This is a genomic window from Helicobacter bizzozeronii, from assembly GCF_900196775.1.
GTDB classification, from domain to species: domain Bacteria; phylum Campylobacterota; class Campylobacteria; order Campylobacterales; family Helicobacteraceae; genus Helicobacter; species Helicobacter bizzozeronii.
This window is the reverse complement of record NZ_FZLB01000041.1, coordinates 1-103531: the sequence shown is the minus strand read 5'-3', so window position 1 is coordinate 103531 and position 103531 is coordinate 1. Positions and strand designations below refer to the sequence as shown.

99 protein-coding genes, 4 tRNA genes and 1 pseudogene are annotated in these 103531 nt (G+C 46.6%); 43 read left to right on the top strand and 61 right to left on the bottom strand.

The annotated features are described in order from the left end of the window. From C5684_RS05640 to C5684_RS05605, 8 genes are all read left to right on the top strand, one after another. Nucleotides 1-1460: hypothetical protein (locus C5684_RS05640; protein ID WP_324761467.1), on the top strand; the 1460-nt coding region annotated here is incomplete at its 5' end. A 24-nt stretch (nt 1461-1484) separates the two neighbouring features. Then, nucleotides 1485-2162 carry a vWA domain-containing protein gene (locus C5684_RS05635; RefSeq protein WP_104639679.1) on the top strand — a complete coding sequence of 226 codons (678 nt, stop codon included), beginning with the start codon at nt 1485-1487 and terminating at the stop codon, nt 2160-2162. After that, entirely contained in the window at nt 2152-4680 is a 2529-nt protein-coding gene (locus tag C5684_RS05630; protein ID WP_104639678.1) for a protein phosphatase 2C domain-containing protein, read from the top strand. The genes C5684_RS05635 and C5684_RS05630 overlap by 11 nt, the downstream gene beginning before the upstream one ends. 63 nt (nt 4681-4743) lie before the next feature. Further along, the gene (locus C5684_RS05625) at nt 4744-5751 is read left to right on the top strand and encodes a YeiH family protein (RefSeq protein ID WP_104639677.1); all 1008 of its coding nucleotides are present in this window, start codon (nt 4744-4746) and stop codon (nt 5749-5751) included. Nucleotides 5752-5821: 70 nt separating this feature from the next. After that, entirely contained in the window at nt 5822-6106 is a 285-nt protein-coding gene (locus C5684_RS05620) for a NifU family protein (protein ID WP_104639676.1), read from the top strand. Next, nucleotides 6097-6720, top strand: coding sequence for a histidine kinase (locus C5684_RS05615; protein ID WP_104628570.1), 624 nt, complete (start codon nt 6097-6099; stop codon nt 6718-6720). Before C5684_RS05620 ends, C5684_RS05615 begins: the two co-directional genes overlap by 10 nt. Then, nucleotides 6717-8078 carry a UDP-N-acetylmuramoyl-L-alanyl-D-glutamate--2,6-diaminopimelate ligase gene (locus C5684_RS05610; protein ID WP_104639675.1) on the top strand — a complete coding sequence of 454 codons (1362 nt, stop codon included), beginning with the start codon at nt 6717-6719 and terminating at the stop codon, nt 8076-8078. The genes C5684_RS05615 and C5684_RS05610 overlap by 4 nt, the downstream gene beginning before the upstream one ends. Continuing rightward, a complete protein-coding gene (locus tag C5684_RS05605) occupies nt 8075-9028 on the top strand; it encodes a transaldolase family protein (RefSeq protein ID WP_104639674.1) in 954 nt (317 codons plus the stop codon). The genes C5684_RS05610 and C5684_RS05605 overlap by 4 nt, the downstream gene beginning before the upstream one ends. Here C5684_RS05605 and C5684_RS05600 read toward each other — a convergent pair. Beyond that, nucleotides 9011-9895: an aspartate carbamoyltransferase catalytic subunit gene (locus C5684_RS05600; RefSeq protein ID WP_104639673.1), complete on the bottom strand. Its 885-nt coding sequence runs from the start codon at nt 9893-9895 to the stop codon at nt 9011-9013. The two genes, C5684_RS05605 and C5684_RS05600, sit on opposite strands and share 18 nt — an antisense overlap. Before the next feature lie 35 nt (nt 9896-9930). Here C5684_RS05600 and C5684_RS05595 point away from each other — a divergent pair, with 35 nt between their 5' ends. Further along, nucleotides 9931-10428, top strand: a complete 498-nt coding sequence (locus C5684_RS05595) for a hypothetical protein (protein ID WP_104639672.1) — start codon at nt 9931-9933, stop codon at nt 10426-10428. Between the two features lie 108 nt (nt 10429-10536). Here the strand turns inward: C5684_RS05595 and C5684_RS05590 are convergent. Continuing rightward, nucleotides 10537-10613: transfer RNA gene (locus C5684_RS05590), tRNA-Ala, on the bottom strand. 21 nt (nt 10614-10634) lie between these two features. Further along, a tRNA-Ile gene (locus C5684_RS05585) sits at nt 10635-10711 on the bottom strand. Nucleotides 10712-10905: 194 nt separating this feature from the next. On the opposite strand from C5684_RS05585, the gene C5684_RS05580 reads away from it, so the two are divergent. After that, nucleotides 10906-12159 (top strand): BspA family leucine-rich repeat surface protein, encoded by a 1254-nt coding sequence (locus tag C5684_RS05580; protein ID WP_104639671.1) that lies wholly within the window; start codon nt 10906-10908, stop codon nt 12157-12159. 84 nt (nt 12160-12243) lie between these two features. Beyond that, nucleotides 12244-12738 carry a KdsC family phosphatase gene (locus tag C5684_RS05575; protein WP_104639670.1) on the top strand — a complete coding sequence of 165 codons (495 nt, stop codon included), beginning with the start codon at nt 12244-12246 and terminating at the stop codon, nt 12736-12738. A 1-nt stretch (nt 12739) separates the two neighbouring features. Here C5684_RS05575 and C5684_RS05570 read toward each other — a convergent pair whose 3' ends face one another. Genes C5684_RS05570 through C5684_RS05555 form a run of 4 tightly spaced genes read right to left on the bottom strand, consistent with a single transcriptional unit; the run spans nt 12740 to nt 15258 of the window. Continuing rightward, entirely contained in the window at nt 12740-13129 is a 390-nt protein-coding gene (locus C5684_RS05570; RefSeq protein ID WP_104639692.1) for a hypothetical protein, read from the bottom strand. After that, nucleotides 13129-13398, bottom strand: coding sequence for an AtpZ/AtpI family protein (locus C5684_RS05565; RefSeq protein ID WP_104628563.1), 270 nt, complete (start codon nt 13396-13398; stop codon nt 13129-13131). The genes C5684_RS05570 and C5684_RS05565 overlap by 1 nt, the downstream gene beginning before the upstream one ends. Next, a complete protein-coding gene (gene hemL / locus C5684_RS05560) occupies nt 13388-14701 on the bottom strand; it encodes a glutamate-1-semialdehyde 2,1-aminomutase (protein ID WP_199764502.1) in 1314 nt (437 codons plus the stop codon). Before hemL ends, C5684_RS05565 begins: the two co-directional genes overlap by 11 nt. A gap of 2 nt (nt 14702-14703) precedes the next feature. Next, nucleotides 14704-15258, bottom strand: a complete 555-nt coding sequence (locus C5684_RS05555; protein ID WP_104639669.1) for a YceI family protein — start codon at nt 15256-15258, stop codon at nt 14704-14706. Between the two features lie 138 nt (nt 15259-15396). Between C5684_RS05555 and C5684_RS05550 the strand changes: the two genes are divergently transcribed. From C5684_RS05550 to C5684_RS05530, 5 genes are all read left to right on the top strand, one after another. Further along, nucleotides 15397-16206 carry a polysaccharide deacetylase family protein gene (locus tag C5684_RS05550; protein WP_104639668.1) on the top strand — a complete coding sequence of 270 codons (810 nt, stop codon included), beginning with the start codon at nt 15397-15399 and terminating at the stop codon, nt 16204-16206. Beyond that, nucleotides 16203-17432 carry a glycosyltransferase gene (locus C5684_RS05545; RefSeq protein ID WP_104639667.1) on the top strand — a complete coding sequence of 410 codons (1230 nt, stop codon included), beginning with the start codon at nt 16203-16205 and terminating at the stop codon, nt 17430-17432. Before C5684_RS05550 ends, C5684_RS05545 begins: the two co-directional genes overlap by 4 nt. After that, nucleotides 17425-18294: a glycosyltransferase family 2 protein gene (locus C5684_RS05540; RefSeq protein WP_104639666.1), complete on the top strand. Its 870-nt coding sequence runs from the start codon at nt 17425-17427 to the stop codon at nt 18292-18294. The genes C5684_RS05545 and C5684_RS05540 overlap by 8 nt, the downstream gene beginning before the upstream one ends. Next, nucleotides 18279-19316 carry a glycosyltransferase family 4 protein gene (locus C5684_RS05535; RefSeq protein WP_104639665.1) on the top strand — a complete coding sequence of 346 codons (1038 nt, stop codon included), beginning with the start codon at nt 18279-18281 and terminating at the stop codon, nt 19314-19316. Before C5684_RS05540 ends, C5684_RS05535 begins: the two co-directional genes overlap by 16 nt. A gap of 139 nt (nt 19317-19455) precedes the next feature. Continuing rightward, nucleotides 19456-20313: a glycosyltransferase family 25 protein gene (locus C5684_RS05530; RefSeq protein ID WP_104639664.1), complete on the top strand. Its 858-nt coding sequence runs from the start codon at nt 19456-19458 to the stop codon at nt 20311-20313. Here C5684_RS05530 and C5684_RS05525 read toward each other — a convergent pair. Next, nucleotides 20288-21565, bottom strand: a complete 1278-nt coding sequence (locus C5684_RS05525; RefSeq protein ID WP_104639663.1) for a glycosyltransferase family 4 protein — start codon at nt 21563-21565, stop codon at nt 20288-20290. The two genes, C5684_RS05530 and C5684_RS05525, sit on opposite strands and share 26 nt — an antisense overlap. Nucleotides 21566-21694: 129 nt before the next feature. On the opposite strand from C5684_RS05525, the gene C5684_RS09310 reads away from it, so the two are divergent. Next, nucleotides 21695-22966: a glycosyltransferase family 4 protein gene (locus C5684_RS09310; protein ID WP_233708668.1), complete on the top strand. Its 1272-nt coding sequence runs from the start codon at nt 21695-21697 to the stop codon at nt 22964-22966. Between the two features lie 76 nt (nt 22967-23042). Here the strand turns inward: C5684_RS09310 and serB are convergent, their stop codons facing one another. Genes serB through recA form a run of 6 tightly spaced genes read right to left on the bottom strand, consistent with a single transcriptional unit; the run spans nt 23043 to nt 28051 of the window. Next, nucleotides 23043-23657 (bottom strand): phosphoserine phosphatase SerB, encoded by a 615-nt coding sequence (gene serB, locus C5684_RS05515; RefSeq protein WP_104639662.1) that lies wholly within the window; start codon nt 23655-23657, stop codon nt 23043-23045. Next, nucleotides 23638-24552, bottom strand: coding sequence for a pseudouridine synthase family protein (locus tag C5684_RS05510; RefSeq protein ID WP_104639661.1), 915 nt, complete (start codon nt 24550-24552; stop codon nt 23638-23640). The genes serB and C5684_RS05510 overlap by 20 nt, the downstream gene beginning before the upstream one ends. Then, on the bottom strand, nt 24552-26183 hold the full coding sequence (locus C5684_RS05505; protein WP_104639660.1) for a CTP synthase: 1632 nt from the start codon (nt 26181-26183) through the stop codon (nt 24552-24554). The genes C5684_RS05510 and C5684_RS05505 overlap by 1 nt, the downstream gene beginning before the upstream one ends. Nucleotides 26184-26194: 11 nt before the next feature. Next, complete coding sequence (locus tag C5684_RS05500; protein WP_104639659.1) at nt 26195-26791, bottom strand: AMIN domain-containing protein; 597 nt, start codon at nt 26789-26791, stop codon at nt 26195-26197. Nucleotides 26792-26793: 2 nt separating this feature from the next. After that, nucleotides 26794-26994, bottom strand: coding sequence for a hypothetical protein (locus C5684_RS05495; RefSeq protein WP_233708667.1), 201 nt, complete (start codon nt 26992-26994; stop codon nt 26794-26796). Between the two features lie 40 nt (nt 26995-27034). After that, nucleotides 27035-28051, bottom strand: a complete 1017-nt coding sequence (gene recA / locus C5684_RS05490) for a recombinase RecA (RefSeq protein WP_104639689.1) — start codon at nt 28049-28051, stop codon at nt 27035-27037. 112 nt (nt 28052-28163) lie between these two features. Between recA and C5684_RS09685 the strand changes: the two genes are divergently transcribed. The 9 genes from C5684_RS09685 to C5684_RS05455 all read left to right on the top strand — a co-directional run bounded on the left by C5684_RS09685 (nt 28164) and on the right by C5684_RS05455 (nt 34190). Next, nucleotides 28164-28289 (top strand): hypothetical protein, encoded by a 126-nt coding sequence (locus C5684_RS09685; protein WP_013890186.1) that lies wholly within the window; start codon nt 28164-28166, stop codon nt 28287-28289. A 9-nt stretch (nt 28290-28298) separates the two neighbouring features. Beyond that, nucleotides 28299-30116 (top strand): threonine--tRNA ligase, encoded by a 1818-nt coding sequence (gene thrS / locus C5684_RS05485; protein WP_456152206.1) that lies wholly within the window; start codon nt 28299-28301, stop codon nt 30114-30116. Further along, the gene (infC, locus tag C5684_RS05480) at nt 30113-30628 is read left to right on the top strand and encodes a translation initiation factor IF-3 (RefSeq protein ID WP_104639656.1); all 516 of its coding nucleotides are present in this window, start codon (nt 30113-30115) and stop codon (nt 30626-30628) included. Before thrS ends, infC begins: the two co-directional genes overlap by 4 nt. Nucleotides 30629-30647: 19 nt before the next feature. Then, nucleotides 30648-30839 carry a 50S ribosomal protein L35 gene (rpmI, locus tag C5684_RS05475; protein ID WP_013890184.1) on the top strand — a complete coding sequence of 64 codons (192 nt, stop codon included), beginning with the start codon at nt 30648-30650 and terminating at the stop codon, nt 30837-30839. Between the two features lie 73 nt (nt 30840-30912). Then, nucleotides 30913-31263, top strand: coding sequence for a 50S ribosomal protein L20 (rplT, locus tag C5684_RS05470; RefSeq protein WP_104639655.1), 351 nt, complete (start codon nt 30913-30915; stop codon nt 31261-31263). Between the two features lie 176 nt (nt 31264-31439). After that, a complete protein-coding gene (locus tag C5684_RS05465; protein ID WP_104639654.1) occupies nt 31440-32345 on the top strand; it encodes an outer membrane protein in 906 nt (301 codons plus the stop codon). 44 nt (nt 32346-32389) lie between these two features. Then, a tRNA-Sec gene (locus C5684_RS09145) sits at nt 32390-32487 on the top strand. Then, entirely contained in the window at nt 32482-33342 is an 861-nt protein-coding gene (locus C5684_RS05460) for a biotin synthase (RefSeq protein WP_267891340.1), read from the top strand. Before C5684_RS09145 ends, C5684_RS05460 begins: the two co-directional genes overlap by 6 nt. Further along, on the top strand, nt 33342-34190 hold the full coding sequence (locus tag C5684_RS05455) for a YihY family inner membrane protein (RefSeq protein WP_407645769.1): 849 nt from the start codon (nt 33342-33344) through the stop codon (nt 34188-34190). Before C5684_RS05460 ends, C5684_RS05455 begins: the two co-directional genes overlap by 1 nt. On the opposite strand, the gene nusB is transcribed toward C5684_RS05455, so the two are convergent. From nusB to kdsA, 3 genes are read right to left on the bottom strand one after another with little or no spacing between them, the layout of a single operon-like run. Beyond that, the gene (gene nusB, locus C5684_RS05450; RefSeq protein WP_104628547.1) at nt 34171-34575 is read right to left on the bottom strand and encodes a transcription antitermination factor NusB; all 405 of its coding nucleotides are present in this window, start codon (nt 34573-34575) and stop codon (nt 34171-34173) included. The two genes, C5684_RS05455 and nusB, sit on opposite strands and share 20 nt — an antisense overlap. Continuing rightward, nucleotides 34575-35042 carry a 6,7-dimethyl-8-ribityllumazine synthase gene (gene ribH, locus C5684_RS05445; RefSeq protein ID WP_006015992.1) on the bottom strand — a complete coding sequence of 156 codons (468 nt, stop codon included), beginning with the start codon at nt 35040-35042 and terminating at the stop codon, nt 34575-34577. The genes nusB and ribH overlap by 1 nt, the downstream gene beginning before the upstream one ends. Continuing rightward, nucleotides 35026-35865, bottom strand: a complete 840-nt coding sequence (gene kdsA, locus C5684_RS05440; protein WP_199764504.1) for a 3-deoxy-8-phosphooctulonate synthase — start codon at nt 35863-35865, stop codon at nt 35026-35028. Before kdsA ends, ribH begins: the two co-directional genes overlap by 17 nt. Before the next feature lie 89 nt (nt 35866-35954). Here kdsA and pyrF point away from each other — a divergent pair, with 89 nt between their 5' ends. Next, complete coding sequence (gene pyrF, locus C5684_RS05435) at nt 35955-36641, top strand: orotidine-5'-phosphate decarboxylase (protein ID WP_104639651.1); 687 nt, start codon at nt 35955-35957, stop codon at nt 36639-36641. Further along, complete coding sequence (gene panC, locus C5684_RS05430; protein WP_104639650.1) at nt 36641-37459, top strand: pantoate--beta-alanine ligase; 819 nt, start codon at nt 36641-36643, stop codon at nt 37457-37459. Before pyrF ends, panC begins: the two co-directional genes overlap by 1 nt. Nucleotides 37460-37500: 41 nt before the next feature. On the opposite strand, the gene C5684_RS05425 is transcribed toward panC, so the two are convergent. After that, nucleotides 37501-39123: a tetratricopeptide repeat protein gene (locus tag C5684_RS05425; protein WP_104639649.1), complete on the bottom strand. Its 1623-nt coding sequence runs from the start codon at nt 39121-39123 to the stop codon at nt 37501-37503. Between the two features lie 15 nt (nt 39124-39138). Continuing rightward, on the bottom strand, nt 39139-40104 hold the full coding sequence (locus C5684_RS05420; protein WP_013890173.1) for a tetratricopeptide repeat protein: 966 nt from the start codon (nt 40102-40104) through the stop codon (nt 39139-39141). A gap of 140 nt (nt 40105-40244) precedes the next feature. Here C5684_RS05420 and C5684_RS05415 point away from each other — a divergent pair, with 140 nt between their 5' ends. Then, a complete protein-coding gene (locus C5684_RS05415; protein ID WP_013890172.1) occupies nt 40245-40961 on the top strand; it encodes a hypothetical protein in 717 nt (238 codons plus the stop codon). Between the two features lie 5 nt (nt 40962-40966). Here the strand turns inward: C5684_RS05415 and obgE are convergent, their stop codons facing one another. From obgE to rplU, 8 genes are all read right to left on the bottom strand, one after another. After that, a complete protein-coding gene (gene obgE, locus C5684_RS05410; protein ID WP_013890171.1) occupies nt 40967-41971 on the bottom strand; it encodes a GTPase ObgE in 1005 nt (334 codons plus the stop codon). Nucleotides 41972-41973: 2 nt separating this feature from the next. Then, nucleotides 41974-42774 (bottom strand): ABC transporter ATP-binding protein, encoded by an 801-nt coding sequence (locus C5684_RS05405; RefSeq protein ID WP_013890170.1) that lies wholly within the window; start codon nt 42772-42774, stop codon nt 41974-41976. Continuing rightward, a complete protein-coding gene (locus tag C5684_RS05400) occupies nt 42771-43640 on the bottom strand; it encodes an ABC transporter ATP-binding protein (protein WP_013890169.1) in 870 nt (289 codons plus the stop codon). The genes C5684_RS05405 and C5684_RS05400 overlap by 4 nt, the downstream gene beginning before the upstream one ends. Before the next feature lie 9 nt (nt 43641-43649). Further along, nucleotides 43650-44507, bottom strand: a complete 858-nt coding sequence (locus tag C5684_RS05395) for an ABC transporter permease (protein WP_013890168.1) — start codon at nt 44505-44507, stop codon at nt 43650-43652. Next, the gene (locus C5684_RS05390) at nt 44507-45511 is read right to left on the bottom strand and encodes an ABC transporter permease (RefSeq protein WP_104639648.1); all 1005 of its coding nucleotides are present in this window, start codon (nt 45509-45511) and stop codon (nt 44507-44509) included. The genes C5684_RS05395 and C5684_RS05390 overlap by 1 nt, the downstream gene beginning before the upstream one ends. A 9-nt stretch (nt 45512-45520) precedes the next feature. Continuing rightward, on the bottom strand, nt 45521-47101 hold the full coding sequence (locus tag C5684_RS05385; RefSeq protein ID WP_233708666.1) for an ABC transporter substrate-binding protein: 1581 nt from the start codon (nt 47099-47101) through the stop codon (nt 45521-45523). A gap of 78 nt (nt 47102-47179) precedes the next feature. Then, nucleotides 47180-47440: a 50S ribosomal protein L27 gene (gene rpmA / locus C5684_RS05380; RefSeq protein WP_006016015.1), complete on the bottom strand. Its 261-nt coding sequence runs from the start codon at nt 47438-47440 to the stop codon at nt 47180-47182. An 11-nt stretch (nt 47441-47451) separates the two neighbouring features. Then, nucleotides 47452-47766 carry a 50S ribosomal protein L21 gene (gene rplU / locus C5684_RS05375; protein WP_006016016.1) on the bottom strand — a complete coding sequence of 105 codons (315 nt, stop codon included), beginning with the start codon at nt 47764-47766 and terminating at the stop codon, nt 47452-47454. Nucleotides 47767-47884: 118 nt separating this feature from the next. On the opposite strand from rplU, the gene flgL reads away from it, so the two are divergent. After that, the gene (gene flgL, locus C5684_RS05370) at nt 47885-50419 is read left to right on the top strand and encodes a flagellar hook-associated protein FlgL (protein ID WP_104639647.1); all 2535 of its coding nucleotides are present in this window, start codon (nt 47885-47887) and stop codon (nt 50417-50419) included. A 10-nt stretch (nt 50420-50429) separates the two neighbouring features. Here flgL and C5684_RS05365 read toward each other — a convergent pair whose 3' ends face one another. The 9 genes and pseudogenes from C5684_RS05365 to C5684_RS05325 form a co-directional block, all read right to left on the bottom strand. Next, nucleotides 50430-52550, bottom strand: coding sequence for an LTA synthase family protein (locus C5684_RS05365; protein WP_104639646.1), 2121 nt, complete (start codon nt 52548-52550; stop codon nt 50430-50432). A 12-nt stretch (nt 52551-52562) separates the two neighbouring features. Then, on the bottom strand, nt 52563-53318 hold the full coding sequence (locus C5684_RS05360; RefSeq protein WP_013890161.1) for an HpaA family protein: 756 nt from the start codon (nt 53316-53318) through the stop codon (nt 52563-52565). Between the two features lie 41 nt (nt 53319-53359). Beyond that, on the bottom strand, nt 53360-53833 hold the full coding sequence (gene moaC / locus C5684_RS05355; RefSeq protein WP_104639645.1) for a cyclic pyranopterin monophosphate synthase MoaC: 474 nt from the start codon (nt 53831-53833) through the stop codon (nt 53360-53362). Between the two features lies 1 nt (nt 53834). Further along, a complete protein-coding gene (mog, locus tag C5684_RS05350) occupies nt 53835-54365 on the bottom strand; it encodes a molybdopterin adenylyltransferase (protein ID WP_104639644.1) in 531 nt (176 codons plus the stop codon). A gap of 9 nt (nt 54366-54374) precedes the next feature. Then, nucleotides 54375-54815: a molybdenum cofactor biosynthesis protein MoaE gene (locus C5684_RS05345; RefSeq protein ID WP_104638130.1), complete on the bottom strand. Its 441-nt coding sequence runs from the start codon at nt 54813-54815 to the stop codon at nt 54375-54377. After that, on the bottom strand, nt 54816-55037 hold the full coding sequence (locus tag C5684_RS05340; protein ID WP_013890156.1) for a MoaD/ThiS family protein: 222 nt from the start codon (nt 55035-55037) through the stop codon (nt 54816-54818). A gap of 64 nt (nt 55038-55101) precedes the next feature. Beyond that, nucleotides 55102-55491: pseudogene (locus C5684_RS09785) on the bottom strand (methyl-accepting chemotaxis protein); the annotation flags it as partial. A gap of 1741 nt (nt 55492-57232) precedes the next feature. After that, nucleotides 57233-57823: a GTP cyclohydrolase II gene (ribA, locus tag C5684_RS05330; RefSeq protein WP_104639643.1), complete on the bottom strand. Its 591-nt coding sequence runs from the start codon at nt 57821-57823 to the stop codon at nt 57233-57235. A gap of 71 nt (nt 57824-57894) precedes the next feature. Further along, nucleotides 57895-58572, bottom strand: coding sequence for a DUF3943 domain-containing protein (locus C5684_RS05325; protein ID WP_233708665.1), 678 nt, complete (start codon nt 58570-58572; stop codon nt 57895-57897). Between the two features lie 120 nt (nt 58573-58692). Here C5684_RS05325 and C5684_RS05320 point away from each other — a divergent pair, with 120 nt between their 5' ends. The 5 genes from C5684_RS05320 to C5684_RS05300 all read left to right on the top strand — a co-directional run bounded on the left by C5684_RS05320 (nt 58693) and on the right by C5684_RS05300 (nt 64128). Then, the gene (locus tag C5684_RS05320; RefSeq protein ID WP_104639684.1) at nt 58693-60750 is read left to right on the top strand and encodes a carbon starvation CstA family protein; all 2058 of its coding nucleotides are present in this window, start codon (nt 58693-58695) and stop codon (nt 60748-60750) included. Nucleotides 60751-60789: 39 nt separating this feature from the next. After that, nucleotides 60790-62229 (top strand): type I glutamate--ammonia ligase, encoded by a 1440-nt coding sequence (gene glnA, locus C5684_RS05315; RefSeq protein ID WP_104639642.1) that lies wholly within the window; start codon nt 60790-60792, stop codon nt 62227-62229. A gap of 110 nt (nt 62230-62339) precedes the next feature. After that, complete coding sequence (locus C5684_RS05310) at nt 62340-63056, top strand: HpaA family protein (protein ID WP_104639641.1); 717 nt, start codon at nt 62340-62342, stop codon at nt 63054-63056. 68 nt (nt 63057-63124) lie between these two features. Then, nucleotides 63125-63625 carry a YhcH/YjgK/YiaL family protein gene (locus C5684_RS05305; RefSeq protein ID WP_104639640.1) on the top strand — a complete coding sequence of 167 codons (501 nt, stop codon included), beginning with the start codon at nt 63125-63127 and terminating at the stop codon, nt 63623-63625. Between the two features lie 2 nt (nt 63626-63627). Beyond that, a complete protein-coding gene (locus C5684_RS05300; RefSeq protein WP_104639639.1) occupies nt 63628-64128 on the top strand; it encodes a DUF2147 domain-containing protein in 501 nt (166 codons plus the stop codon). Here C5684_RS05300 and asd read toward each other — a convergent pair. The 3 genes from asd to uvrA are packed head-to-tail and all read right to left on the bottom strand — an operon-like array spanning nt 64103 to nt 69298. Further along, entirely contained in the window at nt 64103-65113 is a 1011-nt protein-coding gene (gene asd / locus C5684_RS05295) for an aspartate-semialdehyde dehydrogenase (RefSeq protein ID WP_104639638.1), read from the bottom strand. The two genes, C5684_RS05300 and asd, sit on opposite strands and share 26 nt — an antisense overlap. Beyond that, nucleotides 65110-66420, bottom strand: a complete 1311-nt coding sequence (hisS, locus tag C5684_RS05290; protein ID WP_104639637.1) for a histidine--tRNA ligase — start codon at nt 66418-66420, stop codon at nt 65110-65112. Before hisS ends, asd begins: the two co-directional genes overlap by 4 nt. Nucleotides 66421-66475: 55 nt before the next feature. Beyond that, on the bottom strand, nt 66476-69298 hold the full coding sequence (gene uvrA / locus C5684_RS05285; RefSeq protein WP_199764503.1) for an excinuclease ABC subunit UvrA: 2823 nt from the start codon (nt 69296-69298) through the stop codon (nt 66476-66478). Between the two features lie 148 nt (nt 69299-69446). On the opposite strand from uvrA, the gene C5684_RS05280 reads away from it, so the two are divergent. Next, nucleotides 69447-70244, top strand: coding sequence for an outer membrane protein (locus tag C5684_RS05280; RefSeq protein WP_104639636.1), 798 nt, complete (start codon nt 69447-69449; stop codon nt 70242-70244). Between the two features lie 59 nt (nt 70245-70303). Here C5684_RS05280 and C5684_RS05275 read toward each other — a convergent pair whose 3' ends face one another. Next, nucleotides 70304-71464, bottom strand: coding sequence for a cation:proton antiporter (locus C5684_RS05275; protein ID WP_104639635.1), 1161 nt, complete (start codon nt 71462-71464; stop codon nt 70304-70306). Beyond that, on the bottom strand, nt 71457-72068 hold the full coding sequence (purN, locus tag C5684_RS05270) for a phosphoribosylglycinamide formyltransferase (RefSeq protein WP_104639634.1): 612 nt from the start codon (nt 72066-72068) through the stop codon (nt 71457-71459). The genes C5684_RS05275 and purN overlap by 8 nt, the downstream gene beginning before the upstream one ends. A 117-nt stretch (nt 72069-72185) precedes the next feature. Between purN and htpG the strand changes: the two genes are divergently transcribed. The 5 genes from htpG to C5684_RS05245 are packed head-to-tail and all read left to right on the top strand — an operon-like array spanning nt 72186 to nt 78094. After that, complete coding sequence (htpG, locus tag C5684_RS05265; RefSeq protein WP_104639682.1) at nt 72186-74048, top strand: molecular chaperone HtpG; 1863 nt, start codon at nt 72186-72188, stop codon at nt 74046-74048. Beyond that, entirely contained in the window at nt 74048-74671 is a 624-nt protein-coding gene (locus C5684_RS05260) for a hypothetical protein (protein WP_104639633.1), read from the top strand. The genes htpG and C5684_RS05260 overlap by 1 nt, the downstream gene beginning before the upstream one ends. Next, nucleotides 74661-76202 carry a glutamine-hydrolyzing GMP synthase gene (guaA, locus tag C5684_RS05255; RefSeq protein ID WP_104639632.1) on the top strand — a complete coding sequence of 514 codons (1542 nt, stop codon included), beginning with the start codon at nt 74661-74663 and terminating at the stop codon, nt 76200-76202. Before C5684_RS05260 ends, guaA begins: the two co-directional genes overlap by 11 nt. Then, on the top strand, nt 76193-76822 hold the full coding sequence (gene thiE / locus C5684_RS05250; RefSeq protein WP_104639631.1) for a thiamine phosphate synthase: 630 nt from the start codon (nt 76193-76195) through the stop codon (nt 76820-76822). The genes guaA and thiE overlap by 10 nt, the downstream gene beginning before the upstream one ends. Nucleotides 76823-76876: 54 nt before the next feature. After that, nucleotides 76877-78094 carry a molybdopterin molybdotransferase MoeA gene (locus C5684_RS05245; protein WP_104639630.1) on the top strand — a complete coding sequence of 406 codons (1218 nt, stop codon included), beginning with the start codon at nt 76877-76879 and terminating at the stop codon, nt 78092-78094. On the opposite strand, the gene C5684_RS05240 is transcribed toward C5684_RS05245, so the two are convergent. The 17 genes from C5684_RS05240 to glmM form a co-directional block, all read right to left on the bottom strand. Beyond that, nucleotides 78089-79519, bottom strand: coding sequence for an outer membrane family protein (locus C5684_RS05240; RefSeq protein WP_104639629.1), 1431 nt, complete (start codon nt 79517-79519; stop codon nt 78089-78091). The genes C5684_RS05245 and C5684_RS05240 overlap by 6 nt on opposite strands. 99 nt (nt 79520-79618) lie before the next feature. Further along, nucleotides 79619-81256, bottom strand: a complete 1638-nt coding sequence (locus C5684_RS05235; RefSeq protein WP_104639628.1) for an outer membrane family protein — start codon at nt 81254-81256, stop codon at nt 79619-79621. Nucleotides 81257-81500: 244 nt separating this feature from the next. Further along, complete coding sequence (locus C5684_RS05230) at nt 81501-83057, bottom strand: outer membrane family protein (RefSeq protein WP_199764499.1); 1557 nt, start codon at nt 83055-83057, stop codon at nt 81501-81503. A gap of 87 nt (nt 83058-83144) precedes the next feature. Beyond that, nucleotides 83145-84503, bottom strand: coding sequence for an outer membrane family protein (locus C5684_RS05225; RefSeq protein WP_104639626.1), 1359 nt, complete (start codon nt 84501-84503; stop codon nt 83145-83147). 7 nt (nt 84504-84510) lie between these two features. Next, a complete protein-coding gene (locus C5684_RS05220) occupies nt 84511-86022 on the bottom strand; it encodes an outer membrane family protein (protein ID WP_104639625.1) in 1512 nt (503 codons plus the stop codon). Nucleotides 86023-86068: 46 nt separating this feature from the next. After that, a complete protein-coding gene (locus tag C5684_RS05215) occupies nt 86069-87547 on the bottom strand; it encodes an outer membrane family protein (RefSeq protein ID WP_104639681.1) in 1479 nt (492 codons plus the stop codon). A gap of 139 nt (nt 87548-87686) precedes the next feature. Continuing rightward, complete coding sequence (locus C5684_RS05210) at nt 87687-89135, bottom strand: outer membrane family protein (RefSeq protein ID WP_050801539.1); 1449 nt, start codon at nt 89133-89135, stop codon at nt 87687-87689. A 140-nt stretch (nt 89136-89275) separates the two neighbouring features. Next, a complete protein-coding gene (locus C5684_RS05205) occupies nt 89276-90706 on the bottom strand; it encodes an outer membrane family protein (RefSeq protein ID WP_013890129.1) in 1431 nt (476 codons plus the stop codon). 20 nt (nt 90707-90726) lie between these two features. Next, nucleotides 90727-91656, bottom strand: a complete 930-nt coding sequence (locus C5684_RS05200; protein ID WP_104639624.1) for an ACP S-malonyltransferase — start codon at nt 91654-91656, stop codon at nt 90727-90729. A gap of 66 nt (nt 91657-91722) precedes the next feature. Beyond that, a complete protein-coding gene (locus tag C5684_RS05195; RefSeq protein ID WP_233708664.1) occupies nt 91723-93057 on the bottom strand; it encodes an NFACT family protein in 1335 nt (444 codons plus the stop codon). Further along, on the bottom strand, nt 93057-94553 hold the full coding sequence (locus tag C5684_RS05190) for an AAA family ATPase (RefSeq protein WP_104639622.1): 1497 nt from the start codon (nt 94551-94553) through the stop codon (nt 93057-93059). Before C5684_RS05190 ends, C5684_RS05195 begins: the two co-directional genes overlap by 1 nt. Before the next feature lie 69 nt (nt 94554-94622). Then, complete coding sequence (locus tag C5684_RS05185; RefSeq protein WP_006016099.1) at nt 94623-95294, bottom strand: potassium channel family protein; 672 nt, start codon at nt 95292-95294, stop codon at nt 94623-94625. Continuing rightward, on the bottom strand, nt 95291-96655 hold the full coding sequence (locus C5684_RS05180) for a TrkH family potassium uptake protein (RefSeq protein WP_104639621.1): 1365 nt from the start codon (nt 96653-96655) through the stop codon (nt 95291-95293). The genes C5684_RS05185 and C5684_RS05180 overlap by 4 nt, the downstream gene beginning before the upstream one ends. 91 nt (nt 96656-96746) lie before the next feature. Then, the gene (locus C5684_RS05175; protein ID WP_158650189.1) at nt 96747-97538 is read right to left on the bottom strand and encodes a tetratricopeptide repeat protein; all 792 of its coding nucleotides are present in this window, start codon (nt 97536-97538) and stop codon (nt 96747-96749) included. A gap of 192 nt (nt 97539-97730) precedes the next feature. Beyond that, nucleotides 97731-97805, bottom strand: a tRNA-Val gene (locus C5684_RS05170). A gap of 23 nt (nt 97806-97828) precedes the next feature. Continuing rightward, the gene (gene lspA / locus C5684_RS05165; protein WP_006016108.1) at nt 97829-98287 is read right to left on the bottom strand and encodes a signal peptidase II; all 459 of its coding nucleotides are present in this window, start codon (nt 98285-98287) and stop codon (nt 97829-97831) included. A gap of 2 nt (nt 98288-98289) precedes the next feature. Next, nucleotides 98290-99624 carry a phosphoglucosamine mutase gene (glmM, locus tag C5684_RS05160; RefSeq protein WP_104639619.1) on the bottom strand — a complete coding sequence of 445 codons (1335 nt, stop codon included), beginning with the start codon at nt 99622-99624 and terminating at the stop codon, nt 98290-98292. An 80-nt stretch (nt 99625-99704) separates the two neighbouring features. Here glmM and rpsT point away from each other — a divergent pair, with 80 nt between their 5' ends. Continuing rightward, complete coding sequence (rpsT, locus tag C5684_RS05155; RefSeq protein ID WP_013890119.1) at nt 99705-99977, top strand: 30S ribosomal protein S20; 273 nt, start codon at nt 99705-99707, stop codon at nt 99975-99977. 3 nt (nt 99978-99980) lie between these two features. Then, entirely contained in the window at nt 99981-101039 is a 1059-nt protein-coding gene (prfA, locus tag C5684_RS05150) for a peptide chain release factor 1 (protein ID WP_013890118.1), read from the top strand. Nucleotide 101040: 1 nt separating this feature from the next. Here prfA and pdxA read toward each other — a convergent pair whose 3' ends face one another. From pdxA to C5684_RS05135, 3 genes are all read right to left on the bottom strand, one after another. Then, a complete protein-coding gene (gene pdxA, locus C5684_RS05145; RefSeq protein ID WP_013890117.1) occupies nt 101041-101976 on the bottom strand; it encodes a 4-hydroxythreonine-4-phosphate dehydrogenase in 936 nt (311 codons plus the stop codon). Continuing rightward, nucleotides 101973-102752, bottom strand: coding sequence for a pyridoxine 5'-phosphate synthase (locus tag C5684_RS05140; protein ID WP_013890116.1), 780 nt, complete (start codon nt 102750-102752; stop codon nt 101973-101975). The genes pdxA and C5684_RS05140 overlap by 4 nt, the downstream gene beginning before the upstream one ends. Next, on the bottom strand, nt 102743-103531 hold a 789-nt coding region (locus C5684_RS05135; RefSeq protein ID WP_104639618.1), incomplete at its 5' end, for a glycosyltransferase family 4 protein. The genes C5684_RS05135 and C5684_RS05140, both read right to left, overlap by 10 nt.

Here is a 103531-nt window from a genome sequence, read left to right as displayed (position 1 = left end):
CACCCATTCACCCATTCACCGGGGCGGGGGCGGATAGGGGTAGGGGTTTAGGAGTTTGGTTGCTGATGAAACAAAAGCCTGACCTATTAGCCTTGATTCAAAGGCATGACACGCTTTTAATTGACGAAAGCGCGCTGGTGGAGGGTGTGTTTTGGAAAATTTACAACGACATCCTCAAAGAGGTTTTACAAAAAACCCAAAAGAAAATCGGTGTCCCTGAAGATGTCTTAGAGCGTATCAATGAACAACGCACTAGTGACCCACACTACCAAAAGGCATATAAAAGGTATCTCTCTATCCAAAGGGAGATTATCAGTGTGCCGGACGCACTCACCAAAATCATCAAATCCAAAAAAAGCTTACTTTTCACTAGAAATAAAGCCCTAGCCCAAATTGCCACCCGTTCTAAACAAAGTACCATTCTGTTTCTCTCTGTCTCCAAAAAGTGCTTTGAGTTTTTCAACGCACAGATCAAAGAGGATATTAGCAAGCCCAAACACCACAAACCCCACATTTCTACGGGTAAATTACAATTAAGCTCTGTGCCCCAAGAGGGGGAAGAGGTGTTTTATGATCACAGTGGCAAGCAACACAGCACTAGCCTAGTTCAAGTGTTAAGTCAAGGGGGTGAAGGGATTATTTACACCACCAACACGCCCATGCTAGCTAAAATTTATGGGCACAAGCATAAAAGCGTGCAGACTGGGGGCGTGCCCGACTACACCCCCAAAAAGCTCGCTCTGTTGGTTAAAATTAAAGTCAGTAAGCAGGTGTGCATGCCCACATGCTTGCTTAAAAACCAACAAGGCGAATGCGTGGGCTATTTGATGCCCAAAGCAGAGGGCAAAACCTTACAACACATTTTAGGGGGCTCTAAGGATCGAGTCATGCACATCCCCAACTGGGGCATGAAGGATTTGGTGCGCCTGTGCATGAATTTTTTAAAGACCATTCAGTCCTTACATGACAAGGGGATTTTAATTGGCGACATCAACCCCAATAATTTGATGTTTACCCAAAATGCTGAAATATTCTTTATTGATTGTGATAGCTACCAAGTGGATAAATACCCTTGCCCGGTGGCTGACCCCGCCTACCTTGTGCCCGAGCACTTAGGCAAGCACATGACCGAAGTGATGCGTTCTAAGAGTGATGAATACTTTGCCATTGCTTGCTTGTTATTTGTGATCCTCACTTTAGGCGTGCATCCTTATAACCACAAAGGTTTAGGGCGCGATGAGGCAATGAAACAAGGCGCATTTGCCTACCCCTTAAGCGGGGGCGATATGTCCTTGGTGCCTCAGGGGAGGGCTAGGGATAGCTGGGTGCGTTTGAGCCCCCAATTACAAGAATATTTTCATGAGAGTTTTCAAAAAGGGGGCAAGTTTTATAGTGCTAAAAAACGCCTCTCCCCACCCAAGTGGTTAGATGTCCTAGACAAATTCTACAAACAATTATAAATCCACCATAACAAAGGAGTAACAATGAATGATTTAGATACAGAATACGACAATGAGTTAGCCGACAACCCCACTAAGAGAGTGCCGGTGTGTCTTTGTTTAGATACCAGTTCTTCTATGAGTGGTGCGCCCATTGGGGAGGTCAATCAGGGCGTGGATTTGTTCTATGAAGCGGTGAATGATCACCCCATTGCCAAACAAGCTGCGGATGTGTGCATTGTAACCTTTGGGAATAATGGGGTGAGTCTTGTGCAAGATTTTCAAAGTATCCGCGATGAGTCCGCGCCTAGTTTCAATGCAGGGGGATATACCCCTATGGGTGCAGCGGTGAATGAAGCCCTTGATAGACTTGAGGAGCGCAAAAAAGAATATAAAGACAGCGGCACGGAGTATTTTCAGCCATGGTTAGTCATCATCACCGATGGCGAGCCCACAGATGATATTAGCAGTGCGTCTAGACGATCAAGCGATCTAGCTAATAACAAGAAACTTTCGATCTTCCCCATCATTGTAGAGGGGGGCGATGCGAACATTTTGGGGCAGTTTTCCCCTCTGCGCCGTCCTGTTAAGTTGAAGGGCTTGAATTTTAAAGAGTTTTTTAAATGGCTGGCAGCCAGTATCGCCGTGGTTTCCCAATCACGCCCCGGGCAAAAAGTGTCGATGCCTCCTATGGACGATTGGGCGGAAATGAATGTCGACTGAGAATTGGCACACTGCCGGGGATGCTGTGCGGGGCAGAGGACACGAGCTAGACGATCCACCCATCCCTTGCCAAGATAAGATTAGCCCCTCTGAGTCCACAACTTATAATCCCAGTGAGGTAGCTATCATCGCCCTTGCCGATGGGGCGGGCTCGGCTAAATTTTCCCATTTAGGCGCAGAGGAGACGCTAAAGGTCGTTACACAAGACTTGCGTGAAAACTTCACGCACTACACCCACATGGCACATCCTAGGGATGTCAGTAGCGCGATTTTGGGACGGGTGTTGCAAACCTTACAAGAATTTTCTATCCAAAAAACAAATGTGCTCCAAAGGGATAAAAGCGACATTGAGGGCATTTTTCAAGCCCTTTTGGAGGAAATCCAAGCGATTCAAAATTGGCAAACAAAATACCACTTGTCCCTAATAGACTCTCTGCAAACTCTGCAAGAGCGCACCCATCAAAACCATGAAAAACGCAAACAAGCAGCCCAACAACCTATCCAACAAGCCCTAGTAGGCATGTGGGATAAGATTAAGATATTGCAACGCGCCTTTCAAGGCAAGGCTTACCAACTCGATTTTAACCCGCTTAAGGATACGCTTGAAAAATTAGAGGAGGAAATTAAGAGGGCGCACTTGGCACTCTTTAGCGAGGAGAGTTCTAAGGAATTATTTAAACAAATCGCCCCCATAGAGAAACAATACTACACCATCAAAGATAAAATTGATAAGGCTACTGAAAAAGCCAAAAACAAGCGCAAAGGGGGGCTTAAAAGGTTTTTGCAATCGTGTTTGGACTTAGTGGGTTTAGGAAGCGACACTCAAGGGGAGTCTGAGAGGGTGCTCAACACTTTAGAAAATACCCCTCTTTCTAAACCCAGTTCCACACCACTAACCATGCCCTCTAAAGCTCTCAAAGACTACAACTCAGAGCAGATACAAAGAGCGATCACCAGCCATAAAAACACCCTAAAACAACAAATTGTGCGCTGTTTTGAGAGCTATCAAACATTCTTAGACAGAGTAGAAAGGGTCGATTTTAAGGAATGGGATGAGGAAAGTTTAGACTCTTTATCAATCATTGTAAAGAGCAGACACAAGAAACTTAGGGGGCATCTTGAAGAAATTAGGGCGCAAATCCAGCAAGCCAACAAAACCACGCAAGCCTATAAAAGCGATCTTTTAAACCAGATACATGTCAAAGAGCAAGAGCGCACGCGCTTGGAAAAGCGGTTTGGAGATTTAAAACGCGATGTGTCGCACTTGGAGGAGAATCTAAACGAGCGTTTGGACAAACTCCAAACCAAGCTAGATAGTTCAAGCGCACCCTATGAGTTTTCGACTCTGCAAGCCATCTTGTTTGCAACCCAAAAAGAAAATTTGCAAAAAGACTTTAAACTCTATGAGGGTTACGCCGCGCAAAGCACACGGCTTAATCTTGATCTCAAAGCCTTAAGCTCGAGCTTGCCCGGGCAAGTTTCAAGCCCACGCGCCTTTAGTGGTTTAAGAGATGGCTTAGAAAAGCATCGGGAAAAATCTAATAACCCCCAACAGCCCCAAACTCCCCCCACTAGAGAGGTTTTGATCGCACCCAAATACAATGCCCTTTTAGATCACATCAAAACCCTAGAAACACAGGCGCGCGATTTTCAGAGCATGCAAGAGGACCAAAAACGATTAGAAGCTTTTCAAAGCGAGGTTACGACCCTAGAGAGAACACTAAAACAATGCTTGGATTCTCTGGGTGTTTGCTGTGCTGATTTACAAGCGTGTGTCCAACAGCTCCAAATACAAACTCTTTGGCGGACAGAAGACTTAAGAGCATTCCATAAACTCCCCTTAAATACTTGTATGCAAGAACTAGACAAGGTGTTGGTGGGAGAAAAGCAACTTATAGAGCGCTTTAAAAGGGAGTGGGGGCGATCTGTAAGCCATGCCCCGCACTTGAAAATCACCTTACAAGACAAGATACAAAAACTCCAAGAGGTGATCCAAAACAAAGCATGCAATTTGCACGATCTCGCCTCTACTTTGCTTGTAGTGGCTATTAAGGACGATGCGTTTTTATTATTGCACTTGGGCGATGGCATCTGTGGGGTGCTCAAAGGGCGTGAGTTAAAGGTTGCTAGCCACCCCGATAATGGCGAATTTAGCAACGAAACGATTTTCACTACTTCTAAAGATGCCGCCCTAAGCGCAAAAGTGTTTAAGGGCAAATTGAGCGATAAGCATTTTACGGGCTTTGTGTTGATGTCTGATGGGGCAGGCGAGTCTTTTTATAAAAATAAGGAACGCACCTTAGTAACCATGTTGCAAGATTATATGAATGTCGCGCGCGCTCCGGGCATGCGCGATCAAGTGCAAGCTTCTTTAGAAACTTTGCTAGAAACACGGGTTAAAGAAAAAACAACCGATGATTGTAGTGTGATCATGTTGGTTAAAGAGAGCACGGAGTCTTTAAGCGAGTCGGAGCAAAAATTACACGCCAAAATCTCTAAAAATCCCCCTAGCAGATAGCCGATCTAGTATCTAATATTGCCCTTTTGTGCTATCCTAGTGAAAACCACGCTTGGGGGCTAGATGTTTTTAGGGCTTATTTTTGTGGCTGGGCTGGGGGCGTTGGCACTTTATGGGGCGCATTTCCCCTTGCTAGCACAGCACCACATTTCTCCGCTGTTGGTGGGGGTGTTTTTAGGCTTTAGCCTCTCTTTTTTATACCCCAAAATCGCTACAGCCACGCAGGCGGGCGTGCAATTTAGCGCTAAAAAACTCTTGCGTTTGGGGATTATCCTCTATGGTTTTAATGTAACCTTGCATGACATCTTGCACTATGGCTATATGCCCTTGATCATCGCTTTAATCGTGGTGGTGGGGGTGTTTTTGCTGGGCGTGTATGTGGGGCGTAAAATGGGCTTGGAGTTGGATTTAGCAATGTTGGTGGCGTGTGGGAGTGCGGTGTGCGGGGCGGCCGCCGTGCTAGCCTTAGAGAGTGTGCTAAAGTCCGCACCCCATAAGGGCGTGGTGGCGGTCGGGTCGGTGATTGTCTTTGGGTTATTGAGCATGTTTTTAACCCCCCTGTTTTACCAGCTAGGCTTGATCCCCCTAAGCCCCTTGCATGCGGGCATTTATATCGGTGCGACCTTGCATGAAGTGGCTAATGTGGTGGGGGCGGCTAGTGCCATTTCTGCAGAGGCTCAAAAGGTAGCGATCACGCTTAAGATGGTGCGTGTGATCATGCTCATCCCCTTGCTTTTAGGGGTGTTATTCTATCTCAAGCGCGCTACACCCAGCACGCAAAAAACGCCCTTACAAATCCCCTATTTTGCTTTTGCCTTTTTGGGCGTGGTGGTGTTGCATTCGCTTTTGCCTGAGCTGGGTGGCTTTGTGAGCCCACAAGCCTTAACGCAAGGCGTGCAGATTTTACGGGAACTCTCGGTTGCGTGCTTGGTGTGTGCGATGGTGGCTTTGGGCTTGCAGGTCAATTTAAAGCAGTTTTTAGAGCTGGGGGGCAAGGCCTTTAGCTTGGCTTTGATTTTGTGGGGTGTGTTGGTGGTGGGGGGCTTTGGGCTGGTTAAGTTATTGCTGTAGGGTTGCCAATATGTTTATAAGTTGCTCAGAATACGATATAAGCTATAATGAAATGTCTTAAGGAGTGATGATGGTTTTTAGCGATGCAGAATTACAAAAACCCGTAGAGATGGCTTTAGAGAAGATCCGCCCCATGCTCTTAAGAGATGGGGGCGATGTGGTGTTGCTAGGGATCAAGGAAGCTAAAGTCTATGTGAGCCTAGAGGGGGCTTGCAGGGGCTGTCCTAGCAGTGCCAACACGCTTAAATTTGGCATTGAGCGGTGCTTGCAAGAGGAGATTCACCCTGATATGCAGGTGGTGCATGTATCCAAAGAGCAATACCGGCAACTTTTTAAAGAGGGTGCATGTCCATAAGTGATCCTAAGAAACGATCCTTAAACACGCAAGGCTATAAGGCTTTTTTGCAGAAACAATATTTTAGGGCGTTGTTTTTATTCTCCCAAGCCTTGTTTTTAGAGCCTTTGGACGCACATGCCAAGATCGGCTTACTCTTAAGCGACATCGCCCTAGATTTCCCCAAAGAAGCCCATAGTTTCTATGAGCTTTATCAAAATCTCTTAGACTCCCAGCCACGCCGTTATAGAACCAGTATCCAAAACCAAATCTTGGATTTGATTAATTCCTTTGATGAGAGTTTGAGCAAAATGGCACGGATGTTCGGGCAAGAAAACCAGCTCAAGGCGGAGAGCTTGGATGGGATTTTATATGCTGATTTTAAGGCGATGTGTGCGGGCAAGAATTTTAAAGAGGTCTTTGAAAATCTCATGTTTAGCACCAAAGTGATCTTTGATAAAAAAGAGGATTTTTATGAGTTTTTAGACAATTTGGTTGCCAACCAGTTTTATGAGATGTCGATTTCCTACATTGAAAACATGCGTGAGTTGCTTTGGTATGACAAACGCATTAGTGCTATCTTGCAAAAAGCCTTGCTTTTAGAAAAACAAGCCCTCAAAGCCTCTAAAAAATGAAACTTGCCAAAGAAATTAATGCTTGCGGGCGGGTCTTTAGTGCCATTAGCGATGATACCCGTGATTTGGGCGATCCGCATTGCTTGTTGCTTAAAACCCCCAGTAACCAAGTCTTCGTACAAGCCCATTTAGAAAAATTCCCCAACACGCCCTACATTAATGCCACAGAGCTAAAAGATCATTTTGATTTGGGGCTTAAAATCATTGGGGTTACTGGCACCAATGGCAAAACCACCACCGCAAGCCTCATTTATTCCTTGCTGTTGGATTTGGGCTACTCTTGTGCGTTGCTGGGCACAAGGGGGTTTTTTTGCAACGATCAACGCCTAAAGCCTAAAGGACTGACCACACCCCCACTTTTAGAACTTTATAGCGATATTGAGCGTGCCAAGCAAGAGGGGGCAAGTTATTTTGTGATGGAGGTTAGCTCGCATGCGATCGCTCAAGAGCGCATTTTGGGGCTAGAATTTAGCGCTAAGGTGATCACCAATATCACCAGCGATCACCTTGACTACCACAAAGACCTAGACACCTACCGCCAAGTTAAAAACGCCTTCTTGCAAGATACGGGCTTAAAAGTCATTAACCGCGATGATCCCCATGTGCGTTTCAACCCCACGAACGCCTATGGGTATGGCATTGAAGCCAAAAGCCACTTGAGCGTGAGCGCATATTCTTTATTACCTAGCCTCAGTGCGCATGTGGAGTTTTGGGAAAATCCCAGTCTGCGGTATCGATCGCCCAAAAAGAGCATACATGAGGCGTGTTTGTTGCACTCCCCTCTAATGGGACTACATAATCTTTATAATCTCTTGGGGGGGCTTTTGTGTGTAAAACTTTTAACAAAGCAGAGTTTAGAGAACTTAAGCACATTGGCACAAAACTTCTTAGGCGTGCAGGGGCGTATGGAGGTGGTGCATTCTCAGCCTCTAGTGATTGTGGATTTTGCCCACACCGCCGATGGGTTTGAACAGATTTTTAATAGCTTTAAGGGGCATAAAATTAAAGCCCTTTTTGGGGCGGGGGGCAATCGGGACAAAAGCAAACGCCCCTTAATGGGCGCGATCGCTAGCCAGCATGCCATGCAGGTTTATATCACCTCAGATAACCCTAGAGATGAAGACCCCTTAACAATCATGCAAGAGATTTTAGCCGGTGTCCCTGAGCACAAGTGCGCCCAAGTGATCTTAGAGGTGGATCGCAAAAAGGCGATTATTCTAGCCCTTGAGGCACTCAAAAGCGATGAGGTCTTGCTGATTTTGGGTAAGGGCGATGAGAGCGTGCAGATCATTGGGGATCAAAACCTCTCCTTTGATGATAGGGAAGTGGTGAAAACTTACTATGAGGAGAGAACATGAAAGATCATTATCTGTGGTGTGATTTTATCGAGCGCACTTTTTTAACCACGCAATTTAAGGAGCTTTTAGAGAACCGCCGTATTTTTGGTGCAACTTCTAACCCGACTATTTTTGCCCAAGCCCTAAGCTCCCCCGCCTATCAAGAGAATATTAAACAACTTAAAGCCACTCAAACCCCGGCTAAGGATATTTATGAATCTTTGGTGGTTGAGGACATCAAACAATGCGCCCAAATGTTATTGCCTTTGTGGGAGAAAAACAAAGCCACGGGTTATATTAGCCTAGAAATTGATCCCAACTTGGCAAATGATGTCAGTGCAAGCATTGTAGAGGCACGGGCATTGTTTGAGCGCATTGGCATGCCCAATGTGATGATTAAAATCCCCGCCACAAACGAGGGAATCAAGGTGATGGAATGTTTGGCAGAGGGTGAGGACATGCCCTTAAATGCCACCTTAGTTTTTAGCCCCGAGCAGGCGCGCTTATGTGCCCTAGCCCTAAGAAGAGCCCCGATGGCGGTGGTGAGTATCTTTGTCTCTAGGGTGGATACCAAAGCCAATGATTTATTAAAAGATTCCCACCTCTCTTTAGGGACCCAACAACATTTGCAAAACAAAATCGGGATTGGCAATGCCCTAGCGTGCTACGAGCAAGTGCGGGGGGTGTCTAACACCATTTACCCTCTTTTTGCCAGCACGGGCGTTAAAGACCCTAGCCTGCCTAAAGATCACTACCTGCAAGCCCTTAAATTAGAACACAGCATTAGCACCGCCCCCCTAGAGGCTCTGCACGCCTACTACAACGAGCCTAGCCCACCCCCCACCCTCTCTAAAAACCTCAACGCAACGGCTACAGATTTATTATATTCTGAACTCTATTCAGAACTCTTAGAAAAGGGTTTAATTGCCTTTAAGAATGCGTTTAGCCAGATACTACACAGACTCAGATAACATCAATTCAAGCAATGCCATGCGTAAAGCCACGCCTAGCTTGACTTGCTCGAGGACCTTACAACGCGGATCGTCTAATAAAGAGTCTTCAATGTCAATGTTTCGGTGCACGGGTCCGGGGTGTAAAATGATGATCTCTTTGTCTCTTAACATGGATTGTTTCAAACAAAAATGGTGTGCGTAATCTTGCAATGACCCATAGGTTTGCAAGGAATGGCGCTCTGTCTGGGTGCGCAAACTCATCACAATATCCACTTCTTCTAAGGCTTCTTGTAAATTTGACGTGTGTCTGAGCGTGGTTTGGGGTAGAAAATGGGGCGGGGAAACCAAGATCACTTCAATCCCAAAGCGGGGGAGCAGGTGGATATTGCTATTAGCCACCCTAGAGTTTTTAATATCCCCCACAAGGGCGATTTTTTTGCCCTGTAATTGTCCGTTGAAGTGGTTATAAAGGGTGAGTAAATCTAGCAGGGCTTGGGTGGGGTGGGCTAGCGATCCGCTCCCGGCATTGATGATCGGGCATGTTAAATGTTTGGCAAAGAAATGCGCTGCGCTGGAGTGGTGGTGGCGGGTGATGAGCAAATCTATTTGCATGGCTTGCAGGTTTAAAAGCGTGTCTAGCAAGCTCTCACCCTTTTTGGTCGAGCTAGATTGGATATTAAAGGCGTTAAAATGCGCATGCAATCTAAAGGCGGCATTTTGGAAGCTAGCGATCGTGCGGGTGGAATGCTCAAAAAACAACGCCACAATGACTTTATGGCTTAAAGACCCTCCATATTGCAAATCTTGGGCTAAAAATGTGTTGGCACGCTTTAAGAGGGCTAAAACCTCTGCATCGTGCAAATCTTGGGTTAAAATAAGATTCATCTATTGGCTTTCAATCAAGATGGAAGGATTATAACATGAGAATTTTACTTCTCTTGGGGGTGTTGTTGTGGGCAGGGTGTGGGGAGGGGTTCCACCAAGCCTATAAGCCTGACTTTTTAGCCGAAAAGCGCACCCAAGCGACCCGCAAGGGCGAGATCATTAAAGACCTACGCCCCGTAGTGAGCGTGTTTGCCACGCATTTAAACGATGTGGATCCCGTGCTCTACCATGAACGCGAATTTTTCTTTGTGGAGGTGCTCAGTCAAGATGCAAGTATTTATGAGAATGACTTGATCTCTTATAAACTCTATGGGACCCGTGGTGCGCTCGAGCCCATGTGGAGTCGCGAAATTAGCAAAGCTGAATTTGATGATGTGCTTTACACGACCAACCGATACGCTAAGGGCTATCTGATCGCCTTTGCCAAATTGGATTATCTATCCGTGCAAGAAGCCAAATTAGAGATCGACTTTGAGGGGCTGGGCACAATTTTATTGAATTTTGCCTACCGCGTACCCGTGCCTATGTTTTAGGTCTGCTCCAATGAGAAAAACCCATGTGGGATAAATTCCAAAAATAAGGTCGGTGTGTATTCTAAGACTTGGTGTAAAAAGTTAGGATTAAAAGCAAACTTGGCTAAATGGTGGAGGATAGCGGGCTCGAACCGCTGACCTCCTGCGTGCAAAGCAGGCGCTCTCCCAAACTGAGCTAATCCCCCAAAAAAAGAAACAAAAAGGAATGGTGGGCTTAAGAGGACTTGAACCTCTGACCTCACCCTTATCAGGGGTGCGCTCTAACCACCTGAGCTATAAGCCCTTAACAAAAGCACTAAACAACCACCCTTAAGAGAGCAACTAAAGAGACCATTATAGCGTCTTTTTCCTTAAACATTTTTTATTGCAAGCATAATTATCTGTTGTTCCCAAATTTATGCTTTTTAAAACTCTACGCCGTGCTATGAGACTTCTTTTATGCTACAATCAAGTCCTATATTAATCGAGGAGGTTTTTATGCAACAAGCATTAGAAAATTTGGCACAAGAGCTTAAAAATATTAAGCGGGCTATGCGTTTGGGCAAAAGTGCCCTAGAAGAGGGCTTAGATGTCCAGCAAGAGGCTAAGGAACTTTATGCCAGCTTGAGCGCATTTAGCAAAGTTTTAAGCGGTGCGCTCAAGGCTTTAAGAGATTATTATGCGAGCTTAAAAGAGGATGATTTAGAGCTAGAAAAGAGTTTGACTAAACTCAAGCACGCCCAAGCCAAGATAACCGCACCTTTGAGCGTGTTAGAAAAACCCGCCAACGCCCAAGAGGTCTTAGAGGTGCTAGAGGGCTTGCAAAATAGCGTTGCTGATTTAGAGAGTGTGCTAGAGGGGTTACACAAGTCCAGCCAGCCCACACCCCAAAATTTTGCCACGCCTAAAGGTGCTAAAAAATATATCCCCCAAAGCAAAGAGGAGTTGAAAAAATTAGTCGCCGATGAGAGCGTGCATTTGGGGGATATTGACATTAGCAAGATTACGGATTTAAGTTTTGTGTTTTCCGAGTCTAATAGAAAAAATTTCGATGGGTTGGAGACATGGGATGTGTCTCATGCAAATAACATGGAGGGTATGTTTGAGAAAGCTATCCATTTTAATCACGACATCTCTAGCTGGGATGTTTCTAGGGTAGAAAACATGAAGCATATGTTTTGTGGTTGTAGGTGCTTTAATCGATCTTTGGATAGTTGGAATGTTTCCAAAGTCGCAAACATGTCTCATATGTTTTGTGGTTGTGAAAATTTTAACCAGTCCTTAGATAGTTGGAATGTTTCAAGCGTAACAGACATGCGTGGCATGCTTAGTGGCTGCAAGAAATTTAATCAACCCTTGAATAGTTGGAATGTCTCTAGGGTGGAGGACATGGGAGGCATGTTTTCCTTTTGTAGTGTCTTTGACCAGCCCCTATATGGCTGGAATACTTCCAGAGTGGAGGATATGGGGAGTATGTTTGCAGGTTGTTGGAATTTTAATCAACTCTTAGATGGCTGGGATGTTTCTAGTGCAACGAGTTTGCAAAATATGTTTGGCGGGTGTGAGAATTTTAACCAGCCTTTAGCAAATTGGGATACTTCTAGCGTAGCGAACATGTCTAACATGTTTAATGGATGCACCCGTTTCAATCGACCTTTAGATAATTGGGATGTCTCTAATACGGAGGATATGGAAGGCATGTTTGAAAGATGCCCCTCCCTCACAACCCTCCCCCATTGGTATCGCGCCTAAGACTGCTTAAAGCCCCACGCTTTAGGGCTTGACATGCCCGCCTTGCTTGGCTATCATAGCCGCCATTGAGCCAAAAGGATTAAGATGAACGATATTAAGGTATTTTTGTGCGATTGTGATGGCACGCTGACTGATGGGGGGATGTATTACCTTGAAAATGGCGCGCAATTTAAAAAATTCAGCGTGGCTGATGGGATTGGCTTTGAGTTGCTCAAGGCTAGGGGGATTAAAATAGGGATTTTGACTGGCGAGGTTACGCCCATTGTGGAACAGCGTGCCAAACGGCTCAAAATGGACTACCTCTATCAAGGTTGCACCCCTGAGGGCAAGCTAGAGGCATTGCAAGAAATTTGTGCTCAAGAGCATATCACCCCTGCGCAGGTGGCGTATGTGGGCGATGATATTAATGATTTGCTTGTGTTGGAGCATGTAGGCTTTAAGGGCTGTGTCGCCAATGCCCACCCCCACCTAAAAGCCTTAAGCGGGATTGTGGTTTCAACTAAGAGCGGGGGGGAGGGGGGCGTGCGCGCCCTCATCGATCTATGGTTTGGCAATCCTAGAGTGCTCAAAAAGTCCTAAGCTAGTTTGCGGTGAGTTTTTTAAGCGCACGCAAGGCTAAAACTCCGATCAAGCAAACCCCCAAGCCCAGCAGATAGGGCAGGGGCATAAAGATTTTAAAATCCATCAGCACAAACAAACAGACAAGTAAAAGCGCATAAGCCCCCAATTTAAGCCAGCTCATAGAGGTTTGCACCCCCAAAGTAAAATGGGCAAATTTAGAGGGTGTTTTATCCGCTTGGGTGTTTTGCAACACGGCTTTAAGCTTTTGATAGCCTGCCAGCAAGATCAAGAAAAAGCCCCAAAAGCTCGCCCCAAAGTTGAGCGCGCCCAGTGCCCCCCACTTGAGAGCCACAAGCCCCACCAAGCAAGCATGGTAGGCTAGCAACACCAAAACGCATTTCAAGCACATCAAGGTTTGTCTTTGAAAATCTGGTATTTGGGATCATCGGCTAGCTCATCTAGGGATTTTTTAGTTCTTTTATAAGCCTTATAGACATTTAAGATCGCCCCACCAACCCCCCAAGCCACGCCCAGCCAAAAGAGCCAAGTTAGACCGGTCAGCTTTTTTAAACCATAGCCAATCCCAATGCCAATCAAGATCGCCACCACGATGGAAATCCCCAAACTCAAAGCGTCCGCCCCCTCGATCACCTTTTTAAATTTGGGATCAGACTCCATGCCTAATTTCCTCAAAACTCTCATGCGCTTTTTGCAGGCATTGATCTAAGATGTCTATATCCATGGGCGTGCAGATAAAGCCACTCTCAAAGGCAGAGGGGGCAAGATACACGCCCTTTTGGAGCATTTTTTGGTGGAAGGTGGCATAAAGCTTAGTATCACTCTGCTTGGCTTGTTCAAAGTTTTGCACCTCTTGGGGGCTAAAGAAAAAGCCAAACATGCTCCCTAGCACGCAAGTTTGCACGCTAAAACCATGCGCCTCCCCGGCTTGCTTGAGGCCCGTGCTAAAGTGCAAGGCTAGGGCTTGCAATCTGTCATAAAGTGTGGGATCGCGTTGGATTTTTTCTAATGCCACAATCCCAGCCGCCACAGCCACAGGGTTACCACTCAGCGTGCCGGCTTGATAGACCCCCCCTGCAGGGGCTAGCAAATCCATAATTTCAGAACGCCCCCCAAAGCAGGCTAGAGGCAGTCCGCCCCCAATGACCTTGCCAAAGGTAACCAAATCGGGCACTAAATGGTGGTAATGTTGCGAACCACTAGCAGAAGCCCTAAACCCGCTCATCACCTCATCAAAGATCAGCACGGCGTTATGTTGAGCGCATAGGGCATGCAATTCTTGCAAAAACTCCAACTTAGCCGGCACCAAGCCCATATTCCCCGCAATGGGCTCGATGATCACACAGCCGATATTGCCTTGTTTAAAGCACGCCTTGAGCGACTCGGTGTCGTTATAGCGGGCGACTAAAGTATGCCGGCTAAAATCTAGCGGGACACCTAGCGAAGAGGGCACGCCAAAGGTCGCACACCCACTACCCGCCCCCACCAACAAGCTATCGCTATGCCCGTGGTAACAGCCCTCAAACTTTAAAATATCATCTTTGCCACTAAAGGCGCGGGCTAGGCGGATCGCACTCATGGTCGCCTCTGTCCCACTACTCACCAAGCGCACCTTTTCTAAGCCCTCATAGCGCAACACCAACTTTTTAGCTAAAGTGGTCTCTAACTCTGTGGGCGCACCAAAACTAAAGCCCCGTTGCAAGGTTTCAATCACCCTCTCTTCAATCTCTTTATCAGCATGCCCAAAGAGCAAGGGACCCCAGCTTTGCACGAAATCCACATAAACATTCCCATCCACATCGTGCAAGAAACACCCCTGCCCTTTATAGATAAAAGGTGGCGTGCCCCCCACACTTTTAAAGGCACGCACGGGGGAATTAACCCCCCCAGCGATCACCTGTTTGGCTTCGTTAAAATCATTGATGCTATGCAAGAGTGCATGCCCCAATTCTTTTTTAGCCATGCTTAATCTTTGAGTCCGGCTTTAAAGGTGATTTGCACTTGCGACCAAGTTAATTTTTCATGCTGGACACTGCAAGCGGCAGCAAGTTTGTGGAAGGCATCTTTTAAACCAAATTCCATGATGTCTAGCACGCCTGTAGCGACCAATTCTTTATCTTTAATGGTGTAGCTCATGGGCACTTTCACACTCTTACCATTCATGCGCACAGAGGCTAATAAAGTCCCCTGATCTTCCCCAGCCACCACATCTCTAAAAGTTACTTTAAGACTCTGATCTTTGAATTGGTCAAAAAATGCTTCCTTGACATTCTTGGTTTTCATCTCATCGTGCAAATTGACTTGGGCGACATTGATTGTAGCGGTGGCTTTATCCAGCATGTGCGCCACGCTGGAAGTGTCTTTGTTAAAGCGGTAGAGCACGTGGTCAAAAGTGCCTTCTACACCGACCTTTTTAGCCGTTTTAAAAGCGGTAAAAGACATGCTAACCTTAGTGGTGTCTAAACTATTGGCTTGCAACAATGCAGATGCCAGCAACGCTGCTATGGCAAATTTTTTCATCTTATCTCCCTTAATTTGTTTTATATGGGCTTTAGCCCTAAGGATTTTTATTATAGCACAAAGACTCCCCTCATTTGCCCTAAGTGGTTAAGTTCTACACGGGTCTTGCCATGTTAGTATAAGAGAAAAAGGGTTTTTGTGCTAGAAATCTTAAAGCAGGCGTGCAAACGGATTTTGGCTGATTTGTCCCATAATCCCCTTGTGCGCCACTACTACCAAGGGCAGGGCGTGATTTTCACCCTCCACCGCGTGGTGGATACGCAAGAGAAATTACCCAAAAGCATAGGGGTTTCCACCGCCTTTTTAGATAGCTTCATGACCCTCCTAAAGGATCGGGGTTTTAGTTTTGTGGGCTTGGATGAAATCTGCGATCTCTTGCAAAAGGGCAAACATTTTTCTAAGATCGTGCATTGGACCTTAGATGATGGGTTTCAATGCACCCTAGATCATGCCCTCCCCATTTTTAAAGCCCACAACGCGCCCTTCACAACCTATATTTGCACCGATCTCATCGATCGCATGGAGGCAGATAGCCTAGATTGGAGTGATGGGCTTGAAATGCTGGACTGGGAGGGGGTAAAAGCCCTCCATGCTCATCCGCTTTGCACCATTGGCGGGCATACTAAAAGCCACCCCAAATTAAGCCAACTCCCCACAAGAGAGAGTGTATTAGAACAGATTCAAAAAGGTAACGCCATTTTACAAACGCATTTGGGGCAGAAAATCTACCATTTTGCCTACCCCTATGGCAGAGTGGGGACAGCGGGGCTAAGGGAGGTGGAGGTGGTGCAAGAATTAGGGCTAAAAAGCGCGGTTACCACGAGGCGGGGGACACTCTACCCTGAGCACAAGGATTTTTTAACCTGTTTGCCCCGTGTGATGTTAGAGGATGGTTTCAAGCTCCATGAGATTTGGCGTTTGCGCAAACACCGGATCGCCACCCTGTGAAAATCCTCCATTTAAACGCCACCCTCACCGGCGGAGCAGCCCGGGCTGCTCTGCGCTTACATGGCGCGCTCTTACAAGCGGGGGTGGATAGCTTAGTCTATGTGCAAGACACACGGGGGGGCGTGCTTGGTGATCGCATTTTAAGCCCGCAAGGTCTTAGCAAAGCGTGGGCGCGCTTGCGCCCTTATTTGGACAAAGCCCCGATTTTGCTCTACCCCAAGCGCACAAAAGGCACATTTAATATTGGTTGGTTGCCCTTTAGTGGGGTGTTGCGCGCCATTGAAAAGATCAAGCCTAGTATTGTGCATCTGCATTGGATCGGGCGGGGGGTGATCCCCATCTATGATTTGCCCAAAATCCCCACACCCTTGGTGTGGAGCTTGCATGACATGTGGGCTTTTAGCGGTGGGGATCATTATTATGATGATGAAAACGAACATGCCTATAGGCATTCTTGCATCTTAAATAGCCCCTTTGATTACGATCTAGCCACCTTTGGCTTTAACATGAAAAAACGGGCGTATGCCAAAATTCCCCATTTGTGCGTGGTGGGTGTGAGTAATTGGATCGGCACACGGGCTAGACAGAGCGTTTTGCTCCAAGATAAAACCCATTGCGTGATCCCCAATCCAATCAACACCCACCACTACCAGCCCCTAGACAAACAAGTTTGCCAGCAATTGCTGGGCTTGGATACTCCCCACCCATTAGTGGCTTTTGGGGCTATGGACACAAGCAACCCTATTAAGGGCGCGGACCTCTTGTTAAAAGCCCTGCACCACCTTAAAGGGCAACAAATCGAACTGGTGATTTTTGGGGCAGACACCCCTAAGTGTGCGTCCCATTTACCCTTCAAGACACATTACTTGGGGAGGCTCACGGATAGCGCTAGCTTGGTGGCGTTGTATAATGCGGTGGATGTGGTGGTCGTGCCCAGCCGTCAAGAAAATTTAAGCAATGTGATTTTAGAGAGTTTGGCATGCGGCACGCCCGTTGTGGCGTTTGGCGTGGGGGGTAATGGCGATCTAATCAAGCACCAAGAAAATGGCTATCTGGCCCGCTCCTTTGATGTGCTGGACTTAGCTGCGGGGATAAAATGGGTGTTAAACACTCCAGATTATCCTAAGCTTTGCACGCATGCACGCATGCACGCAGAAACACATTTTAGCCAAGAGGTGGTCGCAAAAAAATACATTACACTTTATGAGGGCATTTTACATGGATAACCCCCCCAAGCTAGAAAATTCTGAGCATTTTGAGCGACTCATCACTTACCCTAGGGCAACCCTGCAAGGGGGCTTAAGGACTAAGGGGCTTTTCAAGCACAGCATGCCTCATCAGCCCCTAGTGAGTGTGATCATGGCAACCTTAAATAGCCAAAACTTCCTAGAAGCGACCTTGCAGAGTATTTTGGATCAAACTTACCCCAATTTAGAGTTACTGGTCATCGATGGGGGCTCGAGCGATGATACCTTGCCCATTTTACAAGCCCATGCAGACAAAATTGATTATTTTATGAGTCTGAAAGATAGGGGCATTGCACAGGCTTTCAATCGGGGCGTGCGTTTGGCTTTTGGGGATTATATTAATTTTCAGGGTGATAGCGATGGCTTTGTTGCCCCTAATGCCTTGCAAGAAGTGATGGCAGGCGTGCAGGGGCAAATGCTGGTGAGCGCGCGGGTGGTGCGTGTGGATGAACAAGGCAATACGCTCTACACCTCCAAGTATTTAAAAAACTTACACCAAAATCTCCTATTAGGGAAATTCATCCCCCACCAAGGACTTTTAACCCACAAGGATTATTTTAACACCTATGGACTCTTTGATGAAGATTTGATCTTTAGCATGGATTATGAATTTTTAATGCGTTGTTACCACAACTTCCCCGCATTTGTGGCTAAAAGTGAGGTTTTGGCGCGCTGGCGTGCAGATGGGCTAGGGGCTGATAAAGAGTTAGAGATTTTTAAAGAATGGGCAACAATCAAGGCGCGCCACCAAATCGCCCCGCCCCTAGTGCTCAAAGCCATTGAAAAATGGATTTTGGCTAAGTTTTATCTTAAAAAGGCTCTTAAGTGGCTCAAAGTCTAGATTATGTGATCATCACCCCCTTACCCGTGTTTTACAAGGTCAATCTCTACAACGAGTTAGCCAAATCCTTAAAAATCTTTGTGGTGTTCTTGGCATCTGAAACTAAAGAAAAACGCGCGGGGGATTTTACGGGTTTAAAAAATGCACACTTTGAGCACACCACCCTTTTTGCGGGCAATTTGCAAGAACGCCCCTTGTGGAAAAATAGTTACCAATTAGTCCAGATTTTAAGGCAAAAGTCCTATAAATGGTTGCTAGTGGGGGGGTGGGATTGCTTGGAGTTTTGGGCAGGGGTGCTAGCCAGCTCTAAGGCCCAAAATGCGATCGTGGTGGAATCAAGCATTTATGAGAGTGCCACACGGGGGGTGAAGGCGTGGCTCAAGCGCTTTTTTTTAAAGCGTATCTCAAAGGCGTTTGTGTGCTCACATAGGCATGCCAAACTCTTAGAGGTGCTAGGCTTTAAGGGGGAGCTTAAAATCACCCAAGGTGTGGGGATCATCCACAAACCCCTACTTTGTAGGAATAAGCGTTCTTATACTAAAAATTTCATCTGTGTGGCGCGTTTGAGTGGGGTTAAAAATTTAGAATTTTTGTTGCGGGTGTTCCACAACTTGCCTAATTTTTCCTTAAGCCTTGTGGGCATAGGAGAGTTAGAATCGCCCTTAAAACAAATGGCAAGCCCCAATGTGGCGTTTTTAGGGGCGATTGAGAATGCCCAACTAACCCCGCTTCTTTGTGCTTTTGATGGCTTGATCTTGCCCTCTTTGAGCGAGCCTTGGGGCTTGGTGGTGGAAGAGGCGTTGGCTGTGGGGTTGCCAGTATTTGTGAGCGTGGCGTGCGGGGCGCATGTGCTGGTGCAAGAGGGGGTCAATGGCTTTATCTTTGATCCAAAAGATGTTGTGGGCTTAATAGGGCTTTTAGAGGGTCTAAGCCCTGCTGGCTACCAAACTCTCTTAGAGGGGGCTTTAGCTTGGGATTTAGAGGCTAAGGATAACAAGCAAGTGCAAGCCTATGTGCTCTGAGTAGTTTTAAAGATTAACACAGAAAACATGGTTGTTTGCCAAGGGGGTTTGGCGTTGCTAATTGCCCTTACTTGCTGGTTTTAAGTTATAATGCTAAGGATTTGCCTATTTTAGGATTTTGATTAGTTTAAGGATGTCCATGTTCTTGCCTGTTTATTTCGTTTCGCTCAAAGATCACCCCCGGCGCGCACATTGCCAAAGCATCATCGACAACCCACCCGCTCAAGAAGGCGATCTCAAATTGCAATTCCAAATTTTTGATGCCATTGACAAGCACAGCGATTATTTTAAAAGTGGATTGATTGAAAATTCCTATTCCCCTAAATGGCTTAAAGAGAGCGAATGGTTTAGAGGCATGCACGGGCGGGAGTTACTGCCCGAGGAGCTAGGTTGTTATGCCAGCCATTACATGCTGTGGCTCAAGTGCATTGAGCTCAACCGCCCCATCGTGATTTTAGAAGATGATGTGATTCTCAAACCCCATTTTTATGAAAGCGTGGCGCATTGCGTGCAAAGCCCCTTTGATTTTGTGCGCTTATTTGCCACCTTTTGGGAGATCAAAACCAAAAGATCGGCCATTGCCCACATAGGCGGGTCGCAAGTGCTGCCCACCGACCCCAAAGTTGAAGTGATTTTAAAAGAGCATTTTTATTTGTCTGCCTTTGATGTCTTTGCCGCATCTGCTTATTACCTCACTCCCAAGGCAGCAAAAGCCTTTGTGAGCGCGAGTTTGCACTTCACCGAGCCAGCTGATAACCTACTTTCTTTAGTGCATGCCCATAAAATCCCCAATTTCACCTATATCCCTTTGAGTGCGGGGTTTAGTAAATACCACACGATTTCAACGATCACATCAGACGATTCTACTGACTTACGGACCAGCACCTATAAACCCTCTATGCGATTCCTCACTCGCTTTTTGACCTCTGCTTTCTTCACTGCCCGCCGTTATTATTATTACCGCTTGTTTCTCAAACGCTACGCCCATCTGCGCTAAGGGTCTCTAAAAATGGGGGGAGAATCTGATCGTAAGTGTAGTTTTGAATCGTGGCATGCAGGGTCTGGGCGATTTGGTTGTAATACTGCGGGTCGCTGAGCAGAACATCAATTTTATGTGCCATGTCTTGGGGGGTTTGCACCACCAGATCGGCACAAAGTTGCTTGACTTGCCCAATATCCATGCACACAAAGGGCAAGCCATATTGCATGCTCTCTAAGATCACCAAGGGGTAGCATAAATGGGGGGCAGCGTGCAAAAACAAAGTGGCATGGGCAAAGAGGTCCAAGACTTGTGGGCGTTCTAAAAAATGCAAAAAAAACACGGGTTTAAAGCCATGTTGGTCATCGAGTTCTTGCTTGCGGGTTTTGAGCATGCCTAAGGTGTGCGAATCGTTGTAGGACCCCACAAAGATCAAGGGGATTTGTGCTTGGCTTAAATAATAGGCTTGCAAAATTTGATCATGGTTGTTATGCAGGCTGTAATTAGAGACACTGAGCAAATAGGGGGTTTGCATCAGGGTTTCTAAATCCCCGCTAGGTTCTGTGGGCACATTTAAGGGGAGTTGCAAACTCTTAGAAGGGTAGGTCTGTAAAACCCCATGGGGTAAAATACCGACTTTAGAGCAAAGGGGACTCAAAGTGTGGTAGGCATGCGTGTCTTGGCTTAGGAAAAACACACGATCAAAGTCTTTAAGGTGCGTTTCAAGCGTGCGTTTGAGCCACCTAAAATAGTTCTTTTCTTTACCCAAGCGGAGCAAGCAGATCTTGGCGATTTCTTTAAAGCGGCGCTTCCATGAATGGTCTTGCCAAATAGGGGGCGTATCCTCCAAGCGCAATATTTTTTTAACTTTCAAAGTGGGCAACAAATCATAGAACAGATCGCACGCCCAGTGCAGGGTGTGGGCATTGGCAATTCCTGAGCAAAACAGGAGATCGCCATCAAAATGCACCACAAAATCCCGGTAAGCAACAATCTCGCCCTTAGTCAAATAGCCTTCCGTATAGATATGAAACCCAATTACAAACAGATTAGGGGCGATTTCTATGGCCTCTTTGGTGGTGTTGCCACTGGTGAGGTTGTGCGTTATGCCCTCCCATTGGAGGGTTTGCAACCCGAGCGTGTCGGTATCACTGGTGCAGACAAAGACGCTGTGCCCTGCCCTAGCAAGGGCTAGGCTCAAGTGGTAATCTGCCATTGCCCACCCTAGTTGCAAGGGGTAATACTGGCTGGTGCAAAAGAGAATGCGCATGGGAATCCTAAGTTTGAGAATATAGGGGATTATAACACAAGGGCTTGCTAGGCTTGTTAATTATTAGCGTTATTTTGGTTTTAATCTAAGTTTGGCTAGTATGAGCCATATCTAGATTGAGGATGCCCAATGGTTGTTCTTTACAGCACCGAGCAATATTACCCTCTACAGGCGGGCAGAGCCACTGCCGATTATAATCTCACCTACGCCTTAGCCCAAGCCGGGCATGTGGTCTATGTGATCACAACAAACACCTATGGCCCGCTCCAACTCAAAAGGGAGGGTGGTATCTCAATTGTTTCTAGTGGTTCGATACGCAGAGAAGCCGTCGAAATTGCGCCCCGTTTGTTTGTGATCGAGATGGACATTTATGACAAGGAGGGTTGGAAGGGCGAAGTGGCACTCTATCAGGACTTTGTGCATTACTTTGAGTGCGATCTGTTCATCGCTTCTGGGATTTGGGCTTGGACAAGTGATCTGACTTTTGACTTATTGCCTGTGTGTTCCGCTAAAAAGAAAATCTTGCGATCCCATGGGGAATATGCACTCATGCATGGTGGCCCCAAAGGCTTTGTGCAACATCTCAAACTTTGGGTCAAAAAAATTCTCTATAACCCTGAGCGTTACAGATTAAACGCCTACATTCCCTTGTTGCGCGCCAAACTCAAGCAGTGTTTAAAAGACTATGATCGCGTTTTTTTCTTGCACAAGCGTAGCCATGGGTATGCGTATTTTGAGCCCTATTGCCCCAATATCGATGTGTTGCCCAATGGGGTTTTTGAAAAAGATATTTGCCCGCCTAAAACCTTACCAAGAAGCTATTTACGCCCACAACACACAACACACAACACACAATCTGTGCCAAATAATTGGGGCGATGGGCCCTATGTGTTGAATGTTTCAAGCTACTACAAGGAAAAGGGTCAAGATGCCGTGCTAGAGGCTTACTACCGCAGTGAAGCAGACATTCCTTTGGTTTTTGTGGGGTTTTTAAATGCCGGGGATACCCTTGATTCTCTCAAGACTCTAAAAACACAGCTGGATCACACATACGGCACTAGAGAGGTGCATTTTTTATACCAACTCCCACGCGAGCAAGTGTTGGAGGTTTTTAAACAAGCCACACTCTTTTTGCATGCCAGCCATGAAGAGGGCTTTCCTATGGTGATTTTGGAGAGCATGCAATTTGGTATCCCCTTTATTTGCACCGATGTGGGTAATGTCCGGGATTTGTGTGCAGAATTAATCATTAATAGCCCTCTAGAAATGGCTACAAAAATCAATGCCTTACTGGGCGATCCAGATTATTACAACCAAATGTCCCAAGAAATGCACCATACGATTAAGGAATACACTTATGAAAAGATTATAGATAAGATAGAATCTGTGATTCAAGACTAATGGAATTAAAGAGGTTGTCAAAAATCAAGACTCGCCCGCATAAACACAATAAAAACCGCAGGTTGGTTCTTAAGAGTTAAGCATGTTCCAAAACCTCCCTCAAGTCTAGGGTTTGTGTCACCACGCTGGCGGCTTTTTTGGTGATCTCTTTGGCATTAAAAGCGATGCTCACATCGGCTAATTTAAACATGCTGATGTCATTGGCCCCATCGCCTATGGCTAAGGTGTGTTTAACTTGTAATAATTCTTGCAAGTTAGCTAACATCTCGGCTTTGGAGTCAGAGCGCATCATAGGACCGCTCACCGCACCGCTTAATACCCCCTCTTTGGTGTGTAAGGCGTTGCTAAAGTGCCCATCTAAGCCTAATTTTTCTTTAAAAAACCCAGTCGCCCATGTAAAGCCTCCACTAAAGCACACCACCTTATAGCCCCTTTGGTGCAAGCCCTGCACCACTTCGTGCGCTCCTGTATGCAGGGGTAAGTTTTGGCAAATTTCTTGAGCCTTGCGCGCATCCATGCCCTTAAGCATCGCCACCCTTGCTAGCAAGCTCTCATAAAAATCTGCCTTGCCCTCCATCGCTCTAAGCGTGTAATTTTGCACATCCACGCCAACGCCATAAGCTTGGGCTAAAACCTCCAAAGTTTCGGCATTGACCAAAGTCGAGTCAAAATCAAAGACCGCTAATTTCATGGGATTCCTTTTGTTGTTGGGGTAGGCGTAGGGCAAAAAATAGCCCCAAAAGTTTAAAATCTAAGCCCACCGCTTCTAGGGCTAGCTGGGTTTGCCAAGTAGCCCACTCCCCCAAAAAATCTGCTTTTTTAGCGTCCAAATACGCCCGTGCTTGTGTGTCCTCTGTGTAAAGCGGTTCGCCCACAATGGGAAAACCCAGTGCGCTTAAATGCAAGCGGATTTGGTGGGTGCGTCCGGTTAGGGGGGTGATTTTTAAGTGGGTTTGGTTGGTCTTTGGGTTATAGCTTAGTATTTCTATAGTAGTTGCGCTAAATTTGCCCTGTGTGCTAATTTTTGAGCGCACGCCCAAATCCCCCCGAATGCTAGAAGGTTCTAAAATAGGCAAGATCACGCTAAAAGCCCCACTGGCATACAAACGCATATCCCCCATAACCCGTGCTAGGTAGGTTTTTTGGATTTGGCGGGTGCTAAACAACTCCCTTAAGGCGTTTTCGTGCGCCTTGCTCTGGCTCACCAAAACTAACCCGCTGGTTTCATAATCTAGGCGGTGGATCAAGCGCGCTTGGGGGTTGTGGGCATAAATGCTTTCATAAAGACTATCAGTGTGGTGGTTTTTGGGGTGGCTATAGAGGTTTTTGGGTTTGTAGTAAAGGGCAAAAAAGGGGGTGTTGAAAATGGGGGTAATTTTAGGTTTTAGGGCGGGTTTGAAAAAGAGCAGGCGCACGGGCTGATCTAAAATTTGTGCCTTGTGGAGTTTTTGCCCTTGCATGGTGCATAAACGCCCCCGATCGATGTGGCTTTGGGCTTGCTTAAGGCTACAAGCTAGAACCTCAGCCACAAATTTAGCCGCCTTTGTGGGGGCTTTGGGCGTGAAAACTTCCTCAATAAAGGGCATTACATGCAGGCTTGCACGAAAGCTTTAAACAAGGGATTAGGAGCGATTAAGCGGGAGGTGAATTCGGGGTGGTATTGCACGCCCAAGAAAAAGTAGCGGTTTTTGAGGGTCAAAGCCTCTATAATGCTTTGTTGGTTGTCATCAAGGCTAGTGGCGATCACTTCTAAGCCATGTTTAGCATAATCTTCTAGGTAAGCAGGGTTGATGGTGTAGCGGTGGCGGTGGCGCTCTAGGATATTTTCCGCATGGTAGATTTGGGCGATTTGGGAGTCTTTTTTGAGGGTGATGGCGTGTGTGCCTAGGCGCATGCTAGAACCCTTGTGCGTGGTGTTGGTTTGGCTGTGGAGCAAATCCACCACCTTATGGGGGGCATTTTTATCAAACTCGCTAGAGTGCGCGCCACTCAAGCCCAGCACATGCCTAGCAAATTCTACCACCATGAGCTGTGCCCCCAAGCACACCCCAAATAAGGGGACATGGTTTTCTCGAGCATAGGTGATCGCATTGATCATGCCCTCAATCCCACGATGCCCAAACCCCCCGGGGATCAAAATCCCTTGCAAATCTTGCAAAGTGCGGGCGATGCGTTGTTTTAATTGTGTGTCGCTCTCGCCCTCTTGGTTTTGCAAATCCTCGCTATTAATAAAGATCACCTCAACTTTTACTTTTAAGTGCGCCCCCACACAGACCATGCTCTCCAAATAGCTTTTATACGACTCGCCCAGATGGACATATTTCCCCACAAAGCCAATTTTGATCGTGCGTTTGGGGTTTAAGATGTGATAGACCAAGTCTTCCCATTGCTGGAGGGCATGCTGATCCAAAGAGGCTTGTAGGTTGAAATGCCTAAAGAGCGCATCTAAAAGCCCCTCTTGGAGGTAGTGCGTGGGGCAGGCATAGATGGTGGGCGCATCTTTGGCTTGGATCACATTTTCCACGCACACATCGCAACTGCTGGCAATCTTGGTCTTGATCTCAGGGCTTAAATCTTGGCTGCAGCGGGCTAGAATGATATTAGCACTCACGCCCAAACGGCGCAATTCAATGATGGAATGTTGGGTGGGTTTGGTTTTGAGTTCATGGCTGGTGGCAATGAGGGGCACTAAAGTTACATGGATATTGGCGACTTGTTTAGAACCCAGAGCGCTTCTAAGCTCCCTAATGGCTTCTAAATAGACCATGCCCTCAATGTCGCCCACCGTGCCCCCCACCTCCACGATTAAAAAATCCTTGCCCTCGCCCAGTTTTAAAATGCGTTCCTTGATCTCTTCGACAATGTGGGGGATCACTTGGATGGTCTTGCCTAAGTATTTGCCCTCCCGCTCCTTTTCAATCACGCTCAAATAAATTTGCCCGGTGGTGAAGTTGTTGGCTTTAGAAAAATCTTTGTTTAAAAAGCGTTCATAATGCCCGATGTCTAAATCCGTTTCGCTCCCATCAGCAGTTACAAAGACCTCGCCATGCTCAAAGGGGCTAAGTGTCCCCGGATCCACATTGATATAAGGGTCGATCTTTAAAATATCCACTTTAAAGGCGCAGAGTTTTAATAAATGCGCCAAACTACTAGAGGCCACCCCCTTGCCCAAAGAACTCAAAACCCCCCCAGTAATAAAAACAAATCTGGTTTGCATGCTTCCTTCTTTTAATACAGATTGACAACTAGGTAATTGTCTTTTTGATCGATCTTATACTGGTATTGCCCATCTAAAGTGATGATGAAGCGGTAGAAGTTATCATGGGTGTTGATGGCGATGTTGCGGACATATTTATGATTAATGGATAATTCCTGCCTCAAATCCTTTGCCTTGCGATCAATGTCAATTACTAGGCGATAAGGATCAATGAGCACAAAGGATCGCTGGAGAGTATCTGCTGTCCTCAAGTAAAGCTTGTTTTCGCGAATCCAAAACTCATACCCTCCAATGCTATAAGTGCTCTTTTCGGGTTGCAAAAATGCCCCCTCTTGAGTGAGTTTGAGCGGGTAGTGCCAGTCGATGTGTTGGTTAATATCCACCTCTTGGGTGTGGGTTGTGCCATCCAAATCTTGGTAAAAAATGGTGATTTTAGAGAGGACTCTAGCGGTGGTGGGCAAAGAAACCTTAATGGACTTGAAATAATCAAATACCTCATCTTTAGGGAACTTAGTATCCATGCGTTGGGCTTTTTTGGAGGGCACAAAGGGGTTATCTCTAGCCCCCAACACGCTTAAAACCAGCAAAATACCCAGCCATTTGGACATATTCACTTCTTTGGTTCTAATTCTTTGAGCTCAAAGAGTTGTTTTTGGAGTTTGGCATTTTCATATTGCAAGTTCTGCACGGCACTTTGCAATGTTTCTTGTCTTTGTTCTAGCGCGTTTAACACCTCAAAGGAGTTATTCCCAAAAAACAACCCGCCTAAGTAAATGCCCAGTGCGACCAATGCACCAAAAAATAACAACACCCACCGGTATGAATAAACAGATTGCCACACCCACATAGAGCTAATCGAGGACTTCGGGATGTTTATCCGTGTTGCAACATTTTTCTTTGACTTGCGTAGCGATCTCTAAAGCTAAATCAGGGTCGTTTTTCAAGGTCAGCTTGGCTGCTTCTCTGCCCTGCCCGAGTTTTCTATCCAAGTAGCTAAACCATGCCCCGCTTTTTTCGACAATGTCTAACTTAACGCCATAATCGATCAATTCGCCCTCGTAGCTGATCCCCTCGCCATACATCACATCAAATTCGGCTTCTTTGAAGGGCGGGGCGACCTTGTTTTTCACCACCTTAACCTTAACGCGGTTGCCAATGGGGTGTTCGCTAGCCTTTAGCGTGGCGATGCGGCGGATGTCAAGGCGCACGCTGGCATAAAACTTCAACGCATTGCCCCCGGTGGTGGTCTCCGGACTCCCATAACCCATCGTGCCAATTTTCATGCGAATCTGGTTGATAAAAATTAAAGTCGTGTTCATCTTGTGCAAAATGCCCGTGATCTTGCGCAAAGCTTGGCTCATCAAGCGGGCTTGCAAGCCCACATGCTGATCGCCCATGTCCCCCTCAATCTCCGCCCGTGGGGTGAGTGCTGCCACCGAATCGACCACGATCACATCCACCGCCCCCGTGCGCGCCAAAGTTTCTAAAATCTCCAAAGCCTCTTCGCCCGTATCAGGTTGGGAAATTAAGAGGTTATCAGTATCCACGCCTAGTTTTTTAGCATATTGCACATCTAAGGCGTGTTCGGCATCGATAAAAGCACAAGCCCCCCCGTTTTTTTGCGCCTGTGCTACGATATGCAAGGTTAAAGTCGTTTTGCCACTGGACTCAGGACCATAAATTTCCACAATGCGCCCCTTAGGCACGCCCCCAATGCCCAATGCCAAATCCAGCCCCAAAGAGCCCGTGGGCGTGGCCTCAATGGGTTCGACCTCTCTATCACCTAGGCGCATCAAAGCACCCTTGCCAAAAGTCTTATCAATCTGTTTGATTGCCGCTTCCAATGCCCGTTGTCTTTGTTCATCCACGCCAAGTCCTTTTAGATCAAAAGCCACATTTTAACACCTTGTGCCTTAAACAAAGGTTTATCTTTTATGTGGCACAATTAGGGGCAATTTTTTGCTTTTTTAAAGGCTGGCGATGGTGAGGCTGTTGGTGTTTTTAAGCACGCTTTATTTGGGCGGGTGTTTGCAACCTATGGAGGGCCCACAAGCTGAAAAGGTGGATAAACAAGTGCAATGCGGGTTTGGCTCGAGTGGATGTTAAGATAAAAGGATCAAATTGGCAGAGGTGATTGGTGTTAAAAAAGAGGGTGTTATTTATGATTTGCAAAGTGTGCAGGATTTAGGCATCCAAGGCGATCCCATCGCCTTTGGGGAGGAGCCCGAGGCTTTGGAGATTTTACGGCACTCTTGTGCGCATTTGCTTGCCCAAGCGATCAAGCAACTTTACCCCGATGCGCAATTTTTTGTGGGTCCGGTGGTGGAGGAGGGGTTTTATTATGACTTTAAGACCCAAGCTAAAATCTCTGAGGAAGATTTAGCCGTGATTGAAGCCAAAATGAAAGAGATCGCCAAGAATAAACACGCCATCACCAAGAGCACCATGACCCGTAAAGAGGCGTTAGAGAAGTTTAAAAACGATCCCCTAAAACACGCCGTGATGTCCAAAATTGAGGGGGATTGTTTGAGCGTCTATGCCCAAGGCGAGTTTGAAGACTTGTGCCGGGGTCCGCATTTGCCCCACACCGGGTTTTTAGAGCATTTCAAGCTGACCAAATTAGCTGGGGCGTATTTGGGGGGTGATGAAAATGCCGAGATGTTGCAACGCATTTATGGGATCGCCTTTGCCAAAAAAGAGAGTTTAAAAGCCTATTTAACCCAGCTTGAGGAAGCCAAAAAGAGGGATCACCGCAAACTAGGGCAGGAGTTAGGGCTATTTTGCTTTAATGAGGATTTGGGGGCGGGCTTGCCTATTTGGCTACCCAATGGCATGCGGTTACGCAAACGCCTAGAGGATTTACTAAGCCAAGCCTTGCTCAAATATGGCTATGAGCCCGTACGCGGTCCCGAGATTTTAAAAAGCGCGCTTTGGCAGACCAGCGGGCACTATGATAACTACAAAGAAAACATGTATTTTACGATCATCGATGAGATCGAATATGGGATCAAGCCGATGAATTGTGTGGGGCATATCAAGGTCTATCAGCATGCCCTGCGATCTTATCGCGATCTGCCCTTGCGTTTTTATGAATACGGCGTGGTGCACCGGCATGAAAAAAGCGGGGTTTTGCATGGGCTCTTAAGGGTGCGAGAATTTACCCAAGATGATGCGCATATTTTTTGCCGTTTTGATCAGATCAAGGCGGAGGTGCAAGCCATTTTAGAATTCACTAAAAAAGTGATGGGGGCTTTTGGGTTTGTTTATGAAATGGAGCTTTCCACCAAGCCTGAGAAGCATATCGGCGATGCCCAAGTGTGGGAGCAAGCCACAAATGCCCTCAAACATGCCCTAGAGGAACAGGGGATTAACTTTAAGATCGATGCGGGCGGGGGGGCATTTTATGGACCTAAAATCGATATTAAGATCACCGATGCGATCGGGCGTAAATGGCAATGTGGGACCGTGCAGGTGGATATGAATTTGCCCGATCGTTTTGCTCTGAGTTACACCAATGAGCAAAGCCTAGAGGAACAGCCCGTGATGATCCACCGCGCGATCTTGGGCTCTTTTGAGCGATTTATCGCCATTTTGACCGAACACTATAGCGGGAATTTTCCTTTTTTTATTGCGCCCGTGCAAATTGCTTTAGTCCCCGTTTCACAAGATCAGCTAGAATATGCTCTAGCCCTCAAAGATCGGCTCGTGGATTTGGGGCTATTCGTGCAAGTGGTGCATAAAAACGAAACGCTGAGCAAGCGCATCCGCACCTTAGAGAAGCAAAAAATCCCCTTGATCGCTGTGATCGGGGCTCAAGAGGTGCAAGAGCACAGCTTGGCTATTCGGGATCGGGCTTTAGGCAAACAATATCCAATGGAAATGGAGGCATTTATTAACATGGTAAAGGGTAAAATGCAAGAGGTTAGTTTTTGAGCAAAGAAGAAGTGTTGCTAAATGATGCGATTGATTTTAAGCAGGTGCGTTGTGTGGGCGATGGGGGGGAGCAGTTTGGTATCCTCTCTTCTAAGGAGGCTTTAAGGATTGCGCATTCTAAGGGCTTGGATTTGGTTTTGATTGCGGCTAATGCCAAGCCCCCCGTGTGTAAGGTGATGGATTATGGCAAATATTGCTACCAAGCCGAGAAAAAGCTCAAGGAAGCCAAGAAAAAGCAAAAGCAAATTGAGATCAAGGAGATCAAACTCTCCACCCAGATCGCCCAAAATGACATCAACTACAAGATCAAGCATGCTCGGGAATTCATTGAAGAGGGCAAGCATGTCAAGTTTAAGGTGGTGCTTAAAGGCAGAGAGAGCAATGACCCCAAGGCGGGCTTGGGTGTGCTCGAGCGGGTGAGAGACATGATGAGCGATATTGCCGATGCGCAAAAAGAGCCCAAGAGCGAAGGGCGGTTTGTGATGTGGCTCTTTGTGCCCCAAAAGAAATAAATTTATGAAAGGAGAGCAGATGCCTAAGATGAAGACCAATCGCGGGGCAGCCAAGCGTTTTAAGGTGAAAAAAAATCTCATCAAACGCGGGAGTGCTTTTAAAAGCCATATTTTGACCAAAAAAAGCCCCCAACGCAAGGCTAATCTGAATGCGCCCCACTATGTGCATAGCACCAACATGCACGCTGTGGCGAGCATGTTGTGCCGCTAGTTTAAGTTTTCCCCCTCCAAGCGTAGGCTAAAAAGGGTCAAGATCAACACACCTCAAAAGGTAAAGGAAAAAAATGAGAGTCAAAACAGGCGTTGTGCGCCGCAGACGGCATAAAAAAGTTTTAAAACAAGCCCGTGGGTTTTTTAGCGGGCGTAGGAAGCATTTTAGGAAAGCCAAAGAGCAATTAGAACGCAGTTTGTGCTATGCCTTTAGGGATCGCAAGCAAAAGAAACGCACCTTTAGGAGTTTGTGGATTGTGCGTATCAATGCGGCTTGCCGCTTGCACAACACCAGCTATTCTAAGTTCATGCACGCCTTGAAAAGCGCCAATATCGAGCTGGATCGCAAGATTTTAGCCGACATGGCGATGAACGATCCGGGTGCTTTTGAAAAGCTCTTTAGCCAAGTGCAGGCGCATCTGTAAGGTGGTGGGCAATAGCCATTTTTGTGGCTATTGCTACAGAAATTTTTAAAATAATATTGTTTTTTTGGTTACCTCTATCTCTTTTGATTAATAAAAATTTTTAATTTTTTATGCTAGAATGAAAACCTCAAACTTCTAAATTTTAGATTTTAAGAAACTTGGAGTTAAGGATAACAATGAAAAAATATATGGTGGCGGGCGCAATTCCCCTAGTGGCGATGTTGTTAGCGGCTGAAGAAAGCCCCAAAAAGCCCCAAGAGGCTAAGGCGAGTGCCCATAAAAAAGTGCGCGCCCCTCAGGGCAGACATGGTGAGAGGAACGGCTTCTTTATTGGGGGGGATTACCAACTGGGCATGATGAGCTCCACCGAGCAAGCTTGTAGTATGGTTAAGAACCCCAACAGCTATCTCAATGCTCCAGCACAGATTAGTAGCTGTGATGGGGCGCGCCAACAGGTTAATGTCGGCACAGTAGCTAAACCGGTATATAACACCGTGTGGGGCAATATGGGGCAAAAAAACTACATGGGTTATTTGCATGGCAAGTCCTATGTAACCAATGGGCTTGGGGTCTTGATGGGCTACAAGCACTTCTTTAAGAAGTTGCCCGAGCTGGGTTTGCGCTATTATGGGTTTTTTGATTGGGCACATTCCTATTACCGGTATTTCCAAACACTCAATTCAGGACCTCAAGATATTTACCAACAAACCAATATCTTTGCCTATGGTGTGGGGACAGACCTTCTTTTTAACCCCAAACCCTTTAACAAAGAAAACTTCCATTTTGGTTTCTTCTTAGGTGTCGCCATCGGGGGGACTTCCTTTGCCCCCACTAGCAAATTCTTTAACCAACTGCTCCAAGCGTATGGAACACGCCTACGCACCTCTAACTTCCAATTCTTTGTCAATGGCGGAATCCGCGTGGGGAGCCGACACAACGGCTTTGAATTTGGGATCAAAATCCCCACCATTGGCACAAACTACTTCTATTCCAACGGGGCAAAAGCAGTGATGAATACGCCCTACTCCTTGACCTTGCACCGCAACTTTGTCTTCTACTGGCGCTATATGGTGAGCTTTTAAGGCTTTTACCACCTATTAGCTCTGCTCTGCTATCATAGGGGGTGGAGAGCGAGCATCACTGGTGTGGGTCTTGGGCTTCAAACCCAACGGGTGTTTAGGTGTTCTAGGCACCGCAAAGTTCGATTCTTTGGCTCTCTTGCCAAAAAAAAGGTTTTTCATGCGAGAGATTTTCTTATGTTCCATTTCTAATGTCAGCAGTGGGGATTGTAGCGAGGATTGCGCTTATTGCACGCAAAGTTCCCACCACCAAGGCAAGATTCGCCGTTACAAATACAAAAAAGAAGAAGATGTTTTACAAGAGGCTAAGGCTCTGCGCGCCCTAGGGGCTTTGGGCTTTTGCTTGGTAACCTCTGGTCGGGGGCTAGATTCCAAAAAATGCGATTACATCGCTAGGCTGGCGCGCACCATCAAACAAGAAGTGCCCGATCTGCATTTGATCGCTTGCTGTGGGCGTGCCGATGTGGATTCGTTGCGTTTTTTAAAAGAAAATGGCATTGATAGCTACAACCACAACCTAGAGAGTTCCCAAAATTTCTTCCCTAATATCTGCACCACCCACCCTTGGGAGGAGCGTTTTAGCACTTGTGAAAACACCCTTAAGGCGGGCTTGAGTCTGTGTAGCGGGGGGATTTTTGGCTTGGGTGAGAGTTTTGAGGATCGCATTGAGCTATTACGCACCTTGCAATCTTTAACCCCCGCCACCACGCCCATTAACTTTTTTATCCCCAACCCCTCTTTGCCTATTAAACAAAGCGTGATGAGCGCACCAGAAGCCCTAGAATGCCTTGCCTTAGCCAAAGAGTTTTTACCCAAAACCCGCCTCATGGTCGCTGGGGGGCGTGAAGTGGTCTTTGGGAGCGACCAACAGGGCATTTTTGATTGCGGGGTGGAGGCGATTGTGCTGGGCGATTATTTGACCACTAAGGGCGATGCGCCTAAAAAAGACTTGGAGATGTTGCAAACTTACGGGCTTACCATCGCGACTAGCTGTCATTGATCAAGGCGTTTTTTAAACATCTGGCACAAAGTGTGCTGGGTTTTTGTTATCTGTGTTCTTACTTTGTAAATGACAAGGTCAAAAAGCAATTTGAAGCGATCGCCTCCATTTTCTACTACGCCTCTTCGCTGAGTTTCTACACAATTTTATCTTTTTCGCCCATTTTAATTTTTGTCGCCCTCTTTTTGATCACCCCCTTTGCCAAAAGCTTTGAGCTTGAAACCCTGCTTTTCCCCGATAGCCCCGATTTTATCCAAGCCAGCCGTTCCTTTTTGCACGCCTTTATGCAAAATAACCGCACTTTGGGCGTGGTGCAAATCGCCTCCATTACGCTCGCTTTTTTGCTCTTTTGCGAGAATTACCGCGATATTGCCTCTAAAATTTTCCACGCCGAGCCCAGAGATTATTTTTATTTTAGGGGCAGAAGGATTTTTGTATTTTGGGGGTTTGGCACGGGCATTGTGTTTTTAATTGTCCTGCCCTTGATTATTCTCTATGAAATCAAGGTCCAAGCCATCACCAATAACCCCGTGTTGCTCTCTTTTTTGCGTTGGGTGGGGACTTATATTTTTTGCCTGTTCTCTTTTTTAATGCCCACCAACAAGGTTTTCAAACGGCTATTATACCCCTTATTGTGGAGCTTAATCACGAGCATTTGTTGGCATTTAATGAAATGGGGGTTTGTTTATTATATCCTTTATAACCGCACTTATCGCGAACTCTATGGATCGGTGTCGATTCTGTGGTTTTTGATGTCCTATATTTACGCCTCGTGGTTGCTCTTGCTTTTGGGGATGCATGGCTGTGAGGTGTGCGATCAAAACAGCACTAAGAAACCTCTTTCTTAGATAAAGCGTCTAAAACGGCGTTAATGAGTTTGGGGGCTTGTTCCTCCCCGTAATTTTTAGCCAGCTCAATGGCTTCGTTGATCACAATGGGGGATTTGGTGCTGGTGTGTAAAATCTCATAAGCCCCCAAACGCAGGATCGCCCGTTCCATGCTCCCCATGCGTTTTAAATCCCAATCTTTGAGTAAGGGTTTTAAGGTGTTATCCAAGCTTTCTAGGCGTGTTAGCGTGCCCTCTAAGAGTTCGAGTGCAAAGCGTTGCTGGGCGTTTTTAATTTTCCTCTCTTCTAGCAAACTGGGGGCTAGATTTAAAATCGCCCCATTCCCGCTATCAAAGGCATAGAGCAAGCCCACCACCGCCTCTCTAACTTGGCTTCTAGTTGCCATTAGATCAAACTGTAGAGATTGAGCAGTTCAATCAACGCATCCATCGCCTCAAAACCCTTATTGCCCGCCTTGCTCCCGGCGCGCTCAATGGCTTGTTCGATATTATCGGTGGTGAGCAACCCAAAGCTAACGGGGATTTTGTATTTGAGCGTGGCATTGGCAATCCCCTTAGTGGCTTCTGCGCTCACATAGTCAAAATGGGGAGTCCCGCCCCGAATCAACGCCCCCACCACGCAGATACCATCATATTTAGCACTGGCTAGCAAACGATCCAACACAAAGGGCAATTCATAAGCCCCGGGGACTTTCACAATGCTTAGATGATCCAAACAACCCCCGTGGCGCTCAAAACTATCTAGCGCGCCCTCAATGAGCCGATCGGTGATGATGTGGTTAAAACGCGCGGCTAAAATAGCGACTTTCTCGCTACCCTTTAAAAAAAGTTTGCCCTCAATGCTGTGTGGCATGTTTATCCTTTTGGTGGTTTAAAGATTGGTTGCACTCTTGCAAAACCAAGAGATCGCTGGCTAAGTCTAAGAGATGAGCGGTTAAAATCATATTGGGTCCATCGCTTAGGGCATTTTGTGGATCAATGTGGGTTTCCATAAAAAACCCATCCACACCCACTACCGCCCCAGCCTTTGCCAAGTAGGGCACAAAGGAGCTATCCCCTGCGCTCTTACCCCCCGCCCCCCCGGGCATTTGCACGCTGTGGGTAACATCAAAGATCACGGGCGCAAAGGCGCGCATGATCACCAGTGATCGCATATCTACGACCAAATTTGCATACCCAAAACTGGCTCCCCGCTCGCATAAATAAATGCCATGTTCTAAACACGCCTCATAGGTGGGTGCTTCATATTTGTTTTTTGCCCGTGTGTTTAAAGCTTTAAGCGCGCTGTATTGCATGTCTTTGGGGTGCATGAACTGCCCCTTTTTGATGTTGATGATGCTTTTAGTCTGTGCCGCAGCCACGATCAAATCGGTTTGGCGGCATAAAAACGCCGGGATTTGCAAAACATCCACCACTTCAGCCACAGGACCTGCCTGCACGCTCTCATGGATGTCGGTTAAGAGTTTGTAGCCAAATTTGTCCTTAATGTCCCCTAACATTTGCAAGCCCTTTTGCAAGCCCGGACCCCGGTAACTCTCTAGGCTAGTGCGGTTGGCCTTATCAAAGCTGGCTTTAAAATAAAAATCAAACTTGGGGTTGGAGGCTAGGGGTTTGAGTTCTTGGGCGATCTGCTCTAAAATCTCCCAATCCTCAATCACACATGGACCAGCAATCATCACACTCTTAGGCAAGAATCATCCTTGTTTTGAAGTGTGCTATAATACCAGCTTGTCTGTATGGATTTGCTGAAAACAAAGGAGAGTGCATGCAACTATGCTTGGCTTTGGATTTAGAGAGTCAGAAGGCATGTTTGAATCTGCTAGAACAGCTTAAGGGGCTGAATCTGTGGATCAAATTAGGCTTGAGGGGGTTTATTAGAGAGGGTCCTAGTTTTTTAGAACGCATTAAAAACATCGATTCGGGCTTTAAGCTCTTTTTGGACCTCAAATTACACGACATCTCTTACACTATGCAAGAGACGGTGATCGAGTGTGCTAAACTGGGCGTGGATATGCTCACCTTGCATGCCAGCAGTGGGCAAGAGGCGTTAAAAAATGCCGTGCAAGCCTTAAAGACCTTTGAGGGTAAAAAGCCCTTGCTAATGGGCGTAACCCTGCTAACAAGCCTAGATGAATCCCAAGCCCAAGCCATCTACCATGCCCCCCTCTTGGATCAAACCCTCTATTTAGCCAAATTGTGTTTTGATTGTGGTTTAGATGGGGTGGTCTGCTCGGTCTTTGAGAGTCTAGCGATCAAACAAGCCACAAAAGCGGATTTTTTAACTTTAACCCCGGGGATTCGCCCCCCCAACACCCCCCTAGGCGATCAAAAACGCGTGGGTACAATTGCAGATGCCAAAAAGGCACACGCTGATTTTATTGTCATGGGGCGACCTATCTATGGCGCATCTAACCCCTTAGAGATAACCCGCCATATTTTGGAGCAAATCTAATGCAAGTCTTACACACATGCCAAGAACTCCAAGCCTTTAGAAAATCCCTAGATTCTGTGGGCTTTGTCCCCACGATGGGTGCGCTCCACCCCGGGCATGCCAGCCTCATCACACGCTCCAAACAAGAAAACCCCCAAACGATTGTTTCTATCTTTGTCAATCCCACCCAATTTGCTCCTCATGAGGATTTGAGTTGCTACCCTAGAGACTTAGAGGCAGACTTAAAGCTATGCCAGAGTTTGGGGGTTGATGGGGTGTTTGTGCCCGCTGTGCTCGATCTCTACCCCTTTGAGTCAGCCATCACCCTAAACCCTGCGCCAGACTTGCTAGGCTATGAAGCCGATCACAGACCCACGCATCTTAACGGGGTGTTACAAGTGGTCTTAAAACTCTTTAACCTCGTGCGCCCCCAAAAGGCTTATTTTGGCAAAAAAGATGCCCAACAACTCTTGCATGTCCAACGCTTAGTAGCTGATTTCTTTTTAGAGATTGAGATTGTTCCTTGTGAAATTGTGCGCGATCGCGATGGTTTGGCCCTAAGTTCTCGCAATGTTTATTTGAGTGCCTCCCAAAGGCAAGAAGCCCTAAAAATCCCCCTAGCTTTAGAGCGCATGCAGATAGCCTACCAACAAGGCATGCACAATACGGCTAGTCTTATCCAAATTGGCTTAGACACCTTGCAGGGCTTAAAAGTGCATTATTTATGCATTTGTAACCACAATTTAGAACCCCTAGCCCAAATTGAACCCAACAAAACCCTCATTTTGTGCGCCGTGCAAGTGGGCACCACACGGCTTTTAGACAATGCTTGGCTTTAGGCTGTTATCTGTTCTTTAAAATACCCACTAAAGCCAATTTTTTAGCGAGCAGAGAGCTTTTTAGCGTTCTTGCAACTCTGTTCCTCTCCCATATCGCATGCCTTTTTATAATATTCAGAAGCCATTTCTGTATCTTTGCCCACACCATGCCCATTGGCATACATATCGCCCAAGTCCTGATAGGCTAATGCATAGTCCATCTTGGCCGCTTTTTTTAGATATTCAAGAGCCTCAGGATAATCTTTTTCAACCCCCTCGCCCACAACATACATATGCCCCACTTGGTAACACGCCTGCGCATTGTCCAAATCTGCACTTCTTTTGAAATATTCTAGGGCTTTTCCATAATTTTTGACCACCCCCTGACCCTTGTAATACATGTTGCCTAGATTCAAATAGGCATAATCATTGCCCATGTCTGCGCTCTTTTGGTAGTATTCCAATGCCTTAAAATAGTCCTTGCCCACACCCAAACCACCGCGATACAAGTCCCCCAAGCCTAAAAAACCATAGGAATCCCCCATGTCCGCTGCCTTTTGGTAGTATTGAAACGCTTTTTTGTAATCTTTTTTAACACCTTGACCCTTCTCATACAGGTCTCCTAAATTATTAAAGGCTATGGGTATCCCTGCATCCGCTGCCTTTTGGAAATATTCCAGCGCTTTTTTGTAATCCTTTTTAACTCCTTTGCCCTCGTAATATAGGCTTCCCAAATTCACATAAGACTCAGCAACCCCAGCATCCGCTGCCTTTTGGTAGTATTCCAACGCCTTTTTGTAATCTTTGGCAACACCATGCCCATTGGCATAGATAGTTCCCAAATCTACATAGGCATCAGCTACCCCTAAGTTAGTTGCCTTTTGGTAGTATTCCAACGCCTTTTTGTAATCCTTTTCCACGCCATCGCCCCGTGCATACATCCATCCTAGTGCATAATAAGCCATACCATTCCCCGTATCGGCGGCTTCTTGGTAATATTCACGGGCTTTTTCATAGTCTTTAGCCACTCCCCTACCCTTAGCATACATGTACCCTAGCCAATAATACCCCTCAATATTCCCTGCATGGACAGCTCCCTGAAAGTATTCAAATGCCTTTTCATCATCCTTGACCACCCCTTGTCCATTCAAATACATGATTCCCAAACTCAGATAAGCCCGCCCATCCCCCATATCTGTAGCTCTTTGGAAATGCTCTAGGGCTTTAAAATAATCCTTAGAAACACCTTGACCACTGAAATACATGTGCCCTAAAAAGTAGTGCCCCCCAGCATCCCCCATATCCGCCGCCTTTTGGAAGTATGCAACTGCTTTTTTGTAATCTTTGGCAACACCATGCCCATTGGCATAGATAAGCCCCAAACCTGTATAAGCACTAGCAAACCCCAACTCCCCTGCTTTTTGGTAATATGTGGCCGCCTTTTGGTAATCTTGACGCACACCTTGACCATCTGCATACAAAGTACCCAACATGGCATACCCCTGAGCCTCCCCGGCATTAGCCGCTTTTTTAGAATAGGCAAACGCCTTGTCATAATTCTTTTGTTGGTAATACTCCCGTGCTTTTTCAAGAAACTTTTCCCCCCTATGGCTCTGCGCCCCACACAACGCCACAGACAAAACCAACGCCCCTACAACCTTGATCACACGATCGTTAAAAACCATATTGACTCCTTTTCCTTAATTTTCTAACAGCTCTTTAACATTTTGGCAAGCCATATCGGCACCCATTTGGCATGCCTTTTGATAATAAACATAAGCCATTTGGCGATCGACCCCCACACCCAAGCCATTAGCATACACCAACCCTAAATTATTGTAAGCCCCAGCAACACCCACACGCGCCGCTATTTTAAAATACTTTAACGCCTTGGCATAATCTTGTTTCATGCCTTGCCCCTTAAGATACATCATGCCAATATTGTTATAAACGCCAACAAGCCCCGCATCAATAGCTTTTTTGAAATACTCAAGAGCCCTTCTGTAGTCCTTACGCACGCCTTGCCCATTTTTATACATCACGCCCAAACCAGCATAAGCCTCAACAATGCCCCCATCCGCTGCCTTTTGGAAGTATTGTAAGGCTTTTTTGTAATCTTTAGCAACACCTTGTCCGCTGTAATACATTTTGGCTAAATTTTGGTAGGAATGGATAATGCCCCCATTAATGGCCTTTTTATAGTAATACAAAGCTTTGCCAAAGTCGCGTGGAACGCCCAAACCCTGAAAATAGAGCAGTGCCAAATTGTGATACCCCAAAGCATCCCCCAACTCCACAGCTTTTTTAAAGTATTTTAAGGCTTTGGCATAATCCTCACTGCCATCTTGATCGCTCATATACATTGTTCCCAAATTCACATAAGCCCCGGCAAATCCTGCATCCGCTGCCTTTTGGTAGTATTTGAAGGCCTTATACAGGTCCTTATGTGCCCCCTGACCAGAAGAATAAATATCCCCTAGCTTATAATACCCGCGTGCATCGCCCATGCGTGCGGCGTTTTGGTAGTATCTAATGGCTTTAGCATAGTCCTTTTGCTCATAATAAGTTTCTGCTTTTTTAAATAGCTCTGATCCACTCTTTGCACCACACAACCCCATAGACAAAAATAACACCCCTAACACCAAACTCACACGACCCAAAACCATGCAACACCTTGTGAATTGATTAGTTCAAGGAGCTATTGTAACATCTTATTGCCAACCGATGCTTTTTAGCGGCGTTGGATCGTCCTAGTTATGCAAACTTGGATACAATTATTTTATCTTAGCAATATTGAGGAATAGCAATGAAAATCTTGGCCTTGATCTTTTGCCCCTTTGTCTTTTTTGCCTTAAGGCAACAACTAGGTAAGGCACTTGTGGCATGCCTGCCCACTTATGCGTTTTGGTTTTTGATCTCCCTTGATAGAGAGGTCACCTTTATCGTTTTTGTCATTATTTTTATCGCTACAATCATTTGGGTGATCCAAACCAATGCATATAAAAGTTTTAACAAACTCCCCAAATACACTTTTACTTCTGTGTTTTTGCCTTTTGCAATATTATTTGACTACAAACGCAAAACATTAGGCATGCTCGCCATCGTAAGCATGGTATTTGGTTATTTGTGCCTTAAGGGGGCATTGCGATTCCACGCATCCAAACTAGAAGAAGAGATGGCCATATTGTTTGTCTTTTTGATTTTTGGTAGCTTACACCTCTCTTTTAGTCTATTCTCCCTCATGAAATGTGTGAGCACATCTTTAGAAACGCAAGAAACGCAAGAGCAAGCACCAACCCCAAGCCCTACAGCCCCGAGTCAAAGGGCATCGCACAAGTTCTCCCATGCAGACCTCGCCAAACTCCTTACTCTCCCAAATGATCAGTTGATCGAGTTTTTAAAGGACAAAACGCCTAAAGAAATTGCCACCATACAAACCAGCCTAGAGGATTTGCCCATCAAACAACAAATCCCCATCAAAAAAGCCATTAAAGAGGTCTTAGGGGAATTGGAAAATATCTAAGGCAATTAAGGCGTTGGCTCTTTTTGCACATGCCCGGCTAACACTTGCACTAATTTAGCGGTGTTGGTGGTGGTGTGGGCGGAGATAGGCAGAATAAAGGCGGGCTTGGGGCTTAAATCTTTTTCAAAGGCATTCAGAGTATTAGTAAGGGTTTCAGGTTCTAGTAAGTCTATCTTGTTGATCGCCACGCCAAAAGCGCGTTGTTTCAATGTGGGTGAAAACGCGCCCAACTCGTGGCGTAATTTTTCATACTGCTCTTTTAAGTCTAAGCCCACATCTAGCACAAAGAGCAAAAACTGCGTGCGCTCAATATGCTTTAAAAAGGCTAATCCCAAGCCCTTACCCTCACTAGCCCCCTCTATGACCCCCGGGATGTCTGCGATCACAAATTCTTTAAAATCCCCTATACTCACCACCCCCAAATTGGGCACTAAGGTCGTAAAGGCGTAATTGGCGATCTTGGGGCGTGCATTAGAGATCACGCTAATTAAAGTGCTTTTTCCCACATTAGGAAAGCCTACTAAACCCACATCAGCAATGAGCTTCAACTCCAAGCGCACGCATTTTTCCACCCCCTCTAGCCCCTTTTGGGCGTAGGTGGGGCGTTGCTGCACGGCGTTTTTAAAACGCGCATTGCCCATCCCCCCCCTGCCCCCCTGCAAAAGTTTAACAGGCGTGGTGCATTCTATAAAATCCCCTAACAACTCCCCGCTTTGCTGATCGTAAATTTGTGTCCCGGGGGGCACAATGAGAGTAACACTCTCCCCCTTTTTCCCACTACACAGCTTAGGACCCCCGGGAGCACCATTCTTAGCTCTATAATGTTTTTTGCCCCTAAAAGCTCCCAGTGTGTCGGTGTTGTTGCTCACCTGCACAAAGACATCCCCCCCATCTCCTCCATCCCCTCCATCCGGACCGCCCTTAATGACAAATTTCTCGCGCCTAAAGCTCACTGCCCCCGGTCCGCCCTTGCCAGAGGCGATGGTGATTTCTACGCTATCCACAAACATGGTTAAGAAAAGCGTTGCATGGATTTTTCTAAATGAGGCACGGCGTGTAAAAGCTTTTTGGTGTAGGGGTCTTTAGGGTCGCTTAACACACTCTCCACATCGCCGCGTTCTACAATCTCGCCCTGATACATCACCAAAATACGATCGCTGATGTGCTCCACAACACCCAAATCGTGGCTAATAAAGACATAGGTCAAGCCCATTTCTTTTTGCAAATCCAGCAGTAAATTCAACACCTGCGCTTGGATCGAAACATCTAAAGCCGAAACGGGCTCATCACAGATCACCACTTTGGGGTGGATGATGAGCGCGCGTGCGATGCCAATGCGCTGGCGTTGCCCCCCTGAAAATTGGTGGGGATAACGGCTGATCCACTCGCGCTTAAGCCCCACGCTATCCATCATTTCTAGGACTTTTTCACGCCGCTCTTGTCTGGAAAAATTTGTGTTGAGCAAGAGGGGTTCGGCGATGATGTCCCCCACCTGCCACCTGGGGTTCAAGCTAGAATAGGGGTCTTGAAAAATCATTTGCACATGTTTACGGTATTCCTGCCAATCGGTTTTGCTAAATTGGGCTAGACTTTTGCCCTTGAATAAAATCTCCCCTCCGCTAGGGCTCTCAATCCCCATTAAAAGCTTGGCAGTGGTGCTCTTGCCACACCCACTCTCCCCCACCACGCTCAAAATTTCCCCATCATGCACTTTAAAAGTGATGTCTTTCACCGCGTGGATTTGTTTGGCTTCTTTAAACAAACCTTGAGAAATATGGTAGGTTTTTTGTAAATTTTTGGCTTCTAAGATCATCGAATCTCCCTAGGAAATTCTAGGTAGTTGACATTTTCATCCACGGTTTGGAGGCGTTTTTTGCGGTGCTCCTTGCCCGGTTTGGGGATGGCGTTTAGCAGAGCTTGGGTATAGGGGTGGCGCGGGTCATTGAAAAGCTCCTTAGCACTAGCCTTTTCGAGCACATGCCCCTTATACATCACCACCACTGCGTCGGCTAATTGCGCCACCACGCCCAAATCGTGGGTGATAAAGAGGATCGAAGTCCCCTTTGTGGCTTGCAATTCTTGCATGAGCTCTAAAATTTGGGCTTGAATGGTTACATCTAGGGCGGTGGTGGGTTCATCAGCGATCAAGAGTTCAGGGGCGCACACCATCGCCATAGCGATCATCACCCTTTGGCGTTGCCCCCCGCTGAGTTTAAAGGGGTAATCGTGGTAACGCTCTTTGGCGTGCGGGATACCCACCCGTTCTAATTCCGCTAAAGTCCGCTCATAGCGTTCTTTGCGATTCAATTTGGGGTGGTGGATTTTGAGAGCTTCGCTGATTTGAAAGCCGATGGTATAAGAGGGGTTTAAACTGGTCATGGGCTCTTGAAAAATCATGCTGATTTTTTTGCCCCGAATTTCTTGTTGCATTTGTTTTTGGCTCAAACTCAATAAATCCCGTCCGCCAAACTCAATGCTCCCCCCCACAATTTTGCCCGGCTTTTCAATCAGCCCCAAAATGGAAAGCGAGGTGATGCTCTTTCCGCTCCCACTCTCCCCTACGATGCAGAGGGTTTGGGATGTAGCCACTTCAAAACTCACGCCATCCACGGCTTTATTCACCCCCTTATCAGTGAAAAAATGGGTTCTAAGGTCTTTGACTTTCAATAAGGGCAACATGGCAACCCCTTAAGCCGATCGCTTGGGATCGAGCGCGTCCATGATCCCATCGCCCAGTAAGTTAAAGCCCATCACGGTTAAAAAGATCATCGAACCGGGTGGGACAATCATCCATGGATCGCTCCTCAGATATTGCATCGCATCCATCAGCATCGCGCCCCACTCAGGCGTGGGGGGTTGGGCTCCTAGCCCCAAAAAGCTCAAGCCCGCCGCTTCTAGCACCGCTGAGGCAAAGCCCATCGTGGCTTGCACAATGATGGGCACGGCGCAATTAGGGAAGATAACCCTAAACATCAAGCGCAAATGCCCCGAGCCATTGACCTTGGAGGCGATGACATATTCTTTTTCTTTTTCAGCTAAGACCGAGGCGCGCACAATGCGGGCAAATCCGGGAATGCCCACGATCCCGATCGCCAACATCGCATTTAAAAGCGAGGGTCCTAAAATAGCGACTACGATGATGATTAATAAAATTGAGGGCAAGGAGAGCATTAAATCCATCAAACGCATGATCACCATGTCGGTTTTACGCCCAAAATAGCCCGCCATCAAGCCCAACAACACCCCAAAGAACACCGCAATCCCCACAGACACAATCCCAATCGTTAGGGAAATGCGCGCCCCATAGAGCAAGCGTGTTAAGACATCACGCCCCAGATCATCTGTGCCCAGTACATGCTTAATACTCCCCCCCTGTGCCCAAATGGGCAAAACCCGCACTTCTTGAGTATTTTGGGCGTAAGGGTCGTGGTGGCTAATTAGAGGGGCTAGCAGGGCGCATAGAATCAAAAAAAACACGATCCACAAACCCACAAGTGCGGCTTTATTTTTCCTAAATTGCGCCCAAAAATCGTTAAATCTCTCCATTAGGACAGCCTTATACGGGGGTTGATAAAGGCATATAAAATATCCGCCAACAAATTTGCCCCAATGAAGATCACCGCCACAATCAAGCTTGCCGATTGGATAATGGGAAAATCGCGTTGGTTGAGCGCATTCACCATCCACTTACCTACCCCCGGCCATGCAAAGGTGGTTTCAGTGAGGATACTCCCCCCTAGCAGTCCAGCCAACATCAAGCCTATAATGGTGGTGACCGGGATTAAGGCATTGCGCAAAGTATGCACGCCAACCACCCTTAGAGGCGAGCACCCCTTAGCTTTGGCGGTGCGGATATAATCTTCTTTGGAGACCTCCAGCATGCTAGCCCGTGTCATGCGTGCGATGATGGCAGTGGGGATGGTCGCTAGGGTGATGCTAGGCAAGATTAGATGCTTGAGCGCATCTAGGAAAGCCTTATAATCGTGGGCTAGTAAGCTATCGATGAGATAAAACCCGGTAGGTCCGTCTAAATAAAATTCATCGCTCAAACGCCCATAAACGGGCAACCAATCTAGCTGGACACTAAAAATAGAGATGAGCATTAAGCCTAGCCAAAAAACGGGCATGCTCACCCCAGCCAAAGCCACCCCCATGCTCGCATAGTCAAATAAACTATAACGCTTGATCGCTGCGATGATGCCCGCACCCAAACCCAAAACAAGGGCAATGAAAAGCGCACTTAGGGAGAGCTCAATGGTGGCGGGGAAGCGTTGTAAAAATTCCTCTAGCACCGGCTCACGCGAAACTAAGGAAGTTCCAAAATCCCCATGCAAGACATGGCTAATGTATAAAAAGTATTGCTCTATCAAAGGCTTGTTCAAGCCCATTTGCTCGCGCAGGGCTTCTATGGACTCTTTATTGGCATGCTCGCCTAAAATGAGCAAAGCTGGATCACCGGGTGCCAAATGCACCATCGCAAAAACGATGATAGAAACCCCCAATAAAGTGGGAATCGCCCACAAAATCCGCTTGAGGATAAAACCTAGCAAACCCCTCCCCTATTTGTCAAAATAAACATTGACAAAGCGGTTCAATTGCACGCCCGTAGCCTTGTATCCCTTAACGCTTGCTAAATGGGGCACGATCACATAGGGGTAGGCCAACAGCACGGCGGGCACATCTTTATGGAAAATCTCTTGGGCTTTATAGTAGAGCTTGGCGCGTTCTTTTTCGTCCGTAATGCGTTTGGCTTTGGTGACCAAATCCGAGTAGCCATCGCTTTTATAAAAGGAGCTGTTGCGGCTAGGGATTTCTGAGGCGGCATGTTTGCTCCACAAGATGTCTAAGAAGTTATCTGGATCGCCCGTGTCTGCTTGCCAACCACTAAAGGCGATGGTGTGTTCGCCTAAAGCCGTTTTTTTAATGTAAGTGCCCCACTCAAAAAATTCGATCTTGACCTTGATCCCAATTTTGCCTAACTGGGCTTGGATAAACTCCGCTCCTTTTTTGTTGTAACGAGAAGAGCTAAATAGCGTGGTTTCAAACCCATTAGGATAGCCTGCCTGCCTTAATAGGGCTTTGGCTTTAGCCGGGTCGTAAGGGTAGGGCTTAATATTTTTGTCATAACCCCACATATCAGGGGGGAGGGGATTGATCGCACGGCTGGCATAGCCTTCATAGACAATTTTAACATATTCATCGACATTAATGCCATAGTTGAGTGCCAAGCGCACAAGGCGGTTATTAAAGGGCTTTTTTTGGTTATTCAAACTAAGCCATGTTACAAAAAGCCCCGGGACTTTTTCCACAACAATGTTATGGGATTTTTCCAATGCTCGGACCTCATTGGGATTAGGTGCATGCACAATATGCACCTCGCCCTTTTGCAAAGCCAAAGTTCGGGATGAAGGATTGGGAATCACCTTTAAAACCACTTGATTCAAGTGTGCCTTAGTCCCCCAATACTCTTGGTTTTTAACCAGCACGATCCGTTCATCTTTAAGCCATAGAGCAAGTTTAAAGGGTCCTGTGCCGATGGGTTTTTTAGAGAGTTGATCTTGACGGCCACTCTTGGCGAGCTCTTGAGCGTAATCCTCGCTTAAAATACTCAAAAAATCCATGCCTAAGTCTGCCAAAAAAGGGGCTTCGGGGTGTTTTAAAGTGAATTTAATGGTGTATTTGTCTGGGGCTTCAATGCTTTTAATGATGTTGGACATGCCCATGCTTTCCCAATAGCCATAGCTTCTAGCCTCTTTGTAGTAGGGCTTTTCATGCCTCATTTGGCGTTTGAAAGAGAAGAGCACATCTTTAGAGGTGAGTTCGACTTTTTTATTCCAATACTTCGTGGTGTGGAAATAGACCCCCTGCCGCAAGTGGAAAGTATAAACAAGACCATCTTTAGAGATTTCCCAACTACTTGCCAGTGCGGGCTCAATCTCGGTGCTCCCATACTTGAATTGCACCAAAGTCTCATAGATATTGGCAGTGGCTGCGTAACTCTCCCCATCAGTTACAAGGGCTGGGTCCATGCTCGAGCCATCTGCCCCCCGCGCATAAACCAAAGTACCCCCCTCTTTAGCACCAAGTGCACCACCGACAACAAGCCAAAAACACAAAAACCACGCTAAAAATTTACCCATCGGTCATCCCTGCTTTGATTTTAATCAAGGCACAGCCCAGCAGAGAATCCCACCAAGGGCTGCCCTATTGACACCCACTCATGATTGTAGTGCGACTACAGATACCCTTTTGCGGTGCTTATCTTTATAGCTAAAATGCACCACGCCATCAATCAAGGCAAAAAGGGTGTGATCTTTACCCATACCTACATTCTTACCCGGATGCACCTGTGTGCCCCTTTGGCGCACGATGATATTACCCGCTCTGACAAACTCTGAGCCAAATTTTTTCACGCCTAAGCGTCTGCCCGCCGAGTCGCGGTTATTCTGTGTGCTCCCTTGACCTTTCTTGTGTGCCATTTATAAATCCTTTATGCTACGATGTTTGTAATCTTAACACGGGTGAAATCACGCCTAAAGCCCCGCTTGGTTTTGCTATCCTTGCGACGGCGTTTTTTAAAGATCACCACTTTTTTACCCCGCCCCTCATTGATGACCTCCGCTTCGACCTTAGCCCCGCTCACTAGGGGTGCACCATAAACTACGCCTCCCTCTTTGCAAACCGCCAAGACTTGATCTAATTCCACATGTGCCTTAGATTCTAAGTTCATTTTATCTAATAACACCACATCGCCCACTTGCACTTTATACTGCTTGCCCCCATTTTTAAACACCGCATACACCATACTGCTCAAATCCTAGTCAAAAATTTCTGCTCATTCTAACACAATTAACTTAAAAATTTGCCTTAGTATCATGGTATAAATCTTGCTTGTTATGAGTATTAATGGCTAAAGGAAGAGCATGCGTATCAGTGATGGGGGTAAATACAACCAAATCCATTATTACCAAAATGCCTTGCAAAACAAGCTCAACACGGCTAACAACAAAATAGCCTCTGGATTAAAAATCCAGTATGGCTACCAAGATAGCAATATTGACAACCAAAACCTCAAATACGGCTTTGAGGAAAACACACTGGATCAAGGCTTGGATGTCGCCCAGAGTGCCCACACCGCCACGCTCAACACCGATAAGGCTTTGGGCGAACTCTCCAGCACGATGGAGCAATTCAAAACCAAATTGATTCAAGCGGCTAGCGATGCGCATTCCACGACCTCCCGCCAAGCCATTGCCCTAGATTTAGCCCACCTCAAAGATCACATGATCAACATCGCCAATACTTCCATTGGGGGGGAATATCTCTTTGGGGGGAGCAAGGTCGATCGCCCGCCCTTTGACAAAGCGGGTAACTATTATGGCAATAATGAAGATCTCAATGCCTTAGTGGGTTCTCATAATCTTGTGCCCTACAATGTAACGGGGCATAATTTATTTTTAGGCAAGGATTTAGACAAACAAAAAAGTATCACCACCAATATAAAGATGTTGAATCAAAGCAAACTACACCCCGATGTGATGGACGCGCTCAACAGCACCGCTAACCCCCAAGAAGTCTTTATCACCCCTGAGGACACCTTGCGTGATTTGATTGGGGATGATGATAATAACCCCCAAAATGATGCCAAAGAGTATTTTTACTTACAGGGGGTGCGCCCGGATGGGAGTGCCTTTAAGGCAAAGTTTGCCCTAGATAAGGCTTATAGCAAAATAGAGGGGGCAACTAAAGTTAGCGATCTCTTACGCCAAATTGGTCGGGAGTATGGCAACACCTCCACAAACAAACTTGTAGATGTTACCTTGAATGCGTGGGGGGAGATTGAGATTAGAGATCTCACTAGCGGCAATGCCACGATTGATTTTCACATGATCTCTAGTGATAAAGATGTGGATAACTTAGACACCTTGCGTTCGAGCAACGCACGGGTTACCACTTATGTCAAAAGCCCCTTTTTGACCGCCCGTAGCCTCTCACAAGTGCAGGGGGTGAATAATCTCTATGATAAGCGGGTTTTAGATGTGCCCAGTGCCTTTATCGCCCAAGATAACACCCCTGCGACTAAAAATACCAAACTCAGCGCGATCTTGGGCGAGGGGGTGGCGTATTTGCAAATTGAGGGCACAGCCCCTAATAACCCCGATGGGAGTATCAATAACACCCCCATACCCCCCTTCCATTTAGACACCAAAACCGCCACCATGCAGGATTTGATGGATGCGATCAAAACGTATTTTGGGGGGAATTTAGATGTGGAGCTTTCCAGCGATGGGCATTTGCGCGTGATCGATCGCAATGTCAAAAATAAAGACCATGATAGCCCCAATCCGCCCTTTGATGGACCGCATGGCTTGAGTTTGACTCTAAAGACTTTGGATAGCAAGGGTGCAGAGATTCAAGCCCTCCCCACTGATTATGCCAGCGAATACCAAAAAACCTATTTCACCAATCGGGGGTCTTTGTTGGTTGGTAATGTCTCTCAGGTTGTGCCCAAAAGCATGGACTATGCCAGCGGGGCGACCACTCTAGCTGCGGTGATGGGGGCTAACATTGGCGAACAAACCTATGTTTTAAAGCTCAAAGATCATAATGGCGTGCCCCTAGAGGCTAAGTTGCACTTGGACAACAAGGGCGCATTTTTGCAATTACCCAATCAAGAGGGAGGTATGCCCTATGAAATCCCCCTTTATAACCGCGACCAAGAAACCCCCACCCTCACTAAGCCCAATGATTTTACTTACCGCCAGTTGATGGATGCGATCAGCATTGCGATGAATTATAGCAACCAAGACAAAAAAGAATACGCCCAAGCCCAAGCAGGCGTGCCCTCCAAAGAGAGCAAGGCGGCATTTCTCTCCATCCTCAAACAATCCAATGATCGTGTGAGCGTGTCTTTGAATGAAAACGGGCAAATAGCGATCCAAGATAACACCCGTTCTAATACGCTCATGCAATTCATGCTCTATGATGAAAAGGCAAACGATTTTTCAGAGCCTAGCCTCAAAAGAGATGTGCCCAGTTTACGCCTCAATGCCAATAATGCCCTCACCATCGACCAGCCCCACATTAATTTTTTCAAACAATTAGATGGGGTGATTGAATCGGTGCAAAAGGGAATTTATCGCCCCGATGCTCTGCCCGGAGCTTATAACGAGGATTTACGCAACTTAGGGATACAAAATAACATCGCCCTTGTGGATCACTTGAGCGATCATGTCGAAAAGGTGATTGCGGCTAATGGGGCGCATAGCCGCAGCTTTGCTAACATCATGCGCCGTAATGAAGTGCTCAAATCCCAAGTGCAAGCCATTCGAGGGGAGACCACCGGCACCGATGTTGCTGAAACTTATAACAAGTTTGCCCAATTGCGCAACAATTACGATGCAGCCCTAGCCTCCTCAAGCAAGATCAACCAAATGAGTCTCACGCACTACCTCTAGGCTTGGGGGGCTATTTTATAATCCCTCCTTTAAAGAGGTAGTGCCAGCTTAAGCCATTGGCAATATTATCTCTCTCTAGGAGTTGCTTGGCGCGTTTGAGGTCTTGGGGATTGCTTTTATGCGGGATTAATTGCCCCTTTTGGATATAAAAAAGTTTGTTGGGTTCATCTTCCCCGCATAAAAAGTCAATCCCCTCTTGCCCTTTAGCCGCTATGACCTCAAAGCCCAAAGCGGGGTCATCTAGGCAAGTATTAGAGGTGTTGGCATTGCTAAACAAGGGCTTACCAAAGCTGGCATAGGTGTAGCCCTTAGGGGCGATTAGCTCCATAATCGTGGGGGCGATGTCAATGTGTGCGCCCACACAGCGGATTTGTTGGGGCTTGAGCGAGGGGGCATAAAGAATCAAAGGCACGCTCTTTTTCCAATAGAGATTATTTTTAGCGTATTCAAAACTGCGATCAAAGTGATCGCCTGTGATGATGAACAGCGCATTGGGGAATTTGGTGCTGGCTTTTTTGATGAAATCCACCAAGATTTTATCATACCAATAGATATGCCCTAAGAAGTTGGCATCAGGCAGGTCTTGGCTTTTGGGGGTGGCTTTGACAAAGGCTTGGATGGATTCTAGGGGCACGCCAAAGGCTTTGAGATTGACATTGCGGCTTGTGTGGTTGCTCAAAGTCATCACCATGCTAAAGGTGGGTTGATCAACTGGGGTTTTTTCTAAGATATAATCAAACAAGATATTATCATGCACGCCCCATTCGCTCTCTAAGGGTTTGGGGTAGATTGTAGGGTTGTTAGCCAACTTGTCTTTAGCAAAGCGCAACAGATAGGTATTAAAGATGAGATCATCAAAGCCCTGTAGTTTGGTGAAACTATCTAAGCGATTCCAAATCCCGCTCCCCCCATAGTAAAAAACATTGTGGAAGCCTAGCCCCTTCATTTGGTTGCCAATGGCGGTGGGCAGGCTAGGGATTTTCACGCCCATATTCACAAAATTAGTGTCATTGATCCCCATTAAACCCGTGATCTGCACATCTAAACTTTTGACCGTGCGTTTGGCATTTTCTAGGAATAAGGGGAAGATAAAGCCATGCTGGTGATCATCTAAGCTTTTAAGCGCACTGACCAAATGAATTGCGTCAAATTTAGGGTCAAAATGCCAGCTTGAGAGCGACTCGGAGACAATGTAAAAAACATGGGTGATGCTGGGTTTTAAAGGGTTGGTGCTTTGCTGTTCTAAAAGTTTGCCTAGATCAAGAGGAGGGGGGGTATCACTGGGGAGATTAAAATACTCTTTTGTGGCTTGTAAAAGGGGTTTGGGGCTAAAATTAGCAAAGGTGATCTTTTGGCTCTTGGCGTGGTTTTTAAAGACCAAGTAGAGATTACGGAATGCCCCGGGGGTGATTTGGCGCAAAAAGACATTTTCAGCTGGCTGGATTGCCAAGTCTAAAGAAATAGCGGTCAGCCCAAAGCGTGCATTGATGGAGATGAGCATGAAGAATGCCAAACAAGCCGCTGTTAGCCCTAAAATGACCTTGAGCGAAAAATCTTTAAAGACCTCATAGAAAATTTGGGCTATTTGAGCCACTCTAAGATACACCCAAAAGCCCAGTAAGCTCAAAACCAGCCAGATTAAAATTTTAGTGCCAATAAAATACTCGCCTCTGATTGCCATGCTTAAAAGCGTGCCCGGGCTTTCATCAAAGACCTCAAGCAAATTGGCATCAAAGACACCGCCATAAATGCTATAAAAAGTCATGTTGGCAATTTGCAAAAACACACACAGGGCAATGACCAAGAGGGCATAGGTATTACAAATTTTGCGCTGGGCTTTGGCTTTGATGGATAAAAGAGCTAAGAGCAAAAAGACAAGCCCAAAAATGGCGACCATGCGGTTATCATAGCGCATACCATTGCCCAAAGTCTGCCAAATTTGAGACGATAGAGAGCTTAGAGCATGCCCATGCAAAGCGAGGGCATCTTTATAAATGCCCGTGTAGCCCAAAAAGCCCAAGCGCAAGCAGATAAAAAAGGCACTAAGAAAGAGGCTAAAAAAAAGCGTGGATAGGAGCAGATGGAAAAACCTCTGCCCCCAAGACACCCTAGAGGGGAAGACTAAGGGCATGGCTACTGGGTGCTAATATTTTTTCTGTGCCTTCAAGTCCGCCACATCTTTAGCATAGGCTTTGATCCGATCTTGGGTGAGCTTGGTGTCCATTTTGGCCATCACATCTTTAAAGATTTGGTTCAACGCCCTTTTTACCGCATCATTAGAGTCGTCCTTGCCCTTGTATAACGAGCTTAAAAGCCCGCCGGTATGTTCAGAACGGCTGGAGCGGATAAAGGGTTCTTTGATGTAAAGTTCGCTCAAATCCACCATGAACGAATCGATTGCCTCGCCGCTGGTGGGCTCGACAAACACCACCTTAATATACCCCATAGATAAAAGCGTGCCTTTGGTAACATCCATGCCCGTAGAGAAAATGAGTCCGGGGCTGGATTTTTTTTGCTCTGTCGTCTTGGGATCGGGTCTTAAAACCACCTCGCCATTCATTTCCAGCACCAAGTAACTATCTTTCTTTTGGGCAAAAGAGAGGTCATTTTTATCGCTCACATCAGAAATGGCGACTTTGTAGCCTTGATTTTCCAGCAAAGATTGGACCTTGAGAGTCAGCTCATCTCTAAACTTGTTGGAATACTCCTTAGCGATGTTGTCGCTGTATTGCAATGCAGGTTTGAGCAAAATAATGGTTTGGTTGGTTTTAGGGGCTGCCATCACACCTGTTTTGTAAGCCAAATTCAAGGGGACATTGTTGGTAACGGTGATACTAGGGCCACAACCCACCAAAATAGCCCCCGCCACAACGCCCAAAAGCCATGATTTCTTCTGCATAAAATTCTCCTTTATTGTGTAATTAACTCAAATACATGGGTTTAAGAGCGTTGGTAAGTGCCGCTCTTGCCCCCCTCTTTATACTCTAGCTGGATAGCCCCAATCACCATGCTTTTATCTAAAGATTTGACCATGTCATAAATGGTTAAAAGCCCCACACTCACACCCGTGAGTGCCTCCATTTCCACGCCAGTTTGCCCATGGTATTTCACGCGCACCTGCACAACAAGGGCGTGTTCTTGGGGCTGTTCTAAAACCTCTACAGCAATATTAGAAAGGTTCAGAGGATGGCACATGGGGATGAGTGTGCTGGTTTGTTTAGCCCCCATGATTGCGGCGATCACAGCGGTTTGAATCACTGGACCTTTTTTAACTTGGTGATCTATAATCGCCTTGTAAGCCTGCGCCCCCATGCTAATCTTGCCACTGGCAAGGGCGATTCGCAAAGTGTCGGGCTTGTGGCTCACATCGACCATATTAGGGTTATTGTGGGTGTCTAGGTGGCTAAGGGGCATGTCATCTCTTGGGGCGGAACACTTGGATATGCTCTGTGTTGCCCTCAATATAGCCCCCCCCGATCAAGTCAATGCAATAGGGGATAGCTGGGAAAACCGCCTCTAAGCATTCTCTAATGCTCTTGGGTTTGCCGGGCAAATTGACAATCAAGCTTGAGCCCCTAATGCCCGCTGTTTGCCTAGATAAAATCGCTGTGGGGACATACTTTAAGCTGGTGGCACGCATTAATTCCCCAAAGCCGGGCAACATTTTAGAACACACCGCCTCAGTCGCCTCTGGGGTTACATCTCTAGGGGCTGGGCCTGTGCCCCCTGTGGTTACAATGAGATCACAACCACACACATCGCTAAGTTCAATCAAGCTCTCTTGAATCAAGTCCTGTTCATCGGCGATCAGGCGGTATTCAAACACCAAAGGATTAATGATATACTCGCTTAAAACCTCTTTAATCGCCCCCCCGCTCACATCCTCATAGACCCCACTACTCGCCCGATCGCTACTGACCACAACCCCGATTTTAATGCTCTCCACCAACCCCCCTTAAGCCAACAGCCCGCTACCCCTCAAAGGGTGGCTTCTCTCTTTAGCATAAACACGCTGGTTATCTAGCAGATCGTATTTCCAAATCGGTGCGTTGTGCTTGAAATCCTCAATAAAATCCACATACAAGGCTAGGGCAGCCTTGCGGTGCTCAGAGATCAAGCCCACCATGTAAGAAGTTTGCAAAATGGGCACATCGCCCCTTGAATGCGCCATTTTTAAGAGCACCTCTTGCAAGAGTGCGCGTTCTTGCCACGCACCAAACCACGCTTGCAACAAGGGTTCATGTATATCAAAACTCAACCCTTGAAAATTTGGGCTTTGGGGGCGCACCACCCCGCTAAACACACATAAAGCCCCCGCCCCTTTTAATCTGCACTCTTGCTCCCAACGCACATAAAGAGCAGAACCATCTAACGCACCCTCAAAAATTTCTAGCATTCAACCTCCACACACGGGGGGCAAAACCATCACCCTATCCCCATCTCTAAGCGGTGTGTGTAAATCCTCTACCAAAACATCATTCACGCTAATCGCACTCATAGCCAGCCACGGGCGCACGCTCTCTTTTTCTTGCAAAATAGCTCTAAGCCCGTGCAAATCGCAGATATCTAAATGCATGCTCTCTTCCTTGATCGGACCTAAAAACTCCACGCAAACCATCGATTCTCCTTAAAAAATTACCTTTAGAATAGCAAAATTTTCCGTGTTTTTAGCTAATAACGCCTTAGAATTTTTTGCGTTGCACATCTTTTAAAATCTCTTCGGATATGCGGTTAATGTCTTGAGAAGCCAATAGAGAATCGCGCGCAATGGCGATATTGCTCTTGGTGTCTTTTTTAAACTCCTCTAAGGATTGGTTGATAAATTCCACCTCTTGGGCTTGGTTTTGGATACTCGCTGAAGTGTCTGAAATGCTTTGCACCAGCACATTAATATTGCTCTCTATCTCGCTCAAAGATTTTTGTGTGCGTTCAGCTAGCTTTCTGACCTCATCAGCCACCACCGCAAAGCCGCGCCCATGTTCGCCCGCCCGGGCCGCTTCAATAGCCGCATTTAAAGCCAGCAAATTAGTTTGATCAGCAATATCTCTAATGATCTCCACGATATTTTTAATGTCTTGCCCTTGTTGGATCACCTCTTGGGTTTTTTGCGCCACCTCTGTAATGCCACTGGTGATTCCAGCGATGCTCACGATGGTTTTATCCAAGCTATTATTTTGGTTGGTCGCAATTTCATTGAGGCGATCCACGCAACCATTTAAGATCACCACCTTGCCATCGAGTTCCTTAGCAAAGCCCGCTGAAGTGTTTAGCATGCGTCTTGTTTCATGCACAAGACCATCTACGACCTTCTCAATATGCCCGCTTGCTCCGGGGATGCCCTGTCTAAAGTCATATTGGCTATAACGCTCAAAAGCATCGTTGATTGTTTTCATGTGCATGCCGATGTTTTTTTGCATATAGAGAATAATATTGTTCAGGTTTTTCTTTAGGGCGATCAAAGAGGGGTTATTAGGCTCTGCATCTACCGTTTGGCTAAAATCCCCTTCCTCCACCCTAGAAGCGACTTGGATACTATTTTCTACAGATTGTTCGTCTTGCAAAATGGTTTTTTGGATTTGTTGGATATTTTGGTTGATATTGGCTTGCATTTTGCCCAAATCATCCTGACTCTTGGCTGGGATCAGCTTGATTTGATCGGCTGAGATTTCATGGCGTAAAATCTTAAAGAAGTTGTCTAAATTTTGGGACACCGCCACAATGCGCTTGGCCATTAAAACATAGAGCAACCAATAGATCACGCCAATCACAACAAACAGACCGATCACGCCTGTAATGCGAATCGTAAGCTTAATAGAGTCAATGTCTCTAAAAACACGCTTTTCGCTCCTCACACCCACGACAGCCCAATGCAAAGGATTATCATCGACTTTTTCAAGCACTTTGAAGGGATAGATCGCGCCATAGGAGAGTTCTTGATTGACGGTCGAATAGATCCGCAAGACTTGTTTTTGCCCATTTTGGATGAAGGGCAAGCCTTGTTGGGCAAAGTCTTTATTGACCCCCTCCCAAGAACGCCCACGCAATTCATGGTGATTACCACCCACGACCAATAAAGTCCCATCTTGGGCGATCAGATTAAAGGATGTATCCCCGACTCCATAAGATTTGAGCACGGAATCAAAGAGATCGATGTTGATAAAAAGGATGATCGCGCCCTTAAAAGTCCCTTGATGATCTCTTAAGGAATAAGCCACATCGATTCCATAGATGACTTGCCCATCATGCATGGTGCGCAAATAGGGCTTACCCAACACAAGTTTAGAGGTGTTTTTACTGGCGACATATAGGGGATTGTGGTAGAGATTAGGCGTGGCGATGGTGCTGATTTGACCTGAATTGCTCTTATCGACACTAAAACTATAGGAGTTGATTGATTCCCCCTCTGTGGCGATGGATAGGGCATAGACAGCCTGTGTATAGCGCAGATATTCACTCAGAAAATGTTCCTCAAAATCCAGATCGGCTCGGGTGTTGTTTTTCAATAAAACGGCTTTGATGATGTGCAAACGCACCAAAGCCCGCTCAATGCTGGATTGCACACCCCAGCTCGCATTGCGCACTTGGGCTTGCAAACGATTGAGGGCTTCTGTCTCTAAAATGCGCTCCGCCTTAGAAGAGACAATATAACTCATCGCCACCACCAAGAGCACCAACACCGATCCAATCGCCAATGCCATTTTTGTCCGCAAACTCATTTGTTTAAACATTGCTAACTCATCAATTGGATTTCCCACCCCTTGCAGTAAATACTATAGCAAATCTTTTCAAAAATTTAAAGACCCCCCTAAGAGCCTAGAGCAAATGCCCCATTTTGTTTTTTTTGGTTTCCAAGTATTCCTTATTATGGCAGTTGCTTTCAACAATAATACTACTGCGTTCAACCCCCACATAAGCCCCAATGGCAGCGATTTTTTGGGGGTTATTGGTCAAAAGCTGGATTTTAGCAATCCCGTAGTGTTTCAAAATATCCCCCACAATGGCATAATCGCGCTCATCATCTTTAAATCCAATCGCCCGGTTAGCCTCGATCGTGTCATAACCTTGATCTTGCAAGGCATAGGCGTTGATCTTGTTAAAAAGCCCAATGCCCCGTCCCTCTTGGCGCAAATAAATCAACATACCCCCCTGCTCGTGCTCCCCAATTTGGCGCATAGCCATCTCCAATTCAGCCCCACAATCGCATTTTTGGGAGCCAAAGACATCTCCGGTCAAACACTCCGAATGCACTCTAACAAGAGGCACTTCTAAAAGTTCTTGTGTGAAAACCACCAAGTGATCCACTGGCGAACCCTCTTTCTTATACTCCCGGAAAGATTGAATCCAAAACATTCCAAACTTTGTGGGGAGTTTGGCGCGATTTGAAACCTTAACCCGACTATCCATATCAAGCCTTTTATATTCGCAAAATGGGGCACTATTCTAGCACCTAAAGCCCACATTATGGTAAATATTGCTTAACCTTTCTTTAAGCTATTCTTGTTCTCAATACCTAGTATTTTGGTTACGCCCAGATTTTGCAACACAAACCCAATAAAGTCCATGGCAAAAAGTGCCACATGCCCCAGCACCTTAGAGTCCAATAACTTTTTTTGCTGTTTTTGGATGTGCTGGGTGGCGTGGTAGAAAAACTCCCCCACCAAAGGACCCATAGTCGGCGTGCAGATCAAATCTTGCCAGCTAGGGATTTCCACAAAGGCTTCTAGCCCATATTCCCAAAAGAAAGTTGAAACCAAGAAAGTGAAGAGCACCCCCGCACTCCAGCGATAACCCGCCACCCTAGATTGCATGTAGTAAATTGCGCCAAAATAGGGGTGCAAGACCCAATTAAAGATGAATAGATCGTCATCAAATTGCGGGCCCAAGCAGACATTATGTATCCAACTTCCCAGCCCGAATTTTTCTTTGCTCCAATGCGTAACACTCTCGGGCATCAAATACAGCCCCACAATGCCCAAAATAAAGCAAATACCCAACAGCCCCACACTCGCGCCCAAGTATTTAGACCGGCTATCGGGCACATAGTGTGTGTTCAGAATACCAGAATCCAAACTCTTCAACGCACCTTGAGAGTTCTTCTTAGCAAGCAAATAGCGCAACAAAATATCAATGCCAACCCACGGAGATAAGAGCAATCAACATAACCAGCCTTTTATTTTGGAATCGCCCTAATGATAGCTAAAATTTTAAATAAAATGGCAGAATTGTTTGATACGATCCACTTACAAAACAAATCGATTTGGAGAAAGGCAAGAATGAAACAAACTTGGAGTCATTTATTTTGGGCGCTAGTCGCCATTGTAGGTGCGATCTGTTTGGGCGTTTTGGCTTTGCACAAGGGCGAGAGTATCAACACGCTTTGGCTGGTGTGTGCGGCTATTTGCATTTACTCTTTGGGTTATCGCTTTTATAGCCATTTTATTGCCTACCGGGTGCTCTGCCTTGATGATAAACGCGCCACGCCGGCATGTGTGCGTAATGATGGGCGTGATTTTGTCCCCACCCACAAGGCGATCACCTTTGGGCATCACTTTGCTGCCATTGCTGGGGCAGGTCCGCTAGTGGGCCCGATTCTAGCAGCCCAAATGGGGTATTTGCCCTCCGTGCTTTGGATTTTAATTGGGAGTGTTTTGGGGGGCTGTGTGCATGATTTTGTGGTGCTCTTTTGCTCCATGCGGCGGGGTGGGAAGTCTTTGGGTGAAATGGTCAAAGATGAGATGGGTCCTGTGGTGGGTTGGTTCGCGCTCTTGGGGATACTAGGAATCATGATCATCATCATTGCTATTTTAGCCATGGTGGTCGTTAAAGCCCTAGCACACTCTCCATGGGGGCTCTTTACGATTGCGATGACTATTCCCATTGCGGTTGTGATGGGGCTTTACATGCGTTTTTTGCGCACCCGTGTTTTAGAGAGTTCGCTGTTGGGTTTTGTGCTTTTGATGTTGGCAATTTATTATGGCAAGGTGGTGGCTAATGATCCCATCCTTGCCTCTTATTTTACCTTGAGTGAGGGCACGCTAGCATGGTGCATCATCGCCTATGGTTTTATTGCTGCCATTTTACCCGTGTGGTTTTTATTAGCCCCTAGGGATTACTTGAGCACTTTTTTAAAAATCGGGGTGATTTTGATCTTAGCAGGAGCCATTATCATGGTTGCCCCGCCCTTGCAAATCCCCAAGATCACCCACTTTGTTGATGGGAGCGGTCCGGTTTTTGCCGGCGCACTCTTCCCTTTTTTGTTTATCACCATTGCTTGCGGGACGATTAGCGGTTTCCATGCCCTGATCGCCTCAGGGACCACGCCTAAAATGATCGCCAAAGAGAGCCATGCGCGCTTGGTGGGCTATGGCTCCATGCTGATGGAATCCATTGTGGCGATCATGGCATTGCTCATGGCTGCCATTTTACACCCCGGGCTTTATTTCGCCATCAATGCCCCAGCTAGCACCATTGGGAGCGACATCACGGAGGCGGCTAAGGTGATTAGTTCATGGGGTTTTTCCATTAGCCCCCAAGAGATCGAGCAGATCACCAAAAACATTGGCGAACACAGCATTTTAAGCCGCACAGGGGGCGCGCCCACTTTTGCTATTGGGCTGAGTATGGTTGTCTATCAGCTTTTAGGCGATCCTAGTGTGATGGCATTTTGGTATCACTTTGCCATTCTGTTTGAAGCCCTCTTTATCCTCACAGCTGTGGATGCGGGCACCAGAACCGCGCGTTTTATGATCCAAGATATTTTAGGGCATCTTTATAAGCCCTTAGGCAATACTGAGTCCTATGGGGCGGGTATCTTTGCGACTCTAGTTTGCGTGGGGTTGTGGGGGTATTTTCTCTACCAAGGCACCATCGATCCTAAAGGGGGGATTTACACCCTTTGGCCCCTATTTGGCGTGAGTAACCAAATGCTAGCGGGCATGGCACTCTTGCTAGCCACGACCATTTTATTTAAAATGCAACGCTTCAAGTATGCATTAGTAACGGCCATTCCAGCTAGCTTAATTTTGGGAATCACCTTTTATAGCGGGACTTTAAAAGTTTTGCCCAAAGGCTCTGATAGCGTGTTAAACCATGTTTCCCATGTCGCCACCGCCCAAATCTTAAGGGAGAAACTGGCTAGCACCACCGATCCTAAGCAAATTAGCCAACTCAAGCAGGCGATCACCAATCACACCATCGATGCGATCTTGTGCGTGTTTTTCATGCTGGTTGCTTTTTTGGTTTTGGTGGCTAGTGTGCGCATTTGCTACCGGGCTTATAAGGGACAGATCAGCCCGCCACTGGCAGAGACCCCCTTTGTAGCTGTATCTTAATTTTAGACATGCTAGAATCAAAATAAAAAAGGCGTAAAAATGGAACTGCATAACAGCGATACCGATGTGCAAAAATTCTTGGATTTTTGCAAAGAAAAAGAAGTTGAGTTTGTGGATTTTAGATTCACCGATGTTAAGGGAACATGGAATCACATGGGTTATTCGTTTTCTAGCGTGGATAAGGATTTGTTGCAACAGGGCATTCCCTTTGATGCGAGTTGTTTTAAGGCATGGCAGAGCATTGACAAGTCAGACATGATCTTACAACCTGATCTAGTGCGCTATTTTATTGACCCCTTTAGTGCGGATATCACCGCCGTGGTGTTTTGCGATGTGTGGGACATTTACAAGCAACAGGAATATGAAAAATGCCCGCGCGTGATTGCCAAGCGCGCTTTAAAGCACTTGCAGGATTTAGGGGTCGGGGATATTGCCTATTTTGGGGCAGAAAATGAATTTTTTATCTTTGATTCGATCAAAATGAAAGGCGATGTGAATTGCCAGTATTATGAGATTGATAGCGAAGAGGGGGAATGGAATCGGGATCGCTCTTTTGAGGGGGGGGTGAATTTTGGACACCGCACGGGGCGTAAGGGCGGGTATTTACCCACACCCCCCACAGATACCATGATGGATTTGCGCGCCGAGATTGTCAAGGTGTTAAACCAAGTGGGGCTAGAAACCTATGTCGTCCATCACGAGCTAGCCCAAGCGCAAGGGGAAATCGGCGTGCGTTTTGGGGATTTGGTTGAAGCGGCAGATAATATCCAAAAGCTTAAATATGTGGTGAAAATGGTTGCCCATCTCAATGGCAAGAGCGCGACTTTCATGCCCAAGCCCTTATATGGGGATAATGGGAGTGGCATGCACACCCATGTGAGTATTTGGGAAAAGGGCGAAAACCTCTTTTGTGGGGATGTCTATAAAAATCTTAGCCAAATGGCGTTGCACTTTTTAGGTGGGGTGCTTGAGCATGCTAGGAGTCTAGCTGCCTTTACCAACGCTTCTAGCAACTCTTATAAACGCTTGATCCCTGGGTATGAAGCCCCCTCGATTTTGACCTACTCGGCGCAAAATCGCAGTGCGAGCGTGCGTATTCCTTATGGGGTGAGTGGGAAGGCAACCCGTTTTGAACTGCGTTTCCCAGATAATTCCTCTAACCCCTACTTGGCATTTGCAGCGATTTTGATGGCTGGGCTGGATGGGATTCATAAAAAGAGCGATCCGGGCGCACCGATGGATATTAACCTTTTCACCCTAACCCTAGATGAAATCCGTGATCGGGGGATCAGACAACTCCCCCACACCTTGCGTAGTGCTTTAGAGGAGATGCTCGCCCACAAAGATTATTTGAAAAAGGGCGAGGTTTTCACCGAAGAGTTTATCCAAGCTTACCAGAGTTTCAAATTCAAATCTGAGGTCTTCCCTTGGGAGAGCAAGCCCCATCCCTTTGAGTTTGAAACCACCTATTCGTGCTGATGAGAAGAAGACGGGGCAGTTCTTTTAGGGACAGCCATAATAAACTCAAGTTGCTCATGCGTCTTATTCGGATCGCCACCCGTTTATTCAAAAAATAAAAAGGATTGTGCATGCCCTATCCCCTCTTAGCCTTTGCACTCGCTCTTGTATTCTATGGGTGCAAGCATGCCCCAGCTCCGAGTAGTGAGGTCACTTTTTCTTACTATGAAGAGAGCGAAAAACAACAGCCTAAAAACCATCTTTTGATTTTATTAGCCCCTATGGAGATTAGTTTTAGTTCCAATGTGCCTGAGGGCATGCAAAAGGAGTTTAAAACTTCCATGCTGGATCAAATCCAAGGCATTTTAGAAAAACGCGGGTTTTCTGTGGAGGTGGTGGATTCTAAGCCCACGCCCAAGCAAGCCCATGATGGCTATATGATGGTGCGCATCACCGGTGCCATTGATGTTTTGGAGGAACTGGACATGAGCATTTTTAAGAAAAAAGACAATGGCATTGGCAAGCGCAACAAAAATTTATCCATGGGTTTTTTAGAGCTCAGACTCTTAGAGCCCAAGAGTCAAAAGGTGCTCCAAATGAGCGCGCTAGAATTGCCCGGCTATCAGATCAAAACCGATGTTACCATCCAGCAACAACGCACCACTGGGGGGGGGTTTATGCCCACCAGCGTGGTAACACCCGTGCATGGCAATGGGTTTGATAGCCATGTCTATCAAATTTTACTGCAAATTTACACGCAAGGTGTGAGCAAGATTAGCCATGAACTCACCTTGCAAAAACTAGAGCAAGAAAAATACTTGATTCAAAAAGCCAAACAAGCACCTTGAGGAGCACGGCTACTTTATTCACCTTTTATTGCTAGAATGCACCCTTCAGTGATAAGTATGGAGGCTATATGGCAATCATTGGTAAATTAAACTCGCTAGAGACACTTTTTAGCAAAACCCTAGAGCTAGAGACTCTCTATGGGTATTTGGCTAGCATGTTGGACACCAACCACCCCCACCACCAAAGCTTAATCCAACAACAAAGCGAATCGCAAAGGCAGGACATCGCACATGGCATGCATGCCATGCATATTGCCTACAAGCCCTTAGGGGGCGTGCTAGAAACCCACCGCACCTATATTGATTTTTGCCTTGTGGTGCGTGGGCGTGAAATATTGCATTTAAACGACTCTAGCGATCTGCGTATCCAAGAGGATTATAACAGCGTGTTAGACAAGCAAACTTACCATGATGGCGGGCATAGCCTAGAAATCTTGCTACAAGCTGGCTGGTTGGCTATTTTATTCCCCACAGATGCGCACACCACCAGCCCCCACCCCCAATCTTTGGACTTGGTGCATAAAGTCGTGGCTAAAGTGCCTGCCAATCTTGTTAAATTAAAGCTCTAAACATGAAATTTTGCGCTTTTGTTTTCTGTATCGCCCCTCTATGTGCGGGCACTTTGGAGGGGATTTACCAAACCCAAGCTTTTTTGTACATGACAGCTTCTTATGTGGAATTTTTTAAGTATGAGGGCAAGTATTACGCTTACGGGATTGCCAATGTGGATGGCTCGCCGGCTAGAAAGGATATTTACAACAAAAACCCCGCTTTACGCAACCGCAGCGATAAGGGCGTGGTTTTCTTATATAATTTGCAACACATCTATGATGACACCTATAAAGGCGGGCGGGCGTATAATTTTTACGATGGGCGGACTTATTATGTGCAAATCCACCAAAAGAAAAACGGGGACTTAAAGTTTTTACCTAGCCTAGATCGGCGTGGATTCTTTGGCAAGACTTTTACTTGGAAAAAGCTTGATGAAAACTACCTCAAAGAACACAACATCACCCGACCTAATTTTTTAGATGTGCTAGAAACCCTCAAACAGATCCCCCAAGACCGATAAGTTCTAGGGCAATTTTAACCGCATTGGTGGCTGCGCCCACACGCAACTGATCGGCAACACACCACAGGTGTAGCATGTGTGGGTTATACAAATCATCGCGAATGCGCCCCACAAAGCTTTGATCTTTATGGCTAGCAATTAGGGGGGTGGGGTAGCTAGAGGTGCTGGGCTCATCGAGCACCACGACATTAGGAGCTTGTTTTAAAAGCTCCCTAGCCTCTAGGGCACTCACGGGCTTTTCAAAGGTGATACTCAGACTCTCGCTGTGGCTTCTAAGCACGGGGACACGCACACAAGTCGCGCTAATGGGGAAGTTGGCATGCATGATCTTGTGGGTCTCTTGCACCATTTTCATCTCCTCTTTAGTGTAACCTGAGGGCAAAAAGACATCAATTTGGGGGATCACATTAAAGGCGATGGGGTGGGGGAAGGCACTATTAGGGGCATTAGAATCCTTGATTTGTTCTTGTAACTGGTAAATGCCCTTTTTGCCCGCCCCGCTCACGGCTTGGTAAGTGCTCACATCCACACGCACAATTTTAAAGGCGTGGTGCAAGGGGTTTAAGATTTGCACCATTTGGATCGTGGAGCAATTGGGGTTAGCGATAATCGATCGGGGGCAGTTTTGCAAGTCGCTAGCATTGACCTCTGGAACCACTAAGGGGACATCTGCTTGTAAGCGGAAAAAGCTCGTATTATCAATCACCACTGCACCATTTTGGGCAGCACAAGGGGCAAAAACCTCGCTCACACCCTTACCCGCACTAAAAAAGGCAATATCGATCTTTTCTTGGCTAAAAAAAGCTTGTGTGGTCTCTAAAATGGCGTGATCCTCCCCAAAGGCGCGAATCTTCTTGCCCGCACTCTTGGCACTAGCCAAAGCAAAGAACGCACCTACCGGAAAAGCGCGCTCTTCTAAGACTTTAATGATCTCCTCGCCCACCGCCCCGCTTGCGCCCACTAAAGCAATGTTGTATGTTTTCATTCTTTCACCATCGCCAAAGCTTTTAGGAAACTCAAATGATTCACTTGCAACCCCGTTGTCATGTTTTTGAGTGTCAAACTCTCCTTTTGCACCTCCTCCTCGCCCAAAACCACCACAAACTCATGCCCTTTTTGGTTGGCATAGCTAAAGGGTTTTTTTAACTTGCCAATCTCAGGGTAGAGTTCGGTATTGACCTCACTTTGCCTAAAATTCTGCGCCACTTGGCTAGCATAGACAAAATGCGAGGGGTGCATGCACACCACCAACACCCGTGCGCTCGTGGATTTGCTCTCCACCAACTCCAATTCCTCCAAAGCCACCAACAAGCGATCCAAGCCAATAGAAGCCCCCACCCCGGGCAGGTTTTGCGTGCTAAAACTCTTAGAGAGATTATCATAACGCCCCCCCGAGCACACACTGCCTAAGCTGGTGAGTTGGTTGAGCGTGGTTTCATAGACCATGCCCGTATAATAACCCAGCCCCCTAGCAATGGAAAAATCCACCTTGAAGTGATCGGGGTTAATATCTAAAGACAACAAGAGATTAAAAAGGCTCTCTAATTCCTCCAAGCCCTCCTTAAGGGTGGCATTGTAGCTTTTCAGGTAATCTACGCGTTTGAAAAACTCTAGGCTATCCTCTTCTTGTTTGGTGTTGATAATGCTTAAAAACTCTTTAAAGTCAATCTCGGGAAAATGGGTATTAAGCTCTAAGAGCACCCCCTCCTGCCCGATTTTGCCTAGCTTGTCAATCACCCTTAAAAGCGTGTGGGTGTCCTCTTGGGTGTGCAAGCCAAAATGTTGGCACAGCCCGTTTAAAATTTTGCGGTGGTTGATCCACACGCTAAATTCCTCTAAATCTAGGGCTCTCAAACCCGCAATGATCACTTGGATGATCTCGCTATCACAAAGAATGCTATGACTCCCAATAAAATCAAAATCACATTGCGTAAATTCCCGGTAACGCCCCTTTTGGGCACGCTCACCTCTAAAAACATTCCCAATTGCATAACGCTTAAAGGGCAAACCTAGGCTAGAATGGTGCTGGGCGATGAAACGGGCTAGGGGCAAGGTTTGATCAAAACGCAAAGCCACTTCACGCTTGCCATGATCTTTAAAGCGGTAGATTTCTTTTTGAATCTCCCCTTGTTCTTGGGTGAGGATGTGGGCGTATTCTAAATGTGGAGTCTCAATGGGCACAAAACCAAAACTTCTAAACACATGGGCTAATTTGTCCAGCACCGCTCCCTTTGCCATCGCCTCTTTAGGGAGTCTGTCTTTAAAGCCACTCAGAGTTTTAGGGGTGATCATGGGATTCCTTTATTAAGATAGATGCATTATAGCAATTTTTAGGATTCTTTAGGGCTTAAAACTTGGGGGTGATCCCTAGCTCTTGGGCTAAGAATTTAGCGGTGTGACTCTTGCTTTTGGCGTGGTTTTTGGCAAGTTCTAGGGGTGTGCCCTGAGCGGTGATCTGCCCGCCCAAATCGCCCCCCTCAGGTCCCATATCAATGATGTAATCGGCATTTTTAATCACATCTAAGTTATGCTCAATCACAATCATGGAGTTACCCAACTCCACCAACGAGTGCAAGACATTAATTAAAAGTTGCACATCTTCAAAGTGTAGCCCAGTGGTGGGTTCATCTAAAATATACAGAGTCTTGCCCGTGTCCTTGCGGCTCAACTCCTTAGCTAATTTGATGCGTTGGGCTTCCCCCCCACTTAGGGTCGTGGCATTTTGCCCCAAAGTGATATAACCCAAGCCCACCGCCTTTAGAGTCTGTAATTTGGTGGCAATCTTGGGGATTTTGGCAAAAAACTCTAGGGCTTCCTCCACACTCATACGCAACACATCGGCAATGGATTTCCCCCTAATCTTGATCTCTAGGGTTTGGGGGTTATATTTGCTCCCCTTGCAGCTATCGCATTGCACCAACACATCGGGCAAAAAGTGCATTTCAATTTTAATATCCCCCTCCCCATGGCATTTTTCACACCGCCCGCCCTTGACATTGAAACTAAAACGACTCGCGCTATAGCCCAGTATTTGCGCCTCCTTGCTCATCGCAAAGAGATCGCGAATCTCATCCATCACCCCCGTATAAGTGGCGGGGTTAGAACGGGGGGTTTTGCCAATGGGGGCTTGATCCAAATAGATCACCTTGTCTAGGTGCTCTAGCCCCACCACCTCCACGCTCCCCACCGCCTTTTTTTGGGCGTGATTCAAGCATTCCTTGACAATGGGCAAGAGAGTTTGCAAGATGAGCGAACTTTTCCCACTCCCGCTCACCCCGCTCACGCACACAAAACGCCCTAAGGGGATTTTCACCCGTAGGTTTTTGATGTTGTGGATAAACACACCTTTAAGCTCTAAAAAGAGCGTTTTTGTGCTGGGGGCTTTTGTGGGGCGTGTGATTTGTTTAGCCCCGCTCAAATAAAGGGCGGTGGGGTGGGTGCTTTGTAGCAAGCGATCCACACTCCCGCTAAAAACCACCTCCCCGCCGTATTTGCCCGCCCTAGGTCCAATATCCACCACAAAATCGGCTTGCTGGATCGTCTCTCTGTCATGTTCGACCACAATTAAGGTATTGCCCTTTTTTTGCAAATTCTTTAAGGTTTTAATGAGCTTGAGCGTGTCTTTTTCATGCAAGCCAATACTGGGTTCATCAAGCACATACAAAACACCGGTTAGCCCGCTCCCAATCTGGCTAGCAATGCGGATTCGCTGGCTCTCCCCCCCGCTTAAGGTGCGTGCATCTCTGCCCAAACTCAAATAACCCAAGCCCACATCCACCAAGAAAAACACCCGCTCCAAGATTTCTTTTAAAATCGGGGTGGCGATGCGTTGGTTTTGGGGGCTAAGATAGGCAAAATGATCCGGGTTATTAAAAAAATCATAAACGCTATGAATGGGCATGTCTAGCAAGTCAGCGATATTATGCCCAGCCACCCGCACGCCTAAAGATGCGCCCTTGAGGCGATGCCCATGGCAGACACTGCATGGCTTTTCGCTCATGTATTGGTTGAGATCGCGTGTGTCTTTGAAAATGTCATAGGCAATTTGGATCACCCCCTTCCAAGGGCGTTTGAGTTGGCTTTGCCGCCATGTAAAACAAATTTCCGTCCCATTGCCATAGAGTAAAGCCTCTTGCTGGGTGGTGCTCAAATCCTTAAAAGGCACGCTAGGATCGATTTTATTAGCCACACAAAAGCCCTCGAAAAGGGCGTTATAATAGTTGTGATTCCAAAAAAAGGCTTTTTTGATGTGCTCGGTGGGCAAATTGGGGTCTAGGATTTTTTGGGTATCTAAACTTAGTTTGCTCCCCAAACCCGCACACGCCTCGCATGCACCCTTAGGGGAGTTAAACGAAAAGCTCAAGGGTTCGAGCACCTCAAAGCTCACCTTACACTTAAAACAAGCCAAATGCTCGCTATAGTGCATGCTTTTTTTGCCCTCTGTGTCCATCACCTCCACCTCCCCAAAACTCTCCGCTAAAGCTTTTTCTAGGGCACTGGCTAGGCGGGCATGGTTTTCTAGGCTTGCTTGCAGGCGATCTAAAACGGCTTTAATGGTGTGCTTTTTGCTTTTGGCAAGCTCGATGGGCTCATCTAAGCGCACCAGCACGCCATCAATGTAGGCGCGCACAAAGCCCTTTTGGCGCAAATGCGCAATCTTATCAGTAAAACCACCCTTTTTATCTCTAATGATGGGGGCTAAAACAATAATGCTAGTGTCTTTAAAGTCTTGCAAGACCTGCTCTAAAATGTCGGTTACGCTCATGGAGGCAATGGGCGCGCCACACAAATGGCAATGTTGTTGCCCCACCCGTGCAAAGAGGAGGCGTAAATAGTCGTAAATCTCCGTGATCGTGCCCACGGTGGAGCGTGGATTCTTGCTCGTGCTCTTTTGATCGATGGCTACAGCCGGGATCAAGCCCTCGATTTTATCCACAGCGGGCTTGCCTACTTTGTCTAAAAATTGGCGCGCATAACTGGAGAGTGATTCCAAATAACGCCTTTGCCCCTCCGCATAGAGGGTATCAAAAGCCAAGGTGGATTTGCCCGATCCGCTCAAGCCGGTGAAAACGATGAATTGGTTTTTGGGGATTTCGAGGTTAATGTTTTTGAGATTATTTTCCCGCGCGCCATAGATTTGAATTTTGTCTAACAAGCTTTCTCTTTGCAACCCATGAATTTTTGGAACGCTATTATACAGAATTTGCAAATCAATCACTTTAAGCATAAAAAAAATATAAAATTCTTGTTTTATGAGAGGAAACATGGTATGATTGGAACTTAAGTTCAACTTTTTTTATGGTGTATAAAGGATAAGAATGAGAAAGTTTTTACTGGGGGTGCCTCTAGTTTTGGGCGTGGCGAGCAGTGGCTTGATGGCGGAGAAGGGCGGTGGCTTTATTGGAATCAACTACCAAGTTGGACAGGGTAGGATGAACACCGGTCTTTACACTAACAACAATTATTCTCCGGGGATGTGGCATTTGAACAAACAAGGCGTTGCTGTGGGGAATCAAAACTGGCAAGGCACAAACATTAGCTGGCATGGCAAATATGCCAATGGTGCGATGAATGGTTTTGGCTTCTTGGCTGGGCAGAGTTTCTTTTTTAAACCCCTCAATGCCAAGACTGCGTGGCTAGGTGTGCGCTACTATGGCTTTTTTGACTATGGGTATGCGCATTTGGGGCGGCAACTGAGTCTGCCAACTACAGTAGGTGGGTCTATTTATAATGGCAGTGTCGATCTGAGCATGATCGCCTATGGTGTGGGCACGGATTTAATGGGCAACTTCTTTGATCGTGAAAATGCTAGCGTGGGGGTCTATGGGGGCTTTGCCATCGGGGGGAATGCATGGCAAGTGAATAAAGCAACTCTGCAAGCATGGGAAGAGGCATTGATGGCTAGTAATACGGGCAATGTCGGTAAGCCTAGTCATGGGAATTTTAATGTGTGGTTGAATTTTGGCTTTAGGGCTAATATCCACAAACACAATGGCATTGAGTTGGGCGTGAAGATCCCCATGTTGGTCAATAAATTCTTGAAAACGGCAGGGGGGCAATATTACAGCCTCAAACGGGACTACTCTGTCTATCTAGGATACCTCTACACTTTTTAATCTCCGCTCACTTTTTAGTTTTGCTTGGTTTGCCCACGCTTGGGCTTGCCTAGGTTTGTCTAGGCTTTCTTTTGGGTGTGCATGAGCACTTTAATGAGGGTGGTGAAAAGCACGCCCTCAAAAATGGCAGCCAGCAAGAAGGAATAATAGGTATTTTGGTTGATCGCCCCCACACGCAAGCCCAAGCTAGCGGTGGTTACTAGAAATGTCAAGGGCATAGAGGCGCTGAGCGCAAAGGCTAAAGTGTTTTTGAGGCTATTGGCAAAGTGCGCCCTAAAGAGCGTGAAGCTTGCCACCAAGTGCAAACCCACCATTGCACACACCACCAAGCACGCATGGTAGATGAGCTTGGGGTTATCTAAAACCAGTTTAAGGTCCAAAGTGGAGCCCACATGGACAAAAAATAGGGGCACAAAAAAGCCAAAACCAATATCATTCAACTTGTCAAATAATTCGTGTTTGTGGGGGAAGAAGGTCGCCACGATCGTCCCAGCCAAAAACGCCCCTAAGACCATTTCCAGTTTCAGCCATGCCACAAGACCTATCAAACTAAAAAAGAGCATGATGGCAAAGCGGATATCTTGGTTAGCCTGATCGGTTGTGGGCATGATAAAGGATTTGAGACCCGGGAACCACCAAAACAGAATGTTAAAAATCTGCATCAAAGCAATGATCGCACCCAAAAAAAGCAATAAAATACCCAAAGTCTTGTAAAGTTCTAGCCCCAAGCCATGCAAGTAAATCCCATCCACGATCACCAATAAAATAATGCTGGTTAGCTCGCCTAGCACGCCCACTTTAAGCACCAAATCCAGCCATGGCAATTCTTTGCCATAATCGCGCACCAAGGTCATGATCATCCCTAAGCTCACAATGGGTAGGGCGATGATGTAGAGGGCGGAGAGTTTGGCACTCAGTGTGATGGCTGAAGAGAGGGCGTAGAGAATGCCAAAATAACACAGGATTTTTTTTAGCAAGGCTCTATTGATCTGCCTAAACATGTGCAAATCCACTTCCATGCCACCCAAAAACATCAAAAACAAAAACCCCACTTCAGCCATCACGCCAAAACTGGGATTGGGTGTGAATAAACCAAAATAGACCCCCAAAGCCCCAAAGGCAATTTCTAAAACCGCCACGGGCATTTTAACCAAACGACTCACATAGGGGACTAGCACAATTAAGGGCGTGATGATGGTTAGGATAAAAAGATCATGCATGGCGCAAGCCTAGTGCTTTTAAAAGGGCTTTAGGGTAGAGTTGGTGCTCTAGGGCATGTACTCTTTGGGTGAAACTCTCCAGCGTGTCGTTAGGCTCTCTTGTTAGGCTCTCTTGTAAAATAATGGGACCCCCGTCTAATTCCTCTGTTACCCAATGCACGCTCACCCCCATGCCCTCCTGACTTTCAAAACTCTTTTTAATCGCATCTTTGCCCTTGTGGTGGGGTAAAAAAGAGGGGTGGATATTGAGGGTGGGGTAGTGTTGGACAAATAGAGGGCTTAAAATTTTCATATAACCAGCCAGCAAAATCACATGGCAGCGCACGAGGGACTGCATCAATTCCTCTTCACTAGAAACTACCACGCAAGGGATACCCAGTTTCTCACAACGCACAAGACCATAGGCTTTGGGGTTATTGCTCGCACACAAAGCCACATTTAAAATGAGGGGTTGGCGATTTGAGATACGCCAAAAGGGTTTTTGGTGCAACTGCTCAATGAGATTTTGCATATTCGATCCATTCCCGCTAAATAAAATCCCCACATGCACCAACGAGGAGGGCAAATGATCCATAAAATCCACCCTATGTGCCTTGCCACCCATACAAAATCCTTAAATTTTTTTCGCATTTTAACATGTTTATTAGAAAAGCAAGAAGCCACTAAAAGGGCTATTTTGTGCTATAATCCCAGTTTCAACATTAAATTTTATGGAGTTTTTATGTCCCAAAAACATGCGTTCCAAACCGAGATCAAGCAACTTTTAGATTTAATGATTCACTCTCTTTACTCCAATAAAGAAATCTTTTTGCGTGAGCTCATCTCCAATGCCTCTGATGCCCTAGATAAGCTCAACTACCTCGTGATTAGCGATGAAAAATACAAACAACTAGACTTTGTGCCCCAAATCCACTTGAGTTTTGATGACAAGGCAAAAACCATCACCATTAGCGATAATGGCATTGGCATGGACGAATCTGAGCTCATCTCCCATTTAGGCACGATCGCCAAATCGGGCACCAAGAGCTTTTTATCGCATTTGAGCGGGGATCAAAAGAAAGACAGCGCATTGATTGGGCAATTTGGCGTGGGCTTTTACTCTAGCTTTATGGTGGCGCATAAAGTCGTGGTGCAAAGTAAAAAAGCCCTAGACACACAGGCTTATGCGTGGATCAGCGATGGGCAGGGCGAGTATGAAATTAGCCCCTGTGTCAAAGAGGGGATAGGCACAGAAATTAAGCTTTTTTTAAAAGAAGAAGAGGGCAAGTTTGCCAGCCGTTGGGAGATCGAGCATATTGTTAAAAAATATTCTGAGCATATCCCTTTCCCCATTTTCCTCAGCTACACAGAAAGCAAATTTGAGGGCGAGGGGGAGAATAAAAAGGAAGTGCAAGAGGACAAATGCACGCAAATTAATAGCGCAAGCGCGCTTTGGCGCATGCATAAAAACGAGCTCAAAGAGGAGGACTACAAAGAGTTTTATAAAAGCTTTGCACATGATAATAACGAGCCCTTGAGCTGGATTCACAACAAAGTTGAGGGGCATTTAGAATACAGCACCCTTTTTTACATTCCCAGCACCGCCCCCTTTGATTTATACCGCGTGGATTACCAATCTGGTATTAAACTCTATGTCAAGCGGGTTTTCATCACCGATAATGATAAGGAGTTATTGCCCCAGTATCTGCGTTTTGTGCGTGGGATCATCGATAGCGAGGATTTGCCCTTGAATGTGAGCCGTGAGATTTTACAACAAAATAAAATTCTGGCCAATATCAAAAGTGCTTCCACTAAAAAAATCCTAGCCGAGATCGAACGATTGAGCCAAGAGGAGGAGACTTATAAAAAGTTTTACCACCCCTTTGGGCGTGTGCTTAAAGAGGGCTTGCACCATGACTTTGAAAACAAAGACAAGATTTTAGACTTGTTGCGTTTTGCTAGTTCTAGGGGTGCGGATTTTCTCTCCCTCAAAAGCTACAAAGAAAACATGCCCGCCGATCAAAAAAGCATTTACTACATGATCGGGGAGAACTTAGACCTTCTTAAAGCTTCACCCTTGCTGGAAAAATACGCCCAAAAGGGGTTTGAAGTGCTCTTGATGGGCGATGAGATCGATGCCTTTGTGATCCCTAGCGTGTCAGAATATGCCAAAATCCCCTTAAAAGATGCCGCCTCTAGCGAAACACTTAAGGAATTAGACTTGTCCCCAGTGAGCGAGGAGGAAAAACAAGAGTTTAGTCCTGTGGTAGAGGCTTTTAAAGAAGCCCTCAAAGATGAGATTAAAGATGTGGCTCTCTCTAAGGACTTAAACTCGGTCGTGGTGTTGGTCGGGGATGAACAAAATGCCATGATGGCTAATTTGATGCGCCAAATGGGTCAGGAAATCCCTAGCCAGCCTAAGACTTTGGAGCTCAACATCAACCACGCCATCATGCAAAAACTCAAGGGCATTGAGGATAAAGCCGTGCTCGCAGATGTCGCCCATTTGCTTTTGGATAGTGCCAAACTCTTAGAAAAAGGGGCACTCAAAAACGCCAAAGCCTTTAGCGATCGACTCAACGCTACGATCTTACGCGCTTTTTAATGCGTTTTTTACGCCTAGTCTTTTTAGCCCTGCCCTTGTGGGGTAGCCCGCTTAAGATTGCTAGTGATTTGGGCAACCAACAAGGCTTTTTAGACATTTTGCAACAAGCTTTTAAGCAAGATACCAAACAAGAAATACAATGGGTGGGGATACCCAAGAACCTTTGCACAGCAGACGCTCTATTGGTTTCTAGGTCTGTTTGGCTCTCTTTAAAACTAGAGGGCACGCCTATTTTACAAGAACGCTTGATCTTACTAGGCAATCCTAACACATGGGCTAAACTCCAAGCTAAAACCCCATTAGCGCTTTTAAAAGCCCTCCAAGAGCCCGCCATATCAACACACCTCAAGGTGATGTTAAACACCCTTAAAACCTACCGCCCCGATGACTTGATTTTAATGAGCCAACGGCTGTATTTGCAACAAAAAACACGGGCAAATTTACCCCCCATTTTGCACCAGCCCCTAAGGATGCGTTATTTTTGGATCAACCCTTGCCATTCTGACAAAGGCGCATCTTTTGGCAAATGGCTTTTAAGCCCCCAAGCCCGCCCAAGCATTGAGGGTTTCCGCATTGATTACCAACCTATATTCACATTGATTAAGCACAAACATGGACATTGAATTAATTATTTTAGACTTTGGGAGTCAATATACCCAACTGATTGCTAGGCGTTTGCGTGAAAATGGCATTTATGTCGAAATCTACCCCTACCACCACAACTTACAAGACCTGCTTGCTAAAAAACCCAAGGGTTTTATCTTAAGCGGGGGTCCAGCAAGCGTTTATGATCCTAATGCCTACCGTTGTGATCCGGGGTTGTTTGAGTCTAACTTACCCATTTTAGGGATTTGTTATGGCTTGCAACTCATTGTGGATAGTTTTGGGGGGGAGGTGGTGGGCGCGCAACACCAAGAATTTGGCAAGGCGCATTTGGAGATTTTGGAACAACATGCCCTCTTTGCCGGCATTGAAAGCCCTAGCGTGGTGTGGATGAGCCATGGGGATCGTGTGGAGGTCTTGCCCCCTAACTTCCAAGTTTTAGCCAAAAGTGCCCATGCCCCCTTTTGTGCGATCGCCCACACCCAAAAGCCCATTTTTGGCTTGCAATTCCACCCTGAGGTGATTCACAGCGTGCAAGGCACACAGATTTTAAAAAACTTTGCCTTGTTAATCTGCCAGAGCACACCCACATGGGATATGCGCCACTTTGCTAGCCAAGAGATTGCCAAAATCCGCGCGCAAGTGGGCAAAGAGCGTATTTTGTGTGCGGTGAGCGGTGGGGTGGATTCAAGCGTGGTGGCTAGCCTGTGTTGCCAAGCACTGCCCAAGCAAACAGAAGTGGTGTTTGTGGATCACGGCTTATTGCGTTTGGGGGAAAAAGAGCAGGTGGTTAAAATGTTTCAAGGGCTACAAATTCCCTTGCATGTCGTTGATGCCAGCACGCTTTTTTTACAACGCCTAGCTGGCGTGATCGATCCAGAGAAAAAACGCCAAATCATTGGCAACACTTTTATTGAAGTTTTTGAAAACAAGGCAAAAGAATTAGAACAAGTAGGCAAGATCAAGTTTTTAGCGCAAGGGACTTTATACCCTGATGTGATCGAGTCGGTGAGCGTGAAGGGTCCTTCGGCTGTGATCAAATCCCACCACAATGTGGGCGGTTTGCCCGAAAAAATGGATTTTGAACTCTTAGAGCCTTTAAGGGAGCTGTTTAAAGATGAAGTGCGCGCTTTGGGGGCACAGCTGGGCTTACCTAAATCCATGTTAAAACGCCACCCTTTCCCCGGACCCGGGTTGGCGATTCGCATTTTGGGGGCTGTCGATTTGCCTAGTTTAGAACTCCTGCGCCAAGCCGATCGCATTTTCATTGATGCCTTGCATGCTGAGGGGCTTTACGATCAAGTGTGGCAGGCATTCTGTGTTTTACTCAATGTGCGCTCGGTGGGCGTGATGGGGGATAAACGCACCTATGATAACACCATTGCGCTAAGAGCGGTGCAAGCAAGCGATGGGATGAGCGCGCATTTTGCACCCCTGCCCTTTGAATTTTTGGAAAGGGTAGCCAATGCGATCACCAACCAAGTTAAGGGCATTAATCGGGTGGTCTATGACATCACCTCCAAACCCCCCGGAACCATTGAGTGGGAATAGAACTCAAGGGGCTTTATGCCTTAAGCGATGAGCTTTTGACCCCCTATGACCAACTCCCACACATGCTTAGCCTTGCCATCCAAGGCGGGGTTAAGATTTTCCAATTTAGAGATAAAAGCCATAGCGATTCAGAACTGCTCAGTCTGGCTAAAGACTTGGCTAAAATCTGCCAAAAACACAGCGTGGGTTTTGTGATCAATGATCGCCTAGATTTAGCCCTCAAATGCCATGCTTGGGGGTTGCATGTGGGTAGCAATGATGTGCCTTTGGCACAAGCTCGCCGCCTATTTAAAGGGCATTTGGGAGTCTCTTGTTATGGCAATTTAGATCAAGCCTTGCAAGCCCAACAAGCCCGGGCAAGTTATGCCGCCTTTGGGGCGTGTTTCCCCTCTAGCACTAAACCTAATGCCCCATGTATCCCCCTAGACACCCTCCAACACGCCAAAGCGCATTTAAACATCCCCATTTGCGCCATCGGGGGAATTAGCCCCCAAAATGCCCCACAGCTTAAAAACGCCGACATGATCGCCGTGATTTCTAGCTTGTGGAGTGGGGATATTGTGCAAAATGCTAGGAAACTCTTGAATTGCTGGCAGGGCAAGACCTCCAACTTGCATTAATCCCCCATATATTCCTTTATGCTAGCATGCTGGATTTAATGCTTAAGGATAGTGATGAATCAAAAATTGATTACATTTGCAGAGGCGTTGCAAATTGGGCTAAATCTGCCTTGCCAAACACGCCAAACCGAGAGAATCAAATTAGAAGAGGGCTTGGGGCGCATTGTGAGCGAGGATATTGTGGCATTGGAGGACTTGCCTAAAGCCACGCATTCAGCAATGGATGGCTTTGCCTTTGCTTTGGAGGATTTGGGGGCGCGCGTGGGTGTAGCGTTTGTGGTGTATGCGGGCATGGATGTGAGCAACCTAGAAGTGCCTAAAGGGGCATGCGCGAAAATCATGACCGGTGCGCTCTTGCCTCAAGGTTTGGATTTGGTCGTGCCCTTTGAGGAGATGGCAGAATTTGATGACAAGCACGCTCAAGCTCCTAAGCACAAACCCAACCAACAAGCCTTTAAAAAAGGGGATAATGTCCGCTTCCAAGGCGAGGATTTGCAAAAAGGAGCAATTCTAGTTAAAAAAGGCACGCGTTTGCATATGGGGTTATTAGCCCTTTTAGCCTCTCAGGGCATGGCTGTGATCCCAGTTTTCAAGCGTTTAAAAGTGGGGGTGGTGAGCAGTGGGGATGAGATCGTGCCTTTAGGCACTAAAGCCCTGCCCCATCAAATTTATGATAGCAATGCCCTAGCCCTAGTGGCGTTGTTAAAAGATCATGGCTATGAGGCGTGCCATTTGGGTAAGCTAGGCGATGATTTGGAGGCGCAAAAGCACGCCATAGAGGGGTTTTTAGATTATGATGTGGTGTTGAGCAGTGCGGGCGTGAGCGTGGGGGATAAGGATTATTTTAAAGAGGCTTTGGCACAAATGGGCGCAAAAATCCACTACCACGGGGTCAATGTCAAACCGGGCAAGCCCATCATGCTAGCCAGTTTGCAAAAACAAGGGCGATCCACGCTGGTTTTTGGTTTGCCGGGCAACCCTCTAAGCTGTTTGCTGACCTTTTTGGCGTTGGGTTTGGGCGTGCTAGAAAAGCAAGCCGGATCGCTAGCAACACCCTTGAGCGTGCAAGCACGCCTATCAGAGCCTCTCAAACTCAAGGGGGATCGGATGCATTTGATCTTGGGGCATTTAGATCAAGGCATTTTCACCCCCTATCGTAATAACCGCTACAGCTCGGGGGCTTTAGATGCGCTCGGGGCTTGTCAAGCCATTGCCTTAGTGCAAGGCAACACCGAAGAGATCGAAGTCTTTTTTTACAAACGCTTTTTATAAGAGCTGGAAGCCATAGGTGAGGGTGAACATCAAATGGCTGCGATCCGAGTCGATATTGCGGGGTAGGCGAGGGGCGTAGTTGCCGTTCTTGCCGATCGCCGGATCCCATGATCCGCAAGTATCAGGAGTGGGTCCAAAGCCATACCCCAAACAATAGCCTTTTTTAGTGATGTTGTTGTAATACTCTAATTTGAGATCGAATTTGAGGTTGTAACGACTCAAAAAATAGCTCAAAAAGAGGGCGACACTCTGCTCATTAGCGCGTGGGGAGGTGGTCAGACGGCCCAAGACCTTCCAAGTAAAGCTTCTATAATGCGAGCCAAAATACAAAAAGCCATTGAGCGCGTCTTTGCCAACAATGTTATTGATCTCGGCATCATAAATACTATTAGTCCAGATGTTATACCCTAGCGGGTCGCCATAAATGCCGATATCCCCGTTGGCATTGCCGATATTTTTATAAATGCTCCCCCCAAATTGCCATTTATTGTAGTAAAAGCGGGAGCGGAAAAAGAGAGTTTGCCCATATTTGCCCATTTTTTCTTGCCCAAATAAGATGATGTCATAACCCCGACCTGATGGGGGGAAAAAGGGGAAAAAGCCGACAAAAGTCCCCACCCATCTAAAGCCCTTATCTCTAAAATTAGGGTTGGTGTCATAGGTGATGTTGATCCCGGGGGCGTTCATGCGCCCAAAGATGGAGTAAAAATAGGGGTTAATTTTTAAGCCCTTGTGTTGGTATTTCAAATCGGCAATCATCAAGGGCTTACCGCTGGTGTAGTAACGCCCAAAGGGCCAAAACCAGTCGCTAGAGGCAGAAGCGCGCGCATCGGAGTAAAGCACACGCAATTTATAATCTTTGTATTTGACATAGCCCTCGACCCCTTGACTAAAGGAAGTGAACCAGTCATAATCAGAGAGCTCGTAACGCCCGCCCTTGATCCCAAAAATGCCCTTGTAGTCGTAGCTCAAATAGGCGTTATTCACCATCGCATAACGGGGTTTTTGCACATTCAAGCCACTATGTCCGGCATACCAGCCGATGTATTCCCAGTAAATCCCGCCGTCATGTTTGTAGTAATATCCCGGAGTCCCGGGACCACCGGGTTGGCCGCGTGCGATGTCGTTACCCTGCCGCGCTGTGGAGTCATAGGGCAGGGCAGAGAGCATGCCCCCCACTTCGGCGTGCAAACCCTTGTAAAGGTCCATGCTAATATTGAGTTCGGCTAAAAGCGAGGTGTAGCTACCTGTGGGGTAAATGAATTTGGAGGGGTTATAACGCTTGTTGTTGAAGCCATATAAGGTGTAGCTACTCATTTTGCCGGTGATGCTCATGTCAAAGGCAATCGCTTGCTCTAAATATGTCAGAGCAAGTGCCACAAAAACAAATCCCTTAGGAGCGTGTCGGCGACTTCTAACTTGCATAAACACCCTTTGGAATAGATGAACGGAGAGATGGCGTATTGTAGCAGAAAAAAGCTTAAAGGGGAAAGACTCCCCTTTTTACGAAAGAAAAAACAGATTTTAGAAGCTGTAGCTGATGTGAGTCATCAAGTGGCTGCGATCTTGCACCACCGTGTGGGTGATCGCACCGGTATTTTGCGGGCCTTGAGCAAAGCCAGCTGCAGAGAAAAGACCGGTGTTCAAGCTCAAAGGCTGACCCATGTAGCTTAGGAAGCCCACGCCGGGGTTATAGCCTGCACGGATAACTTGCATGAACCATTCAAGCTTGATCCCAGCTTTGATGTGCTTGCCAATTTGGTAGTTCATATACAACGCTAGGGCTTGGCCATCAGCACGCGGAGATGTGGTATAACGCTCGGCGAGCTCCCAGTCAAACTTACCATACACCGCACCCGTTTTGGCATAAAGGGTAACCGCATCGGCTGCGGTGATGTTGTTGATAGAGGCAAACCCTAATGAGTAGATACCACCTGTCCATTGTTCCACACCATCGATGGCAACGGGGTTACCATAGGTACCGATGTTGGGGTTTGGGTTACCAATGGCAGCATAGATACCAAAGGAGGCGTTGTAGTTATCCCAGTCAAAGCGTTGCTTGGCTAGGATGATCGCCCCACCCGGACCTTGCAAACCTTGCCACTTCCCGTTGTTTAAGAAAGGGTCCCAAGTGTTATAACGCGCGGGCGCATAACGACCATACTGGGCGTTATTCCATTGATAAACATACATCGCATACAAGGTTGTTTGCGATCGAAAGCCCCGCCCGCTAAACTCCGGATTAGTATCGTAATACAATTTGATCTCAGGAGCGGTGAAGACCTCTGGGGAGAACCACACATGCGGGTGGATTGAGAAATGTTTATTAACTTGGTAGATCACCCCGATTTTGTGCTGGCCCCAAGGCTTTTCGCGATAAATTGGGAATATCCATTGCCCATCAGCAATACCACGGCCCCAGGAGCTGAACACTTGGAAAGTCAGCTTATTGGTCAGGTTAAACATCCCATAGAAACCTTGGGTCAATTGGTAGAACCAGTCAATGTCTTTTACTTGGGTGGTGTCATAACGCCCAGCGATGATCCAAATTTTATCGCTTTTATACTGGACATTTGCCTTATAAATCTCGTAACGGCGGGATTGCCCGGGGGTGTAGGCACTGGCTGGGTAATAGTTAGGGGCTAGCCCGTTCCACTCACCCATAAACATATACCCGATACCGCGTGGGTCAGCGACCATGCCGGGGCGATAATCCCCCCCTAGCATCCCACCACTGGTGGCAGGGACACAAAACCCATTGGCACTATCTGGTGTGCCACCACAACTCACATTCCCCCATGTGCTACTAGGGTTATAGTTTTTAGAATATCTGTCGTAACGCGTGCCATCATAGGGCATACCCCCCAGCGCACCCCCCACGCTCACGCTCCAACCCTTGCCCAAGTGTAGGGTGCTCTCCAGCTTGCCCGTGAGCTCCACAAAGGTGCCTGTCGGGTAGTAACCTGCAACCGGGTTGATGGGCTGCGTGTTAAAGCCTATCTTAGAGAAGTTGATGAGATCCCCATGGACTTCATAAGAGAGGGCATCTAGCGCACCTAGCCCAAAAGAGGAAGATAAAATCAAAGCAGGAGCGATTGCTTTTCCCAGCTTGCGCCCCTTAGCCTGCGCCTTCCTCGTCTGTTTTTTGATCATTTCCTTCATCAGCATTGCCTTTATATGTTAAGTAACCTTGAGTGTTGCATCTACACAGAACATGTCTAAGACCTTAAACCAATAACAGCCTCAAGCCCACGACAAAACTATGATTGTGTGCCCGCATTCTAATATAGATTAGGTATTTTTTTTCTTAAAAAAACCTCTAATCGTTCCGCTTTCTTAACTCGCCTAAAGAATGTTACTTTATATTTTTTCATAATATTATTACCCATCATGCGAGTGGTCCAACCTAAAATTTGAGAGTCAGGTTCGCCATCAAATGGCTACGATCTTGGTAATTGGCTTTAGGCACAGAACAATTGGTGTTACCCGGAGAACAAGAAAAAGTTGGTAGTGCAGTAAGACCGGGAAGACCTGCCAAATAACCTCTGTGCATCTGCACCCCGTAATATTCCACCTTGACATGGAAAAAGAGCGAACGGGTGAAAGCATAATCTAGGCTCAGAGCTGCTGAATATTCATTGCTACGCCCACGGTGTCCTTTAAAGTCCTTATTAGCATTGCTCACCCGCCCAAAGATCGACCATGCAAACTTTTTATACACGCTCCCCACCGAGCCATAAATCGTTGTGGTGTTGGCATTAGTGGCGGCATCGGCGATCCCATCATAAACAGTATTATCCCAAAAGTCATAGGCGACCATGCCATAAATATCATTGACATAGGAAGTGTTGTTCCCCATGGGCATGGTGTGCGCGCCCAAGTAGGCATCGGAGTTGCCAAAGGTGTTATACAACCCGATGATGTAGGTGAATTTGTTCCAGCGGAAAATTTGGCGGAGGTTGAGTGTTACGCCGTATTTGCCCACCGCCGATCCATGTGAGGCAGCGTCCCAAATGCTATACAAGCCCGTTTTGGGGTTATACCAACCTGAGTAATAGATCGGCACGGTGAGCATGATCAAACTTTGGGAGCGGAAACCCACCTGTTTGAAATTCTTATTGGTATCATAAGAGAGTTTGATACCCGGTGCGTTGTAAGTTTTGGGTGAAAAATAATAGTAAAACTCTGTGCTTAGATTTTTATAATCATAAGTGGCACTCGTGCCATGCCAGCCGTAGTTAATATATTGCCCGTCTTTCTTCAAGTAGGGCACAACCGCATAAAACTCGTAAATCCAAGAGTTAAACGCCAAGCCCCGCCCATAGGAGCTCCACCACCAGAGTTTAAAATTTTTAGTGGGTCTGTAATACAGCTCCCAGCCTTGGTTAGACCCACTCATCAAATCAATATTAGCGGTATAACGCCCTAGCTTGAAACCAAAAACATCTTTGTAGTTATAATCCAAATAGGCATTATCCAAGACATAGGGTCTAGCATGCAAGGAAGCAGATTGGCTTGTCCCAGCATAACTTGGACTCCAATATTTATCAAAAAAGTAACCATGCCAGCCCCCGATGAAGTTATAGATCACCGAGCCAAAACGCTGGTCATCATGCCCATGGTCGATCCTTAATTTTGTGCCATCATAGATCACTCCCCCCACTTCCCCGCCAATGCCAAATCTTAGCTTGTGATCGGCAACATGCTTGGGCAATAAGCCCACATTAAAATAGACATTCCCGGTTACAGAGGAAAAGCTCTCTGTGGGATAAATCCCTAATTTGGAATTTAGCGGGGAGTTGTTAAACCCCACTTTGCTAAATAGATCCAATTCGCCAGAAAGTTTATAATCTAGGGCATGCAAAGAGCCTAGTTGGGCTAGCAAAAGCGCAGATTTGAGCCATTTAGATTTAGAAGGCGTACGGGTATTCAATTCAAACTCCCTTGTGCGTTGTGATTGCATTTTAACATGATTTATCTCCTGACTTTAAAATACTCAAAAACCCTAGAATAAGGGCTTGGGTGTTGTGTATCCATGTTACAACCCCATTCAAAATTGCGCCTTGATAGAGGTCATTAAAAAGCTGCGATCTTGGTCAGTTGCGCCTACGCTATAATCACGGACATACCACTGGGCGATGTTATAGCCCTTGTGTGTATAGACATCGTGGTATTCAATTTTGATATTGCTGGAGAGATAGCGATTCCACTTGATCCCTATGTTGAACGCCACGCTTTTTTCATTGGCGCGGGGGGAGAAGGTGAGGCGCCCGACCAGCCCCCAAAAGAGCTTGCGATAGACCCCGCCCCAAAAGATAAAGCCGGTAATGGCATTAGGTGAGAGCATGTTATCCATTAGCCCCCCATAGACACTCGCATCGCGATAATCAATCCCAATGGGACTCCCATACCACCCGATTTTAGCATTGGGGTTACCGATATTTTGGTAATACCCACCCCCAAAATTATATTGATTCCAATCAAAACGCTGGCGGATATAAATGCTCACCCCGCCCTTTCCTAGTTGCGTGCCCCGATACCAAGTATCGGCCAAATGTGGGCTGTAAATGGGGAAAATCACCATCATTTCGGTTAGGGATTTAAACCCCACCCCATCAAAAGCAGGGTTTGAGTCATAGTGGAGTTTAAAACCGGGCGTGGTGTAGGTGTTGGGGGAAAAATAGACAAAGGGCACTAAAGAAAAATGGCGGGTATCGTAATTAATGCCCACCGCATGGATGCCCAAATCCACATCTTCGCCCTTTTTGTTGGTCGTGGTGATGGGGGCATACCAAGGGCGGATAAATTCCCCCACTGCTAGCGCGCGCCCAAAGGAGCTAAACCAGCGTAGGCGGAAGTAAGAGAATTTATAAGAGATCTCAAAGCCTTCGGTATAGCCACTTAAAAAGGTTGTCTTGGCTAAATAACGCCCACCTATAAAGGTGAGTATGCCTTTATAATCGTATTTCACGAAGAGATTATAGAGCACATAGGGTTTAGCGTTTCTAGTGGAGATGACATTAGACTTTTTCCAAGGCACATTGTCCAAAAACCCCCAATAACGCCCCATGTAGTAATATAATTTAGAGCCATAGACTTGCCCTGTGCTCTGATCGATGAGGTTTTTGGTGCTATCATAAGCCATCTGCCCCACACTCCCCCCAATGCCCGTTGTGATCTGATGCCCGTTTTTGTTAAGCAAGGTCGCATCGGCTTGGACTTTCAAGGTCATGCTCACAAAACTTTCGGTAGGGAAAATGCCCTTAGCCGAATTAATGGGCGAGTGGTTAAAGCCCACCTTAGAGACCGATTCGGCAACCCCACTGAGTTTATAGCTAAACGCCCCCATTAAATCCACACAGCACACACCGCACAAGGCACCCTTGAGGAGTGCTACTAAGTCTTTCATAGGACCTCTAAAGTTTGACTTTGATCTCCGTAAAAATATGGCTTCTGTCTTGGTAGGTTGCTGGCTGGTCGGGCAAATAGGGGCCATTCCAACCCACCTTATAACCCTTATGCACGATCTGGTTATAATACTCCACCTTGATGTCTGCATAAAAATGCTTGGAAAACTCATAGCCCAAGTTGAAAGCCAAGCTTTGTTCATCTGCACGGGGTCCATAGGTCAAACGCCCAATCACACCCCAAAGCCATTTTTTATACACACCCCCGCCAAAGAGAAAGGCGGTAAAGGCATCCGCATCCATCATGTAGGATAGAGAGTTGAGGGTATTGGCATAGACGGTATTGGTCCAAAAGTCAAAGCCCAAGCGGTTACCATGGTAGCCAATCATCCAGTTAGCATTCCCAAAGCTCTTATAAATGCCCCCCCCAAAGTTATAGTTGTTGTAGTCAAAACGCTGTTTGATCATCAAGCTATGGGCGTTTTTGCGCGAAATCATACCGAACTGGTAAGTATTCCAAAAGCGTTTGGCATAAAAGGGATTGAGCACGGTAATGTCTGTTTGGGATCGCCAGCCTAGCCCTTTAAAGTTGGGTTTGGAGTCGTAGGTGATCGTGAAGTTGGGGTCGTATTCGTTGTTGGGGGAGAAATAAACAAAGGGGACAATGCTCAAACCCTTATACTCCCATGTAATGTAAAAGGCATGCACCCCGGGGTTAATCTTGCTCCCATTGGCTAGTGTGTAGGTCTTGGGCGAGTAGAAGTTATACAGCCATTCGTTATAGGCAAAGCCCCGTCCAAAGGAGCTAAACCACCAAAACTTAAAATTGCCCAACTTCAAAGTCATATCAAAACCTTGTGTGTAACCACTCATATAATCTGCTGGGGATTCGTAACGCCCGCCCCTAAAGCGGAAGATGTCTTTATAAGAGTAGTCGATATAGGCATTGTAAATGACATAATTGCGCGTGTTGTTGGCATAGCCTTGCACGCAATCAGCCGCATTGACTCCCCCAATTACGGTCGCATCGGATAATTTTTGGAGTTGGGCGGCACTCATGCCGGCATATTGCGACTCGCTCCCCCCGCCTGCCCCATACCAGCACTGCCCCCAAGGTTTTTGCCCGACCAATCCGGCAAAATAGCCCACATAGTTCCAATCCATCGCCCCATAAGGCTTGCCCGTAGCCTCATTGATTAGGTGCTTGGTCCCATCATAAATCATTCCTCCCCCAAAGCCCCCCAAACTTCCGGACATGTGATGCCCATTAGCAGTCGCACTCTTAGGCAAGAGCTCGGGGAAATCTAATTGCAAATACGCCACCACAGTAACAAAAGTTTCTGTGGGGTAAAGACCCTTATTGGTGTTAATGGGCTTGTTGTTAAACCCAATCTTAGAGAACGACTCCGCCCCGGCTTTAAATTTGGCAAAGGATTCGAGATTTCTCCAATCAAGGGCTTGGATAGGCGATATGGCTAAAAGAGCCGCCAAACTTTTGGATAACAAAATAACCTTTTTCATCACATCCTCGTTAATTTTTGCATACCCCCTCTCTTAAGACAATGGCTTAAAACTGAGCCGTGATGGTCACCATCAGGTGGCTTCGATCGCTATAACGCCTCGAATAAAGCACGCTGTTACTAATGCCATTTGCTTTAGCATAGGCAACAGGATCACCCCACACCCCTTCCAAATAACCTTTATGCATGATCAAACCATAATACTCTAATTTAACCTCTGCTTTTAAAGCTTGGGTAAATTTGTATCCCACATTGACAGCACTACTCCCCTCATTGGCTTTGAGCGCACTGGTCCAACGCATCAAAATGCCCCAAAGCCATTTTTTATGCACACCCCCGCCAAAAATCCAGCCACTCACTGCGTCCGTGCCCACGACATTACTCAAAGACTGCCCCACATCATAGACGCTATTGGTCCAAAAGTCAATCCCTAGAGGGTTACCTGTCGTCCCAATGAAAGAATTAGCATTTTGCCACACCTTGTAAAACGCCCCGCCAAAATTAAACTCATTCATGTCAAAGCGTTGGCGGATCAATAAAGACTGCCCGGTTTTGCTCATCTTGGTCCCATAGCGGTAGGCAAAATCCCCGTAATTGATCGTGCCGGTTTGGGAGTTTGTGGTATAAACGAGGCGATCGTAATAAATGGGGAAGAGCGCCACTACGCGTGTTTGGGATCGAAAACCCACCCCATCAAATTTAGGGTTCGTGTCATACTTCAAATCCACCCCGATCGTGTTATAAGTCTTGGGTGCAAAGTAATAAAAAGGGCTGATGCTAAAGGCACTGCCTAGTTTCTGAAAATCTCTTGTGTAGGCAAAGGAGAGCGCATGGATTCCATAATTGACTAACTTACCTTGTTTCCCGCTAGGACACTCCGTGCATTGCACGCCATTAGGCGTGGTGTAGGCTGAACGGGGCGAATAATAATCATACAGCCATTCGCCATAAGCAAAGGCACGCCCCCAAGAGCTAAACCACCAAAGCTTATAAGTGCCATTGTGTTTGTCTTTAAAGCGCACAAAGGTATCAAAACCTTGCGTGTAACCGCTCATATAAGCCGCCTCCGATTCGTAACGCCCCGCCTTGATCCCAAAAATATGTTTGTAAGTGTATTCTAGCCACCCTTCATTGAAAACATAGGTTCTAGTATTTTTAGAAATATCCGGGTCTAAAAAACGATTCCCCATAAAGCCATTGTAATAACCAATGTAGTTAAAAATTTGCGTCCCCCCGGGGAGGTGTTTTGTCCCATCATAAGCCACACCGCCCACGGTCCCCCCAATGCTCCCCTTAAGGCTATGCCCTTCTAGTTTTTTAGGCAATAGGCTAAAATCAATCCGCCCCTGCCCCACGACCGTTACAAAAGTCTCTGTGGGGTAGATGTTTTTAGATTCATCAATCTTGCTGTTATTAAACCCAATCTTAGAAAAAGACTCCGCCCAGCCTCCTAATTTATATTCAAAAGCTTCTAAGCCCCCCGTCAGAGTCGCCAACGCTAAAACCTGCTTACTTAAACTCTTCATCCCAATCTCCTCAAGATTTTGGTTAGCTTTAACGAGCATTTACCTTTGCAAGGCACAATGATACTACTATTTCCCTTGTTTTTTCATATTTTCTTTCGTTTTTTTCCAAAACGCCATTCTATTTTTTGTCGTGGCTATGTTAAAATGACGCAATCAAGCTCGTATAAAGTGCGCTGCGATCTTGATAACCGCCCTGACAGCCCGTGGTGCAAGGCGCATTTAAGCCCGCTTTGTAGCCTTTATTGGTGTGCACGCCATAGTAGAGCAAATCCACGCTCCCTTTTAGCACCTTGTTAAATGTGTAGCCCAAAGTGAGCATATAACGCCCCTCCCAAGAAACCGGCGCGCTACTCCATTGCCAAAGCATCTTCCATGAAAATTTCTCTTTGAAATGCGTCGCCCCATAAGAAATCATACCTGTAACCGCATCCGCTTTTAAAGCCGTGCCTGCTACACCAGCATAAATACTATCATTGCCCATCAACACACCTGAGGGGTTGCCCATATTCCCCACATAGGCATTGGTATTTTTAAAATTCTTGTAAAACGCCCCGATGAGATAAAAATTGTTGTAATCAAAGCGTTGTCGGATGATGAGGCTTTGCCCATTAGGCGTGGCGGGGTTGTCATATCTGTAAATGGGCTTGCCATCTTTACCAACCAGCATCCATGGATAATACATGGGGAAAAAGGCGATTAAATGCGTGTGGGAGCGGAAACCCTTACCGCTAAAATTGGGGTTAGTGTCCCAACCCACTTGAAAACCCGGGGCGTTGAACGCTTTGGGCGAAAAGTAGTAAAAAAACTCGGTTAAGAGCTTGTGGCGGTTGTAAATGAGGCGCACCGCATGGGTGCCATAGGAAAGTTTCTTGCCATGTGGATCCCAACCCCCCTTGCTATTTTTGGTGTAATCCCCATTATAGCTTGTTCTGGGCGCATACCAATCAATTAAGAATCCCCCCCCCACAATTGCACGCCCCCAAGAGCTAAACCACACCAAGCGCGCATGCTTATACTGCCCAAAGACCTCAAAACCCTGTGTTTTTCCGCTCCGATAGGGCATGGTGGAATTGTAACGCCCTGCTTTGACTCCAAAGACATTTTTATACTGGTAGTCCAAATACGCATCGCTAAAAATGTAGGTGTGTGCGACCGCGCGCTTTTTGGCGTTCTGAACCGCAACGCTATCAGTGGATAATACATTGGAAGCCCCGCCCAAGTAGCCATCATAATAGCCATAAATCTTATAAAGCACGCTCCCATCTTTATAATGGCGTGTGCTATCATACAAAACCCCCCCGACCATGCCCGCAATGGCTCCCTTCAAGCTATGATCGCTCTTTTCAGGCAAGAGGCTAAAGCTCAAATCCAAATAACCCGAGATCGTGGCATATTGTTGGGTGGGGTAAATGCCCTTAGAGCTATCGATTTGGTGTTGGTTAAACCCAATCCACGAAGTTTGTTCGGCTTTGCCACCCAATTTGTAATCAAAAGCAAAGGCGGTGGAAAAAACCAAGGGACCTATTAAGAGAGCTTTTGAGAAAAAACAATACCTGTTTTTCAGGTCCTGCTCGCTCGCTTCACTCATGGTAATACTCCTTTTGATAGTGTCATACATTTTAACAAAAAACGCCCCCAACACACGGGCGCACCCCCTATTTTGCCCTCTTTATAAAAAATAATAGACCGATATGCTACTAAGTGTAACCAAGAAGATAATGATAATCCCTAGAAAGAAGCGATCAGTTGGGTATAAAGCGCGCTGCGATCCTGATAATTGCCCCCACAATAGGTCTTTTGTGGGTTGCAAGGTCCATTCAAGCCCGCTTGGTAGCCCTTGTTGGTGTGCAAGCCATAATAGGCAAGATCGACAAGCATTTTAAGCCAAGGGGTAACTTGGTAGATCACTGAAAACACAACCCGCCCCTCATAAGAAACGGGCGCACTGCTCCACTGCCAAGTCATCCGCCATGTGAATTTCTTTTTAAAATGCGTGCCCCCATAGACTAATGACCCGGTTATGGCATCTGCCTTTAGAGCCGTGCCTGCATAACCTGCCCATAGACTATTGCTATAAAGCTCCACCCCAGCGGGGTTGCCCGTGTTGCCAACATAAGCATTCACATTGCGGAAGTTTTTATAAAAAGTCCCCAAAATGAAAAATTGGTTAAAATCAAAGCGTTGCCGGATAATGAGGCTTTGCCCATTGGGTGTGGCGGGGTTATCATAGCGGTAGATATGCGCCCCATTTGCCCCAACCACCATCCATGGGTAATAGATGGGGAAAAAGGCGGTGATCTCGGTGTTGGAGCGGAAGCCCAAGCCCTGAAAATTGGGGTTGCTATCCCACCCTATGCGCAAACCCGGTGCGTTAAACATCTTGGGGGAAAAATAAAAGAACCCCTCGGCTAATAAATGGTGTTTTTTATAAGTGAGTTGGACAGCATGCGTCCCATAGGCGACCTTATGCCCTCTAGGGCTCCAGCCCCCATTGCTATTTTGGTAATAACCCCCGCTATAAGATACTCTAGCGGCATACCAATCTCTAATGCGCGCACCCGTTGAGAAAGCACGCCCCCAAGAGCTAAACCACCACAAGCGGACATGTTTAAACTGCCCATAAACCTCAAAACCCTCCGTTTGTCCAGATTTATAGGGTGCAAAGGAGCGGTAACGCCCCGCCTTGATCCCAAAGAAATTTTTATAATCGTATTCCAAATAAGCATCACTAAAGATATAATCGTGGGCATAGTTGGTCATTTTTCTATTTTTAGTGGTGATGCTATCGCTTTGCAACACATCTGCCCCACCCCCTAGAAAACCATCGTAGTAACCAAAATTTTGATAGACCACAGAACCCCCCTGAAAGTGCTTTGTGCCATCATACAAAACACCCGCAACCATGCCCCCAATGCTCCCCTTGAGGCTATGCCCGGTTAAGGTTTTAGGCAAGAGATTAAAATCAAGAGCAAGATAGCCCGCAATGGTGGCATATTGTTGCATGGGATAAAGCCCCTTACTCCTATTCACTTGATCTTGGTTAAACCCAATTGTAGCTGCCTGATTGGCAAACCCGCTCAATTTATAATCAAAAGCTTCTAAAGAGAGAGACAGCGGGGCTAAAACCCCCAAAGCAAATTGCAAAGACAATTTCCTCATGCGATCTTCCTTGTGGGGTGCTAGTGATCTTGGACAAATTTTAAGGCTTCCTCCAAACTAGCCATGTCCGTAACGCTGAAAGTGGGTTTGTTGCTTAGGCGTTTGTTGAGATTTTTAAGCACGCTGGTGCCAAATTCGATATAGTAGTTAGCTTGCGTTTCGCACACTTGCAAACAGCGATCATAAAGCACAGGTTTAACTAACTGCACCCCCAAGCACTCTAGGGCATCCGCTTTGTTTTGGTAAATTTGGGTTGTGGCGTTGGAGACAATGCCAAAGGCATAAGAGTCTTGCAAACTTTCTTGCAACAAGGCTTTAAAGTCCGCCACCATTGGGGCTAAGAGGGGGCAGTGGCTCACCACACTCATGGGCAAGAGCACCAATTTTTTAGCCCCTAAGCTTTTGGGCTCTAAGCGTTGCAAAAATTCCTTTTCGCCCGCCAACACGACTTGCGACCCATTAAAATTAGCCACATGGAGTAGTTGCCCCTGTGCCCTGACTTGATCGCAATAGGCTAAAATACCCTCTGTTTGTGCCCCTAGAACCGCTAACATGCCTAACTCTTTGGCATGTCTGGTGCAAACCTCTTCCATCAATCTGCCCCGCTCAAAGACTAATTTTAAGCCCTGCTCTAGGCTCAATGCCCCACTCGCCCCATTAGCACTAATTTCGCCCAAAGAATGCCCCAAGCCCATTTTAGGCACAAGATCGCCTACTTGACTCATAAAGAGCCTAAAAGCCATCATGGAAACCAAAAAGATCGCGCTTTGGGTGTAGGCACTCTTGTTAAGATCCGCATTTTCACTCCATAGCAGCTTAGACATATCCCGTTTTAACACATCGCTAGCTTCCTCGCACATTTGTTTAGCCAAGCTAGAATGCGCGCACAAATCCTGCCCCATGCCTACATGCTGTGAGCCCTGCCCACCAAATAGCCACACCGCCATTATTATCCTTTCATTTGTTTTGGTTATTGTAACACAAGTTCTTAAGGCGATCTTGCAGAGGCTTAGAATTCAAATCCCCACGCTCAAGCTGGAAAAATGCGTGTAGATAACATAAGCCCTATTGTTGGGTTTGCTGGCAAACTTGACATGTTTTTTGGGGGTGTAGTCAATCCGCACTTTTAAACTTTGCTGGCTGTTGGTGTGGGGGTAAGAGAGTTTGGCTAAGAGCGTGCAGGCTTTTAAAAGCAAGGAGCTAGAGGGTTTATTAGGGTGGGTGAAAATCAGCATGTGCGCGCTGGGCTTATCTTGGATATGCGCCCAAATGTCTTGGGAGCGTGCCATTTTCAACAATTCGCGGTTTTCCTTTTCATTGCGCCCGATGAGCACCTTAACCCCCTCAATCTCAAAATTTTCAAAGCGTGCTGGGGGGGTCTTTTTCTTGGCGGTGTTTTTGGGGGGGGTGAGCAAGTTTAGCTCCTCTAGGCTGGCATGTTCTAACAGAGCTAATTTAGCCTCTAAAAAGGCAATCTTGGAGGTGAGATTATCTCTTTGCAAGGCAACATGGGCGGATTTTTGTTTGCATTTTTTGGATTCTTTAAAGAGTTTATTAGCCGCATCGCTCAAACAACGGGCATTTTTAGGCAGTTCAATAGCCTCTCCCTCTAATTTAAGCACGGGGCTATAAATTGCCTTGGGGTCTAGGTGGTGCAAGTTAGAGAGAATCAAAGAGGCGTGGGTGTGCTTTTGTTGGGCTAGGCTAGATAAATGCGCTTCATTGGGTAAGTCTTGCAACACCGCTTGCAAGTTTTGCTTTTTTTTAAGCCACAAGTCCTCAAGGTTGCTTTTTTTGGTGTTAAGGAGTTTGGCACTATGGGCATGGTGCAAATCTTGCAAGTCTTGCAAAAAATCAGGCGTGCTTAAAGGCTCTAGGGGGGGGCGTTTGAACTGGGGTTTTTGCAAAGCGAGCAACACTTGGTTTTTGAGCACGGGGCGGTAACTCTGTGTTTCTTTGACAAAATGCAAGGCTTCGATGACCTTGTTTTGCATGTCTAATAAAATGGCGTTGCTGTGTTTGCCCGTAAATTCTAATTGCAAACAAGAGCGGATTTTTTTATAGGCATGGGGGCATTCTAGGGCGATTTTTAAAATGCGATCCTCATTTTCTAAGAAGGCATCTAAGATTTTGGCATTGGAGGCGTATTTTTCCAAAGCTAAATTAAAGGGAGTCTTAGCCACGCTTAAGCGGGTGGTATCCACATAGACATAACTTTGGGCTTGTTGCATGAGGGCTTTAAACAAATAATGGGGGGTGTCTAGGCTCAAAAGGTTTTGGTGGTGGCGGATGGTGATCTTATTTTGTTGCTTTAAGAGGTGGGCTAGGTGGTAAAGCAGGGCATAGGGCATCATTTGGGTTCTAGCATTCTTTTAGCATAGGCTAGGGCTTCTTTACCCAAATTAGCATCCACCATGCGCGCGATCTCTAGGGCTTGTTCGTCCTTGTTAAGGGGTTTGACAGCAGTTAAAGAGCCCTCTTGATGGACTAAGAAATGCTTATTGGCAATGGCTGGCAGGTGGGGGGCATGCGAGATAGCGATGATTTGATAAATCGCGCTGAGTTCCTTTAAGATCAACGCCACGCTTGCGCTCTCCCGCCCGCTCAAATTGGTGTCCAGCTCATCAACGATAATGGTTTGTGCCGGGCAATCCAAAACTTGTTTTTTCAAGCTTGCCTTTAAAGCCAAGAGGGCTAAACGCAAGCGGTTAAACTCGCCCGCACTCACATGGGCTAAGGGCGTGTTGCCCAGTGTGATCTCCAAGCTCTCTAAACCCTTTGTATTTAGGGGCGTGGCTTGCAAGCTCAAGGCGGGTTTTTTAAGCAAGAGTTGTTGGGTATAGTGCTCTAAATTTTCTTGCATGGAGGGTAGGTATTTGAGGCGTTCTTGTTTGATCTCTAGGGCTAGTTGCAAGCATTCTTGTTCTAGCTCTTGGGTTTGTTGCTGGAGTTTTTCGAGATTGTGGGCATGGGCACAATAACGCTCATAATCCACGCTCAAGGCTTCTTTTCTTGCCCTAGCTTGTGCCTCACTCCCGTATTTTTTCAAAATTGCGCCTAGTTTGTTGGTTTTATCCAGCAAATCTTGAATATCCATCTCCTCAAGTTCCTCTAGCTGGCAGAGGCGATCGCTTAGGGCTTGTTTGGCTTCCTCTAGCAGGGCTTCTAGGGGTTCTGTGGGGGTTGGGGTGTGCTGGAGGGCTTTGGTGATCTCAAAACTATGCTCTAGGGCTTCTAAGCCCGCCTTGATTTGGCTTGCCATTTTTTCTTTGGAGCTGTAGGCTTTTTTGAGTTCCAAAAGGTGGGTATAGCTCCCCTCTTGTAAATCCACGCTCTGTAATTGGGCTAACTCAAAACGCGCCATTTCTTTGAGCATGTCTAAATGCGTTGCCTCTTGTTGCTGTTTGGCGAGCTCTTGGCGGGCTTGGGTGTAGGCTTGGTGGGTTTTTTGGAAAGTGTGGGTGAGTTGGGGGTCTATGTAGCCATCTAAGAGTTCTAGTAAAAAGCTGGGGGTGAGTTCTTGAGCGTGTTTGTGGCTAGAGATGTGTAACACAAGGGGGGCAAAGCGATCGTGGAGGGCTTTTTTAGTGCTGGGTTTGTGATCCAAAGTGCGCTTGGTTTTTTTGTCCTTAAAAGCTTGGAGGTGGTGGGTGTGCTTATTGTCCTTATAAAGGGTGCTGATGCTTTGGGCGCGCACCTCTTGCAAGCCTAAGCTAGCCAGCACACAATCAATTAACACGCTCTTACCGCTCCCACTAGCCCCGCTGATCACATTCAAATGGGGGCTAAATTCCAAGCGTGCATGGGCAAAAACCAACCCCTTTTTAATCTCTACACTCTCTATCATTTTAACCACTGATTTTTAGACCCAAGTCTAGCACAGGCAAGTTTAAAGGGCAATAAGTCAAACCTCTCCTCACTTTTTGAATTTCAAAGCGTCCTTGCTAGCCAAGAATATTTCCACTTCCCTAGCATGCCCAAAGAGCAATAAGGTATCTTCAAGCTTCAAGATGAGCGATGGCTCAATATTGTAAATCCACTTGTTTTCACGCTTGAGTGCCACGATTTTTAAATCCGCTTGGAAGGAATGCAAAAAATCTTGCACTTGCCGATCGGCATGCGCATTGCCAACATTCAAACGGATAATCTTCATGCTATTAGTAACATCTAACACTTCTAGATTGGGGTTAAAAGATAAACTCTTGACCAATCTTTTAGCCGCATCGCGTTCAGGATAGATCACGCGATCTGTGCCGATCTTGGATAAAATCCTGCCATGGATGAGGGTCGAGGCTTTGGCAATGACCTCAGGAACTCCAATTTCTTTGAGTGCCATCACGCTTAAGATCGAGGCTTCCACATTTTGCCCAATGCTCACAATAGCGGTATCCACCTCCCCAATCCCGGCATCTTTTAAAGCGTTAATGTCGGTGCTATCAATGATAAACAAATTGTCGCACACACCCTTAAAAACCTTGATACTCTCCTCATTAATATCCATCGCGATCACTTGTTCGCCATTTTCCACCAAGCCATGCACCACATGCGAGCCAAATTTACCTAGACCTAAAACCGCATAAGTTTTCATAAAAGCATTCCTTCTTCAGGGTATTTGATATGGCGTGTTTTGCTCTTGCCCATGAGTGCCATGCTAAACATCAAAACCCCCGCACGCCCCATAAACATCAAAACAACCAAATAGAGCTTACCAAAATTGCTAAACGAGGCTGCAAATGAGAGAGTGCCCCCATCGCCCGTGCTGGCTCCCACCGTTCCAAAGGCAGAGCAAATCTCAAAGAGCAGGTGCAAAAAATGCTTGTTTTGGGTGTCATCAGTCGCGCTCAAAATCATCACCGAGATGATGATATAAAACATGGTGATGATAAAAACCAAAAAGGATTTTTTAACAAGGGCTTGGGGGATGGTTCTTTGGAATAGCACCACTTCTTTATCCTTGAGCGTGCAATAGGCATATACCAGCAAGAGAGTCATGGTGGTGATCTTAATGCCCCCAGCCGTGCCCCCCGGAGCTGCACCGACCACCATCAGCAAGGAGGAGAAAAACAAGCTTTGATCGTGCAAGCCAGACATATCAATAGTGTTAAAGCCGGCGGTGCGTAGATTGACCGAGATAAAAAACACGCCTAAAATCTTCTCAAACCAGTTCGATTCACCAAAACTCTTGGGGTTATCCCACTCAAAGAGCAAGAGCACCGCCATGCCTAACACAATGCAAATAGCCGTAGCGATGAGTACAATGCGTGTATGCACGCTCCAACGCGACTTGTTGCGGTAGTCATAACATTCGCTCAACACCAAAAACCCCAGCCCACCTAGGATAATAAGCAAACAAATTGTCAGATTAACCACGACATCATTGCGGTAATTTACCAAATTGGACTCAAAGACACTAAAACCAGCATTGTTAAACGCCGAGATGGCATGGAAGATCCCCGCCCAAAGGGCTTGTTTGAAGGGCATGTTGGAGAGAAAATACAAAGTTAAGATCAGCGCGCCCAGCCCCTCAATGCAGAGTGTGAAGAGCAGGATTTTTTTAAGATATCTAATAATGCCTTGCATGTTGGGGTAATCTAGGGATTCTTTGAGCAACATACGCCCTTTAAAATCCATGCGCTTACCCAAAATCAAGAACAAAAAGCCCGCTAACCCCATGTAACCAAACCCCCCAGCTTGGATCAAGCCCATTATCACCGCCTGCCCATAGATAGTTAGATCGGTAGCCGGATTGAATGTGATAAGCCCGGTCAAACAGACTGCTGAAACAGAGGTAAAAAACAAGTCAATAAAGGGAATGGGTTTAAGCCGCATAGGCGATAGGCTCAGTAACAACGCCCCCAAGAGAGCCAAGAGCACATAACTAATTACAATGGTGCCAAAGGTTTTATTGACAGAGGAAGCTTTATTTAAAGAGCCCTCACTAGCTAACATGGCAAAAGCCTTTGAATGGAGTCAAAACCAACAAACCCACGAAAAAAAGTAAAATCCAAAAAGTCTAGCATAAAATCGTGTAGATTTGTGTTTAAGGGCACTTAGCAGGGGATTTATCCTCTTGTTGTTTGTTGAGTGCTTCTGCCTTGCGGTAGTATTCTGCCGATTTGTCCTCATCAACCCCCACATCTCTAGGATCACCAGCACTCCCAGCATCCCCCATTTTATAGATAAAGCCCAACCTATCATAGGCTTGAGCATACCCTAATTCCCCCGCTTTGTTATAATACTCTAGGGCTTTTGGGATGTTTTGTTTGACCGCATAGCTCCCATATTCATAGGTCCTTCCCAATTTATAATACCCCTCAGCTGATCCCATCTGCGCTGCCTTTTGGTAGTATTCTAAGGATTTTTGATCGTCCTCAAGCACCCCATAACCCCCATCTAAATAAACATCACCCAAACCCACATACCCCTCAGCTGATCCCATCTGCGCTGCCTTTTGGTAATATACGAGAGCCTCAAGGTTGTCTTTACGGACATTGGTGATAATATTGTTATTAAAAGCATCATTCCCCATAACATAAATGTTTGCGATGCTCAAATAGGCATCCACACTTCCCAAATCGCCCGCCGTGTTATAATACCCAATGGCTTTTTCATCATCATTATAGTCATAATTGTCTGTATCAGAATAAAAATTCCCCAAAGCCATATAAACGCGTTTATCGCCTGTTTTGAGGGCTTTTTGGTAGTGTTGCAAAGCTTTGTCATACTGGTGGCACGCATAAGCTTGCTGGGCAACCAAAAAATCCTGCTCCTTTGCAAACACATCCCCGCTTAATAACAACCCCACCAACACCACTACTCTCCAGATTACCACACAACCTCCAATCACAAAAGGGCTTAACCCCCCCATTCTACACTTTTTATATGTGAGATTGTCTTAAAGGTAAAATACCCTGACTTATAGTTATACTTTGACCTATGATCTTTTCACAAACGCATTCTTTGCATATAGGACAATTTTGAGGCGTTCTGTTGGCATCTAGGGGCTAAGTGTGTTGGTGGTAAATGGTGGTCCCGACTGGACTTGAACCAGCGACCCCTACCATGTCAAGGTAGTGCTCTACCACTGAGCTACGCGACCGCAAACCACTATTTTACCCGATCTTATTTGTCTTTTGCCTTAAGAGCCCCTTGTTTGAACATCTGGATCACCAAGAGCCCCACGCCCACATCGATCAGCACATCAGCAAGGTTGAAAACCGCAAAATCAAATTTATAATGCCAATAGACATAATCCACCACCCCGCCATGCACAAAGCGATCTAAAATATTAGAGCTGCCTGCTCCTAGCACCAGCCCAAAGGGGAGGGCATTGGGGATAAAAAACTCTTTTTGGCGCACCAACAAAAAAGCCATGCCCACAATCAACAGCACCTGTAAATATTTGAGCCAAGGGCCTAAAAAATCCAACATCGAAAAAGCCACGCCCTTATTATAAGCCAACACAATGGAGATCACAGGACCATGGTATCTAAACCCCTCTAAGATCACTTGTTTTAAGGCTTGATCGCCAATGAGAGCCACTATCCCAGCTAAACTAAAATAAACCAGCGCGCGTTTCAAGGCTAACCTAATTTTTCATGGAAAAAGGTTTTGAGCTCTTGGGTCTTGCTTTTTAACAAGGCACTATCTTTGCCCTCTAACAAAATACGCAAGAGATTTTCCGTGCCTGAATAGCGGATCAGGTGGCGGATGTGGTGTTGTTCTAGGGTTTTGATCATCTCTTTAAAACCCGGGATTTTCTCTAGGGGCTTTTTATGCTTGATGGGTAGGTTTTCAAGCACTTGGGGGCAGAGCTTGAAGGGGTTTAACACCTCACAACTGGGTTTATTAGCCTGCACCAAGAGTGCACTCACCTGCAAAGCGCTCATGATCCCATCCCCGCTTTTAGAATAATCCCCCAAGATGATATGCCCGCTCTGCTCGGCTCCAAAATTAGCCTTGTGGGCGATCATCGCCGCACTCACAAATTTATCCCCCACATCACAGATCACCACGCTAATCCCTTGGGCGTTCAAATATTCTTGCAGGGCTAAATTGCTCATGCTAGTAACCACAACCTTAGCTTGGGCTAGTTGTTGGTTATTATGCTGGTAGCTAGCTAGCACCCCTATAAGCTTATCCCCATGCACCACCTGCCCCAAATTATCCACCACCACCAACCGATCAGCATCCCCATCTAGTGCAATGCCCAAATCTGCGCGATAACGCCTCACCTCTTGGCTAAGCTCTAGGGGAAAGAGTGCGCCACATTGGGCGTTGATATTGCTCCCATTGGGCTTATCATTGATCACAATCACATCGACCCCTAGCTCGCTAAAGACAATGGGGGCGACCTTGTAACCCGCGCCATTGGCGGTGTCAATCACCACGCGCATGCCCTGCAAACTCAAATGTTTGGGGAAGGAGTTTTTCAAATGCACGATGTAACGCCCCACCACATCATCAATGCGTTTAGAACTCCCAATCCCCACCCCCACTTGGCAACTATTGTGGATCAAGCTTTCATTGGCAAAAATCTTTTCAATCTCTAGCTCGCTCTCTCTTTGGAGCTTGTAGCCAAAGCGATCGAAAAACTTAATGCCATTGTCCTCAAAGGGGTTATGGCTCGCACTGATCATCACCCCCGCATCACAGCGCATATTCTCGCTCAAAAACGCAATGGCAGGTGTTGGCATGGGTCCAATTTGGATCACATCATAACCTACTGAAGTGAGCGCGCTCACAAGGGCATTTTCAATCATGTACCCGCTCTTGCGTGTGTCCTTACCCACCAAAATTTTATGACTAAGCGCGCTCTTGCTAAAATACAACCCCGCTGCAATGCCTAATTGCATCACAAACATGGGCGTGATCTCCACCCCTGCTCTGCCCCTAACCCCATCAGTCCCAAAAATCATGCTAGCACCCTATTTAATTTGTCTTTAATGCGCTTTTGGCTAGAATTTTGCCACATTATTTTTGATAAAAGGATTAAGTAGTGGCCAACCATAAATCCGCTGAGAAAAGGATTCGCCAAACCATCAAGCGCACTGAGCGCAACCGCTTTTACAAAACCCGCATTAAAAATATCATTAAGGCCGTTCGTGAGGCGGTGGCACAAAATGATGTCCCCAAAGCCCAAGAGTCGCTGAAGGTGGCGAACAAGGAATTGCATAAATTCGTGAGCAAGGGCATTTTAAAGAAAAACACCGCTTCTAGGAAGGTTTCTAGGCTCAATGCGAGCGTGAAAAAGATCGCTTTAGCCAGCTAATCCGTGCTCCCCACAAAATTAAAAGAAGTCGTGGCGCGCTACGATGCGCTTGCGGCTAGTCTAACCCAACCTGAAGTATTAAATGATGTGCGCCAGCTCACCGAGCTAAGCAAAGAACAAGCCAGCTTGGAGGAATTAGCCAGTTGTGCTAAGGAATACCTAGGCATCTTGGAGAGTATCCAAGAAAATAAAGCCTTATTGGAGGATAGGGAACTAGGCGAGCTAGCCAAAGAGGAACTTAAGGACTTGGAGGAGCAAAGCAAAGCCTTAGAGGCGCGCATTAAAATCTTGCTCATCCCCAAAGACCCCAATGACAATAAAAATATCTATTTGGAATTGCGCGCGGGCACGGGAGGCGATGAGGCGGGGATTTTTGTAGGCGATCTCTTTAGGGCTTATTGCCGTTATGCGGATTTGAAGCGTTGGAAGGTCGAGATTGTCAGCTCGAGTGAAAACAGCGTGGGGGGGTATAAGGAGATGATCGCGCTCATCAAGGGGCAGGGGGTGTATTCGCGCCTCAAATTTGAAGCCGGCACCCACCGCGTGCAACGCGTGCCTGAGACTGAATCGCAAGGGCGTATCCACACATCCGCTATCACCGTGGCGATCATGCCTGAAGCCGATGATGTGGAGATCAATATTAGTCCTAATGATTTGCGCATCGAGGTTTTTCGTGCCGGGGGGCATGGGGGGCAGTGCGTGAATACCACCGATTCAGCGGTCAGAATTACGCATGTGCCCAGTGGGATCAGCGTGTCCATGCAAGATGAAAAATCCCAGCACAAGAACAAGGACAAGGCATTAAAGATTTTAAAAGCCCGTCTGTATGAACAACAGATCGAACAGCAACAACAAGAGAGTGCGGCCGAGCGCAAAATGCAGGTGGGGAGCGGGGATCGCAGTGAGCGGATTCGCACCTATAACTACCCCCAAAACCGCCTAAGCGACCACCGCATCAATCTAACCCTCTATAGCTTAGAGGAGATCATGCTCTCAGGCAATTTAGACCCGGTCATTGAACCCTTGATCGCACACGCCCAAAGTGTCTTAGTGGAAGGCTAGGCTAAAAATCCCTTGACAAGGACACCAGCCATCTTATAGCATTGATATAACTCTGTGGGCTGGCTTTGTTTTGGTAGGCAATATCAAACCCACAGCCATGATCGACACTGGCGCGCTTGATGGGGAGGTTGAGCGAAACATTGATGCTCTCTTCAAAATAAAGAGCTTTGAGTGGGGCTAGCCCCACATCGTGATAAAGGGCAACAAAATGCGTGTAACGCGCACGCATATGTGGGGCAAAGGCACTATCAGCCGGTATAGGTCCTACAAACAAGGCACGCCCCAAGAGTTGGTTAGCACGCTTGATCGCCTCTTGCACGATTAAATCTTGTGAGCCAATAGCTCCCCCATCGCCACAATGTGGGTCTAGCCCTAAAACTACGATCTTTTCTACTTTTGGCAACACCCGCCCCAAAGTGCCTAAAAATTTTTTTAAAGGTTCTAATTGTACGCACCCGCTCACCGCACTTAAGGGGATGTGATCGCTAAAGAGTGCCACCCACAACTTAGGGCAACCTAACATCATGATCGCCTCTGCTTGGTAACGCTCTTTTAAAAGGGCGGTGTGCCCGGGGGTGTTAATGCCCCCTAATTGCCATGCCTGCTTGTGGATGGGCAGGGTGCAAACCCCCATAGCCTCTTGGCGATCAACCAAGTCTAGGGCGTGCAAGAAACTTTGGAAGCTATAAAACCCGCTCTCTTGGCACACTTGGGCGGGTTTGATGGTGGGTTTGGGGGCGTTGGGTGCGCTGCATGCCATGTTTTCTAGGGCTTGGGTGTAGCCGTTGTTTAATAGGGCGTTGGCTTGCTCTAAAAGTTGGCTATGCACGCAATAAAGAGGGGTGCAAATTTGGCTGATGTGTGTGTGGGCTTTGAGCGCGATTTCTAGCCCTATGCCCTGAATATCCCCGATAGAGATGGCGATTTTGGGTTTCATCTGTGCCCCATCGCCTCTTGCATGTCATAAATGGCGCGCTCTAACCCCACCATCACCGCCCGCGCGATGATGGCATGCCCGATATTGAGTTCTGCTAAGCCCGCAATGCCCGCCACCAGTCCCACGCTAAAATAATTCAAGCCATGCCCAGCGCACATTTCTAAGCCCATTTGCACCCCTTGCGATGTGGCTTCTTTGAGCTCTTGCAAACTGGCATCCAGCATGCTTTTTAGGGTGGGATTATTAGTGGGCAAATCTTTTAAGCGGTTTTTGTGGTGCTTGAAGTGGGAATAAAGAGTGTTGTAAAGATTGCTGAATTTGCCCGTGTGCAATTCCACGACCTTAACGCCCAAATTAAAAGCGCGTTGCAAATTCTCTTGTTGTGGATCGATGAATAGTGCCACCTCGATCCCGCAATCTTGGTAAACCTTGATGGTCTGGCTTAATTGCGGGTGCTCTAAGTTCAGCCCCCCCTCTGTGGTGATCTCTGTGCGTTTTTCAGGCACTAGAGTTACTTTAAAGGGCTTTAGGTGGCATAAAATTTGGGTGATCTCAGAGTCGATCGCACATTCTACATTAATGGGCATGGGGGCATGCTGGATAATACTAGCCACATCGTCCTCATGGATATGGCGGCGATCTTCTCTTAAATGCAAAGTGATCAAATCCACCCCGACATTTTTGGCAATAAAGATCGCCTCTAGGGGGTTGGGTTCGTGGATTTTTCTAGCCTCCCTAAGCGTGGCGATGTGATCGATATTTAGACCTAAACGCATGGGTGTTCCTTGTGATTGAGATATTGGTAAAAGCTAAGATACGCCCCTATAAAAAGCGCGATCACCGCTAAAAGCGCATAGGGCTGGTTGCGCCAAAAATAGCTAGCCAGCATGAAGGGCAGATTTAAAACCACAATAGAAAACCCGGTGAGGGCATTTGGATTGGGGTATTTGTTAATCAGTGCCTTAAACAACAAGGTGTGTAGGTGCAGGGCATCAGGCAAAGTCGCTTTTTGTTTTTGCAATTTGCGCCGCGCGATGGAAAATAACACCTCAGTTACTGGATAGACCATTAAAGCCAGCCCAAACCACACGCTCACCACGCCCTTTAAGGCTAAATCCATCAAGCACGCCCCACACACCAGCCCCAAAAGATACGCCCCCCCGTCGCCTAAGAAAATATAACCCTTAGGGAAGTTCAACACCAAAAAGCCCAAGACACCCAAGAGCATAGCCAAGATAAAGGGGCTAGGATCAGCCAGATATATAAACCCCAAAACCAAGACGCTCAAGCCCCCAGCCAACCCGTTAAACCCATCAATGATATTGATCGCATTAGCCACGCCCACGAGCATGAACACGCTAAAGGGCAGAGCCAAGATCATAGGCAAGCTAAAAAAGGGGGCAAAATCTTTTAAAATGAGCGGGGTTAGGCTAATGCAAAGCAATGCCCCTAAACTTTGCAAGAATAGGCGTTTTTGGGGGCTTAGAGGGCGGTTGAGATCTTCTAAAAATCCGCTTAAAAAGACCACCACACCCCCCAAGAGCAACCCCCAGTG

Coding starts and splice junctions, on each gene's coding strand:
- C5684_RS05275 (WP_104639635.1), bottom strand. CDS start 71,464: ATGCATGATCTTTTTATCCTAACCATCATCACGCCCTTAATTGTGCTA.
- C5684_RS05575 (WP_104639670.1), top strand. CDS start 12,244: ATGAACGATATTAAGGTATTTTTGTGCGATTGTGATGGCACGCTGACT.
- C5684_RS05310 (WP_104639641.1), top strand. CDS start 62,340: ATGCCCTATCCCCTCTTAGCCTTTGCACTCGCTCTTGTATTCTATGGG.
- C5684_RS05505 (WP_104639660.1), bottom strand. CDS start 26,183: ATGCAAACCAGATTTGTTTTTATTACTGGGGGGGTTTTGAGTTCTTTG.
- C5684_RS05595 (WP_104639672.1), top strand. CDS start 9,931: ATGAGAATTTTACTTCTCTTGGGGGTGTTGTTGTGGGCAGGGTGTGGG.
- C5684_RS05625 (WP_104639677.1), top strand. CDS start 4,744: ATGTTTTTAGGGCTTATTTTTGTGGCTGGGCTGGGGGCGTTGGCACTT.
- rpmA (WP_006016015.1), bottom strand. CDS start 47,440: ATGGCACACAAGAAAGGTCAAGGGAGCACACAGAATAACCGCGACTCG.
- C5684_RS05530 (WP_104639664.1), top strand. CDS start 19,456: ATGTTCTTGCCTGTTTATTTCGTTTCGCTCAAAGATCACCCCCGGCGC.
- pdxA (WP_013890117.1), bottom strand. CDS start 101,976: ATGAAACCCAAAATCGCCATCTCTATCGGGGATATTCAGGGCATAGGG.
- pyrF (WP_104639651.1), top strand. CDS start 35,955: ATGCAACTATGCTTGGCTTTGGATTTAGAGAGTCAGAAGGCATGTTTG.
- glnA (WP_104639642.1), top strand. CDS start 60,790: ATGGAACTGCATAACAGCGATACCGATGTGCAAAAATTCTTGGATTTT.
- C5684_RS05580 (WP_104639671.1), top strand. CDS start 10,906: ATGCAACAAGCATTAGAAAATTTGGCACAAGAGCTTAAAAATATTAAG.
- C5684_RS05195 (WP_233708664.1), bottom strand. CDS start 93,057: ATGCCCTATGCCCTGCTTTACCACCTAGCCCACCTCTTAAAGCAACAA.
- C5684_RS05345 (WP_104638130.1), bottom strand. CDS start 54,815: ATGCTAGAAATTTTTGAGGGTGCGTTAGATGGTTCTGCTCTTTATGTG.
- C5684_RS05365 (WP_104639646.1), bottom strand. CDS start 52,550: ATGCCCTTAGTCTTCCCCTCTAGGGTGTCTTGGGGGCAGAGGTTTTTC.
- C5684_RS05615 (WP_104628570.1), top strand. CDS start 6,097: ATGTCCATAAGTGATCCTAAGAAACGATCCTTAAACACGCAAGGCTAT.
- C5684_RS09310 (WP_233708668.1), top strand. CDS start 21,695: ATGGTTGTTCTTTACAGCACCGAGCAATATTACCCTCTACAGGCGGGC.
- flgL (WP_104639647.1), top strand. CDS start 47,885: ATGCGTATCAGTGATGGGGGTAAATACAACCAAATCCATTATTACCAA.
- C5684_RS05605 (WP_104639674.1), top strand. CDS start 8,075: ATGAAAGATCATTATCTGTGGTGTGATTTTATCGAGCGCACTTTTTTA.
- C5684_RS09685 (WP_013890186.1), top strand. CDS start 28,164: ATGGTGAGGCTGTTGGTGTTTTTAAGCACGCTTTATTTGGGCGGGTGT.
- obgE (WP_013890171.1), bottom strand. CDS start 41,971: ATGTTTGTGGATAGCGTAGAAATCACCATCGCCTCTGGCAAGGGCGGA.
- C5684_RS05235 (WP_104639628.1), bottom strand. CDS start 81,256: ATGAAGGAAATGATCAAAAAACAGACGAGGAAGGCGCAGGCTAAGGGG.
- C5684_RS05225 (WP_104639626.1), bottom strand. CDS start 84,503: ATGAAAGACTTAGTAGCACTCCTCAAGGGTGCCTTGTGCGGTGTGTGC.
- C5684_RS05300 (WP_104639639.1), top strand. CDS start 63,628: ATGAAATTTTGCGCTTTTGTTTTCTGTATCGCCCCTCTATGTGCGGGC.
- C5684_RS05425 (WP_104639649.1), bottom strand. CDS start 39,123: ATGGTTTTTAACGATCGTGTGATCAAGGTTGTAGGGGCGTTGGTTTTG.
- C5684_RS05185 (WP_006016099.1), bottom strand. CDS start 95,294: ATGAAAACTTATGCGGTTTTAGGTCTAGGTAAATTTGGCTCGCATGTG.
- C5684_RS05210 (WP_050801539.1), bottom strand. CDS start 89,135: ATGAGTGAAGCGAGCGAGCAGGACCTGAAAAACAGGTATTGTTTTTTC.
- C5684_RS05385 (WP_233708666.1), bottom strand. CDS start 47,101: ATGGGTAAATTTTTAGCGTGGTTTTTGTGTTTTTGGCTTGTTGTCGGT.
- rplU (WP_006016016.1), bottom strand. CDS start 47,766: ATGGTGTATGCGGTGTTTAAAAATGGGGGCAAGCAGTATAAAGTGCAA.
- glmM (WP_104639619.1), bottom strand. CDS start 99,624: ATGATTTTTGGGACTGATGGGGTTAGGGGCAGAGCAGGGGTGGAGATC.
- htpG (WP_104639682.1), top strand. CDS start 72,186: ATGTCCCAAAAACATGCGTTCCAAACCGAGATCAAGCAACTTTTAGAT.
- C5684_RS05190 (WP_104639622.1), bottom strand. CDS start 94,553: ATGATAGAGAGTGTAGAGATTAAAAAGGGGTTGGTTTTTGCCCATGCA.
- C5684_RS05245 (WP_104639630.1), top strand. CDS start 76,877: ATGAATCAAAAATTGATTACATTTGCAGAGGCGTTGCAAATTGGGCTA.
- asd (WP_104639638.1), bottom strand. CDS start 65,113: ATGAAAACATACAACATTGCTTTAGTGGGCGCAAGCGGGGCGGTGGGC.
- C5684_RS05510 (WP_104639661.1), bottom strand. CDS start 24,552: ATGCCCTTTATTGAGGAAGTTTTCACGCCCAAAGCCCCCACAAAGGCG.
- C5684_RS05420 (WP_013890173.1), bottom strand. CDS start 40,104: ATGGTTTTGGGTCGTGTGAGTTTGGTGTTAGGGGTGTTATTTTTGTCT.
- moaC (WP_104639645.1), bottom strand. CDS start 53,833: ATGCCCCTTAGCCACCTAGACACCCACAATAACCCTAATATGGTCGAT.
- nusB (WP_104628547.1), bottom strand. CDS start 34,575: ATGGCAACTAGAAGCCAAGTTAGAGAGGCGGTGGTGGGCTTGCTCTAT.
- C5684_RS05620 (WP_104639676.1), top strand. CDS start 5,822: ATGGTTTTTAGCGATGCAGAATTACAAAAACCCGTAGAGATGGCTTTA.
- purN (WP_104639634.1), bottom strand. CDS start 72,068: ATGGGTGGCAAGGCACATAGGGTGGATTTTATGGATCATTTGCCCTCC.
- C5684_RS05400 (WP_013890169.1), bottom strand. CDS start 43,640: ATGTTGCCCTTATTGAAAGTCAAAGACCTTAGAACCCATTTTTTCACT.
- rplT (WP_104639655.1), top strand. CDS start 30,913: ATGAGAGTCAAAACAGGCGTTGTGCGCCGCAGACGGCATAAAAAAGTT.
- C5684_RS05610 (WP_104639675.1), top strand. CDS start 6,717: ATGAAACTTGCCAAAGAAATTAATGCTTGCGGGCGGGTCTTTAGTGCC.
- kdsA (WP_199764504.1), bottom strand. CDS start 35,865: ATGATTGCTGGTCCATGTGTGATTGAGGATTGGGAGATTTTAGAGCAG.
- C5684_RS05205 (WP_013890129.1), bottom strand. CDS start 90,706: ATGAGGAAATTGTCTTTGCAATTTGCTTTGGGGGTTTTAGCCCCGCTG.
- C5684_RS05260 (WP_104639633.1), top strand. CDS start 74,048: ATGCGTTTTTTACGCCTAGTCTTTTTAGCCCTGCCCTTGTGGGGTAGC.
- C5684_RS05320 (WP_104639684.1), top strand. CDS start 58,693: ATGAAACAAACTTGGAGTCATTTATTTTGGGCGCTAGTCGCCATTGTA.
- C5684_RS05415 (WP_013890172.1), top strand. CDS start 40,245: ATGAAAATCTTGGCCTTGATCTTTTGCCCCTTTGTCTTTTTTGCCTTA.
- C5684_RS05500 (WP_104639659.1), bottom strand. CDS start 26,791: ATGTCCAAATGGCTGGGTATTTTGCTGGTTTTAAGCGTGTTGGGGGCT.
- C5684_RS05540 (WP_104639666.1), top strand. CDS start 17,425: ATGGATAACCCCCCCAAGCTAGAAAATTCTGAGCATTTTGAGCGACTC.
- C5684_RS05220 (WP_104639625.1), bottom strand. CDS start 86,022: ATGAAAAAGGTTATTTTGTTATCCAAAAGTTTGGCGGCTCTTTTAGCC.
- C5684_RS05600 (WP_104639673.1), bottom strand. CDS start 9,895: ATGAATCTTATTTTAACCCAAGATTTGCACGATGCAGAGGTTTTAGCC.
- serB (WP_104639662.1), bottom strand. CDS start 23,657: ATGAAATTAGCGGTCTTTGATTTTGACTCGACTTTGGTCAATGCCGAA.
- hisS (WP_104639637.1), bottom strand. CDS start 66,420: ATGATCACCCCTAAAACTCTGAGTGGCTTTAAAGACAGACTCCCTAAA.
- C5684_RS05635 (WP_104639679.1), top strand. CDS start 1,485: ATGAATGATTTAGATACAGAATACGACAATGAGTTAGCCGACAACCCC.
- C5684_RS05280 (WP_104639636.1), top strand. CDS start 69,447: ATGAGAAAGTTTTTACTGGGGGTGCCTCTAGTTTTGGGCGTGGCGAGC.
- C5684_RS05405 (WP_013890170.1), bottom strand. CDS start 42,774: ATGATCTTAGAAGCCAAAAATTTACAAAAAACCTACCATATTTCTCAA.
- C5684_RS05240 (WP_104639629.1), bottom strand. CDS start 79,519: ATGCAAGTTAGAAGTCGCCGACACGCTCCTAAGGGATTTGTTTTTGTG.
- ribH (WP_006015992.1), bottom strand. CDS start 35,042: ATGCCACACAGCATTGAGGGCAAACTTTTTTTAAAGGGTAGCGAGAAA.
- C5684_RS05630 (WP_104639678.1), top strand. CDS start 2,152: ATGTCGACTGAGAATTGGCACACTGCCGGGGATGCTGTGCGGGGCAGA.
- C5684_RS05360 (WP_013890161.1), bottom strand. CDS start 53,318: ATGCAGAAGAAATCATGGCTTTTGGGCGTTGTGGCGGGGGCTATTTTG.
- C5684_RS05465 (WP_104639654.1), top strand. CDS start 31,440: ATGAAAAAATATATGGTGGCGGGCGCAATTCCCCTAGTGGCGATGTTG.
- C5684_RS05180 (WP_104639621.1), bottom strand. CDS start 96,655: ATGTTAGCTAGTGAGGGCTCTTTAAATAAAGCTTCCTCTGTCAATAAA.
- hemL (WP_199764502.1), bottom strand. CDS start 14,701: ATGGCTAAAAAAGAATTGGGGCATGCACTCTTGCATAGCATCAATGAT.
- guaA (WP_104639632.1), top strand. CDS start 74,661: ATGGACATTGAATTAATTATTTTAGACTTTGGGAGTCAATATACCCAA.
- rpmI (WP_013890184.1), top strand. CDS start 30,648: ATGCCTAAGATGAAGACCAATCGCGGGGCAGCCAAGCGTTTTAAGGTG.
- C5684_RS05230 (WP_199764499.1), bottom strand. CDS start 83,057: ATGCAATCACAACGCACAAGGGAGTTTGAATTGAATACCCGTACGCCT.
- C5684_RS05555 (WP_104639669.1), bottom strand. CDS start 15,258: ATGAAAAAATTTGCCATAGCAGCGTTGCTGGCATCTGCATTGTTGCAA.
- C5684_RS05140 (WP_013890116.1), bottom strand. CDS start 102,752: ATGCGTTTAGGTCTAAATATCGATCACATCGCCACGCTTAGGGAGGCT.
- C5684_RS05570 (WP_104639692.1), bottom strand. CDS start 13,129: ATGTGCTTGAAATGCGTTTTGGTGTTGCTAGCCTACCATGCTTGCTTG.
- C5684_RS05305 (WP_104639640.1), top strand. CDS start 63,125: ATGGCAATCATTGGTAAATTAAACTCGCTAGAGACACTTTTTAGCAAA.
- C5684_RS05395 (WP_013890168.1), bottom strand. CDS start 44,507: ATGGAGAGATTTAACGATTTTTGGGCGCAATTTAGGAAAAATAAAGCC.
- panC (WP_104639650.1), top strand. CDS start 36,641: ATGCAAGTCTTACACACATGCCAAGAACTCCAAGCCTTTAGAAAATCC.
- C5684_RS05565 (WP_104628563.1), bottom strand. CDS start 13,398: ATGGAGTCTGATCCCAAATTTAAAAAGGTGATCGAGGGGGCGGACGCT.
- C5684_RS05215 (WP_104639681.1), bottom strand. CDS start 87,547: ATGAAGAGTTTAAGTAAGCAGGTTTTAGCGTTGGCGACTCTGACGGGG.
- ribA (WP_104639643.1), bottom strand. CDS start 57,823: ATGGATAGTCGGGTTAAGGTTTCAAATCGCGCCAAACTCCCCACAAAG.
- C5684_RS05525 (WP_104639663.1), bottom strand. CDS start 21,565: ATGCGCATTCTCTTTTGCACCAGCCAGTATTACCCCTTGCAACTAGGG.
- C5684_RS05340 (WP_013890156.1), bottom strand. CDS start 55,037: ATGGTTTGCGTGGAGTTTTTAGGTCCGATCAAGGAAGAGAGCATGCAT.